Source organism: Streptomyces sp. NPDC029292 (assembly GCF_055569295.1).
Genome location: NZ_JBVHXR010000029.1, coordinates 14,794 through 103,823, shown reverse-complemented (window position 1 = coordinate 103,823; position 89,030 = coordinate 14,794). Strand labels below are relative to the sequence as shown.

85 protein-coding genes and 9 pseudogenes are annotated in these 89,030 nt (G+C 70.2%); 57 read left to right on the top strand and 37 right to left on the bottom strand.

Annotated elements, in window-relative coordinates; genetic code table 11:
• Positions 1–99 precede the first annotated feature (99 nt).
• Both ACZ4WS_RS42345 and ACZ4WS_RS42340 read left to right on the top strand, forming a co-directional pair.
• Positions 100–588, top strand: coding sequence for an MFS transporter (locus ACZ4WS_RS42345; protein ID WP_467988686.1), 489 nt, complete (start codon positions 100–102; stop codon positions 586–588).
• The gene (locus ACZ4WS_RS42340; protein ID WP_467988684.1) at positions 486–1,154 is read left to right on the top strand and encodes an MFS transporter; all 669 of its coding nucleotides are present in this window, start codon (positions 486–488) and stop codon (positions 1,152–1,154) included. The genes ACZ4WS_RS42345 and ACZ4WS_RS42340 overlap by 103 nt, the downstream gene beginning before the upstream one ends.
• Positions 1,155–1,331: 177 nt before the next feature.
• Here the strand turns inward: ACZ4WS_RS42340 and ACZ4WS_RS42335 are convergent, their stop codons facing one another.
• The 3 genes from ACZ4WS_RS42335 to ACZ4WS_RS42325 form a co-directional block, all read right to left on the bottom strand.
• Positions 1,332–1,772: an IS110 family transposase gene (locus ACZ4WS_RS42335; protein ID WP_467988682.1), complete on the bottom strand. Its 441-nt coding sequence runs from the start codon at positions 1,770–1,772 to the stop codon at positions 1,332–1,334.
• Between the two features lie 469 nt (positions 1,773–2,241).
• A complete protein-coding gene (locus tag ACZ4WS_RS42330; RefSeq protein WP_467988680.1) occupies positions 2,242–3,261 on the bottom strand; it encodes an aldo/keto reductase in 1,020 nt (339 codons plus the stop codon).
• A gap of 28 nt (positions 3,262–3,289) precedes the next feature.
• The gene (locus ACZ4WS_RS42325; protein ID WP_467988678.1) at positions 3,290–4,186 is read right to left on the bottom strand and encodes a helix-turn-helix transcriptional regulator; all 897 of its coding nucleotides are present in this window, start codon (positions 4,184–4,186) and stop codon (positions 3,290–3,292) included.
• A gap of 244 nt (positions 4,187–4,430) precedes the next feature.
• Between ACZ4WS_RS42325 and ACZ4WS_RS42320 the strand changes: the two genes are divergently transcribed.
• From ACZ4WS_RS42320 to ACZ4WS_RS42295, 6 genes are all read left to right on the top strand, one after another.
• Positions 4,431–5,969: an MFS transporter gene (locus ACZ4WS_RS42320; RefSeq protein WP_467988677.1), complete on the top strand. Its 1,539-nt coding sequence runs from the start codon at positions 4,431–4,433 to the stop codon at positions 5,967–5,969.
• Complete coding sequence (locus ACZ4WS_RS42315; protein ID WP_467988675.1) at positions 5,969–6,853, top strand: aldo/keto reductase; 885 nt, start codon at positions 5,969–5,971, stop codon at positions 6,851–6,853. The genes ACZ4WS_RS42320 and ACZ4WS_RS42315 overlap by 1 nt, the downstream gene beginning before the upstream one ends.
• A 30-nt stretch (positions 6,854–6,883) precedes the next feature.
• Positions 6,884–7,954, top strand: a complete 1,071-nt coding sequence (locus ACZ4WS_RS42310) for an NAD(P)-dependent alcohol dehydrogenase (protein WP_467988673.1) — start codon at positions 6,884–6,886, stop codon at positions 7,952–7,954.
• Between the two features lie 207 nt (positions 7,955–8,161).
• Complete coding sequence (locus tag ACZ4WS_RS42305; protein ID WP_467988671.1) at positions 8,162–8,953, top strand: SDR family oxidoreductase; 792 nt, start codon at positions 8,162–8,164, stop codon at positions 8,951–8,953.
• Positions 8,954–9,066: 113 nt separating this feature from the next.
• Entirely contained in the window at positions 9,067–9,450 is a 384-nt protein-coding gene (locus ACZ4WS_RS42300) for a nuclear transport factor 2 family protein (RefSeq protein ID WP_467988669.1), read from the top strand.
• Positions 9,451–9,501: 51 nt separating this feature from the next.
• Positions 9,502–11,103 carry a Na+/H+ antiporter gene (locus tag ACZ4WS_RS42295; protein ID WP_467988667.1) on the top strand — a complete coding sequence of 534 codons (1,602 nt, stop codon included), beginning with the start codon at positions 9,502–9,504 and terminating at the stop codon, positions 11,101–11,103.
• A 239-nt stretch (positions 11,104–11,342) separates the two neighbouring features.
• Here ACZ4WS_RS42295 and ACZ4WS_RS42290 read toward each other — a convergent pair whose 3' ends face one another.
• Positions 11,343–11,975: a type III effector protein gene (locus ACZ4WS_RS42290; protein ID WP_467988665.1), complete on the bottom strand. Its 633-nt coding sequence runs from the start codon at positions 11,973–11,975 to the stop codon at positions 11,343–11,345.
• A gap of 127 nt (positions 11,976–12,102) precedes the next feature.
• On the opposite strand from ACZ4WS_RS42290, the gene ACZ4WS_RS42285 reads away from it, so the two are divergent.
• The 4 genes from ACZ4WS_RS42285 (at position 12,103) to ACZ4WS_RS42270 (ending at position 14,824) form a co-directional block, all read left to right on the top strand.
• Positions 12,103–12,534: an Hsp20/alpha crystallin family protein gene (locus ACZ4WS_RS42285; protein ID WP_467988663.1), complete on the top strand. Its 432-nt coding sequence runs from the start codon at positions 12,103–12,105 to the stop codon at positions 12,532–12,534.
• Between the two features lie 103 nt (positions 12,535–12,637).
• Positions 12,638–13,033 (top strand): DUF2267 domain-containing protein, encoded by a 396-nt coding sequence (locus ACZ4WS_RS42280; protein ID WP_467988662.1) that lies wholly within the window; start codon positions 12,638–12,640, stop codon positions 13,031–13,033.
• A 67-nt stretch (positions 13,034–13,100) separates the two neighbouring features.
• Positions 13,101–13,544: a DUF2267 domain-containing protein gene (locus tag ACZ4WS_RS42275; protein ID WP_467988660.1), complete on the top strand. Its 444-nt coding sequence runs from the start codon at positions 13,101–13,103 to the stop codon at positions 13,542–13,544.
• 293 nt (positions 13,545–13,837) lie between these two features.
• On the top strand, positions 13,838–14,824 hold the full coding sequence (locus tag ACZ4WS_RS42270) for an L-threonylcarbamoyladenylate synthase (protein ID WP_467988658.1): 987 nt from the start codon (positions 13,838–13,840) through the stop codon (positions 14,822–14,824).
• A gap of 317 nt (positions 14,825–15,141) precedes the next feature.
• Here ACZ4WS_RS42270 and ACZ4WS_RS42265 read toward each other — a convergent pair whose 3' ends face one another.
• The 8 genes from ACZ4WS_RS42265 to ACZ4WS_RS42230 form a co-directional block, all read right to left on the bottom strand.
• Complete coding sequence (locus tag ACZ4WS_RS42265; RefSeq protein ID WP_467988656.1) at positions 15,142–15,783, bottom strand: carbonic anhydrase; 642 nt, start codon at positions 15,781–15,783, stop codon at positions 15,142–15,144.
• Positions 15,784–16,414: 631 nt separating this feature from the next.
• Complete coding sequence (locus ACZ4WS_RS42260; RefSeq protein WP_467988654.1) at positions 16,415–16,828, bottom strand: (R)-mandelonitrile lyase; 414 nt, start codon at positions 16,826–16,828, stop codon at positions 16,415–16,417.
• Between the two features lie 38 nt (positions 16,829–16,866).
• Positions 16,867–17,019 (bottom strand): carboxymuconolactone decarboxylase family protein, encoded by a 153-nt coding sequence (locus tag ACZ4WS_RS42255; RefSeq protein WP_467988652.1) that lies wholly within the window; start codon positions 17,017–17,019, stop codon positions 16,867–16,869.
• Positions 16,980–17,264: a carboxymuconolactone decarboxylase family protein gene (locus ACZ4WS_RS42250; RefSeq protein ID WP_467988650.1), complete on the bottom strand. Its 285-nt coding sequence runs from the start codon at positions 17,262–17,264 to the stop codon at positions 16,980–16,982. Before ACZ4WS_RS42250 ends, ACZ4WS_RS42255 begins: the two co-directional genes overlap by 40 nt.
• Positions 17,265–17,329: 65 nt before the next feature.
• Complete coding sequence (locus ACZ4WS_RS42245) at positions 17,330–18,097, bottom strand: glucose 1-dehydrogenase (RefSeq protein ID WP_467988648.1); 768 nt, start codon at positions 18,095–18,097, stop codon at positions 17,330–17,332.
• A 70-nt stretch (positions 18,098–18,167) separates the two neighbouring features.
• Positions 18,168–18,713: a cyclophilin-like fold protein gene (locus ACZ4WS_RS42240; protein WP_467988646.1), complete on the bottom strand. Its 546-nt coding sequence runs from the start codon at positions 18,711–18,713 to the stop codon at positions 18,168–18,170.
• 16 nt (positions 18,714–18,729) lie between these two features.
• Positions 18,730–19,398, bottom strand: coding sequence for an SDR family NAD(P)-dependent oxidoreductase (locus ACZ4WS_RS42235; protein ID WP_467988644.1), 669 nt, complete (start codon positions 19,396–19,398; stop codon positions 18,730–18,732).
• Between the two features lie 66 nt (positions 19,399–19,464).
• Positions 19,465–20,481 carry a zinc-dependent alcohol dehydrogenase family protein gene (locus ACZ4WS_RS42230; protein ID WP_467988642.1) on the bottom strand — a complete coding sequence of 339 codons (1,017 nt, stop codon included), beginning with the start codon at positions 20,479–20,481 and terminating at the stop codon, positions 19,465–19,467.
• 235 nt (positions 20,482–20,716) lie between these two features.
• On the opposite strand from ACZ4WS_RS42230, the gene ACZ4WS_RS42225 reads away from it, so the two are divergent.
• On the top strand, positions 20,717–21,610 hold the full coding sequence (locus ACZ4WS_RS42225) for a helix-turn-helix transcriptional regulator (RefSeq protein ID WP_467988640.1): 894 nt from the start codon (positions 20,717–20,719) through the stop codon (positions 21,608–21,610).
• Positions 21,611–21,795: 185 nt separating this feature from the next.
• Here ACZ4WS_RS42225 and ACZ4WS_RS42220 read toward each other — a convergent pair.
• Positions 21,796–22,881 (bottom strand): annotated as a pseudogene (locus tag ACZ4WS_RS42220) (IS110 family RNA-guided transposase).
• Between the two features lie 1,336 nt (positions 22,882–24,217).
• Between ACZ4WS_RS42220 and ACZ4WS_RS42215 the strand changes: the two are divergent.
• Entirely contained in the window at positions 24,218–25,057 is an 840-nt protein-coding gene (locus ACZ4WS_RS42215; RefSeq protein ID WP_467988638.1) for a ribonuclease BN, read from the top strand.
• 203 nt (positions 25,058–25,260) lie between these two features.
• On the opposite strand, the gene ACZ4WS_RS42210 is transcribed toward ACZ4WS_RS42215, so the two are convergent.
• Positions 25,261–26,634, bottom strand: a complete 1,374-nt coding sequence (locus tag ACZ4WS_RS42210) for a diacylglycerol/lipid kinase family protein (protein ID WP_467988636.1) — start codon at positions 26,632–26,634, stop codon at positions 25,261–25,263.
• A gap of 205 nt (positions 26,635–26,839) precedes the next feature.
• On the opposite strand from ACZ4WS_RS42210, the gene ACZ4WS_RS42205 reads away from it, so the two are divergent.
• Positions 26,840–27,085, top strand: a complete 246-nt coding sequence (locus tag ACZ4WS_RS42205) for a hypothetical protein (protein WP_467988634.1) — start codon at positions 26,840–26,842, stop codon at positions 27,083–27,085.
• Positions 27,085–27,918, top strand: a complete 834-nt coding sequence (locus ACZ4WS_RS42200; RefSeq protein WP_467988632.1) for a DUF1206 domain-containing protein — start codon at positions 27,085–27,087, stop codon at positions 27,916–27,918. Before ACZ4WS_RS42205 ends, ACZ4WS_RS42200 begins: the two co-directional genes overlap by 1 nt.
• Before the next feature lie 226 nt (positions 27,919–28,144).
• Here the strand turns inward: ACZ4WS_RS42200 and ACZ4WS_RS42195 are convergent.
• Positions 28,145–29,419: pseudogene (locus tag ACZ4WS_RS42195) on the bottom strand (IS701 family transposase).
• Positions 29,420–29,477: 58 nt separating this feature from the next.
• Between ACZ4WS_RS42195 and ACZ4WS_RS42190 the strand changes: the two are divergent.
• A pseudogene (locus tag ACZ4WS_RS42190) lies at positions 29,478–29,852 on the top strand (MmyB family transcriptional regulator); the annotation flags it as partial.
• Positions 29,853–30,035: 183 nt separating this feature from the next.
• Here ACZ4WS_RS42190 and ACZ4WS_RS42185 read toward each other — a convergent pair.
• Both ACZ4WS_RS42185 and ACZ4WS_RS42180 read right to left on the bottom strand, forming a co-directional pair.
• On the bottom strand, positions 30,036–30,554 hold the full coding sequence (locus ACZ4WS_RS42185; RefSeq protein WP_467988630.1) for a hypothetical protein: 519 nt from the start codon (positions 30,552–30,554) through the stop codon (positions 30,036–30,038).
• A 255-nt stretch (positions 30,555–30,809) separates the two neighbouring features.
• Positions 30,810–31,505, bottom strand: coding sequence for an alpha/beta hydrolase (locus ACZ4WS_RS42180; protein ID WP_467988628.1), 696 nt, complete (start codon positions 31,503–31,505; stop codon positions 30,810–30,812).
• A 76-nt stretch (positions 31,506–31,581) separates the two neighbouring features.
• Between ACZ4WS_RS42180 and ACZ4WS_RS42175 the strand changes: the two genes are divergently transcribed.
• Positions 31,582–32,214, top strand: coding sequence for a TetR/AcrR family transcriptional regulator (locus ACZ4WS_RS42175; protein WP_467988626.1), 633 nt, complete (start codon positions 31,582–31,584; stop codon positions 32,212–32,214).
• A gap of 240 nt (positions 32,215–32,454) precedes the next feature.
• Here ACZ4WS_RS42175 and ACZ4WS_RS42170 read toward each other — a convergent pair whose 3' ends face one another.
• Together ACZ4WS_RS42170 and ACZ4WS_RS42165 are read right to left on the bottom strand one after the other, a co-directional pair.
• Entirely contained in the window at positions 32,455–32,886 is a 432-nt protein-coding gene (locus tag ACZ4WS_RS42170) for a hypothetical protein (RefSeq protein ID WP_467988624.1), read from the bottom strand.
• 249 nt (positions 32,887–33,135) lie between these two features.
• Positions 33,136–34,650 (bottom strand): flavin-containing monooxygenase, encoded by a 1,515-nt coding sequence (locus ACZ4WS_RS42165; RefSeq protein WP_467988622.1) that lies wholly within the window; start codon positions 34,648–34,650, stop codon positions 33,136–33,138.
• A gap of 730 nt (positions 34,651–35,380) precedes the next feature.
• Here ACZ4WS_RS42165 and ACZ4WS_RS42160 point away from each other — a divergent pair.
• The 5 genes and pseudogenes from ACZ4WS_RS42160 (at position 35,381) to ACZ4WS_RS42140 (ending at position 38,822) form a co-directional block, all read left to right on the top strand.
• Positions 35,381–36,623, top strand: a pseudogene (locus ACZ4WS_RS42160) (IS3 family transposase).
• Between the two features lie 109 nt (positions 36,624–36,732).
• Positions 36,733–37,713: a threonine ammonia-lyase gene (locus ACZ4WS_RS42155; protein ID WP_467988620.1), complete on the top strand. Its 981-nt coding sequence runs from the start codon at positions 36,733–36,735 to the stop codon at positions 37,711–37,713.
• An 87-nt stretch (positions 37,714–37,800) separates the two neighbouring features.
• Positions 37,801–37,995 (top strand): hypothetical protein, encoded by a 195-nt coding sequence (locus tag ACZ4WS_RS42150; RefSeq protein ID WP_467988618.1) that lies wholly within the window; start codon positions 37,801–37,803, stop codon positions 37,993–37,995.
• 16 nt (positions 37,996–38,011) lie between these two features.
• Positions 38,012–38,200 (top strand): annotated as a pseudogene (locus ACZ4WS_RS42145) (IS110 family transposase); the annotation flags it as partial.
• A gap of 199 nt (positions 38,201–38,399) precedes the next feature.
• On the top strand, positions 38,400–38,822 hold the full coding sequence (locus tag ACZ4WS_RS42140; RefSeq protein ID WP_467988692.1) for a transposase: 423 nt from the start codon (positions 38,400–38,402) through the stop codon (positions 38,820–38,822).
• 394 nt (positions 38,823–39,216) lie between these two features.
• On the opposite strand, the gene ACZ4WS_RS42135 is transcribed toward ACZ4WS_RS42140, so the two are convergent.
• A complete protein-coding gene (locus ACZ4WS_RS42135) occupies positions 39,217–39,948 on the bottom strand; it encodes an HAD family hydrolase (RefSeq protein WP_467988616.1) in 732 nt (243 codons plus the stop codon).
• Here ACZ4WS_RS42135 and ACZ4WS_RS42130 point away from each other — a divergent pair.
• Both ACZ4WS_RS42130 and ACZ4WS_RS42125 read left to right on the top strand, forming a co-directional pair.
• Positions 39,901–40,977, top strand: coding sequence for a phosphoketolase family protein (locus ACZ4WS_RS42130; protein WP_467988614.1), 1,077 nt, complete (start codon positions 39,901–39,903; stop codon positions 40,975–40,977). The genes ACZ4WS_RS42135 and ACZ4WS_RS42130 overlap by 48 nt on opposite strands.
• Before the next feature lie 247 nt (positions 40,978–41,224).
• A pseudogene (locus tag ACZ4WS_RS42125) lies at positions 41,225–41,611 on the top strand (hypothetical protein); the annotation flags it as partial.
• Between the two features lie 375 nt (positions 41,612–41,986).
• Here the strand turns inward: ACZ4WS_RS42125 and ACZ4WS_RS42120 are convergent.
• The 3 genes from ACZ4WS_RS42120 to ACZ4WS_RS42110 are packed head-to-tail and all read right to left on the bottom strand — an operon-like array spanning position 41,987 to position 43,020.
• Positions 41,987–42,379: a hypothetical protein gene (locus ACZ4WS_RS42120; protein ID WP_467988612.1), complete on the bottom strand. Its 393-nt coding sequence runs from the start codon at positions 42,377–42,379 to the stop codon at positions 41,987–41,989.
• A gap of 16 nt (positions 42,380–42,395) precedes the next feature.
• Positions 42,396–42,770 carry a fic family toxin-antitoxin system, toxin component gene (locus tag ACZ4WS_RS42115; protein ID WP_467988610.1) on the bottom strand — a complete coding sequence of 125 codons (375 nt, stop codon included), beginning with the start codon at positions 42,768–42,770 and terminating at the stop codon, positions 42,396–42,398.
• A gap of 16 nt (positions 42,771–42,786) precedes the next feature.
• Positions 42,787–43,020, bottom strand: a complete 234-nt coding sequence (locus ACZ4WS_RS42110) for a hypothetical protein (RefSeq protein ID WP_467988609.1) — start codon at positions 43,018–43,020, stop codon at positions 42,787–42,789.
• Positions 43,021–43,252: 232 nt separating this feature from the next.
• On the opposite strand from ACZ4WS_RS42110, the gene ACZ4WS_RS42105 reads away from it, so the two are divergent.
• The 3 genes from ACZ4WS_RS42105 to ACZ4WS_RS42095 are packed head-to-tail and all read left to right on the top strand — an operon-like array spanning position 43,253 to position 44,249.
• On the top strand, positions 43,253–43,537 hold the full coding sequence (locus ACZ4WS_RS42105; RefSeq protein ID WP_467988694.1) for a hypothetical protein: 285 nt from the start codon (positions 43,253–43,255) through the stop codon (positions 43,535–43,537).
• Between the two features lie 33 nt (positions 43,538–43,570).
• Positions 43,571–43,855 (top strand): DUF6247 family protein, encoded by a 285-nt coding sequence (locus tag ACZ4WS_RS42100; RefSeq protein ID WP_467988608.1) that lies wholly within the window; start codon positions 43,571–43,573, stop codon positions 43,853–43,855.
• A gap of 46 nt (positions 43,856–43,901) precedes the next feature.
• The gene (locus tag ACZ4WS_RS42095; RefSeq protein WP_467988607.1) at positions 43,902–44,249 is read left to right on the top strand and encodes a hypothetical protein; all 348 of its coding nucleotides are present in this window, start codon (positions 43,902–43,904) and stop codon (positions 44,247–44,249) included.
• Positions 44,250–44,850: 601 nt separating this feature from the next.
• Here ACZ4WS_RS42095 and ACZ4WS_RS42090 read toward each other — a convergent pair.
• Complete coding sequence (locus ACZ4WS_RS42090; RefSeq protein ID WP_467988606.1) at positions 44,851–46,125, bottom strand: PP2C family protein-serine/threonine phosphatase; 1,275 nt, start codon at positions 46,123–46,125, stop codon at positions 44,851–44,853.
• A gap of 293 nt (positions 46,126–46,418) precedes the next feature.
• Between ACZ4WS_RS42090 and ACZ4WS_RS42085 the strand changes: the two genes are divergently transcribed.
• A complete protein-coding gene (locus ACZ4WS_RS42085; RefSeq protein WP_467988604.1) occupies positions 46,419–46,688 on the top strand; it encodes a hypothetical protein in 270 nt (89 codons plus the stop codon).
• A 120-nt stretch (positions 46,689–46,808) separates the two neighbouring features.
• On the opposite strand, the gene ACZ4WS_RS42080 is transcribed toward ACZ4WS_RS42085, so the two are convergent.
• The 5 genes from ACZ4WS_RS42080 to ACZ4WS_RS42060 form a co-directional block, all read right to left on the bottom strand.
• On the bottom strand, positions 46,809–48,275 hold the full coding sequence (locus ACZ4WS_RS42080; protein ID WP_467988602.1) for a hypothetical protein: 1,467 nt from the start codon (positions 48,273–48,275) through the stop codon (positions 46,809–46,811).
• 160 nt (positions 48,276–48,435) lie between these two features.
• Positions 48,436–48,765: a helix-turn-helix domain-containing protein gene (locus ACZ4WS_RS42075; protein ID WP_467988601.1), complete on the bottom strand. Its 330-nt coding sequence runs from the start codon at positions 48,763–48,765 to the stop codon at positions 48,436–48,438.
• Complete coding sequence (locus ACZ4WS_RS42070; RefSeq protein ID WP_467988599.1) at positions 48,762–49,841, bottom strand: tyrosine-type recombinase/integrase; 1,080 nt, start codon at positions 49,839–49,841, stop codon at positions 48,762–48,764. Before ACZ4WS_RS42070 ends, ACZ4WS_RS42075 begins: the two co-directional genes overlap by 4 nt.
• Before the next feature lie 134 nt (positions 49,842–49,975).
• Positions 49,976–50,362, bottom strand: coding sequence for an ATP-binding protein (locus ACZ4WS_RS42065; protein WP_467988690.1), 387 nt, complete (start codon positions 50,360–50,362; stop codon positions 49,976–49,978).
• 71 nt (positions 50,363–50,433) lie between these two features.
• Positions 50,434–50,652 carry a DUF6415 family natural product biosynthesis protein gene (locus ACZ4WS_RS42060; RefSeq protein WP_467988597.1) on the bottom strand — a complete coding sequence of 73 codons (219 nt, stop codon included), beginning with the start codon at positions 50,650–50,652 and terminating at the stop codon, positions 50,434–50,436.
• 419 nt (positions 50,653–51,071) lie between these two features.
• Here ACZ4WS_RS42060 and ACZ4WS_RS42055 point away from each other — a divergent pair, with 419 nt between their 5' ends.
• The 3 genes and pseudogenes from ACZ4WS_RS42055 to ACZ4WS_RS42045 form a co-directional block, all read left to right on the top strand.
• Positions 51,072–51,266, top strand: coding sequence for a hypothetical protein (locus ACZ4WS_RS42055; RefSeq protein ID WP_467988595.1), 195 nt, complete (start codon positions 51,072–51,074; stop codon positions 51,264–51,266).
• A gap of 256 nt (positions 51,267–51,522) precedes the next feature.
• A complete protein-coding gene (locus ACZ4WS_RS42050; RefSeq protein ID WP_467988594.1) occupies positions 51,523–51,993 on the top strand; it encodes a DUF3592 domain-containing protein in 471 nt (156 codons plus the stop codon).
• A gap of 1 nt (position 51,994) precedes the next feature.
• Positions 51,995–52,141: pseudogene (locus ACZ4WS_RS42045) on the top strand (IS701 family transposase); the annotation flags it as partial.
• Positions 52,142–52,266: 125 nt separating this feature from the next.
• Here the strand turns inward: ACZ4WS_RS42045 and ACZ4WS_RS42040 are convergent.
• Together ACZ4WS_RS42040 and ACZ4WS_RS42035 are read right to left on the bottom strand one after the other, a co-directional pair.
• Positions 52,267–53,243 (bottom strand): annotated as a pseudogene (locus ACZ4WS_RS42040) (IS1380 family transposase); the annotation flags it as partial.
• Between the two features lie 134 nt (positions 53,244–53,377).
• Entirely contained in the window at positions 53,378–53,965 is a 588-nt protein-coding gene (locus tag ACZ4WS_RS42035; RefSeq protein ID WP_467988592.1) for a pyridoxamine 5'-phosphate oxidase family protein, read from the bottom strand.
• Positions 53,966–54,467: 502 nt separating this feature from the next.
• Here ACZ4WS_RS42035 and ACZ4WS_RS42030 point away from each other — a divergent pair.
• Positions 54,468–55,514: pseudogene (locus tag ACZ4WS_RS42030) on the top strand (IS110 family RNA-guided transposase); the annotation flags it as partial.
• Here ACZ4WS_RS42030 and ACZ4WS_RS42025 read toward each other — a convergent pair.
• Both ACZ4WS_RS42025 and ACZ4WS_RS42020 read right to left on the bottom strand, forming a co-directional pair.
• Entirely contained in the window at positions 55,493–56,023 is a 531-nt protein-coding gene (locus ACZ4WS_RS42025) for an AMP-binding protein (protein ID WP_467988590.1), read from the bottom strand. The pseudogene ACZ4WS_RS42030 and the gene ACZ4WS_RS42025 overlap by 22 nt on opposite strands.
• Positions 56,024–56,046: 23 nt before the next feature.
• Positions 56,047–57,282, bottom strand: a complete 1,236-nt coding sequence (locus ACZ4WS_RS42020; RefSeq protein ID WP_467988588.1) for an acyl-CoA dehydrogenase family protein — start codon at positions 57,280–57,282, stop codon at positions 56,047–56,049.
• A gap of 110 nt (positions 57,283–57,392) precedes the next feature.
• On the opposite strand from ACZ4WS_RS42020, the gene ACZ4WS_RS42015 reads away from it, so the two are divergent.
• From ACZ4WS_RS42015 to solA, 17 genes are all read left to right on the top strand, one after another.
• Positions 57,393–58,499 (top strand): acyl-CoA dehydrogenase family protein, encoded by a 1,107-nt coding sequence (locus ACZ4WS_RS42015; protein WP_467988586.1) that lies wholly within the window; start codon positions 57,393–57,395, stop codon positions 58,497–58,499.
• Positions 58,500–58,685: 186 nt separating this feature from the next.
• Complete coding sequence (locus ACZ4WS_RS42010) at positions 58,686–59,210, top strand: SRPBCC family protein (RefSeq protein WP_467988584.1); 525 nt, start codon at positions 58,686–58,688, stop codon at positions 59,208–59,210.
• Positions 59,210–60,271: an LLM class flavin-dependent oxidoreductase gene (locus ACZ4WS_RS42005; RefSeq protein ID WP_467988582.1), complete on the top strand. Its 1,062-nt coding sequence runs from the start codon at positions 59,210–59,212 to the stop codon at positions 60,269–60,271. The genes ACZ4WS_RS42010 and ACZ4WS_RS42005 overlap by 1 nt, the downstream gene beginning before the upstream one ends.
• Positions 60,272–60,365: 94 nt before the next feature.
• Positions 60,366–61,025, top strand: a complete 660-nt coding sequence (locus ACZ4WS_RS42000) for an NAD(P)-binding domain-containing protein (RefSeq protein ID WP_467988688.1) — start codon at positions 60,366–60,368, stop codon at positions 61,023–61,025.
• Entirely contained in the window at positions 61,022–61,519 is a 498-nt protein-coding gene (locus ACZ4WS_RS41995) for a winged helix-turn-helix transcriptional regulator (RefSeq protein WP_054228522.1), read from the top strand. Before ACZ4WS_RS42000 ends, ACZ4WS_RS41995 begins: the two co-directional genes overlap by 4 nt.
• A gap of 1,017 nt (positions 61,520–62,536) precedes the next feature.
• Positions 62,537–63,319, top strand: coding sequence for an N-acyl homoserine lactonase family protein (locus ACZ4WS_RS41990; protein WP_467988580.1), 783 nt, complete (start codon positions 62,537–62,539; stop codon positions 63,317–63,319).
• A gap of 570 nt (positions 63,320–63,889) precedes the next feature.
• Entirely contained in the window at positions 63,890–65,545 is a 1,656-nt protein-coding gene (locus ACZ4WS_RS41985) for an ABC transporter substrate-binding protein (protein ID WP_467988578.1), read from the top strand.
• Positions 65,538–66,491 (top strand): ABC transporter permease, encoded by a 954-nt coding sequence (locus tag ACZ4WS_RS41980; RefSeq protein ID WP_467988576.1) that lies wholly within the window; start codon positions 65,538–65,540, stop codon positions 66,489–66,491. The genes ACZ4WS_RS41985 and ACZ4WS_RS41980 overlap by 8 nt, the downstream gene beginning before the upstream one ends.
• Positions 66,488–67,582, top strand: a complete 1,095-nt coding sequence (locus tag ACZ4WS_RS41975; RefSeq protein ID WP_467988575.1) for an ABC transporter permease — start codon at positions 66,488–66,490, stop codon at positions 67,580–67,582. The genes ACZ4WS_RS41980 and ACZ4WS_RS41975 overlap by 4 nt, the downstream gene beginning before the upstream one ends.
• A gap of 5 nt (positions 67,583–67,587) precedes the next feature.
• Entirely contained in the window at positions 67,588–68,277 is a 690-nt protein-coding gene (locus tag ACZ4WS_RS41970; RefSeq protein WP_467988573.1) for an alpha/beta hydrolase, read from the top strand.
• Entirely contained in the window at positions 68,274–69,326 is a 1,053-nt protein-coding gene (locus ACZ4WS_RS41965) for an ABC transporter ATP-binding protein (protein WP_467988571.1), read from the top strand. Before ACZ4WS_RS41970 ends, ACZ4WS_RS41965 begins: the two co-directional genes overlap by 4 nt.
• Positions 69,323–70,327: an ABC transporter ATP-binding protein gene (locus tag ACZ4WS_RS41960; RefSeq protein WP_467988569.1), complete on the top strand. Its 1,005-nt coding sequence runs from the start codon at positions 69,323–69,325 to the stop codon at positions 70,325–70,327. Before ACZ4WS_RS41965 ends, ACZ4WS_RS41960 begins: the two co-directional genes overlap by 4 nt.
• Positions 70,324–71,088 (top strand): amidohydrolase family protein, encoded by a 765-nt coding sequence (locus ACZ4WS_RS41955; protein WP_467988567.1) that lies wholly within the window; start codon positions 70,324–70,326, stop codon positions 71,086–71,088. The genes ACZ4WS_RS41960 and ACZ4WS_RS41955 overlap by 4 nt, the downstream gene beginning before the upstream one ends.
• On the top strand, positions 71,085–71,543 hold the full coding sequence (locus tag ACZ4WS_RS41950) for a cytidine/deoxycytidylate deaminase family protein (RefSeq protein WP_467988565.1): 459 nt from the start codon (positions 71,085–71,087) through the stop codon (positions 71,541–71,543). Before ACZ4WS_RS41955 ends, ACZ4WS_RS41950 begins: the two co-directional genes overlap by 4 nt.
• 29 nt (positions 71,544–71,572) lie before the next feature.
• Positions 71,573–72,421, top strand: a complete 849-nt coding sequence (locus ACZ4WS_RS41945; protein WP_467988563.1) for a creatininase family protein — start codon at positions 71,573–71,575, stop codon at positions 72,419–72,421.
• Between the two features lie 73 nt (positions 72,422–72,494).
• Positions 72,495–73,952, top strand: a complete 1,458-nt coding sequence (locus tag ACZ4WS_RS41940; RefSeq protein WP_467988561.1) for an aldehyde dehydrogenase family protein — start codon at positions 72,495–72,497, stop codon at positions 73,950–73,952.
• A complete protein-coding gene (gene solA, locus ACZ4WS_RS41935) occupies positions 73,949–76,444 on the top strand; it encodes an N-methyl-L-tryptophan oxidase (RefSeq protein ID WP_467988560.1) in 2,496 nt (831 codons plus the stop codon). Before ACZ4WS_RS41940 ends, solA begins: the two co-directional genes overlap by 4 nt.
• Positions 76,445–76,473: 29 nt before the next feature.
• On the opposite strand, the gene ACZ4WS_RS41930 is transcribed toward solA, so the two are convergent.
• Complete coding sequence (locus ACZ4WS_RS41930) at positions 76,474–77,181, bottom strand: GntR family transcriptional regulator (RefSeq protein WP_467988558.1); 708 nt, start codon at positions 77,179–77,181, stop codon at positions 76,474–76,476.
• A gap of 137 nt (positions 77,182–77,318) precedes the next feature.
• On the opposite strand from ACZ4WS_RS41930, the gene ACZ4WS_RS41925 reads away from it, so the two are divergent.
• From ACZ4WS_RS41925 to ACZ4WS_RS41895, 7 genes are all read left to right on the top strand, one after another.
• Complete coding sequence (locus ACZ4WS_RS41925) at positions 77,319–77,972, top strand: cyclase family protein (RefSeq protein WP_467988556.1); 654 nt, start codon at positions 77,319–77,321, stop codon at positions 77,970–77,972.
• Positions 77,969–79,552, top strand: a complete 1,584-nt coding sequence (locus tag ACZ4WS_RS41920) for a gamma-glutamyltransferase (RefSeq protein WP_467988554.1) — start codon at positions 77,969–77,971, stop codon at positions 79,550–79,552. Before ACZ4WS_RS41925 ends, ACZ4WS_RS41920 begins: the two co-directional genes overlap by 4 nt.
• The gene (locus tag ACZ4WS_RS41915) at positions 79,549–81,516 is read left to right on the top strand and encodes a primary-amine oxidase (protein ID WP_467988553.1); all 1,968 of its coding nucleotides are present in this window, start codon (positions 79,549–79,551) and stop codon (positions 81,514–81,516) included. The genes ACZ4WS_RS41920 and ACZ4WS_RS41915 overlap by 4 nt, the downstream gene beginning before the upstream one ends.
• Positions 81,513–82,313, top strand: coding sequence for a hypothetical protein (locus tag ACZ4WS_RS41910; protein WP_467988551.1), 801 nt, complete (start codon positions 81,513–81,515; stop codon positions 82,311–82,313). The genes ACZ4WS_RS41915 and ACZ4WS_RS41910 overlap by 4 nt, the downstream gene beginning before the upstream one ends.
• 86 nt (positions 82,314–82,399) lie before the next feature.
• On the top strand, positions 82,400–83,752 hold the full coding sequence (locus ACZ4WS_RS41905) for a Rieske 2Fe-2S domain-containing protein (RefSeq protein WP_467988550.1): 1,353 nt from the start codon (positions 82,400–82,402) through the stop codon (positions 83,750–83,752).
• Positions 83,753–83,757: 5 nt separating this feature from the next.
• Entirely contained in the window at positions 83,758–85,194 is a 1,437-nt protein-coding gene (locus tag ACZ4WS_RS41900) for a glutamine synthetase family protein (protein WP_467988548.1), read from the top strand.
• 60 nt (positions 85,195–85,254) lie between these two features.
• Complete coding sequence (locus tag ACZ4WS_RS41895; protein WP_467988546.1) at positions 85,255–86,223, top strand: PDR/VanB family oxidoreductase; 969 nt, start codon at positions 85,255–85,257, stop codon at positions 86,221–86,223.
• Positions 86,224–86,247: 24 nt separating this feature from the next.
• On the opposite strand, the gene ACZ4WS_RS41890 is transcribed toward ACZ4WS_RS41895, so the two are convergent.
• Genes ACZ4WS_RS41890 through ACZ4WS_RS41880 form a run of 3 tightly spaced genes read right to left on the bottom strand, consistent with a single transcriptional unit; the run spans position 86,248 to position 88,825 of the window.
• Positions 86,248–86,751, bottom strand: a complete 504-nt coding sequence (locus ACZ4WS_RS41890) for a RidA family protein (RefSeq protein WP_467988544.1) — start codon at positions 86,749–86,751, stop codon at positions 86,248–86,250.
• Entirely contained in the window at positions 86,748–87,764 is a 1,017-nt protein-coding gene (locus ACZ4WS_RS41885) for a phosphotriesterase family protein (RefSeq protein WP_467988542.1), read from the bottom strand. The genes ACZ4WS_RS41890 and ACZ4WS_RS41885 overlap by 4 nt, the downstream gene beginning before the upstream one ends.
• Before the next feature lie 41 nt (positions 87,765–87,805).
• Entirely contained in the window at positions 87,806–88,825 is a 1,020-nt protein-coding gene (locus ACZ4WS_RS41880) for a phosphotriesterase family protein (RefSeq protein ID WP_467988541.1), read from the bottom strand.
• Positions 88,826–89,030: the final 205 nt, after the last annotated feature.

The following is an 89,030-nucleotide window of genomic DNA, read 5'->3' as shown; positions in this document are numbered from 1 at the left end:
ACGCTCATCGCGTGAGGACTGGACGCAGCCGGAACCCATCACCGCCAGTGATGATCCGAGCAGCAAGCCCGGGACTTCAGTCCCGGGTAGTCGACTTACGTGCAGGCTTCGGGGCTGGCACTTGCCGCGACGCTCGGCAGTGCATTGCCGCAGGTACCGATCGGACTGCTCGCCGACCGGTTCCGGCTGCGATGGATGTCGCCGCTGGGGGTCAGCCTGGCGGGTATCGGGGCAGGCATGTCCGGACTGGCGCCCTCCTACCCGCTGGTTTTCGCCCTCCTGCTGATGGCGGGTGTCGGTATCGCGATGTTCCATCCGCCCGCGGGGCGCGATGCGCGCCGTGCGGCCGGGGGCAGTGCCACCGCGATGAGCTACTTCGCCGCGGGCGGCAGCGTGGGGTTCTTCGTCGCCCCGGCGCTGGTCACACCGGCCCTGGACAACCTCGGGATGGGCGCGACCGCGCTTTTCATCCCGCCTGCGTCCTCATGGGCTTCGTCCTGCTGCGCCACCACAACCGCACGTCCGATACGGCGGTCAAGAAGGTGCAGCGCCAGGGCAAGGACCGGCCAGGCCGGTTCGCGGCCCTGACCGCCGTCGAGATCGTGCGGTCCACCATCTCGACCGGACTGAACACCTTCGTCTCGCTGTACTGGATCCGCCACCTGGAAGCGAGCAGCGGCCTCGGTGGTCTCGCCCTGACACTTGAACTCGGCGGCGGTGTGGCCGGCACGCTGCTCGGCGGGCGGCTGGCAGACCGCATCGGCATGGTGCGCACCGTACAGATCGGCAACGCGGCTATGCTTCCTGCCCTGTGGCTCATGCTGATCTGCGACGACAAATACGTCGCGCTGCCACTTGCGCTGCTGGTCGGCCTGATCTCGAACATCCCGTTCGCCGTCCTCATCAAGCTCGGCCAGGACTACCTGCCCAGCCGGCCCGGGACCGCTGCTGGCGTCACTCTCGGCCTCGCGATGAGCGCCGGCGGACTGTTCATGCCGCTGCTGGGCATCATCGCAACCCACTACGGTCCCCGAGGCGCACTCGCGGTACTCGCCACCGTGCCGGTGCTCGCGATGCTGCTCTCCGCCTTCTTGCGCGAACCGGTCCAGGACGAGCCGGTGCCCGCCGAGGACACACCCCTCACCGCCCCCTGACGTTCCGATCAGACGCACACTGTTGCGCCCGGCCCCGGTGCGCGAGCAGCCGTGTACCCGACGAGCTGCGCAGCGACGACTACGCCGCGATGAACGAGAGGCTGGCCAGCTTCCTCGACCGCCTCGCCGCAGACTTCGCATCGCAATAGCACAGGCGCCGACTGGTCCCGACGGCCTTTAGCGAACCGTCGGACCCGCGATCTGCACCGGCCTATCGCCTGACTTGGCCTGGGCGCGCGCCCGCCCGCTCAGCACCGCCCGGGCCGCGTTCTGGGCATCGAGCGGGTCCGACTTGCCGCGCCGGCGGCGGTCGGTCCGGTCGGGCCGGTTCACATCGAACACTTCCACGCCCTCGGTCAGCAGGTAGCGGGACAGGGCCGCCCCGACGGGTCCGGTCCCCTCCACTCCAGCCCGCCGCACCGCGCCCAGCCCCCTGGCCCACTCCAGCAGTTCGCGGTAACCGGCCGCGGTAGCCTGGAACACCTCGGTGCCGATCACTGCCCCCACCAGGGAGAGCACAGCCGCCACATAAGTGTCCCGGTGCGTGTCCACTCCAAGGACCACCTCCCCCGTCGGCCGGCAGCGGCGGATACGCGGGGCGGGGTACGTACCGCTCATGCTCGTTCACCTTCCGACCCGACGGCTCAACGCGCAGCCGGCACCGGACCGCGCGGACGGTCAGAATCGTGATGACGCCTGGTCGGCAAGCCCCTATCGAGACACACCCGGCCGGCCCGGTACCAGCAACGCGCCGTCCCCGGCCAGCGGTCGACACAGCGTGAGCAAGATACCCCGGTCACAGATCCACAGATCTCAACAGTCAGACCCCGCCGCAGGACAGCACCCGCCAATTCTCCCCACACTCAAAGCCCGGCGGCCCAGACCCGCAGAACATGCTCAATCCCAGATCCGGAACACCCTGAAATCGACTCTGGCCGACCACAACGGACCGCGAAGGTCGACATCACGTTCAACCTCGATACCTCAGCGGCCGTAAGCGCATGCTTGGGCCGTCGGTTCGCCCTGCTTGTTCTGTGTGATCGCGGGCGGGGTGCTCACCGCCCGGGACCCGCCGAGCCGACTCGCGTCAGCGACGCCGCTGGTCGGCCCGCAGCTCGAAGTCGCCGTAGCTGTTGTCGACCGGGTTGACCGTGACGCCGGGGTCGACGATCTCGTCGATGGCGTCCAGCATGTCGGAAGACAGCGTGACGTCGGCGGCGGGCAGGAACGCCTCCAGCTGCTCCATGGTGCGCGGGCCGATGATCGCCGAGGTGACGCCGGGGTGGTTGATGACGAAGGCGACGGCCAACTCGATCAAGGTGAGACTGGCCTTCTCCGCCAGGACCGCGAGCTGCTCGACCGCGTCGAGCTTGCGCTGGTTGGCCGGGGTGCTCATGTCGAACCGGGCCTGGGGGCGCACCGCCGAAGCCGGGCCCTCGAAGGCGTTCTTGCGGTAGCGGCCGGAGAGCCAGCCGCCGGAGAGCGGGCTGTAGGTGAGGGTGCCCATGCCGTGACGGCGCACGGTGGGAAGCACGTCCTCCTCGATGCCCCGGACCAGGATCGAGTACGGCGGCTGCTCGGTCACGAAGCGTTCGAGGTGGCGCTCCCGTGAGGCCCACTGGGCCTCGACGATCTGGGAGCCGGAGTAGGACGAGGACCCTATGTAGCGGATCTTGCCCTGGTGCACGAGGTCGGAGAGGGCGCCGAGGGTCTCGGCGACGTCCGTGTCCGGGCTGGGGCGGTGGACCTGGTAGAGGTCGATGTGATCGGTGCCCAGGCGGCGCAGGGAGTTCTCGACCTCGCGGATGATCCAACGCCGCGAGCCGCCCCGCTGGTTGGGGTCGTTCTGGTCCATCGGCATGAAGAACTTCGTCGCCAGGAACACGTCGTCGCGGCGGTCCTTGAGCGCCTTGCCGACGATCTCCTCCGAGACGCCTGCGGAGTACACGTCGGCGGTGTCGACGAAGTTGATGCCCGCATCGAGGGCGTGGTGGATGATCCGGATCGAGTCGGCCTCATCCTCGTTGCCCCAGGGGCCGAACATCATCGCGCCCAGGCAGAGCGGGCTAACCTGGACGCCGGTACGGCCGAGCGGTCGGTACTGCATGAAGGTGTTCTCCTCGATCGTGTGGTGGTCAGTCGTTCGCGGCGGGAACGACGGTGCCGGTGCCGGCCCAACTGGCGAGCATGCCCAGGGCTTCTCGTTCCCGGGAGTCCGGTTCGGGGGTGTAGAAGTTGAGGCGGAGGCCCGGGTCGGCCGGCAGGTCCATCGCCTCGTAGGGCAGCGCGAGATCGCCGACCAGCGGATGGTGCAGGTTCTTGACGCCGGAGCGGTGGAACTTCACGTCGTGGCGGGCCCAGCGGCGGGCGAAGTCGTCACTTTTGGTCGTCAGCTCCCCGATCAGATCGGTCAGCGCCTTGTCGTGGGGCGCCCGGCCTGTCTCCGTGCGCAGGAAGGCGACCGCGTCGTTCGCGCCCTTTTCCCAGTCGATCCAGAATTCCTGGCTGGCAGGGTCGAGGAACATGAAGCGGGCGCTGTTGACCGGGCCGCGCCGGGCGAACAGCGGCGAGTCGAAAACGGGTGCGTACAGCGCGCGTCCCAGCGTGTTGGCGGCCAGGATGTCGAAGCGCGCGTTGCGCACGTAGGCCGGCACGTCGGTCATCGAGTCGAGCAGCCGCAGGATCGTGGGCCGCACCCGCGACGCGGTCACCGTGGGGCGCCGGCCAGACGGTGTCGCCGCGCGGGCCAGGTCGTACAGGTGGGTGCGTTCGGCCTCGTCGAGCTGCAGCGCGTGCGCGAGGGCGTCCAGCACCGAGTCCGATGCGCCGGTGAGATTCCCGCGCTCGAGCCGGATGTAGTAGTCCACGCTCATGCCCGCGAGCAGGGCGACCTCCTCGCGGCGAAGGCCGGCGACGCGGCGGTTGCCCCCGTAGACGTGCAGCCCGGCCTGCTCCGGGGTGATCCGGGCCCGCCGGGTGCTCAGAAACTCGCGTACCTCGTCGGCCAGAGCCTTCTTGTCACTGTCAGCCATGCTCAGGCCCTGGGAGCTTTCGCGGTGGCGGTGAGGGCGGACATCGGGTGGCTCCTTGTAATCGTCGTGAATTCTGTGCCGGTCTCCTCACGGTAGGTCCGCCGGCGAGCGCCTGCGAGGCACTGCCATTACCTGGAAGAGCAGTGACTCCCACCCGCGCGCCGAGGCGCGGTTCTCTGGATAAGGCCGAGGACCCGGCCGACCACGACTGGGTCCGGATCAGAGACCGACCTGAAGGAGCACCGTGCACACAGCGCCCTTGTCCGGAACCGGCGACGTCCACGCCGGGCTTGCAGCCGACCCGAACACTCAGGGAGCCGCCGAACCGCTCGGTGACCTGATGGCCACCGCCGCTCCGCATCCGCCGACACGCCAGGCAGCGCGGTCCCACAAGGCCCCGGTCCACGCGACGCTGATCCTCGCGATCATCTGCGTCAGCTATTTCATGGTCATCCTGGACAACTCGATCGTGTTCACCGGGCTGCCGCAGATCCGATCCGACATGGGCTTCTCCGAGACCGGCCTGTCCTGGATCACCGACGCCTACGTCCTGGTCTTCGGCGGACTGCTCCTCCTCGGGGCCCGAGCCGGTGACCTGTTCGGACACCGCACGGTGTTCCTGTTCTCCCTGATCGTCTTCTCCGTGACCTCGCTCCTGGTCGGAGCCGCGCAGACCCAGTGGTGGCTGATCGGCGCGCGAGCGCTGCAAGGCGTCGGAGCAGCGGTTCTGGCCCCCTCCGCCCTGTCCCTGCTCACGCGCAGCTTCCCCGAGGGCCGAGCCCGCAACCGGGCGATGGCCGCCTACAGCGCCGTCGCCGGTCTCGGTGCCGCTTTCGGCCTCGTCGTCGGAGGGCTCGTCGCCGACCTCATCTCGTGGCGGGCGGGGTTCTTCCTCAACGTCCCGATCGGCATCGTGATGATGGTGCTGGCGGTACGGTTCCTGCCCGAGACCACACGTCACAGGGGCCGCTTCGACGTTCCGGGCGCACTGCTGGCGACGCTGGGCTCGACCGCCCTGGTCCTGGGCATCGTCGATGCGGCCGACCTCGGCTGGACCGCCCCGGCCACCCTGCTACCGCTGGTGGCCGGCGCCGTGATGCTGGGCCTGTTCGTCCGGGTGGAGCGGCGGGCCACGCAGCCGATCGTGCCGCTGCGGCTGTTCGCGAACCGGGAGCGCAGCGGCGCCTACGTCACCCGGATGCTCTACATGGGCGCGATGATGGGTTTCTTCTTCTTCACCGCGCAGTTCGTGCAGAGCGTCTACCACTGGACGCCGCTGCAGGCAGGTCTCGCCTTCCTGCCGATGACGCTGATCAACTTCGTCCTCGCGGTCCAGGTGCCGCGGTTGCTGGAGCGGGTGAGCAGGCCGAGAGTGCTGCTCACCGGGGTCGCCCTGACCACGGCGGGCATGGTGTGGCTCAGCCGCCTCGACCTGTACACCCCCTACCTGACGGGAGTGGCGCTGCCGATGGTGCTCATCGGCGCCGGCCAGGGGCTGACGCTGGCCCCGTTGACCTCCAGCGGCGTCGACGGCGTCGCCCCGGCGGACGCGGGGGCCGGATCGGGCCTGGTCAACACGGTGCACCAGATCGGCAGCGCGCTGAGCCTGAGCATCCTGACCGCCATGGCCGCAACCGTCTCCACCGGCCATGCGGCCGCCGCCATCGCGGCCCGCTCCGGCGCCGCCCTGACCGGCTCGGCCGTCCTGCTCGCCCTGGCGGTACTGGCCGTCCTGACCCTCATCGTGCCCTCCCGGGCCACCCGCACCGAAAGGTTCCTGTGATGCAGACCCTCACCCTCAACAACGGCGTCCAGATGCCCGCCCTCGGACTCGGTGTCTTCCAGACCCCGCCGGACGAGACCCGCGCCGCCGTCACGGCCGCGCTCGACCTCGGCTACCGGCACATCGACACCGCCGCCGCCTACGGCAACGAACGCGAGGTCGGCCAGGCCCTCCGCGACTCCGCGGTCCCCCGCGACGACCTCTTCATCGAGACGAAGATCTGGATCAGCGACTACGGCTACGACGAGACCCTGCACGGCTTCGACAAGAGCGCCGCCAAGCTCGGCCTGGACCGGATCGACCTGCTCATCCTGCACCAGGCCCTCCCGTCGGACTTCGACAAGACCCTCGCCGCCTACCGCGCCCTGGAGAAGCTCCTGGCCGACGGCAAGGTCCGGGCCATCGGCGTCAGCAACTTCATGGTCGACCACCTGACCGCGCTGCTCGACGCCACCACCGTCGTCCCGGCCGTCAACCAGCTGGAGATCCACCCCTACTTCCAGCAGCGCGCCGTCCTCGACTTCGACGACCGGCACCACATCCTCAACCAGGCGTGGTCCCCCATCGGCGGAATCACCTTCTACCCGGGCTACGGCGAGGACCGCAGGAGTGTCCTTGAGGACCCGGTCGTCACCGGCGTCGCCGAGGCGCACGGCAAGAGCTCCGCCCAGGTGCTGCTGCGCTGGGGCATCCAGCAGGGCCGCTCGGTGATCCCCAAGTCGACGAAGCGCCACCGGATCGCGGAGAACTTCGACGTCTTCGACTTCGAGCTCACCGCGGACGAGCTGAAGGCCCTCGACGCCCTGGAGACCGGCCGCCGCGGCGGCCCCGAGCCGGAGGCCGTCACCCTCGCGGACTACGGCCGCGCCATCCCCGAAGCCTGAACCTCCCCCTGTCCACCTGAAGGAACCACCATGCCCACCACCGTCAACGCGTTCGGCGCCCACGAAGCAGGGAAGCCGCTCACCGCCCTGACCATCGAGCGCCGCGACGTCGGCCCGCACGACGTCAGGCTCGACATCCTGTACTGCGGCATTTGCCACTCCGACATCAACTTCGTCGGCGGCGGGTTCGGCCCGCTGCCGGTCAGCCCGCTCGTCCCCGGCCACGAGATCGTCGGCAGGGTCACCGAAGTCGGCTCCCAGGTCACCCGCCACCGGGTCGGCGACCTGGTCGGCATCGGCTGCATGGTCAACTCCTGCCGCGAGTGCGAGAACTGCCGGGCAGGCCAGGAGCAGTACTGCCTCAAGGGTCACACCCTCGTCTTCGGCAACCCCGACCCCGTCGAGCCCGGCGCCCACACCCAGGGCGGCTACTCCGAGGCGATCGTCGCGCCCGAGGACTTCGTCGTCCGCGTGCCCGAAACTCTCGACCCGGCCGCCGCCGCTCCCCTGCTGTGCGCCGGCATCACCGTCTACTCCCCCCTCAAGCGGTTCGGTGCCCAGTCGGGCACCAAGGTCGCCGTCGTCGGCCTCGGCGGCCTGGGCCACCTCGGCGTGAAGATGGCCAAGGCCATGGGCGCCGACGTGACCGTCCTGTCCCAGTCCGACAGCAAGCGCGGGGCCGCCGCGGCTCTCGGCGCGGACCACTACGCCGTGACCGGCGACGGCTCGGCGTTCACCGAGCAGGCGAACACCTTCGACATCATCCTCAACACCGTCAGTGCGCCGGTGTCGCTCCCCGACTACCTCGGGATGCTGCGCCTGCACGGCACCATGGTGAACGTCGGGGTGACGACGGAGCCGATGCCGATGGACGTGTTCGCCCTGTGCCAGAACGGCAGGTCCTACGTGGGGTCGCTGTTCGGCGGCATCACCGAGACGCAGGAGATGCTCGACTTCGCGGCCGAGCACGAGGTGAGCGCCGATATCGAGCTGATCGGCGCGCAGGAGATCAACACCGCCTACGAGCGGATTCTCACCTCCGACGTCCGCTACCGGTTCGTGGTCGACGGCGCGACCTTCGCGGAGCCGAAGGAGGCATGACGAGCCACCCACGAGGTCGCCGTGCGCGGGCGGTCCGCCACCCGCGCGGACGCCGTACGAGAGCGGTGGGAATCGCCCTCGTACGTGAGTGACCTGCGGCGACGGCACCCGCAGGGTGAACCGCTGCACAGGCGCGTGACCGTGACGCCCGAGTGAGACTGTCGGCATGGGCGCCCATCGCGCCCACCTCCTTGCAAGGAAATGAGTATGGCAACACAACCCCTGACCGTGCTGGTGGTCGGCGCCAGCGGCAGCATCGGACGGCTCGTCGTGGCTGAGGCGATCACTCGCGGGCACACCGTCCGGGCGCTGGTGCGTGACGTCGCGAAGGGCGCTCAAGTGCTTCCCGACGACGCCGAGCTCGTCGTCGGCGATGTCACCCGGCCCGAGACCCTGCCCGAGGCGGTGGCCGGTGTCGACGCGATCGTGCTCACCCTCGGCTCCTTCGGCACCGGCGCTTCCTCGCCGGAGACGGTGGACTACGCGGGCGTACGCAACGTCCTGGCCGCCCTGGACGGGCAGCGGCCCCGCGTGGCGCTGATGACCTCCATCGGCGTCACCGGCCGCGGCAGCGCGTACGGCCATCTGCTGGAGTGGAAGCGCCGCTCGGAGCGTCTGGTGCGGGCAAGTGGCCTCGCCTACACCATCGTGCGGCCGGGCTGGTTCGACATGAACGGACCCGACGAGCACCAGGTGGTGTTCCTCCAGGGCGACCGCCGCCGTTCCGGCGGCCCCGCCGACGGAAGTGTCGCGCGCGCCGACATCGCACGGGTCCTGGTGGCGGCCCTCACCGCTCCCGAGGCGGTCGGCCGCACCTTCGAGCTGGTGGCCGAACAGGGTGCCGCGCCCGGCGACTTGGCGCCGCTGTTCGCAGCGCTGGACCAGGACCCGCCCGGCTCCCTGGACGCGGTCCGGGACGAGGCCAACATGCCGCTCGACGGTGAGCCGCAGCGGGTCCTCGACGACCTCGACGCAATCCGGGCACACGCCCTCGCCTGACGACGGCCAGGGCCCGCCACGCGCTCGGCGGGTCCTGGCCCACACCAGACCCACACCACGCCGACCGGCCGCTCCCGCACGACGGTCCGGCCCCCCTGCCACAAGGAGGCAGCGTGCCACCGACCCCCAGCCGGTCGGACCGGGAGGACATCCTTCAGGCCCACCACGCCTACCTGGATGCCATGGTCGAAGGAGACACACAGTCACTGGACGACCTGCTCGACGACGGTTTCACCCTCACCCACATGACGGGATACGTGCAGCCCAAGGCCGAGTGGCTGGCACAGATGAGGGCCGGGCAGTTCGTCTACCACTCCATCGACGAGGTGGACACTGCGCTCGACATCGACGGCGGCACGGCGCGTCTGACCGTCCGGACCATGACCGACGCCAAGGTGTACGGAAGCCGGGCCGACTGGCGGTTGCTCCTGGCCACCGACTACGCCCGCCGCGGCGACGCCTGGATCCCCATGAGAACGGTCGCCACGACGTGGTGACCCGCAGGCAAGAGTCCGTGGGAGCGCCAACGGCCCCAAGGAGAACGCATCATGGCAGCCCTTGAGCTCGTCGTGCTGCTCGGGTGCGCCCTGCTGGTGAGCGGGGCCCTCGCCCACCGGCTCAAGGTGGCCGCCCCCGTACTGCAGCTGACCGCCGGCGTCCTGCTCGGCTTCGCGCCCGCGTTGCGCGAGACGGAGCTGCCGCCGGACGTGCTGCTGCTCGTCTTCCTGCCGGTGCTCCTGTACTGGGAGAGCGTGACGACCTCGCTGCGGGCGATCCGGCGGGATCTGCGCGGCATCGTACTGACCGGCACACTGCTGGTGGCCGTCACTGCCTGGGCCGTGGCGGCCCTCGCGCACGCGCTCGGCCTGCCGTGGGGCCCGGCCTGGGTGCTGGGCGCCGCTGTCGCACCGACCGACGCCACCGCCGTTGGCGTGGTCTCCCGGCTGTTGCCCCGGCGCAACGTCACGCTGCTACGCGCCGAGTCTCTGATCAACGACGGTACAGCGCTGGTCGTCTACAGCCTGGCGGTCGGCGTCACAGTGGGATCCGAGCACCTCAGCGCGGCCCACGTGAGCGGCCTCGTGGCCCTGTCCTACGGCGGTGGCATCGCGGCGGGCGTACTGGTCGCGTGGCTCGGCATCCGGCTCCGTCGCCTCGTGCGCAGGCTCGGCGAGACGATGCTGGACAACCTCACGATCATCCTGATCCCGTTCAGCGCGTATCTGCTGGCCGAGCAGGTCGAGGCGTCGGGTGTGCTCGCGGTGGTGGTGTGCGGGCTGATCATGAGCCAGGCCGGGCCAAGTCTGGGCAGGGCCGAGGCCCGACGCCAGACGATGGCGTTCTGGTCGCTGGCGATGTATCTGCTCAACGGCGCCCTGTTCGTCCTGGTCGGCCTTGAGGCGCAGGTGGCGGTCCGCGGCCTGACCGGCACCGCCCTGACCAAGGCGCTCCTGATGGTGGCCGCGGTCTCCTGCGCGCTGGTCGTCGTCCGGTTCCTGTTCCTGTTCGTCGCGGTGTACACGATCAGAGTGCTGGACCGGCGCCCGCAGCAACGGCAGCGCCGCATGGGCCACCGGGCCCGCGTGATCAGCGCTCTGGCCGGTTTCCGCGGGGCCGTCTCCCTGGCGCTCGCGCTGTCCGTGCCCTACGCCGTCGACTCCGGTGGACCGTTCCCCGACCGCGACACCATCGTCTTCGTCACCGCCGGCGTTGTCGTGACCACCCTCGTGGTGCAGGCGCTGGTGCTTCCGTCCGTGGAGCGCTGGGCCCAACTGCCCCGCGACACGGACGCCGAACGCGAACTCGCTCTCGCCTGGACCACGGCGTCCGAGGCCGCACTCGACGCCCTCCCCATGGTGGCGGCCGGCCTCGGTACTGATCCCGAGGTCACCGAGCGGCTGCGGGCCGAGTACGAGACCCGCCTGAACACTCTGCGGGCCGCCGAGACGGCGGGCGCCCCGGAAGCGGGAGTGCTCGTACGACACAACAAGCAGGACACCGCCCTGCGCCTGGCCCTCCTGGAACACAAACGCTCCGCCGTCATCGGCCTGCGCGACCGGCACCACATCGACGACACCGTTCTCCTGCGGGTGCAATCCCAACTGGACGCGGAAGAGTTCCGCCTGGCCCCGGCGACGGATCCGGAGTGAGGGGCACGCCGAGGTGGGACGCAGCCCTGTGACTCCCGCAACGAATGGGACAACAGCCAGTGGTCGCAGACAGCGAGCAGCACAGTCGGTGGCAAGCCGGCAAGTGTCGCCTGCCACGCGAACGTCAGAGGTTCTGCCACGGGAAGTGTCAGCGGCGGCGCCCCCGTTGCTGATTCGCCGCCGGACGACGGCCCGCGCACCGCCGCTCGCCTCATCCGCCCGCGCGGCGGTGGGCGGGCTCAGCAGGGTGTGAGGGTGTCGAGCTGGGCGGCGAGGTCGGGGTGGGTAGCGGTCAGGTGGGGGCGGGTGGCGGTCAGGGGGCCGATGAGGTCGGCGGGGTCGTCGCGGGCGAGGGCCGCATGGAGCTCGCTGAGCGGGAGGCGGGCTGCGGTGGGGAGGTCGGTGAGTGTGGTGATCTGGCCGGCGAGGCGGCGCAGGTCGGCTGCGTTGCCGCGGGCCCAGGTGGCGGTGGTGCGTTGGGCGGCGCGGGCCTGGCGGGTGGCCTGGACGCGTTGTTCGCCGGTGGTTCCGGCGGGGCCGGGGCGGCCTCGTAGGTAGCGGCGTTCGGCGGCCTGGCGGCTGGCGACGCCGAGGGGGTCGGCGAGGTCGGCCCAGCTGGCCCCCGCGTCGCGGGCGGTCTCGATCAGTCCGGTCTCCCATCCGGCGAGCTGCTCGCGCACCTGCCGCAGCAGCATCAGGGAGGCGAGGGCCTGTTCAGGTCCCGGACCGGGAGTGTGTGGGGTGTCTGGGGTCTCGTGCCCGGCTTCGCGCAGGGCGTCGTCTATGGCGTGCAGGGCCGCTGCGGCGGCGAGGAATGACGCCGGGCTGTGGGCGTCGGCGTCGGTGGAGACCGGCTGGTCGGCTGGTGTCACGGGACCTCCCTCGGGTTGTCATCACGTGGACGACATCGTGTTTGTCATCCATTGGATGACATGTTACAACGGTGTCAGTGAGGCGCATTGGCAGCAACTGCCTGAACCTGCTGGAGGTGTTTTCACGATGTTGATGCGCACTGACCCCTTCCGTGAGCTGGACCGGCTGGCGCAGCAGCTGATGGGTCCGGGCACCTGGTCGCGGCCGTCGGCGATGCCGATGGACGCCTACCGCGAGGGCGACGAGTACGTGGTGGCCTTCGACCTTCCCGGCGTCACCGCGGACGCGATCGACATCGACGTCGAGCGGAACATGCTGACCGTCAAGGCCGAGCGGCGGCCGGTGGCGAAGGCCGACGACGTGCAGATGGAGCTGTCCGAGCGGCCGCTGGGCGTCTTCTCCCGCCAGATCGTGCTCGTCGACACCCTCGACACCGAGCACATCCAGGCCGACTACGACGCGGGCGTGCTTACCCTGCGTATCCCGATCGCCGAGCGCGCCAAGCCCCGCAAGATCTCCATCGGCGTCGGATCCGGCCGCAAGGAGATCTCCGGCTGACACCGGCCGGACGGGTGCGGAGGACGGGCACCTGATCTCCCCCTCACCCCGCCCTCCGCACCCCCGTGGGCAGTCCGAAGAAGAAGAAGGGGTGGCGGCCGAGATGACCCTGCGACGCGAAGCGTTCCTCGACCACGTGACCGAACGCGGCGAATACGCCACTCCGGAGGAAGCCGAGCGCGCGGCCCGCGTAGTGCTCGCGCTGCTCGGCGCGCACTTGGTCGGCGAGGTACGCGCCCAGCTGGCGGCGTGCCTTCCGGAGGCGTTCGCCTTGATCCTTCTCAATCCGCTGCAGAGCGCCGAACCGCTGCCTCCGGAGCGGTTCGTCCGGGCGACCGCCGCGTGGATCGAAGGCGCCACCGAGCAGACTGCGGCCTGGGACGTCAGCGCCGTGCTGTCCACGGTCGCCGACGCTGCCGGCGACGACTTGCTGGGCCAGGTCCTGCTCCAGCTCCCGGCCGGCTACGACCTGCTATTCGGACGCCCCCAACCCACCTGACCAAGACCTGGGGTGGTGCCGCACACCGGCACCACGCCACCTGGCTCCACGAAAGGCATGCACCGCAGTGATCACCGACGCGCGCGCTCCGCTTGGGCACCAGCAGCCGTACGGGACGGCGTATGAGCAGATGCTGGAGAAGGTCCGCTACGAGGGTGCCTACCCCTCCCGCGAGAGGGCCGACGAAGCCGTCCGCCTGGTCCTTGCCGGGCTGGGGCGCCAGCTGACCGGCGACGAACGCGTCGACTTGGCGGCCTGCCTGCCCTTCGAGGCCGCACGCGTTCTGACCGCGCAGATCCCCGACACCCATCCACTGACCGGCTGGGCCTTCGTCAAGGACCTCGCCGCCCGCACCGGCGCCTCCCTGGCCACCGCCCGCTGGGACACCGGCTCCGTCTTCTCCGCCGTCGCCGCCTACGCCGGCCCCGACCTGATCACCCGCATTCTCCACCAGCTCCCCACCGGCTACGCCCTGCTGTTCGGCCGCGCCGAACTCAACCCCGCCGCATAAAGAAGGCCGTGTCCTGTCAACGCCGGGGAGCGTTGATGGTGGTCACGCGCGCACGGGTCATTCAAGACCGCATGGGACTCGTGCAGGTCAGCGGCCCCCGGAGCAGCGCCCGGCGCCCGGGGCCGCAGCACGTTCGGGAATCCGATCTCCTCCGGCCCCGTCGGTCGAGAGCCCTGGTCGTTCAGGCGACCGGGCCCCTGTGACCACCAACGACGCCAGCTTTCCTCGGCCTTGGGGCAATGGAACCGCGCTGATATTGATCACGACCGTCGCCGGTCCTTTGTGCTTCTAGGATGGCGAGGGTGACGGCAAAAACCAGTGACATCGAGAAGGCAGCAAATGTGTTGCGCGCCGGCGGCCTGGTGGCCCTTCCGACCGAAACCGTCTACGGTCTGGGCGCCAACGCCGAGGACCCCGCCGCCGTCGCGCGCATCTTCCAGGTCAAGGGACGTCCACCCTCCCACCCGCTGATCGTCCACATCGGCGGCGCGGAGCATCTCGACGACTGGGTCCAGGACGTGCCCGCAGCGGCGCGCCTGCTGGCCGGACACTTCTGGCCGGGGCCGCTCACGCTGGTGTTGCGGCGCGGTCCCCGTGTGCCCCTCGAAGCGACCGGTGGCCTTCAGACAGTGGCCGTCCGCGTGCCCGACCACCCCGTCGCACTCGCGCTGCTGTCGGCCTTCGACGGCGGTGTCACGGCTCCGTCCGCCAACCGCTTCGGCTCGGTCAGCCCCACGACGGCGGACCATGTCCGTGCCGAACTCGGTGATGCCGTCGACTTCGTGCTGGACGGCGGCCCCTGCGAGGTCGGCGTCGAGTCGACCATCGTCGACGCCACGGGCGATGCCCCGAGCATCCTTCGGCCAGGCGGGGTGACGCGCGAGGACCTCGAAGCGGTGCTGGGGGGCCCGCTTGCGGTCCCCTCGACCAGCCGTGTCCGGGTGCCGGGCCAGCATCCGTCGCACTACGCGCCGCGTGCGCGGGTGGTCCTCGTCGAGCCGGAGAAGGTCGTCGCCGAAGCGGAGCTCGCGCAGGAGCTCGGGCACCAGGTAGGCGTCTTTCTGCCTGCCGCCTTCACCGACGCTGCCGTGAAGGCGCACGCCGTGGTGGCGGTCCCCGGTTCGATGACCGCCTATGCGCGCGGGCTGTACGGGTTCCTGCGCGAGCTCGACCAGCGGGGGTGCGACGTCATCATCGCGTCCTTGCCGGTGGAGGAGGGGCTGGGACTGGCGATCGCCAACCGGCTCCGCCGCGCCGCGGGACCCCGGCCCACCGTGTGACCGGCACCGACACTGTGCCTTTACTGCGACCGGAGACGGGACCAGGCGGATTCGGCTGAGCGCCCACCGGTCTGGCAGACCGGGCCCAGCTCGTGCCGCCAGTCGGCGGTGACGACCGTTCCCCTCCCCGGCACACCTCGCAACCCGCGGCCCGCGCCAGCTCGGCGCGGGGGACGGTGGGCACGCGGTCGGCTCCGTGAGCCATCGGGAATGCCCTTCCACGGATGAGCAAACGGTGAACCCGCTGCGTTCCTCATCCACGTGTACGGGTCGCCCCCGGCCGCGGCACATCAGCTGAGCAGCCACGGCCGGCGCGGTCAGGACGCGGCGGGGACCGCCGCATCCAGGCCGCGCGAGGCGACAAGCTGTGCACTGCCGTCGGCCAGGCGGTAGCACAGGCCCACCACGGCAGCCTGGCCAGCAGCGACCTTCTCGGCGAGTACCCGGGAGCGGTCCAGCAACAAATCAACGGTGTGCCTTATGTGCTCGGCGAGGATCTCCTCGGGCTCAACGCGTCCGGCGGCCCGTGCTGCCAGCACGCTGGGGGTCACCCGCTCGACGACGTCCCGGATGTATCCGGCCGGTGTGATGCCGTTCTCCAGGGCATCGCACGCTGCGCCTACCGCGCCGCACGAGTCGTGACCGAGGACCACGACCAGCGGGCAGCCCAGCACGTCCACGCCGTACTCGATGCTTCCCAGCACCTCCGGCCCCATGACGTGGCCAGCGGTGCGCACCACGAACAGGTCGCCCAGGCCGCGGTCGAAGACGATCTCGGCGGCCAGCCGGGAGTCGGAGCACCCGAACAGCACGGCGAAGGGCTGCTGGGATGGTGCGATCTCGGCGCGGCGGGCGGCGTCCTGGTTCGGGTGCTCGGGGGCGCCCGTGACGAAGCGCTGGTTACCGGCCAGCAGCAGCTCGAAGGCGTCGCGGGGCGTCGGGGTCTGGATCTCGGTCATGGTCGCAGCCTAGGACCCGGCATCAGCCGTCGCACGGCCTGGTCCTGCCGGAGCTCGCCGGGGCGGGCCAGGTTGACGGCCTCGTCATCACCCCCAGGCGCCGGGCGAGGGCGGCCTCGATGCGGAACCTCAGCGCGCGGCGCTGCTGCCCCGCCCCGTACGGCCACTGGTTCACAACCTTCCGTTCGTCGTCCACACCCGCACAACGAGCGAGGCGCTGCCCGCGCTGTCGGCCGAACGAGGGCGGACCATCCAAGATCACTCGCCGTCCCCCGGCAACAGCAGGCGGTGCAGCCCGAAGGGGGCTGGTGGCCGTCGCCTGTTAACGATCCTGCTCGTGCTCGGTCACCCGGCGGGCGCTCAGCGCGGCCTGCGGCTCGACGACGACGCCGAACTCGTACAGGCGATCTCCAGGACGTCGTCGGAGGTCGCCTCGCGGGTCCGCTTGAGGGCAAGCGCGGCGGCGCCGCGGGCTACCGCGCCATGGACCAGCGCGAAGCGGCAGTCGCAGTCGCAGTCGCCGAGTGCGTCGTCGGCCTCTGCACACTGACATCTGTTCGTGCGCGGCTGGGTGGGTGTGGTCGGCGCCTCACCCGGACCGGTTCGGAGCCGGCCGTCCTCCTGCTCGCCCTCAGCGAGTGACGGTGGCGAGCGCCGCGGCGTACTGCTCGTCGGTCACCGGTTCCATCCAGGTGGTGCCGTCCCCGTCGGCGTCGCCGACGACCATGGCGATGTGGGCCATGAGGGTCGTGTCGGTGCCGCCGTGCCAGTGCTCCTCCCCGGGCGGGCACTTGACGGTCTGGCCGGCGCTGACGCGTGCGACGTCGCCGTCGCGGGTGCCGACAAGGCCGACGCCGTCTGTGATGTAGAGCGTCTGGCCGTTGGCGTGGGAGTGCCAGTTGGTGCGGGCGCCGGGGGTGAAGCGGACCAGGGCGGTCGCCAGTCGAGCCGGTTCGACAGGGGTCTCGATCATGTTGAGGTAGACGTCGCCGGTGAAGCGCTCGGCGGGGGCCTTGGCGGTCGGGGTCTGCGTGATGTGTTCCACGGAAGGTGTTCCTTGCTGTGCTGGTGCGGGAGGGGGTGTCAGGCGTCGCTCTCGTCGGCGAGCTTCTTGAGCTGGTTGATCGCGGTCATGGCGTTGGGCCAACCGGCGTAGAAGGCCAGGTGGGTGATGGCCTCGGACAGCTCTTCGACGCTCAGGCCGTTCTCCAGCGCAACGCCCAGGTGGTAGGGCAACTGCGGTGGGTGATGGCCTCGGACAGCTCTTCGACGCTCAGGCCGTTCTCCAGCGCAACGCCCAGGTGGTAGGGCAACTGCTCGCTGCGGTACAGGGCGGCCAAAACACTGACGGTCACCAGGCTGCGGTCGCGCGGTGAGAGCCCGGGACGCTCCCACACGTCACCGAAGAGCACCTCGTCGGTGACCTCGACGAGCTTGGGCGCGATCGCCTCCAGCTCCTTGGGGGCGGACTGCTTGGGCATGTCGTCACTCCTTGTTGCGTATATCGGGTCGGCGTCGCGAAGGCAGCCGCTCGCCGGCTCTGTGGTCACTGGGCGACGTAGCCGCCGTCGACGGGCAGCGCGACGCCGACCACGAAACCCGCTCCCGGGCTGCACAGCCACAGGACGGCCTGCGCGATCTCGTCGGTCGTGCCGAGACGGTTGATCGGCTGATTCGCTTCGGCCTCGGCGCGGTCGAGTTCTCCCTTGGCGATCATGTCGCTGACCATGGGAGTGTCGATGGTGCCGGGGCAGATCGCGTTGATGCGGATGCCGCGCGGGGCGTATTCCAGGGCGGCGCTGCCGGTCAGGCCGATCACGCCGTGCTTGGAGGCGTGGTACGAGGCGCGGCCGGGGATCCCGACAAGGCCGCCGAGGGACGAGCAGTTGACGATCGCTCCGCTCCCTTGGGTGCGCATGTGACGCAGCTCGTGCTTCATGCTCGCCCAGATACCGCGCAGGTTGATGGCGTGGACGCGGTCGAAAACCTCGGCCGCTTCCTCGGCGGCATCGGCGGGCGGGATCTGGACGCCGGCGTTGTTGTAGGCCATGTCCAGGCGGCCGAAGGTCTCCACCGTGCGGTCGACGGCGGCGGCCACCTGGGACTCGTCGGTGACGTCACAGATCAGGGCGAGCGCCCGGTGGCCTTCGCCGGTGAGCTGCCGTTCCGCCGCATCGAGGGCGGCTTCATCGATGTCGGCGAGGCCGACTGCGGCGCCGGCTTCGGCGAAGGCACGGGCGGTGGCCAGGCCCATGCCGGAGGAGGCTCCGGTGACGAAGGCGACCTGGCCGGTGAAGTCGTACGTGGGGTTCAAGGGAGCTTTCCCCTTTTCCGTGCGGTGCGTGTGGGCGGGGGCGGTAGGCCGAGTAGGTGTGAAGGCCGGGTCAGGTCAGGGATTCGATGGTGACGCGGTCGGCGGTGGCCAGCCGGTCGATGTCCTGGCTGTCGTCGAGATGCCCGAGGATGACCAGGCCCGGGGACACCTCACCGTCGCGGTAGAAGAGGGCCAGGTTGCGCCAGGGCGCGTAGTGAGCCAGGTCCCCCGCCCGCGGGGTGGGCGCGTCCGGCGCGCCGGAGATGTCCAGTTCCCTCGGGAGGTCGGCGACCCTCTCGGTCCGGTGGAAGTCCTCGAGGTCGAGGGAGAGCGGCAGCAGCGCGGCGAAGTCACGGGCGGCGGGGCTGTCGTTCAGGGTGGCTTGGACCGGGTGTCCGTCGAGGGTGAGCTGGATGCGCACGTCGCTGCTCCTGTCGGACGGTGTGGCGGGCTGGGTGCTGGTCGTCCGGGGGCGCCCGGAGGAGGTCGCCGGGGCGGAGAGGTCGGCGGTCTGCCCGCTGCCGGAGCAGGTGGTCAGGGCCAGCAGTCCCACGGCCGCCGCAATCGCCGGCAGGACCGGCCCAAGTCGCACGCCCGGACGGCGCGCTGGAGACATGTCCATCGCCTTTCCGTCACTCGGGCATCGGCTCGGCGTAGTGGCGAAAGCCGTCCCGCTCGGTGTGCAGGGCGTACAGGCGCTCGGCCAGTACATGGGGGCTGCTGTGCTCGGCGTCGGGCCGGATCGCGCCAGGGATGATCAGTTGCGCGGCGTGGATGTTCTCCGCGGCGAGCGCGTCGTGGAGCATGCGGGCGTAGGTGCTCTCGGCGGCGAACGCGATCGAGGTGCCGGCCCGCTCGGGGTGCGGGCGCACCGCGCTGCCGCCGTTGACGAAGAGCAGGGTGCCGCGCCCCAGGGCACGCATGCCGGGAAGGACCGCGTTCACGCAGGTCACCGGGCCCTTCACGGAGAAGGCGAGCGGGTCCTCCAGGTCGTCGACGGTGGTGTCGAGGACCGGTTTCATGAAGTCGGCGCGCGGCACCGGGCTGTACTGCAGGATCTCGACCTGCCCGAGCGCCTCGGCCACGTCCCGAAGGGCTGCGATGAGCGCTGCCGGGTCCAGGACGTCCGCGGGGAAGCCGCGGACGTCCTGGATGCCGTCGCGGCGGAGCTCATCCGTCAGATGGTGAAGGTGTTCGGCGCTGCGGGCGATAAGGGCGACACCGTGGCCGGCGGTGCCGAAGCGCCGGGCGGTGGCCAGACCGAGGCCAGGGCCGGCACCGATGAGAGCGTACGTGGTCACGCTGGGGTCCTCCTCTGGAGGGCCGGGGCCGGGCGTCCGGCCCCGGCGGGACGGGAACGTACGGGGTCAGGGCTTGAGGAGTGCCTTGATGGCACGGCGCTCGTCCATCGCCTTGTATCCCTCGGCGACCTGGTCCAGGGGCAGGGTGAGGTCGAAGACCTTGCCCGGGTCGATCCGGCCGGCCACGACACGGTCGATCAGGTCGGGCAGGTAACGGCGCACGGGGGCGGGGCCGCCACGGAGGCCGACGTGGGAGAAGAACAGTTCCTGGCCGTCGATCGCGACCTCGTGGGGGACGCCGACGAAGCCGACGTTGCCGCCGGGCCGTGCGGAGTGAAGGGCCTGCTGCATGGCCTGGGCGGTGCCTACGCACTCCAGGACGCTGTCGGCTCCGATTCCGCCGGTCAGGTCCTTGATCCGGGCGATGCCCTCGTCGCCACGCTCGGTGACGATGTCGGTGGCGCCGAACTCGCGGGCCAGCTTCTGCCGGGACTCGTGGCGGCTCATCGCGATGATCCGCTCCGCGCCCATCTCCTTGGCCGCGATGACCGCGCACAGGCCGACCGCGCCGTCGCCGACGACCACGGCGGTCGAGCCGGACTTCACCTCGGCGGCGTCGGCGGCCCACCAGCCGGTGCCCATGACGTCCGAGACGGCCAGCAGACCGGGCCACAGGTCCTCGGACGGCACCTGTTCGGTGGCGACCAGGGTGCCCTGGGCGTTGGGGATGCGGACGTAGTCGGCCTGGCAGGTACTCATGAACTCGCGGTGCAGGCAGTTGGACTGGAAGCCGTTACGGCAGTTGGCACAGGTGTTGTCCGAGGTCGCGAACGAGCCGACGACGAACTGGCCCGGCTTCACGGACGTGACCTCGGAGCCGACCTCCTCGACGAAACCGACGTACTCGTGGCCCATCGGATGGGCGTCGCCGATCGGCTCCAGGCCGCGCCAAGGCCACAGGTCGGAGCCGCACACGCAGGTGACGGCCGTACGGATGATCGCATCTGTGGGGTGGAGGATCTTCGGGTCGTCCAGCGTCTCGAAGCGGACGTCACCGGGGGCGTGGATCACTGCGCCTCGCATGAGGGGTTCCTTTGCGTACGTGAGGTCGGACCGCTGCGGCGGTCCGCGTGCGACCGGCCCCGAGACGCGAAGCATCGCGCACCAGGGTCGGGCGGCCTCCTACCCTCCGGCGGACAGCCAGGGAAGAGCACCACGTTCTCCAGGGAACCGCCCTTCATGGCGGGCAACCAGTCACCGTCGATGGGTGTACCAGCGGTGCATCCCTCCCGCGGCCCGCTGCACGTACGGTCGAAGGGTGGACAACCAGCACGAGGTCCGCGAGTTCCTCACCTCGCGGCGAGCCAAGATCACCCCCGAGCAGGCCGGACTGCCCTCAGGGACCCGGCGCCGCGTCCCCGGCCTGCGCCGCAGCGAGGTCGCAGCCCTCGCCGACATGAGCGTGGAGTACTACGCCAAGCTCGAACGCGGCAACCTCGCAGGCGTCTCCCCCGCCGTCCTCGAGTCCGTCGCCCGCGCCCTCCGGCTCGACGACGCCGAACGGTCCCACCTCCTCCATCTGGCACAGGCCGCCGACGGCTCCGACGCCCTCACCCGTCCCCGGCGCCGGCGCCCCGCCCGGCATTGGACCCCGCACCGCAGCCTGCAGTGGACGCTCGACGCGATCACGGCCGGCCCCGCGTTCGTCCGCAACGGCCGGATGGACATCCTCGCCGCCAACGCGCTCGCCCTCGCCTTCTACAGCGACGTCTACGCAAGCGCCCACAACCAGGCGAACCTCGCCCGCTTCACCTTCCTGGACGCCGTCTCCCGCCGCTTCTACCCCGACTGGGACCTCGCCGCCGACGTCACCGTCGCCATCCTGCGCACCGAGGCCGGCCGCAACCCCCACGACAAGGATCTCCACGACCTTGTCGGCGAGCTGTCCACCCGCAGCGACGAGTTCCGCACCCGCTGGGGGGCCCACAACGTCCGCCACCACGGCACCGGCACCAAGAACTTCCACCACCACGCCGTCGGCGACCTCACCCTCGCCTTCGAGGGCCTGGAGATGGCGGCCGAACCCGGCCTCACCCTGACCATCTACGCCGCTGAACCCGGCTCACCCTCCGAAGAGGGCCTGCGTCTGCTCGCCTCGTGGGCCGCGACACAGGAAGCCCTGACTCCCGCCCGCCGCCCGCAGGAGACGTGACCTCACCACGGTGCTTGGCGCCCGTTCCGGCGGGAGGATGGTCGGGCCCGTCGCCGCCGGCCAGACCAACTGGCGGCGCTGGAGACCGGTTCCCAGCTTGCCGGCGGTGTGGTCGGCGAGCTGAACGGCCAGTTGGGTCGTTCGCCGTCGAGCTCCGGTCCGACGCACCTGACGTCCCACAGCCCCTATGAGCGGGGTCCCGGCTGTGGCTGTCCGACCAGGTGGAAGACCTCCCGGGCCGCATAGCGTTTGAGACACCCCGATCTCGCGCCGGGGCTTGCCCTCCTTGGTCCGGCGCTCATAGTAGTCACGTGTGCGGGGGTCGAAGCGCAGCCGGGTCTGCACGATCCGGTGCAGGGCTGCGTTGGCCTGCCGGTCGCCGCCGCGGTTGAGCCGGCGGTACTGCCGACTGCCCGAGGAGCGCTCGACGGGGCTGACCCCGCACAGTGCGGCGAAAGACGCCTCACCGCCCAGACGCTCCGGGTTGTCCCCCATCGTGATCAGCAGGGTGACGGCCGTGTCTGGGCCGATGCCCACCACGGTCAGCAGCTGCGGGGCGTGGCGTTCCACGAGCCGGGCCAAGCGGCCTTCCAAGTCCTGGATCTGCTCGGTGAGCTGCCCGATTCGGTGGGCCAGCAGACACAGGGTAATGCGGCTGGCCTGCAGCACCGCCGCTGCTCCGTCCTCGTCGTCCTGGCTGTCGTCGGCGAGCCGTGCGCAGGTGCGGAAGAGTTCCGAATTGTTCAGCCCGGCCAGTTCTTCCCGCAGGTTCGGGTCGGCGGTCACGAGGACAGCCTTGAGCTGGTTGATCGCCTGGGTGCGGGCCTTGACCGCCGAGCCCTTGGCGAGTTTGAACATCCGCGCGATCTGAACCGGTCCGTCGCCGGACTTGGCCCGGGCGCGGGCCCGCCCGCTCAGCACCGACCGGGCCGCGTTCTGGGCATCGAGCGGGTCCGACTTCTCCCGCCGACGCCGGTCCGACCGGTCGGGCCAGTCGGGCCGGTCGGGCAGGTTCACATCGAACACTTCCACGCGCTGGGTCAGCAGGTAGCGCGACAAGGCCGCCCCGAAGGAGCCGGTCCCCTTCACCCCAGCCCGCCACACCGTGCCCAACCCTCTTGCCCACTTCAGTAGTTCGCGGTATCCGGCCGCGGTGGCCGGGAACTCGTCGGTGCCGATCACTGCCCCCACCGGGGAGAGCACGGCAGCCACATGAGCGTCCCGGTGCGTGTCCACTCCGGGTCCCGGTGCGTGTCCACTCCGAGGACCACCTCTCCCGTGGGCCGGCGTCGGCGGGCACGCGGGGTGGGCGGACGCACTGGTCATGTTCGTTCACCTTCCGACCCCATGGAGCATCGCGTGGCCGGCACCGGACCGCGCGGGCGGTCAGAACTGTGACAACGCCTGATTGGTCAGCAGGCCCCTGACTTGTTGAATCGGGCCCAGACGCGCGGTCTGCAGCCGTAGCGTCCAGGGTGTCGGTCGGCACGGGCCCGCAGTGGCCCTTGCCGCCCATGGGCTGGCTCTCCGATAGCGTGCCGCCGCCGGCCGACACCCACGCGGTGTGGCTCGACAGAGGCATGAACGTGTGCGACCGCTACTTCAAGTCAGGGTGCCCACCGCATACTTCGCCGCTTCGAGTGCAGACCGGGATGCGCGTGATCACGATCGGGATCGACCCCCACAAGTCCTCTCACACCGCCGTCGCCGTGGACGGCGCAGGCCAACTCCACAACTCTTAACGCCCGGTTGGGCATCTGTGTCCGCGGCACCGCGGTCCTGATCGAACCAGCAACATGATTGATCGCCCGCGCGCGGGCCTTGACCGCCGAGCCCTTGGCGAGCTCGACCATCCGGGCCCACTGCGACCCGCCATCGGACTTGCTCCGGGGCCGGCGCACGGCCACTCAGCACCCCACGCGCCGCCTCCTGCGCATTCACCGGGGCCGACTTCCCGAACCAGCAGCGAGCTGCACCTGGGCCAGGCACCACGCGCTTCCTCGGCGACGTGCTCGTCTACCAACGGCACCGGGACGCTGTCCACGCCCGCGTACGCCAGGTCATCGACGAAGTGCACCCCGACCTCGGACGCATTCCCTCCCGGCCGGTACGCATCGCGGCCCACAGCCTGGGCGGCGTCATCGCTGTCGACATGGCCACCGCCACCATGCCCTTGTGGACCGAGTCTCTGGTCACGTTCGGCTCCCAGGCGGCCTTCTTCCATGTCTGCCATCCCCGAGGAGGGCATGCTGACTCCCTACGGAGGCAGCATGCCCGTGCACCTGCCGGCTTCCCTGAACCGCTGGACCAATCTGTGGGAACCGATGGACGTCCTGGCCTTCGCCGCCTCCAAGGTGTTCCAACTGCACGACGGAACCGCCCCGGTAGACCTCCCCGTCAGTGGGCGCACCCAACGGACGGCACCGGGAGCTGTGGTTCCAACTCTCCGGTGCCTTCGTCCTGGCCGGCCGTCGGACGCTCCCCTCGGGTTGCCCGTCTCACGGATCGCAAACAACAGCCGACCTGACTCCGACGCAGCCGGGCTACACGCAGTACGGGACTCTTGCATGGCTGTTGGCGGTGTCGCCGCGGTGGTAGTCGACATGCATGTCGAAGAATTCTTCCGATGCCGCGGACCGCTCGTATCGGTTGACCCGGCTGCGCCGCGTGATCCGCGACTCGCCGGCCGGGCGCGGATGGAGACGGAGCAGCGATGTCGAACTGGGGCCGCGGTCCTTGGGATTCGCGGCGCTCGGATTCCTTACCCTGGTGCCCCTGCTGATCGTTGTTTCCGCCACTGACCCGGGGCATGGGCGGGGGTTCGCCCAGTGGCTGGGCGATGGGCTCGGTGTGTCGAGGGCCGCCAGGGAACACATTGAGGAGCTGTTCGCCCGGCCCGGCCAGGCGCTGCAGACCACAACCGCCTTCGGTCTCGCCGCCCTCGCCGTGTTCGGTCTGTCCTTCGGGGCGGCGGTGCAGACCGGCTACGAGAAGGTCTGGGAGCTCCCCTCGGCCCGCTGGTATGCCAGGTGGCGGCAGGTGCTCTGGCTCGCCGTACTCATCGGCTCCCTCTATCTGTCTGCCACCACCACCCTGTGGCGTCACTCCGCGGCTGGACAACTGGTCGCAATGCTGAGCACCGTCCTGTTCTTCTGGTGGTCGCAACGGATACTGCTCGGCGGGCGGATCGCGTGGAGCGCCCTGCTGCCCGGCGCGGTAGCCACTGCCCTCGGGCTGCTCGGTCTGCGGGTCTTCTCCCGTCTCCTCTTCTCGCCGCTGATCGCATCCAGCGCCGTCACCTACGGCCCCTCCGTCCTGGTCATCCAGTCCTGGCTCGTCGGCGTGGGCGTCGTCGTCTTCGGCGGCGCCCTGGTCGGCCGTCTGCTGCACGAGGAACTCCCGCACATGACCCATGCCTTGAAACAGCGGACTCGCAGACAACCCTGATGCCGGGCAAACTGCGCCGGGCCCCGGCCCGCACTGATCCACGGCACTCGAGCAAATCGGCCGGGCACGGTCGAGGAGAGTGCCCGTACACCGCGTGCGGAGACGACGCTGAGGTGGGCGGACCACAGCTGTCACGAGCTGCGTACGGAGTTGAGGGTCATCCAGACCGTGACAATGTTCAGGCCGTGGTGAGGCGGGGCGGGTCACTCTGGCGCCGGCAGGTACACGGTGAGTGCCCGCGGGGACTTGTCGAGAATGAGTGTGTCGGCAGCCGGGCTGACCTCCCCGTCGCGGGTGTAGTCCCCAGTCTTTCCCACGCCGTCGATACGCAGCCGAGTCGCGGTGGCGGCCTGGTAGACGCGGGAGCGGGCGAGGGTTCCGGTGAGGAACGCGGTGATGAGCCGGGTGCGGGCAAAGGGGTGCCTTCCGTCGACGATGCGGATGTCGAGCAGGCCGTCGTCGAGGCTGCGGCGGTAGGAGGGGGCGAAACCGGCGGGTTCGTAGTGGCTGTTGCCGGCGAAGAGCAGCCACAGTCGGCGGCGTCGCCCATCGATGGTGACCTCGCTGGATGTGCCGTCTGCGAGGACGCGCAGGAGGCCCACGCAGAGTGCGGGCCACTTGCCGAGACGTGTCTCGCGGGCTTCGCGGGCCCGGACGAGTTCGGGGTAGACGCCGATGCTGAAGGTGTTGAGGAAGTACGTGCCGGGGCCGTCGCCGGTGACCCGGCCGAGGTCGACGGCTCCGCCGCAGCCCGCCTCCACGGCATCCGCCGTGGACTTGAGCGTCGGCAGCCCGAGGTCGGTGGCGAAGTGGTTGAGCGTGCCGCCGGGGAACACGGCGAGCGGCAGTCCGCTCTCGGAGGCCAGGACCGCCGCCGCGTTGACCGTCCCGTCGCCGCCGACCACACCGAGCGCACCACCCTCCTGGGCGAGCACGTCCTTGGCGGCTCGCCCAAGCACCAGATGAAGATCGACGCTACTCGCACAGACCCGAATCTCCGCCTGTGGCAAGAGAGTTCGCAGTTCGACCTCCGTCGGGGTGTCGCCGCCCGCGCCATTGTTGACAACCGCGATCAGCCCGCGCCCTGCGGGGAGCGCGGGGACGGGGACGTTCGGCCGTGCGGAGTCGGCGGGCTGGTCCACATGCAGCGGCCACCAACGACAGGTGGCCACCGCCACGCCGACTCCGACCGCGACCCCCTCGAGAACGGCGCTTGGAGAGCGGGTGCCGGTACGGGCGGCAGTGGCTGCCGCGGCGAGGGGAGCGAGGGCGGTCCCCAGCCAGGGCGACTCCAGCATCGCGGCGGTCACGAAAGCGGCGGCGGAGGCCGTGTGCCCACAGGGCAGCGCCCCCGCGACGTACTGCCCGGAAGCCCGTCGGCTTGAAGCGGACTTGGCGGCGATGGCGGCGGCTGCCGAAGCCAGGGCCAGCGAGCCGGTGCCGCGCAGGGCGGCACGGCGTGCGCCGCGGTTGCCGGACAGACCCATGCCGGCTGCACCGGCCAGCCACGGCAGCCAGGGGTGGGCCGAGATGACATGTTCGACGAGCCGTGTGCCGGGTACGCGGAGGTCTGCCATGCCGGTCGGCTACCCGCCACGGTGACGAACACGCGGTCGGCCGCCCGCCGGCTTCAGTCGGGGAAGCGTTGCTGAGCACCCTCATCCAGCTGTCATGCGGATGCCGTACGAGACATCCGCCGGGTCATTCCGTTTGGCACCTTGGGCCACGGCTACCCGGCCGTGCACAGCCCGAAGTGCGGGCTCAGCCACCGGAAGGCACGCCATGTCCACCGGTTTCCTCATCGCCCTGCTCGTGGTGGTGGTCCTCATCGCTGGTCTGCTCGCCGTCAAGTTCCTCGTGGGCGAGAGCGCGAGCGGCCTGCGCCGTCGCTTCGGCCCGGTGTACGAGCGGACCGTGGCCCGGCACGACGGTGACACCAAAGCGGCCAAGAAGGACCTCGACGGCCGGCTCCACCGCCATGGCGGCCTGACGATGGCCGAGGCCGACGGGCTGAGGAAGGCTTCGTGATGTCAGCTCGAGCACACGGGCGGGGCCGGACCAAGGCGTTCTCAGTTCGCCGCACCGCAGAGCACAAGACGCTCTCCGCTGCGGGGCGGGCGGGTTTTGCCGCGCGCGGCGTGGTGTACGTCCTCATCGGCGCCCTCGCCATCCAGATGGCCCTCGGCAGCGGCGGGAAGTCGGCGGACCGGCAGGGCGCGCTGGCGAAGATCGCGGAGCAGCCATTCGGGAAGATCATGCTGTGGGTGCTGGTCGTGGGCTTTGGCTCCATGGCCTTGTGGCGAGCCTCCCGAGCAGTCCTGACCAGGGGACCCGACCGGAAGACTCCCTCGCGGCTCCTCGACGGTGGCCGGGCACTGTTCTATGGCTTCATCTGCTGGGCCACCGCCACATACGCAGCGGGAGGCGGCCAGGGCTCCAGCGGCAACGTGAAGTCGAAGGACTGGACAGCCTCCGTGCTGGAACTGGCCTACGGCCAGTTCCTGGTCGCTGCAGGGGGATGCCTCCTGATCGGCATCGGCGCGGTGCTCGCGACACGGGCGGCCATGCGCAAGTTCCTGCGACAGCTCGACACCACCGCCATGACCCCCCGCACGAAACAGATCGTCACCGGCCTCGGCGTCGGCGGTGGAGTGGCACGCGGCATCGTGTTCGCCGTAGCCGGCATCTTCATTTTGATCGCTGCCATCCAGTTCGACGCCGACGAGGCAAAAGGCGTAGACGCCACGCTCCGCAGCTTCACCCAGACCCCGATCGGCCCGTGGCTGCTCGTCGCCGTCGCGATCGGGCTGATCCTCTTCGGCGTCTTCTCCTTCGCCTCGGCGCGCTGGCGCCGCCTGTGAGCACCAGGCTGACCGGGGGCACTCGCCGTTTCATGCCGGTGAGACGGGTGCTCGAACGGCGGGAAACGTGATCGAGCACGGTAGAGGGACCGGGCGTGACCAGCCGGGTCGGCGCACGCCGATCGAGTAGGGCTCCGTTAAGTTGCTGTGGCTCTTGGGCTCTGGCTGGTGGGGGATGTTCTGGGCAGGGGGCGGTGGCAGGTGGTGCAGGTGCCGGTCCAGCAGTTCAGCAGGTCTTGGATAGTGTCGAGGATCTGGTAGAGGGTGAGTCCGCTGTATCAGCTTTTGGGGCCAGGCGCTGTTCGGTGAGGAAGGCGTGGGCGGCGGTGACCAGGGTGACGTGGTGATGCCAGCCGGTCCAGGAGCGTCCCTCGAAGTGGTCGAGGCCGAGGCCGTGCTTGAGTTCGCGGTAGTCGTGTTCGATGCGCCATCGGATCTTGGCGAGGCGGACCAGTTCAGTCGGCGGGGTGTCGGCGGGCAGGTTGGACAGCCAGTAGCCGGTGGGTGCTTGGGCACCTTCGGGCCACTCGACCAGCAGCGTGACCTCGGGCAGGACACCGTCCCAGAAGCCCTCCTGCGTGGCGGCGGCCTGGGCCAGGCGGCGGGCTCGAATTCCGGCCGGCCGCACCCGCAGCGCCAGGAAGTGCTAGCGCATCGGGCCGCGGGAGCCTTCCCGCCAGGTCACCTCGGTGAAGGCCTGCCGCCCATGGCCGGCCGCGAGCGCGGCGACCGGGGACGGCTTGTTCCGGTAGCGGGGCTGGGGCTTGCGGCCGTTGCCGGACCACGCCGGGGTAGTGGGCTGTGCGTCGTGCGGGTGGACCGTCACGTCCGAACGGACCGCCACGACATAGCCGATGCCCCGGCCGTCCAGGCCGTCGCGGAAGTCGGCGTTCTGCCCGTAGCCTGCGTCGGCCACCACCACCGGCGGCACCAGACCCCACCCGGCCAACTCGTCGAGGGTGTCCAGGTCCAGGCGCCACTTCTCCCGGTGCCGGATCTCGTCAGGGACCCCCGTCTTGCGTCGGCGGACCGGATCGTCCGCCCACTCCTGGGGCACGAACAGGCGCCACTGCAGCGGACAGGACGCGGTGTCGGAGACCGCGTGCACGCTCACCGCGACCTGGCAGTTCGCCTGCTTGCCCAGCGCCCCGCAGTACTGGTGCGCGACCGCCACCGACATCTTCCCGTCCTTGGGGAACGACACATCATCGACCGCCCAGGCATCCGGGCCGACCTGGGGCACCATCCGCTCCGCAATCCGCCGCCGCACCGGCACCGGATCCCAGGTCGACTGGTTCACGAACTGCTGCAGATTCTGCTCATTGCCGTCCGGCAGCCGCTCCGCCATCGGCTGGATCGACTTACGCCGCCCGTCCAGCATCAGCCCCCGCAGATAGCAGTCACCCTTCGCCCGCTGATCCTTACGCGGCACCGACGCGAACACATCAGCCACGAATAACCCCAACTTCGCCCGAGCACAGTTCACTTCATATGCATCCACACACCCAACATGCCCCCAAACAGGACCGCGACACAGACCTAACGGAGCCCTACTAGACGACTGGGACGAGCGCGCCCGAGCCTGCGTGGCGCGGCTGCGGATGCTCGCGGGCACCGACCCCGGCGCCCCCGACCTGACCGACCTGGTCGGTGAACTCGTACCGAAAAGCGAGCTGTTCGCGTCACTGTGGGAACGCTACGACATCAAGCCGCACGCCCCGGGCGTGCGGCTCTTCCACCATCCCGAGGTCGGCGACCTTCACCTGGTCCACGAGTCGATGCCGCTGGACCACAGCCCGAAGCTCCGCTTCGTCATCTTCTTCGCCGAACCCGACAGCCCCGATCAGGACAAGGTGGCCCTCCTCGACGAGGGCCGCCCCCGGCGCCCGCGCCCGGACGGCGAGAGGGCTGACGGCCCCCGGCTGACGGCGTGACGCGACCGCCCGCCTCGCGACGGTGTGGGGAGGCAGTGTTGGCGAGCCGACAGCGGACGAGTGGGGCCGGTGCGCGGGCTGCGGGCGGCGGCCTGCTCGTCGGCCTGGGCGCGTGCGGCCGGAGAACGGCGCAGGCCTTCGCTGCGACCGCATCGCCGCGAAGGCCTTGGTCCATATGTGTTGTCAGATGAGGGAGACGGCGACCAGCGCGACGGTGGAGCCGCCGAAGACCACGGTGTTGCGCAGGTAGGTCTGGGCGCGCACCCAGTGAGGGAAGGCGCCCTCGGCGGCCTGGAGGAAAGGTTCGACTTCGACGCGGGCCAGCTCCGGGTCGCCCTTGCGGCGGAAGGCTGCCTCCACGGACTTCGCCGCGGTGAGGTTGCTGTGGACGATCACCGCGTTCATCAGCAACACCAGCGAGGAGAATAGCCAGGTCAGCAGCTGGGCGAGGTCGGCGCCCGCGAAGTTCACGGCGGCGGTGGCGGTCATCACGGCGGCCACGACCACCGGAGCCGCGGTCTCGTGACCGCCGGCGTCGAACCGGAGCTTGTTCTCCTCCAGCACCTCCGGGCGGACGTTCTGGCGGCGGAGCTCGGCCACTGCGGCGGCCTTCGCGGCGGGGCCGAAGCGGTGGCGGACCAGCGGGATGCTGATGAAGGCGGCGGCGACGAGCAGCTGCATGACGGCGGCGAGGGTGTTCACGGGGGCTCTCCTTGGACTTGCACTTAGTTCAACTGACTGCCCGAGAAGACAGTAAGCCCAGCCTTGAACGGTGTGCAAGTGCCTTCTTGAACTTTGTGCAAGTGCTGCGTACCGTGAGGCCATGGCACGCGACACCCTCACCCGCGACCAGATCGTCCGCACCGCCGTCGAGCTCCTGGACGCCGAGGGCCTCGAGGGGTGTGCGGCGGAAGGCCCGGCGTACGAGGGGCGCGGAGGGAGCGTCCGCGGCTGCCGTCACAGGCTCAGCAGCAGGTCCCGGACCGCGGCGGGCTGGGACAGGAACGGGTGGTGGCCGGCGTCGAGTTCGACGACACTGCCGGCCCGGCGGGCGAACTCGCGCTGAAGGCGCGGCGGGGTGCCCCGGTCCTGGGCGCAGATGAGGTACGTCGAGGGCACCTGCTGCCAGGCTGCCGCCCCGACCGGCTGCCCGGTCACCTGCACGCTCTGCCGGGCGAGGTGGTCCGCCGCCTGCGCCTGGACCTCGGGGTCGCAGTCCTGCAGGAACGTGTCCACGAGCAGCTCGGGGCGAACCCCGAAGGTGCCGGCGTCAGGGTCGACGTCGAGGAACGGGGCGGGGCTGGCGTCCCCGAACTCCGACAGGCTCTGCCCGACCTCGGGCAGGTAGCTGGAGACCATCACCAGGTGGCGTACCGACCCGACGCCCGCGGCGGCTTCCGCGGTGATGATGCCGCCGTAGCTGTGGGCGACCACGATGGTCGGCTCGTCGTCGTCCTGCAGCACCTGCCGCACCGCCGCGACGTCCTCGGGCAGCCCCGGACCGCCGGCGCCTCCGGGCAGGCCCGCCTCGCCGCAGCTCGGCAGCGCCGGGGCCACGCTCAGCACCCCTCGCTCCTGCAGCAGTTCGGCGGTGCGATGCCACCACCACGACCCGTCCCGCACGCACGCCCCATGCACGAACACGACCCTCATCGCTACCTCCACGTCTGCCTTGACTGCCTTTCGATCAACGGTAGACGTAGCCGCTGTTACGGGAAAAGATGTCGACATGGGCAGACGACCGCAGCCAGACATCAAGAACAGGCTGCTCGAGGCCTGCGCCGATTACGCCCTCGCGCACGGCCTCCCCGACCGGCTCGAGCCGCTTGCCACCGCCACCGGCACCTCGGCCCGAATGCTGATCTATCACTTTGGCACCCGCGACGCTCTGTTGCGGGCCGTCCTCGGGCACGCGCGCCAACGCCAGCTCGACACATTCGGCGACCTCCTGCGGGTGCGACCCGACGAGCCCTACACCGCCACCCTGGATCGCGCCTGGACCTCGATCACCGGCTTGGACGGGCGGCCGTACCTGCAGATGTTCGGTCAGCTGCGCGAGAGCGCAGTGCAACAGTTGTGGCCCGACTTTCGGCGCACCGCCACGACCGACTGGCTCGCGCCGCTCGAGGACGGCCTGCGCAGCATCGGCCGGCCGGAGCTGGCCACGCTCGTCCTCGCCGTCATCCGTGGTCTCCTCATGGACCTCGACGCCACCGCTGACACCACCCGCACCGACCGGGCCTTCCACGACTTCCTCGCCGCAGTCGAGCACCTGTCCAGCGGCGACCGCTCAACCGCCTACCGTTCCCAGGAACTCGCCAGCAGCAACACGACCAGCACCGACACTGCGTCGGGCACGTAGGGCTGCGTCGCCTACCGATCGCCTGAGGTCACAGACTCGACGCGTGACGTGCAATCAGGGGGCAGGGCGCTCTCGCAGCGAGTTCCTTGACAGCTCCACTCCACAACCGGAGGCCTTCGTCATCGCGCAGGTTCAGACCGTGAGCGTAGTGATCTCCTCAAGGCGGTCGTGCGTATCGGTAGGCGGAAACGTGACGGCCGCTGCGGCCTGAGCAAGAGTCGGCAGGTGCGGGGCCGCGGACTACCAGGACAGACTCGTCGCCACTCCGCTCCGTCGGAAGGCCTCGGCAGCCGTCCGGTGTCCGTACCGGGCGGCAGAGATCGCGAGGGCATGGGTTCCATCCAGCAGGGCCTGCCGCTCTCCCAGGCGGTTGTCCTGCTGGATCAGGTCGTTGACGCTCCGTCGTCCCGCCGCCAGGTCGGCGAGCAGACGTCGCCGGAAGGCTGCTGCCTGCCGGTCGGTGACTCCCAGCGGCTGGGAGAGGAGCGAGCCCGCCGTGTAGCGGCGCTTGAGCTCCGCGTCCAGCACGTGGACCGCATCAAGGTGAACCTGCAGCCGCTCCAGGGACTTCCGGCCCCGGGGCAGCGGATCAGGCCCCAGGGCCTGCCAGGCGGCGTAGCACGAGAGCATCAGCGCGGCCTCCCGGCTGCGCTCGCCAATCAGCCACGACAAGGGCCGTCCCGCAGCGACGCGGCGCAGCTCGATACGCCGTTTGCAGCGCTTCTCGCGCGTCTGCCGGCACTCTTCGCACTCCTGGCCGCCAGTGGTCAGGCAGGTGAGGGCTAGCACCTATCCGCGCGGCCGGAGGCTGGTGAAGCGGGCGAAGCATCATCCGGTGGGGCGATGACGGGACCGGCCCTGTGCCGGGAAGCAAGCGGTCGTGGAGCTCCCAGTGGTGGGGCCGCGGTATCGGGCACCATTTCATGGCTGCTCTGCGTTCCCGGCTCCCGTACGGTGTCCAGGCTGCGGCCCTGCCTGAGAGGGCAGGGGAAGGGGCCGGGCAGGTGCGTCGGAGGTGTAGGCGTCGGCGTCGAATTGGCTCAGCCGGCGCACGAGTCGCCCGGTGGACCACGGCCAGGCGAAGGTGTTCCGCCCGGTGGAAGCGAAGTAGTAGCTGGTGCAGCCGCCCGCGTTGTAGACCGTGGTCGCGAGCGCGTCCTGGACGGCGGTGTTGTGCGCGGCCTGTACGGCCGACCGGACGTCCAGGGCACAGTGGCCGCCCTGGTCGAGGTGGGCCAGGGCGGCAATGAGGTACGTCAGCTGGGCTTCCAGGACCGTGATCGCGGAGGTGGAGCCGCCGAGCAGATTGGGTCCCAGAAGCAGGAAGAGGTTGGGGAAGCCGCTCACGGTGGTTCCCATGTACGCCTGCGGCTCACCGCCCCATGCTTCGTCGAGCGTCCGGCCGTTCGTGCCGTACAGACTCTTGGCCAGCGGCAGCTCACCGACGCGGAAGCCCGTGGCCTCGATGAGCACGTCGGTATCGACGGTGGTGCCGTCGGCGCCGACGACCTCGTTGCCGCGTACGGCGGTCACCGCGGTGGGATGCAGGCGGACGTGCGGCTGAGACAGGGCCCGGTAGAAGGTACTGGACGTCAGAAGGCGCTTGCAGCCCAACCGGTAATCCGGTGTCAGTTGCCGGCGTAGCTGCCGGTCGCGGACCGCGAGCCGCAGATGTGCGCGGGCGCCCGCCTCAAGGAGGCGGGCGCCCTGAGGGTGGCGGAAGGCGTAGCCAAAGCCCTCCTGCAGGGCGTACTGCCCGGCGCGCAGGGCGCCGCGCCCACCGGGCACGCGGTCCAAAAGCCGGTTGAACGCCGCGGGTAGCAGCAGATCGGGCTTGGGCAGCACCCACTGGGCGGTGCGCTGGAAGAGGCCCACGGCCGCAGCCTGGGCTTCGATGGCCGGGACGACCTGGATGGCGGAGGCGCCGCTCCCCACCACGGTCACCCGCCGCCCGGCCAAGTCGACGCTGTGGTCCCACCGGGCGGTATGGAACACGGGACCGTTGAAGTCCTCGATCCCGGGGACCTCCAGGCGGCGCGGGACGTGCCACGGGCCGGTGGCCAGGACCAATACCGCCGCGCTGTAGGGCCCGTCGCTGGTCTCCAGCAGCCAACGGCCGGCCGCCCCGTCCCACCGGGCCCCCAGCACCTGAACACCGCAGCGCAGCATGTCACCAAGCCGGTACCGCTCGGCCGTCGCCCGCAGATAAGCAAGGATTTCCCGCTGCCCGGCGAAGACTCTGCTCCAGGCGGCATCCTGGGTGAAGGAGTAGCTGTAGAGCGTCGAGGGCACATCACAGGCGCAGCCGGGGTAGGTGTTCTCCCTCCAGGTGCCGCCGAGTTGCGTCGCCTTCTCCAGAACAAGCACATCGCTAAACCCTGCCTCGCGAAGGCGGACGGCGGCGCCGATCCCGGAGAACCCCGCTCCGACGACCACGGCCCGCAGGTCCCTGTCAGTCCGCGCCCTCTGAGCCGGGATCACAGCAACGCTCCGGTCGGGCGGCGGGCGCAGAGACCACGGCCGGCGCGCAGCTCTCGCGGAGCCGTTCGGCGGACGGATCCCGAAGGGAACCCGGCTTCGCGGGCTGCCATGGGCGCCCGTCGTACGGTCCCTGCCACAGCCTGCCCACCTGGAACGTACGGCCATGCCGAGGTGTGTGGGTCTGGCTCGGTCACAGCAGCCAATGGCAGACCTGCCTGCATCAGTACCTTCTTTCCCTTGCTCCGGGTAGGTGCCGCCGGTCGGCGGGTCACCCGGACACATCCACGACGTCAATCAGCCCGGCGCGTGGTCGTCCGTGCGGCGTCGTCCGCATCCACGCCACTTCGGCCGAGTCCGGCGTGAGCGCCTCGTGCATGCAGTTCACGGGAAGTGATCGGGTACGCGAAACGGGGACCACAGAGCGTTCCACTGATCGCCACGCACTGCATGATCCCGAAATGCTCACGCCGGCAGCGCACGTAACGCCGGCACCGGATGACGGTGAAGAAACCTCACATGCTGGGGATTTGTTCAGTCCCGGCCGTCGAGAGCATCACTCGAACGAAGCACGAGGCAGGCGCAGGGCAGCCCCGCCGTACAGTGCGGCTGTCGGAATCGATCTGGGTCTGCTGCCACGGGTGCAGTGCCACATTGAGGCTGATCCTTTGGAGTGGACACCCTGACAATGGATCTTGATGGTCCAGGGAGGGATGTCCAGGTGGAAAGCAAGTCTCCGTATCCGCAGGAGTTCAGGAAGGACGCGGTCGCGTTCTACCGCGCCGCGGGCCTCAAGCGCACATACGCGGCGGTGGCGGACCTCGGCATCACCGCCGAGTCGCTGCGGACGTGGGTCCGCAAGGAAAACGAGTCCCAGGCACTGCCCGAGCGCCGCGAGGCCGCGGGGGTCCGGCTGAGGAACTGGCCCGGTTGCGGGCGGAGAACGCCCGGCTGCTGAAAGCGGAGAAGAAGTGGCAGCTGGAGCGCGAGATCCTGCGCCGGGCAGCCGCCTATTTCGCTCGGGAGGTGAAGTGAGCCCCCGCCGCTGGGACTTCATCTCCGAGAATCGCGCCGACTTCGGCGTGAAGCGGATCTGCCGGGTCCTGGGCGTCTCCCGCTCCGGGCTACTACCAGCACCGGGCCACTGCAGACGCCCGCGCCGAACGAGCCGTCGAGGAAGAGCGAACGGTGCCGGAGATCCGACAGATCCATGCCGACCACCAGGGCGCCTATGGCGCCCCGCGCGTCCATGCCGAACTCCGCTCCCGCGGGAGAAAGATCAACCGCAAGCGCGTGAGCAGACTGATGAGGATCAACCGCATCGCAAGGGGCACCTGCGGCGCAAGAAGCGCACGACCATTCAATACAAGACGGCCCCGCCTGTGCCGGACCTGGTGATGCGTGACTTCACGGCGGACATGCTCAACACCAAGTGGTACAGCGCCATAACGTACGTCGCCGTCGGCTCGACCTGGCTGTATCTCGCCACGGTCATCGACATCTGCTCGCGGCACGTGATCGGCTGGTCGATCGCGGACCACATGCGCACCTCGCTGGTCACCGACGCGATCGAGATGGCCGTGGCCGCCCGCGGCGGCCAGGTCCACGGCGTCGTCCTTCACACGGACAGGGGCGCGCAATATGGATCGGCCGCCTTCGCCGAGCTCTGCCGTCGGCACGGCATCCGCCGCAGCATGGGCCGCGTCGGCTCCAGTTATGACAACGCCCTCGCCGAATCGTTCTTCCAGGGCCTCAAGCGCGAGTTGCTGCACGGAAGGCGCTGGACCTCGAAGGCGCAGACACGGCTGGAGCTGTTCAGGTGGCTGCCCTACTACAACCGACACCGCCGCCACTCCGCCCTCGGCTACCTCGCGCCAGCCGAGCACGAACAGCAATTGACCACGTCACGTACGCTGTCACTCGTCGCGTGAAACCCGGTGTCCACCCCCGGGGATCAACCTCAGATCATGCGTCACCCGAACCACAGCTCTCGACAAATCACTCAATGGAACAGCGCCGGCGGCGCTACGCTGCTGTGCCGTGCAGGAGACGCGTCTCGACACTACTCGGATCCGGGCAGCTCGCCGGGTGATCGACCCGATTTTCCTCGACACTCCGCTGTACCGCTGCGAGGCGCTGGAGCCCCGCCTCGGGTGCGCGGTGAGCATCAAGCTCGAAACGGCGAACCCGGTCCGCAGCTTCAAGGCCCGCGGCACCGAGGTCATCGCGAGCCTGCTCGCCGACAATGGCCCGCGAGCCGTGGTGTGCGCCAGTGCGGGCAATCTTGGCCAAGCCCTCGCCTGGTCCGGTCGCGGCCGGGGGCTCGACGTCACCGTCGTGGCGTCCCGCTTTGCGACGGTGGCCAAGCTTGATCGCATCCGCGCATTGGACGCCAGGCTGGAGCTGGTGAACGGCGACCACGAACTGGCTCGCGAGCGGGCGGCGGCCATCGCCCGGTACGACGGCATCCGGCTGGTCGAAGACAGCCTGGACATCGAGACCTGCGAGGGCGCGGCGACCATCGGCCTGGAACTGGTGGACCCTGCGCCGGCGTTCGACACCGTCCTGATCGCTCTCGGCGGCGGGGCACTGGCCACCGGCGTGGGTCATGTGGTGAAGGCCTTGGCGCCCGAAGTCGAGGTGATCTGCGTCCAGCCGCTGGGCGCACCGGCGATGACACACTCGTGGCGCCAACGGCGCGTCGTCACCACCGACTCGACCAACACCATCGCTGACGGCGTCGCCGGCCGGCTTCCCATCCCGGCCGTCCTGAACGACCTCCTCCTGGTCGCCGACGACGCCGTCCTGGTCCAGGAAGCGTCGATCACCGCCGGTATGCGGATGCTCCTCCACCACGCCGGCCTCGTCGTCGAACCATCGGCCGCGCTCGGCATCGCGGCTATCCTCGAAGACCGTGACCGCTTCGCCGGCCGACACGTGGTCACCATCGTGTGCGGCAGCAACGTCGATGTAGACGCCTATCACCGCTGGGTCGGTGCCGCTCCTATCCACAGGTCTTGATGCGATGAAGGGGCGAAGTCCCCGCCCTCCGTGGGTGTCCTGGGCAGGTCCCAGGTGTGCGCTCCGTCACGGCGAAGGAGGCCCAAGGTGAGCGAGTACGACGGACACCAGTACGTCGGTGTCGACTTGCACCGCAGACGGTCGGTGATCGTGCGGCAGACAGAGGACGGCGTCCAGCTCAGCGCGGTACGCATCCTCAACGACCCGGTGGCGCTCGGCCTGCAGATCGAGCAGGCCGGACGCAACCCCGACGTGGTCCTGGAGGCCACCTACGGCTGGTAATTGGGCGGCCGACGTATTGCAGGCCGCCGGGGCACGCGTCCACTTGGCCCACCCGCTGGGCGTGAAGGGCTTCGCCTACCGGCGCGTGAAGAACGACCTCCGCGACGCCGCCGACCTGGCCGACCTGCTGCGGATGGGACGGCTGCCGGAAGCCTGGATCGCGCCACCGCAGGTCCGTGAGCTGCGGGAACTGGTGCGCTACCGGGCCAAGCTCGTCGCGTTGCGCTCCGGGCTGAAGGCCCAGGTGCACGCCGTGCTGGCCAAGGCCGGAATACTGATCCCGGCGTCCGACCTGTTCGGTATCGGCGGCCGTGCCCAGCTGGAGCAGACCTCGCTGGCCGACCCCTATGCCCAGCGCGTCGCGTCGTTACTGAGGCTGATCAACACTCGACGCCAAGGAAGCCCTGTTCAACGACCGCATCGCGGACCGGCTTCGCGGCCACGCCGGCTATCGCGCCCTCCACAAGCTGCCCGGCATCGGTACCACCCTGGCGGCGGTGCTGGTCGCGGAGACCGGAGATGTGCACCGGTTCGCTTCCGCCGACCGGCTGTGCTCCTGGGCCGGGCTGACCCCGCGGCACTACGAGTCCGACACCGTCGTCCGCCGCGGCCACGTCACCAAACAGGGCAGCAAGTTGGTGCGCTGGGCCGTCGTGGAGGCGATCCAGCGCAAGACCACCCCCAAGATTACCGAGGACCGGGCCCGGACCGAGGCCAGCCGCGGCCGGAACATCGCCAAGATCGCCGCGGCACGCAAGCTGCTCACGCTGGTCTACTACGGGCTGCGCGACGGAGAAATCCGCGCCCTGGCCCGCCAGGCGGCGTGAGCACCTCGGACGCGGCAGGCGCGCGGTCGGGCAATTGTCCGACCCCCTGCACGGCGCGGTCGCGGTTTTGATTGACCCCGTCTGCCGCACGTCGCACCGCTCCATGCGGCCTCGCGCCGCGAAGGAATGACCGGCAGCCGAGCACGGCCCTGCCGTCACCCCATCAAGGGCTGGAGAGCAGCGACCCCCACAACCGCATGCCCGACGAGCAGCACCACTCACTCGCCGCCACCATCCCACCGACGGCGAGGCGATCAACGCTGCCCAGAACCACCAACAACCAGCGAAAATACCCCGCTTGACATACTCCGCCCCTTCAGGAGTGACAATTGCTCGTGCCCCCCAGGGAAGGCGTTGACCCGGGTCGCTCACTTACGACGGCCGTGAGAGCCGGTCAGGCGTTCGTGCGTGATAGGTGGTCGGGGAGGTCGGTGAGCCGTTCGATGCGGAGCACCGTCTCGTCTGCCGTCGGCGATGGTCCACCGGTGACGAAGTCGATGCCACGGTCCAGCCAGATACCGGTGAGCCCGGCGAGGGCGGCTGCGTTTACATCGCTTTCCAGCATGTCGCCCACGTTGACCGCCTGCGCGGGGTCCGTCCGCATCCGCCGGCAGGCGGTGGCGTAGGCGACGGGCTTGGCCGCACCGAGCTCGGTCGGGGTCAGGACGGCTTCGAAGTATTCGAGGAGGCCGAAGCGGACGAGCTTGGCGCGCTGCTGCTCGAGGTCCCCGTTGGTGAGAACAGCCAGACGCGGTCCTCGGGGAAGCCGTTTCAGGGTCTCCAGGCATGGCAGGACATCGGGATAGCACCGCCAGGACTCCTCGAACACGGTGAGGTAGCGCTCGGCGATCCAGGCGTCCAGAAGGCCGGGACTTTCAGGAACCGGCTCGCCGAGCATCGGCAGGAAGGAGCGGAGCCTGCGTCGGTGGTGCTCAGCGAAGGAGCATTGACCGGCCAGGTATTCCCGCATGTGGCGCGCCTCCAGCGTCCACCACAACGTCACCAGCTCCTCCGGGGGAGCCGTCGCGTTCGGCGCGGCCTGGACGATCTGACCGATCGTTTCCAAGACCGCGCTTCGATGATCGACCAGGGTGCCGTCCAGATCGAAGAAAATCACATCTGCCATAGGTTGATCATCTCGTGGTGCCTGTCCCTGACTCGAGTGTTCCGCGTCGAGTGTGCGGCTGAGCCGGTCGGCGTAGGTGTCGAGCAGGGGCTTCATCTGTTGGTAGATGGGCACTTTGTTCTGCCTGAGCCAGTGCGTGATGGAGTGCCGGTCCTGGCTCCATGCGGCTTGGCGCTCGGGGTCGTGCCGGGCTTCGGGAGGGCAGGGGGCGAATTGATCCTCACCGTGGGTGACTTGGGTCCAGATGCAGGCCGTGACGGCGAGGCGTGCGCGGTCGTCGGAGACGTATCGGGGGCTCGGTCGGCGCTGCAGCTGGTCAGCGATCTCTCGCCATGTGTCCCGTGGCAGTGCCCAGTCGGCAAGGCGTTCGCGTCGGTGCTGGTAGTCGATCAGCGGCGAGGAAGTGAGGTCTGCGGTGATCGCGTCGAGGGCTCTGTCGAAAGCACCAGGAATTTCCTGGCGGCGACCCCACCGTCCACGTCCTGCCCCCCGCCGACCCGGCCCGCACCGCGGCCGCCCTCACCTTCGCCCTCCGCAAACTCGACCGCTGCACCCTCGTCATCGCCGGCAAGCACCCCACCCCCCCAGCACCCCCTGACCACCCTCGACGACGAGCTGCGCCCCGGCATCGCGACGTGGCCCCACCTGAGCCACCCCGACCGCGGAGAGCCCGACCTCGTCCTCGTCTCCGCCGGCGACCTGCCCGCCGAACGCCTCACGGCCCTCGCCCACCGACTGCGCACCCAGCACCCGCACCTGCGGCTGTTACGTCCACGTGCACGACCACACCGCCCTCGCCGAACACGGCTCCCGCCCCCGGCCATGCCCAACAACGTCTTCGCCGCCCACCTCGGAACACGGGCGCCGATCATCCTCGCCACCAGCGGCTACCCGGCAGACATCCACGCCCTGCTGGGGCGCCGCCACCCAGGCCACCGCCTCACCGTCCTCGGCTACCGCGATCCCGGCCGCCCGCACACCCAGGCCGAGCTGTTGGCCCCCTGCGGCCTCGACGACGACAACCTGTGACAACTCACCACCCACCACACCCCGCTGACAACGGAGGCCTCCGCATCATGACCCCTCCCCTCCACCCGCCCCAGGCCCCCGCCGCGGAGGTCCTGGACGCCTTCGACCGTGACGGATACGCCATCATCCGGGACGCCAACACCCCCGCACTGCACGACCACCCGCTGGCCGCCGCTGAAAGGCTCCTCGCCAGCGACATCACACACGGCCGCGACCGCGGCGGTGACGGCAAGGACGGCTTCCGCGGATGCCTCACCCTCGACCGCGCCTTCCTTCCGCTCCTGACCAACCCCCGCACCCTCCCCACCGTCGTCCAGCTACTGAGCCCCAACGTGCACCTGCTCTCCGCCCACCTCGTAGCCCTCCCCTCCGGCCCACCCCGCACCATCCGCACGCCCCAACGCCCCGGATGGCACCGCGACATGTACGGAGTGACCGCCGACCTCGGATTCGCCCACACACCCCGCATGGCCATCAAAGTCGCCCACTACCTCACCCCATCACGGATGACTGCGGGCTCACGATGTTCCTGCCGGGCAGCCACCTCCTCACACAAGAACCCGCCATCCCCGACGGCGCGATCGATCCCACCGGTGCCATCACCCCCGACCTCACCCAAGGCGACGCCGTCCTGTTCGAGAACCGCACCTGGCACGCCGGCGGCATCAACCTCTCCGGACACCCCCGCATCGCCCTGATGTTGCAGTACGGCTACCGCTGGCTGCACCCCGTCGACGACTCGGCCACCGACCTGATGACAGACCCCACGCTCAGTCTCATCGAGCAGCAGCTCCTCGGCATGCCCGACCGCAACGAGGACGGCTCACTGGCCAAAGACGCAGGCGCCGCGCCCCTGAAGAATTGGTGGTCATCGCGACGGCCCACTCCCCCACGGCGCTCGAAAAACCACCACCAGGGCGACCCGGCACCCCGCTGCGCCCGGTCGCGCATCGCTTCCCGGGACCGGGCTCAGCGGCAAGCCCATCGAGCCGCTTGCCGGCCCTCCACATCACGTCGCAGGCCTCCTGGCCGCGGCGAGCGGCCGGGTGAGCACGTCGGGCAGCCGGTGCGCCGCGAAGTCGACGGTCCCGAGCAGCACCCCGACCGGGGCGAGCAGCAGCCAGACGCCCAGTTCGGGGCGGGCCTCGACGGCGGTCGCCAGGACGGCGCAGACGACCGCCATGATCGTCGCGACCACGGGCGCGCTGGGGCCGTACCCGTCCCCGCAGCGGGCCCGGCCCAGCCAGCCATTCCCGACGCCGGTGATCGAGTGTCCGGCCGGACACGCCGTGCGCCAGGCCTCCTGCGGGGGCACGGACGGCCGGTGTGCGGCTCGGGGTGTTTGCAGGCCCGCGCAGCAGCCCCACAGGGCGGCAGCCGTGATGATCAGCAACGTCTCCACCGGTCGGAGCTCAGGCTCAGCTGCGCTCGGTCCACTCCTTCAGGGCCGTGGCCAGGGCGCGGACGTCTACGTGCCCGGCCGACACCTGCTCCGCGAGGTCAGCGGCCTCCTTGGCGGTGAACCGTACGAGCAGGCCGCTGGCGTGCAGGTAGCCGGCCGCGACCGTGACGCCGAAGAGCTCGTTGCTGTGATCCAGCGCCGGGACCCGCGCAAGCGAGTGGAAGAGAGCGGCGGCCCGGTGATGAGGCTGGGCGTAGACGGATTCATCCATGACGTGGAAGGCATGCCGCGCCCGGGCCGCCTCCAGCGCTCCCCAGTCCGTCACATCAGGGTCGCCCAGCTGCGTGCGGGCGACCTCCAAAAGCCACGGAAGATCTACCGTGAGGTCCACTACGTCGCTGCCCGCCCTACGCCGCGGACGCGCTGGGCCCGGGCACCGGACCGAACCGGCGGGCGAACTCCTCGCGCACCCCGGGACTGCTGAGGAAGAGGGCGCTGCCCTCGAGGAACCGCGCCTTGTTGAGCCCCTGGGCCAGGACGCGCCCGGCATACACCGTCGGATCCTCGTGCCGCTCGTGCGCCTCGCGCTCCAGCAGCTCGAACTGTTCGTCATCGATCTCGATGCGGATTTCCCTGGCCATGCCCCCACGGTAGCCCGGACCGGCCATCGGCGGGGAGGGTTGAGGTGGAGTGGTACCCGCACGAAGCCCCAGTCCGCGACGGCGTCGCGCCGGGCTCCGGCAACCGCCATCGCATACTGCGCCACGTACAGCCTCGGCGGCCGACGGCTGGCGCTCGTTCAGAGCGGACCTGTCCGAGTGAGTGGCCCCCGTACGGCAACTCGCGGAGCCTGCGCGGCCCTACGATGCGCGGATGGCTTCCTATGCAGAGGACCCGCGCTGCATCGCGATGGCCGAGGCTCTGGTCCCGTTGCTGCGCCGTACCTGTCCCGAGGATGCTGGCGGCTACGGCGGTTCGTACCAGGTGAATCTGGGCGGGGTGGAACTGATCAGGGCGGCGATGCGCAACGCGGCCCGTCAGCTCGGCTGGAAGGTCACCACGATCGCGTGGATCGGCACCCGCTTCGGCACGATGGTCGCCGTCCAGGACACCCGGACGTTCCCGAGGAGTATCGGGCGGTGGTCGACGCGGCGATGAACGAGCGCATGCGTGCCGCGGTGGCCAAGGTGGATGATGCGCACCCTCGAGGGCCGCACACTCGTCCTGGACGTACTGCCCGCCGCCATGCCGTGGGTGCGCTACCTCCCCGCCCACGACGTCCGTGAGTTCTCCGTCGAGCTGGTCGAGGCGCTGGGTGCCGCCGCCGAGCTGGACAACACCGCCGGCGTCGCCCAGCTCATCACCGAGTGGAAGCACACCGCCGAAGTGCACGCCGACCCCGAGCTGTACGCCGCGCTCACCACCGACTCCGGCGACGACTACGGCACCGTACCGGAGCCCGGGACCGCCGCATGAGCCCAAAGCGCGGAGACCGCGCCGCCCCGCCGCCCGCCGAGGGCGAATGGGACGTCCGGTTTGCCAACGGCGACCGGCCAAGGGCTGGGAGCAACGGGGCGCGCAGGCCGCGACCAACACCCGCGCCGCCTGGCACCCCTTGTGCACCGACCCGGCCCCGGCCGCCCGGACCGAGCGCCACCACCGACTCAAGGGTGAGCCGGCCCGGGGCACGCACCGCGGCGAGACGATGGACCGCTGGCAGATCAAGGTGACCGCCGGCGGCCGCATCTGGTACCTGCTCGATGTCGAGCGCCGCACCGTCTGGATCGACCGCGCCTCCACCGGCCACCCCAAGGCCGCCTTGCGGTGTTTCACGGGGTGTCGCCGAGGTGAGCCCAGAAGCCGCCAATAGTTGATCTTGGGTTGGGCGTTGGCGGAGCCGTCACCCGGTCAGGTCAGTGTCGTTGGTGTGGCGTTGGGCTGTCGTCGTGGGCTGGGTGGGGATCTTGACCTCGATCGAGCGGACCGCGTACCCGCGGAGACGAGCACGAGCTGCTCGTTCTCAGCCTGCGCTCGCACACCTTCCCGGAGAAGTTCGCGGGCTCCGCGGGGGCGTACGCACGAGGATGCCTGCCCGACGACCCGTTCTTCGAGCCCTGGACGGAAGCCGGTCCGCACAAGATGACGATCGCGCGGAACGGCACCGTCGTCCACGGCGTTCGGTAGAACCGTACAGACGCCTCAGCCCGACGTCCCTGTCCCCTATCATCCGATCTTGCCCCCGCACGGTGCCCTGACCTGTGCCAAGACAAAGTCGGTTGAGACGTGGACGCCTCACCATCTCACTTGATGTTGTCAGCCAACAGCGTTTCCACGTCCTAGACCGCCGCACAGCGACGCATTGACTTGGCCTCGGATTCCCGGCCCGGACACCAGGGGAGGAAGTGCCGGCCGAGTACCCGACCCGCCCAAAGACGGCGCACGAGCACAGCGAGGCTCGGCGCAATACCGCGTCACCGGTGCTGCGGGCGCCATTCGAAGAGCAGGATGGTTACATCGTCCCGCAGTTGGTTGCGCTGGTAATCGAGGACGGCGTGGATGAGCAGCCGCAGCGCCTCGGCCGGGCGCTGTCCGGCGGCAGAGGAGCGGATGATGAAGTCAGTGAACCGGTCGAGGCCGAACTCCGCACCGTCCACGTCGCGAGCCTCCACGACACCGTCGGTGTAGAGCAGGACGCAATCGCCCGGTTCCAGGGTCGTCTCGTGGACCTGCCGGGCTTCCGGGGCGAGTGGGCCAGCCAGGCCGATCGGCGGCTGTGGGGGGCTGTCCAGCGCCCCGGCGAGCACCCGCTCGGCACGGATCAGCAGCGGCGGGGGGTGACCGCAATTGACCCAGCGCAGCACCCCGGTCTCGGCGTCGAGCCGACACAGCACGCCGGTGCAGAAGTGGTCGGGCAGCCACTGGGCGAGCGCCTGGTCGACGGAGCTGACGACATCGGCCAGGTCACCACCGCCCCGGCGGGCGTTGCGCGCCGCCGCCATGGCGACCGACGTGGTCAGGCCGGCGGTCAGATCGTGACCCATGGCGTCGAGGATCATGGTGTGCAGCACGTTCTTGACCACCGAGTGGTCGAAGGCGTCACCGGCGATGTCGTACGCCGGTTCCAGGACCGCGGTCGATACGCACCTCTTGCTGCCGATGGTGCGGGGTGGCAGGAAGGCCCGCAGCATCTCGGCGGGCAACCGCATGGTCGCAGTGCGGGTGCGGGCGGCGAGCCAGTCGCTGTAGGCACGCTTGGAGGTGATCAGCATGGCGAACAGATGGGCCAGCATCCGGCTGCGGCGCATCCGCACCCCGTCGAGCGAAGCGGTCCGAACCGCCAGCACGCCCAGCCGCTCCGCACCGTCGACCAGAGGCATCCAGAGGATCAAGCCGTCGTCGGCCTCGGCCACCCGCGGGGAGACCGTGCGGTACGCCCAGCCAGCCGACGAGCGGTCCACCGGCAGCGACTCCAAAGCCTCGTCGAGTGGGATGAGCAGCCGTTGTTGCAGGTCGACGAGGTAGATCAGCGCGGTGTCCAGGCCGAGGGACGAGGCGCACCGGTTCGCCAGGGCGGGCAGTTCGACTGGCAGGGCAGTCTGCGCCTCGATGATCAGCTCTTCCAGCCGATTCTCGTCGACGGCGGTGTCGGGACCGGAGGACGCGTGCGGTGGGTCCGACACGGGGATCACCCCTTCCGTGCCCAGTCTCACACCGACCCCGTCCTTTCTCACGTCAGGCAAGCCCATGGCGAGGGCGAGAGCGGCGGCCAGAGCGGTCAGCTGAGCTCGACCAGGGGGTTGAGGAACATCGGAACGAAGACCGGCTCTAACGGCCCTGCCGCAGACAACGGGGGCGCTTCACGCACTCCTGGCCGGTGTAGCCGCAGCTCACCGTGACCGGCGGTGCCGCAGATAACGGCGCATTATCTGTGGCGGATCGTCACGGAGAGTACAAGAGCCGGTTTTCGCTCGGATGTTCCTCAACCCCCGTCTATGACCCGTCCGGGCACGGCGCCGCCCTCTTCGCGTTCTTCGCCGGCATGGCGGAGTCCGAGCGCGAGTACATCCGTGAGAAGTCCCTCGAAGGACAGGCATCCGCCCGCGAGCGCGGCCGCCACGGCGGACGGCCCAAGGTCGTCGACGACGACATGGTCGCCTACGCCCGCAGTCTGCGGGCCAACGGCGTACCCGTCGCCGAGATCGCCCGCAAGCTCGTCATTCCCTCGGGCAAGAACAAGGGTGAGCACCCCTCGGTCGCCACCGTCTACCGCATCCTCACCGAGGACGAATCCGCCGACCCCGCAGCCTGAGCATGACGCAGAGCTACTTGTCGGTTGGTTCGCCGCTCGTTAACGGCACCCCAGGAGGCCCGCGAGTTCGCGAAAACTGAAGGTACTTCAGCGGGAACCCGGGGGGCCGGTGTCCGGATTCTAGGGGGCGGACCCCCGGGTTCGCGGTGAAGCCGCGGGGTCGGTCTCCAGCGGCCGTTCCAGGATTTGGCGTGCGGCGGCCGCGTACCGGATCGCCGTTGCCTCGTCGAGGCCGAAGACTTCGGCGAGGTGGAGCGGGTCGGGGCCGTGGGTGAGGGCTTCCTCAAGCTGCCGGTCGACGCGGAGCCGCTCTAGCGTCGCGGCCTGCCCTCGGAGGGCGTTGGTGATCCAGACCCCGCTGACGGGGTGGGTGTCCATGGCGGTGTGCTGGCTGACGATCAGGTGCGGGTTGGCGGTGTTGGGCCATCGCTGGCGCCGGTGGTCGAGCCAGGCGAGGATCGCGTCGTGGGTGAGGTCGTCGAGCGGGCGGACGCGGCCGGTGAGAGTGAGGCGGCGGTTGCCCAGATCCACGTCTTCCAGCAGGAGCTCGCGCACGGCCTTCGGCCGGGCGGCATGGATAGCGGCGAGAGCCAGGGCGAGCTGGGCAGCTGGTGTAGTCGAGGCGTCCACGGCCGCGTGCACCTCGTGTGGTTCGAGAGGAAGGATGACGCCGTAGTCCTGGCGGCCGACACGAATCCGGGCGGTGGGGTTGCGGAAGATCGTGCCCTTCTTCTTACAGTGCCGGAACAACGACCGCAGGACGCTGAGAGTGTGGTGCCGCTTGGACCCCTCCAACTGGTCACGAACAGCCAGGATGTCGTCGCGGGTCACCTCGCGCAGGTGGTCGAAGCGGCCAGACCAGTCCATGAGCACTGGGCGGATCTCGGCGAGGTATTTCACGGCGGTCTCGGGCTCGCGGGCTTGGCTGCGCGGTCCGCCGTCCCGAAGAGTCCTGATCCAGTCCTCGGCGTCCCGGCGGATCCCATCGGTGAGGCCGTCGAGCTTGCGCTCCAGCCAGGACTCGAAGGCCGGGATGCGGTCGTCGTCGAGGAGATCGAGCTGGTCGAGGACTTCGGCGGTGCGTTTGATGTTGAGGCCGAAGTGCCTCAGCCCCTCGAACATTTCCGAGTACCGGATCTTCTCGCCCGGTATGTGGCCGGACAGCAAGATGGCCAGGGCCCGGTTGACTTCCAGGGTGACCCACCGGGTCCAACCGCGGGCCTCGCCGATGGTGCGGGTCCGGCGGCGGGCCAGATCAAGGGCGGGGTTGGTCAGGTCCCGGCGGCGGTGGTCGTACCGGCTCAGGACACGAGGGGCTTCGGCCAGCCTCAGCTGCACCCACGGAGTGTGAGGCTGCACCGGCTCGGGGACTGGCCGGGGCTTGAGGACACGACGGCCTTCCTTACCGACGGCCGGACCGCCGTTGCGGGGCCGCTGCATGTTCGCGAAGAACAGCTGCTGATGGCGGACTTGCCGAAGGAACGGCATGATCGAGGCCGCTTCGCCGGTGACGCCTGCGGCTTTGATCGCCCATGTGGCCTGGGCCTTGCAGAGACGGCAGTAGCCGTAGTCCTGATTGACTGGCACCGGTCGCCGGCACCCCGCGCACTCACCGACCGCGTGCTGCTGTCCGTAGGTGTAGCAGCCTCGGCAGAAACGACCCGGCAGCTGACCCCAGGCGAAGCATCCCGCGCAGGAGGCCGCCGGCTTGTCGGCGCTGATCTTGCCCATCGCCTTGGTGCCTCCGTCACATCGGCGGCAAGGAACGGCCATCGCGGCGCTTCGGCACGACCACCGGGGCCACCATCGACCCCACGGCCGCTTGCCGGTCTTCGCTCTGCTGACCGGGACGGCTCACCTTCTCCGGCTCTGGGACCAGCAGGTCGCCGATCTCGCAGCCGAGGACGACGCAGATCACGTCCAGATCCTCCAGCTTGAGTGAAACGGGATGTCCGGACCACAGCCCGGACATCTTCCCCGCCGAGATCACCAACCCGTGCTCGGCCAGGCTCCGTTGCAGCTCGGACGCCTTCCAGACGCCCTTGTTCGCGGCCGTCAGCCGCAGGTTCCACCTCATCGGATCAGCCCTTCCAGCCGCTTCGCGGCCCGTTCTTGCCCGGCGGCCCAGGCGTCTTCGACCCGGGTCTGCTGCACGTGGACGTACCGCATCGTCGTAGCGATCCAGGAATGCCCCAAAACCTCCTGAATTGAGATGAGGTCGAGCCCGTTCAGATAGAGCTGGGAAGCGCAGAAATGCCGCAGGACATGCGGCGTCAGCTTGTCCGTCCAGCTCGGCAGATGCGCCGTGGTCGCGACCGCAAGCCCGTTGCGCAAGGCGTCGTCACCGACGCGTCGTGAGGAGCCGTCGGAGTTCTTGCGCTCGGACGGGAACAGCGGGGCACCGGGTCGGGTGTGGTCGTCGTCGAACTGGCCCCACACATCCTCGATGAACCACCGCAGGGTGCGACCCGCACCGTTGATCAGCGGCACCATCCGCTCGCGCGGGCCCGACCCGCGCTTGCCCTTGCCATGGCGGACATGGAGCTTGCCGAACCGCCCGAGGTTCCACTTGATGTCATCCAGGTCCAGCCTGCGGGCCTCATTGACCCGCAGCCCCACCTCGGACATCAGCTTCGAGGCGGTGTAGTTCCTGGCCATCGGGGCGCACTTGCGGCAGGTCGCGAGCTCCCCGGCCCAGCCAGTGAACAGCTGCCCGACCTCCGGCTCCAGCGGCGGGATCCGCAGCTGGGCATCCTTCGCTCCGCGCGGCCGGTTCATCTCGTCGATCGGGCACTCGACGACCCGGCCGGTCATCCGGTGCAACTCGACCTTGTGCCGCAGCTCCAGGAAGGCAAAGTACGTGGTCAGGGCCTGAGACCGGGCCAGGCGTGTGCCGCTCGGAGAGTTCCGCAGCACCTTCCCGAAGTACGCGTCCGCGTCGGCGGGTTCCATGTCCCACAGCGGCCGGCCGAACCAGGTCCGCATCTGTTCCAGGTGGCCGACGTCGCCGCGGATGGTTCCGTCCGTCAGCCCTGCCGATGCCCGCGCGAGGACGAACCCGGCCAGCGCGTCGGTCTCGAACTGCTCCAGTTCCTCCGCCGTCGCCGGAGCCCAGACATCGCGGAGATCCCGTACGACTGCCAGCGCCGCCAACCCGAGCCTCCTCGCCTTCAGCCCGACCGCGGATCGGTCGGACGAGATGAGAACGCTTCAGGAATCGTGAAGTTACGTCAGTCGACAGCAAGCCACCTGAAGGAGGAAAAACCCCTGGCCACAGGGACAAGGCATCAGCGGGGCTCAGGAGAACTCGCGGGATGTCGCTCAATCACCCTGTGGGGCCATACGCGTCTGCTCCGAGGCCGTGCGCTGGGGCCCAGGAGGTCGTAGCCCCACCGGTCGGCGATCGCCTCCACCAGGAGGAGACCACGGCCAGACCTGGCATCGGGGTCCGGCGTACGCATCTGTGGCAGTCGGAGGGGCGCACGGTCGCACACGGCCAGATAGACACGATTGTCCGCGGGACGGTCCACCACGATCAGGACCGAGGGACCGTGTGCGTGCCGGACGGCGTTCGCGACAAGTTCGGACATGACCAGCTCTGCCGTCTCCGCGTCAGCGTCCAGGCCCCAGGTAGCCAATGCCATGCGCGCCAGGCTCCGCGCCTCGCTCGCCATCTCGGGGATTCGGGGCAGAGTCAGGGTGCAGCCGGGATGCCCGGTGCTGCGGAGTTGTGCTGCGGTACTGGTCATGGTCGACGCTCCACGACGGCACCCTCCGTCGTCCGGGCATCGAGGAGGCCGGGATGCTGGTGGAGGGTGAGGAGCGCCCGGCACTGCGTCGCGAGGTCGCGGATGTAGGAAGCCGCCGACTGCGGCGAGGTACCAGCGCCCTCCTCAAGCAGGCTGCGGATGGTGGTGATGACGTGCACGGCGGTGCGCTGCTGCTCGTCGCGCATCCGGACCACGTTGTCGGTGACCTCGGAGGGGGAGGAGCTGGACGTGTCCGAGGAGGAGGTCGCCGAGCTGGTCCCGTTCGGCGGTCGGAGGCGGCGGCGACCCCCACAGCACTGCCTCGTACGTCTGGCGGATCATTGCGGCGTCGACCTCGACCGCACCGGAGGTCCCTGTTCTGCAGGGTGCTGCCGTCGCACCGGTCATCGCCGTACCGCTGCTCGTAGCGTCCGCCACGACGCCTCCCTGATCAGTCGTCACGTCACCGTCCACACAAGCAGCAGGACGACAGTGGGTGCGCCGTCGAGGCGATGCAAGAACGATGTAAGTCCGCGCCCGACGAGTGATCTGGGCACAAGGACGGGCAAGACACGGAGGAGGAGCGGTACGGTCGCCGCACCCATCACCCACGTGGACGCCACCCGGAGCCGGTATGGCTGACCGCCGCACAACCCCCAACGCCCAACTGCGCGCCGTACGCGAGGGCGAACTGCAGATGTCCCGTGGTGAGTTCGCGACGCACATCATCGAGACGGGCGCGGCGATGGGCGAGGCCGTCGGCTGCACCGCTCGACTGGTGGCCGCCTGGGAGGACGGAGAGGTCAGACTCCCCCGGGCGGAGAATTGAGGTCCGCCCGCCACGCAAAAACGAGCGAAGGTGGCAACAAAGAACAACCTTCCGGTGCCAAGCGGCGCGAACAGACTCAACCAGGGCCCAGCTCAACCCAGCACCGCGGTGTCATCTACCTCGAAAAGTCCCAAGTCCGGGGCGGGTTGGACGATTTCTGAACGGCGGCCCGGTGCCGAACCCCCCGGGGGCGGGGGCATGGCGACCGGGATACCTGGGATAGCGTCCCTCACTCCGGACAAGTGAGAGGGACGTCGTGCAGATTCAGGTACGTGGGCAGGTTGCCCGCCGGTGGATCACGTTCGGGGCGATCGCGTTCGGGGCGCTGTTCTTCGTCATCGGGCTGATCCTGGCGGGGGTGTCGGTCTCGTTCCTGGCGGATGCGGAGCGCGCCCAGGGCACGGTGGCGGCCCTGGAGTGGCGGACCGACCACAACGGCGTCTCCCGCAAGAAGCGGGAGAACGACAAGCCCATGGCGTACCCGGTGGTCGAGTTCACGTCGGCGGACGGCACGCAGAGGACGTTCCGGGACTCCACGGGTTCCAATCCACCGGCGTATGAGGAGGGCGAGCGGGTCGAGGTGCTCTACCACGCAGATTCCCCCGAGGACGCGCGGATCAACGGGTTCGCCTCACTGTGGCTGCTACCGCTGATCTTCGGTGGGATCGGGCTGGCGATCGCGGGGATCGGGACGGCCGTTGCATTGGCGACGCGGCGACGCGCCTAATAAGGGCCGCTCCTGGCCCGGCTGGCACCACCACATCACCCTCGTGAGTGCCGCCCACGCCTTCCTCACCGAACAGCGCCTGTCCCCAAAAGTCCCCGGACCAGCCTCACCCTCTACCAGGTCCTCGACACCCTCCAGAACACCCTGAGGTGCTGGACCGGCATCTGCACCACCTGCCACCAAGCCCTGCCCGCCAGGACACACCCGACCTCAAGATCGAGAACGACCTAACGGAGTCCTATTAGCCTCGATCGTTCGTGAGTCCTCGTCAGTTCGCAGATGGGGACTCTGTGTGAAGCGCAACTGGGCGCCGGGGTGGGGCCGTTCCTTGCGGACGATCAGCCGCATTCCCTTCGGCCACGTGGTCAGGTCGGGTGTATCGGTGATCTCCGCGACCCAGGCGCCGGGACGCTCGGTGCCGCCGGCTTCATAGGCCGGCGTCCATGCCTTCTTCGGGATCCTCGGCACGGCCTGGTGGATGGCCTCGGTGATGGTCATTCCGGCGGAATACGACAGCCACCGGCCCCGACGGGTCAGCCAGTCGAGGAAGGCATGGGTGCCGCCGGCGGAGTCGGTGCGGATCAGTGTTTGCTGTCCGCGCCCAGGTGTTTGGGGAGTTGGGCCAGGGCGAGCCGGGTGGTTTCGATGTGATCGCTTGCGGTGTTGGAGCCCGCGTTGCCGGGCCGCAGCAGGGCGGCCACCGACTCCCCGGACCCGGCCTGACCGTGGTCGACGAACGCGACGAGGGGATGATGGCCGAAGGTCTTCTTCCGGGTCGCGGTGGCGTCCTGCTTCTCGGAGCGCGCGAGGATCAGCACTCCGTCGATGTCCACGATCACCTGGCCGTCAGCGGCCGGACCATCATCCTCGGCCAACTCCCAGACGCGGGAGCGTACTTCTGCTCGAGCCGTACGAATCGCGGCCAAGGCCTTCGGCTCGGCTGCGGCAAGCGTGTCGATCGGACGCGAGATGGTCGGATCGGAGGCCACCGGGCCGAACACTTCGGGTTCGGCCCGCAGCATCGCCGCGTCCGCCAGGCAGTCCCCGCCCAGAGCGGCCGCGAGCGCGACATCCAGCAGGACCTTGCCCGGATCGTGCACCGCCCGCGGCTTGGGCCACGGCACCAGCGCCGTCGATATCGCCCGATCAAGCCCGGACTTGCGGACCGTCTCGACCAGCAGCACCGACGCGGCCTGCGAGCCCACCGAGCGGCCACCGCTCTCAACGCGGACAGGCGGATAGGACCCGATACTCTTCTCCCCCTGGGAAGTGCTTCTTTCCTCGCCACGTACAGGACCCTCAGCAAGTCCTATCGTTGCAGTTCAGGAGCATTTTCTGCCTTCCCAGCCACCTATCGGACACCACTCATGGTGAAAGCCCGAGGCTAGAAGGTACTCGGCGGCAGCGGGAGCGGAAGTCCGGGAAGGCCGTCGATGCTGTGCTCGATGTACTCCTTCTTGGCGAAGTACGCGCTCAGCGAGGCGTCGTCCTCGCGCCCGAACCGCTTGCCGTGCAGATCACGGTCCTCGTCGTACGACATGTTGGGCACCGCGTATCCGCAGGTGTCCCGGATGAGTTCGGCATTCACGACGATGATCGCGCGCAACCCGTGCAGAGCGGGGTCGATGTCGGGGAAGCGCTCGAGGAGCTCCGGGAACCGCGGGTCGTCGCGGAAGACGGGCTCGCCCCGGCCGTGCACCCGGACGATGTTGGGCGGCCCTTGGAAGGCGCACCACATCACGGTAATCCGGCCGTTCTCGCGCAGGTGGGCGATGGTCTCGGCGTTGCTGCCCGCGAAGTCGAGGTAGGCGACGGTCTGTTCGTCGAGGACGGCGAACGAGCCCGTGAGCCCCTTCGGCGAGAGATTGATCGTGCCGTCCCCCGCCATCGGGGCGGTCGCGGTGAAGAACATCGGCTGGGCCTCGATGAACGTGCGCAGCCTGCCGTCGATACGTTCGTAGGTCTTTCCCATGCCTAAGGATTATTCACGGCAATGCTTCGCGTGTCTAACTAACGTTCCTCGGATCTCGATCTCCGAGACTGAGGTTTGGTGTCAGGACATCGGGGCGGCTCCAACTCGGTCTGCGGCGCCCGGGGTTCGGGCAGCGTACGGAAGAGCAGCCCACTTGGCGCCGGCAACAAGACCACTGGTGCCAGGTCGACCTGCAGGGTGGACGCGTCAGCGGCGGCTCCGAAGCGCGGGTTCGCCAGGCCGCCGACGCTGATGCGGACACGAGGGTACGAACCGATACGCTTCTTCACCCGGGAAGTGCCCCCGACGGTGTCAAGAACAAGGGCCTCAACAATCCTCATTCTTGCTGGTCAGAGACACTTTTCGTTTGACTGACCACCCGTCGGACACCAGGCTTCATGAAAGCCCGAGATTAGAGAGTACGCGCACCCTGCACCAGGCTCTGGCCTTTGAGAAGGCCGTGTACTGCAAGGGAATCCGAATGGACAGCGCGAAGTTACCGATGAAGGTGTTCTGCGGTGTGGACTGGGCAGGGGGCATCACGATATTGCGTTGGTTGACGTCGAGGGAGAACAGCTCGCCAGGCAGCCGATCGGCGACAACACTTCTTCAGGACTTGCCCAGCTTGTGAACTTGCCGGCTGATCACGGAGACACCGGGGAGAGCCCGATTCCGGTAGCGATTGAAACTACCCGCGGACTGCTCGTGTCTTGCCTGCGAGCCACGCGGCGTCCGGTGTTCGCTATCAACCCGCTCGCCGTGGCCCGCTACCGCGACCGGCACTCGGTGGCACGGAAGAAGTCCGACGCTGTAGACGCGGCAGCCCTGGCGAACATCCTGCGGACCGACATGGTCATGCACCGGCCGCTGCCCCAAGACTCGGAGCTTGCGCAGGTGATCGCCGTGCTCGCGCGGGCCCAGCAAGACTCGGTCTGGGATCGCAACCAGGCCCAGAACAAGCTCCGTTCCCAGCTGCGTGAGTTCTACCCGGCGATCCTGGACGCCTTCGCGAACCACAGGCACGGATTGAGCTCGCATGAGGCCCGCACAATTCTTGCCGCCGCTCCCCCCGACTCAGGCTGCCCAGCTCACACGCCGCCAACTGCGCGCTCTCCTCAAACGCGCCGGTCGCCTCCGAGGAATTGATGCTGCGGCCGATCGAGTCCACGAGGTCTTCCACCGTGACTACCTGCACCATCTGCCGCTGGTCGAGGAGGCGCTCGGGCAGCAGACCAGAGCCCTGCTCGGACAGCTGGAGTCTGCCTGCGCTAACGCAGAGAATCTCGAGACTTCCTGCACCGAAGCCTTCCAGCAACATCCTGATGCAGAAATTATCGTCAGCTTCCCAGGACTTGAGTCCCTGACCGGCGCCCGCGTTCTCGCAGAGATAGGCGATGACCGTTCACGCTTCACTACTGCTCAGGGGCTCAAGGCGTATGCCGGCAGTGCCCCCGTGACCCGGTCCAGCGGGAAGAGCCACTTCGTCATGCACCGGAAGGTCATGAATAAGAGACTGGCCGCTGTCTGCTACCTGTGGGCCTTCTCCTCGCCCTGGACGACGTGGACGCACCCACGCCGGCGACCGCTTCCCGGACCGGGCCCGGCGCGCCCCGGGCTGAGCCGAGCACGATGATCTCCTCCACCCGGACCTTGTCCTCGGCAACCGCGGCGCGCGCCCGGTCCAGGGAATCGGCGGAGGCGAACAGCTACCCGGGCGCCGGAATCGCGGAGTTGATGGGCCAGTTCGGCCGGCGTGTAGAGCGCATTGGCCGGTGAGCAGACGGCGCCGGCGCCGAGCACACCATGGAAGACCGCGGGGTAGTCCGGGCAGTTGGGAGAGAAGATGACGGCCACGACGTGGCGGCCCAGACCGCGCTCGGCCAAACCAGCCGCGACCCGGTCGATTGCGGCATTCAACTGACCGTAGGTGCGGCCTCGATGGGAGGTATCGATAGCGGCAGGGCGGTCGGCGTCATCGGTGCCGAGTTCGGCGAACAGGAACTCCGGCAGGCAGACCTCCGGGATGGCGATGTCCGGGTAGGGACTGCGGATGATCATCGATACTCCTCGGCTCTCGGCAGTCAGCGTGCGGCAGTGGACGCGGGTCGGGGCTCCTTCGGCAGGCCGAGCACCAGCTCCCCGACGATGCCGCGTTGGATCTGGGAGGAGCCGGCGTAGATCGTGCCGGCGCGGGCGTTGAGGTAGACGCTGGTCCAGGACGCGGACGAGTTCGGCGCGCCGGGGTCGTCGGTGTGGAACCAGTTCGGCGAAGGCCGCCCGGTCGGGGTCAGCGCGTCCAGGCCGAGGACGTCGACGGCCAGCTCGGTGGCCCGCTGGTGGTACTCGCTCCAGAGCAGCTTGAACGCGGCAGCGGCGGGGCCAGGTTCCTCTCCGGCGATCAATGTGGCGGCGGTGCGCAGCCCATGGCAGCGCAGTTGCTCGACCTGGACATGGCACCAGGCGATCCGGCGGCGGATGTCGGGGTCGCGGTGCAGCCCGCGCTCCCGGACCAGCTCGATCAGGCGGTCCAGCTCGTTGCGGAAGCGGATCGGCGCCTTGAGCGCGGTCGCGCCGCGCTCGAAGCCCAGCAGCGTCATCGCAACCGTCCAGCCGCGGTCGACCTCTCCCACGACCAGGCCGAGTTCGGTCGTCGCGTTGTCGAAGAAGATCTCGTTGAAGTCCGCCTCGCCGGTGAGGTTGCGGATCGGGCGGATGTCGATGCCGGGTTGGTCCAAGGGGACCAGGAGCATGCTGATGCCGCGGTGCGCCGGGGCGTCGGGATTGGTCCGGGCCAGGACGAACGTCCAGTTCGCCTTGTGTGCGCCGGAGGACCACAGCTTCTGCCCGTTCAATACCCACTGGTTGCCGTACGGTTCGGCCCGCAGAGAGAGCGAGGCCAGGTCCGAGCCGGCGCCCGGCTCGGAGAAGCCCTGCGCGAAGACATACTCGCCGGAGGCGATCCTCGGCAGAAACCGGCGCAACAGGGTCGGGTCGCTCCAGCGCAGCATGGTGTTGCCCAGCATGGTGATGCCGAACTCGTCGTTGTCCGAGCCGGAAGGAATGCCGGCTGCGGTCAGCTCCTCAATGACGACGACCAGTTCCGCCGGTCCGAGGCCGGCGCCGCCGTACTCCCGCGGCCATGCCGGGGCAACCCAGCCGCGCTCGGCGAGCGCGGCCCGCGTCTTCTCCTGGAACGTCTCGCGCTCGATCGGGTCGAGGGCGCCGATGCCCCGCCAGTCCGGCGGGACCAGGTCCGCCACGAATGCCTGCACCGAAGCGCGGAAGCGCTCGGCCGGCTCGCTGCCCTGCGGTTCCACCACAACCTCCTGGTGTCTTCGGTAAGCGAATGAGCAGAACAGTTGCGTAGATAGACTCACTAGTCAATGCTGGGCGCCGTGGATTTCCCCCCGACGCGAGGAAGACCCCGATGCGCTTCGCGCCAACCGACGAACAGCTCGAACTGGGCCGAACCGCAGAGCGGTTGCTCGCCGCCCACGCCCGCAGGAACACCCTTCCTCCGCCTTGGGACGCCATCCCCCAGACCCTCAACCGTGAGCTTTGGGCCTCGCTCGCCGAACTTGGACTGCTCGGCCTGGGCGTGCCCGAGAGGCTGGGCGGCTCGGGTGGCGGTGTTGCGGACCTGTGTGTCCTGGCGGAGCGGGTGGGGTCGGCCCTGCCGACCCTCCCGTTCGCCGCCACCGCGACCGTCGCCGCAGTGCTGGCCGAGCACGCCGACAGTCCCGGCGCGCGAGCCGCGCTGGCCGGCGTCGTGGGCGGCTCCACCGTCGCCGTACCGGCCTGGGAGACCTTCCCTGCCGACATGGTGCCCGGCCGGCGGGCGGGCTCGCTGACGCTGAACGGCTCGGCGGCGGACGGCATGCTGGCAGCGGTGCCGTTCGGCCTCGACGCCGAACTGCTGCTGGCTTTCGCCGACGAGGGCAGCGCCCCGGCGCGGCCGGTCCTCGTGGAACTCGCCGAGCCGACCACCGCGCGGACCTCCGTGGAGTCGCTGGACGTCACCGAGCCGATGGCGAGCCTGCGGCTGACCGGCGCATCCGCCATACCGCTCGGACCGCTCGGCGCACATACGGCCGCCCGCCTGATCACCGTGCTGGCAGCCGAGCTCATCGGCACCGGGCGACGCGCGCTGGAGGGCGCCGTTGAGTATGCCGGGCAGCGTCGGCAGTTCGGCCGACCGATCGGATCGTTCCAGGCCATCAAGCACGTACTCGCTGACCGGTCCGTCCAGCTCGACGCCGCCTGGATGCTCGTCCGAGGGGCGGCCCACGCCATCGACGGCAAGCGTGCTGACGCCGACGTGGCGGCTCGTACCGCGCTCGCGGCGGCGGCCGACGCGGTCGAGGCAGTGACGGCCGACGCCCTGCAGACCCATGGGGGCATCGGCTTCACCTGGGAGCACCGGTCCCACGTACTGCTCAGGCGCGCCCGTGCGCGGCGCTCACTACTCGGCTCGCCGGCCCACCGGCTCAACGTACTCGCCGACCGCCTCCTCGGATCGGCGCATCTGTCCTGACGTCGGCCTTACGGGCTGCCACATCGCGGCGGGCGGCCTGCGCCTGCGCGGTTCACGAGCTGCGGCAGTTACCCGGTAGCGCCGCAGCAGCCCACGACTTGACACATAAGTCTATCTACACAACTTTACTGTTCAGACCCCAAATTTACGGGGATCGTCACTACCGAATGAGGAGGCCGCCGGGCCATGGAATGGACGGGCACGCGCTACGCAGACAAGCCGACGGTCGAGGTGCCGATCTGGATCGCCGCCCCGCCGGAACGGGTATGGGGGCTGGTGACCGACATCGAGCTGATGCCGAGCCTGAGCGCGGAGTTGCAGTCGGTGGAGTGGCTGGACGGGGCGACACAACCCGCGCCGGGGGTCCGCTTTGTGGGCCGGAGCAGCCACGAGGCGCTGGGTGAGTGGGCCACCACCTCCCACGTTGTGGAGTACGAGCCGCCCAGGGTGTTCGCCTGGGCGGTTGAGGACCCCGAGCAGCCTTCGGCGATCTGGCGATTCTCCCTCGACCCCGAGGACGGCGGGACGCTGCTGCGGCAGTGGATGCAGCTGGGACCGGGCCGCTCCGGTCTTTCGTTTGCCATCGACCGCATGCCGGAGAAGGAACAGAAGATCGTCTTCGTGCGGATGCGGGAGTTCGAGACCAACATCAGCGTCACTCTCACGGCGATCAAAAAGCTTGCGGAGAAGTCCGGAAAGGCGAGTGTGTGATGCGTACGTCGACCACGATCGAGGCATCCGGGGGCAGCTGGCCGGAGACGGTGGACTTCGTCATCGAGGCGGAGAAGCTGGGCCTGAACATCTGCTGGGTGGCGGAGGCGTGGGGATCCGAGGCACCGTCGCCGCTGGGGTATCTCGCCGCCCGGACGGAGCGCATACTGCTCGGCTCCGGGATCATCCAGCTCGCCACCCGCACGCCGATGGCCATCGCCCGAGCGGCGATCACCCTGTCGCAGATCTCCCAGGGGCGCTTCCTGCTGGGACTCGGCCCCTCCGGCCCGCAAGTGATCGAAGGCCTGCACGGCGTACCCTTCGACCGGCCGTTGTCACGGATGCGGGAGACCGTCGAGATCGTGCGGCAGGCCGCCGCGGGCGAGAAGATCTTCTACGCCGGGCGGGAGTTCCAGATCCCGCTGCCCGGTAGGGATGCCAAGCCCATGCGCCTGTCAATGCGCGCCGAGCACGACATCCCGATCTACCTGGCGACCCTCTCACCTAAGATGCTGCAACTGACCGGCGAGATCGCCGACGGCTGGCTCGGCACCAGCTTCGTGCCCGAGGGCGCCAAAGCGGCCTACTTCGACCACCTGGACGCGGGCCTCACCGCCTCCGGCCGCTCACGCGCGGACTTCGACATCTGCCAGGGCGCCGAGGTGGCCTTCGCCAAGGACGAGGACGCACTGCGGGCGATGGTGGCCGGCCGGAAGAAGGAACTGGCCTTCAGCCTGGGTGGCATGGGCTCCGCGAGCACCAACTTCTACAACAACGCATACAGCCGCCAGGGCTGGGCCGACGTCGCCGCCGAGGTCCGGATGCGCTGGCAGGCCGGCGACCGGGACGGCGCGGCCGAACTGGTCACCGACGAGATGGTGCTGGGCACCACGCTCATCGGCACCGAGGACATGGTGCGGGACCGGCTGCGGGTGTGGCGCGACGCCGGCGTCGACACCGTTCGCTTCTACCCCGCCGGCGAGACGCTGGACGCCCGGCTCACCACCCTGGGCCGGGCCCTCGACCTGGTCCGCGCCATGGAGCGCGAGCCGGGCCGGTAACCCGAGCGCTCGATGACGCCGCCCGTCAGGCCGGCGCTCGAGCCGGACCGGGCGCGGCACGGCGGCGGCTGGTGCAGAGCAAACGGCAACCGACATCGCCAGGCGGGTCGGCGACGTTGTCCAGATCAGCGGAGCGGACAACGCCACCGCGGCCGGCTCTGCCGACGCAGTGCTGCTCACAGTGCCGTACGACGGCCATGCGGAGCCGGTCGCGTCGCTGCGCGCCCAACTGGCGGGCAAGGTGGTACTCAGCTGCGTGACCCCGCTCGGCTTCGACAAGCGGGGTCCCTACAGCCTGAACGTGGGCGATGGCAGCGCTGCCGAGAAGACGCAACGGATGGTGCCCGGCGCCCGACCGGTGGGGGCGTTGACCACCTGTCCGCCGTCAGTCTGGACCGAGATGGAGCTGCTCGACCACGAAGACGTCCTGGTCCGCAGCGACGGCGTGCCGGCGAAGACCGTCGCCATCGATCTGGCGCTCGATCACCGGTCGCGATGGCATCGACGCTGGCGCGCTTCGGCCGGCCCGGAAGCTGGAACCACTCACCACCGTGCTGATCAGCATCGACGAGCGGCACAAGGTCCGGTATCCGCATCCCCGGCCTGGGGCACGCTGGATGAACACCGACGCGGGTACCGGAAGCACGACCACCGTTGCGTGTCGCCGCGGTGGCGGCTACCCACCGCTCGGCTTGCGGATCCACCGGTCCGAAATGCTGAGTCCTATGGTGAGACCTATATGCTGAGGCTATGAGGCGGACCTCTTTCGCGAACTGGCCGTGCTCAGTCGCGCGCACCATGGACATGCTCGGGGACTGGTGGACGCCGCTGGTCCTGCGGGAGGCCTTCTACGGGATCAAGCGGTTCGACGCGTTCCAGCAGGAGCTCGGCATCGCTCGCAACACCTTGACCGACCGTCTCCGCCGCCTGGTCGATGAGGGCCTCATGGAGAAGAAGGCCTACCAGCACGAACCGGTGCGCTACGACTACGTGCTCACGGAGAAGGGGCGCGACTTCTTCGGCGTGTTGGCTGCCATGAACACATGGGGCAATCGCTGGCTCAGCGGCGAGCAGGGACCGCCAGTGGTCTTCCACCACGACCGCTGCGGTCACCAGAGCGACGCCGAGGTCGTTTGCGCCTCCTGCAAGGAACCGATGACAGCCGACGACACCCACCCGCGCCTCGGCCCTGGCTATCCCCAGCACCTCGCCGAGCGCCCGGACATCCAGAGCCGCTTCACCGCCTGAGAGGGCCCAGGCCCTCATCGACGCCGAGGCGGCCGCGGCGCGGATGGGGGCGTTCCCTCGCGGACCGCGTCTTTTCACGGCGGAGCGTGTCGTTCAGGGGCGGTCTGGTAGACGACGGTTGTGGTCAGGCAGGCCTCGACGAACTGGGTCAGCACGGCATGCCTGCGAGCAGGACAGCGAAGGGGGACGATCGGAGGTGCGCCCTCCGGACGGTCAGGCCGGCACCCGCAGCCCCGACCAACTCAGCTCGATCATCCGAGCCCGCATCACCGCATCACGCGGCGCCTTCCGCGCCCGAGACAACCGGCGAACGACTGCCCGTTCGTCCTCGTCACACCCCGGCCGTGCCCGTAAAAGTACTTATACCCAGTGAAAGAGGAATCCAGCACTGACAACGCCGACGCACAGCGGCGGACAACCACACACGCTGGCGGACCGTCGCTGGATGCTCCTGCCCCACCGCACCCGCACCCCAGCCTGACATTCCTCCTGTGCGAGAGGGGCGGCGAGCGACGCTGAACCGAGCTGCGTCCGTGGAAAGTTGCCGCGCATGCCAGCCTGCGGACGGTGGTCGGTCCTCAGCTCGAGGCGGTCACCACGACCGGGAGAGAAGTTGTTCACCTCCCTGCAACCCGATTATTGGATCCACATATTTAAAGTATGGATCCCTGCAGCCGATTTCCTGAGCCCGCTCTTCTCTCCCGCCAAGGAGCGCAAGGCTATGCCCGACCGTCTCGTCACATCCGCGTCGCCCCGTGAGTTCTTCCTGGCCGGAGCGCCGGCAGGAGCGGGCATTCTCGCACTCCCCGCCGTCCCGATCGCGTGCGGATCAGGGTCCGAGACGGCCACCGGCAGCAGGGCGACCGGCGACCACGGCACTTGGCGCCGGACTCACCCCCGCCGGAACCGCAGCTACGTCCAGCAAAACCAGGGCTCCCACAGCGCGGAACGGATCATGCCGATGCGCCCGCAACCCCAACCGGACCCCTCGTGACACGGCACGGCGTGCGGAGGGTCGTGCCGCTTCTGCTGGGGTGGGAGGAACTCCCCAAGTCGGTTTCGGTGCACGGTGCCCCGTATGAGGAGCGGCTACGCGAACCGGTACCCGCGGTTCTCCTGGAGTGCGACGGCGGCTGGCTGTTGCTCGACACCGGCTTCAACACGGCGCTGATCCGGGACCCCTCCCTGCGACGTCGCTTCTACGGCTCCCCTGCCTATCGGCCCATCCTGCCGGGGCCCGGCGAGCCGCTGGAGGAAGCCCTTGACTCAGCCGACATCGCGATGGACGCGATCCACGCCGTGGCCGTCAGCCACCTGCACGCCGACCATGCCGGCGGTCTGAAGCACTTCGCGGGCCGTGTGCCGGTCCACGTGCAACGCGAGGAGCTGGCCTACGGTCTCTCCGGGCAGCCGGAGGTGGAGCGCAACGCGATCTTCCGGGTCGACTTCGACGACCCTCGCATCGACTGGCAACAAGCGGACGGCGACGTGGAGATCGCCCCCGGGGTGACAGCCGTACTGACGGCCGGACACACTCCGGGACACCAAAGCTTCGTGGTGGACCTCGCGGACGGCGGCGGCTTCGTGTTCGCCTTCGACGCCGCCGACCTCACCGAGAACATCGAGTACGAGCGCCCCATCGGTGCCTCCATCGGAGTCGATCCGGCGCGGACGGTGGAGCCCATCCGTCGGCTCAAGAGCATCGCCGCCGAACGCGGCTACGAGCTCATTCCCGGCCATGACCCCGTGGCCTGGCCGGAGTTGATGCGCCGCCGGATCATGTCCCAGGACCGGAGCTGAATTCCGCGAGTGAGGTCAGGCAGGAGGCTGCGGGGGGCTTTCGCCGCCTGCGTGGTCCACCAGGGGCGCGCCTGCCTCCGGAGCCGACAGCCGCCATCGAGCGCCGTGTGCGGACACGGCGCGAAGAGCAGACATGACCACCGACTGGCGGCACCCCCCGTAGAAGAGCCGACGATGTCACGGTGATCCCGGTAGTGACCGCACGCGCCACCGGGATGGAACGGTTCTCGGCCTACCGCCCTCGATCTCCGTGTTGACGCGGTTAATGCGTGCGCGCCTGAAGAGTCGGTGACGACTCGACGCATACGTCACCGAGTCGTCGGCAGCCCGGCGCTACCAAGGAAGAAGTCCGGGCCAGATGGGGCCAAGAAGCCAGTGTCCGCATGGCGTCTCGCTGCCCCAACCGCGGGCGCCCGGCGGCACTTGCAGCGAGGCGTCCTCGCAGCCCGGTTCACACGCCTTTAACTCCCGGGACACGTGGGGGACTCCGTGGCCATTGAACATGTTTTTGGATCCAATCTAGAAAGTATTAGATCCATTCTTTGAGGACCTGTGCCCAAGGAGGCCCACATGCCGGACCAGTCACATGGATCGCCCTCGCCCGGCTCCGCCCCGTCGGCGGTGTCGCGCCGCACTATGCTCCGGGGCGCGGGGCTTCTCGGGGTGGGAGTCGGCTTCGGGCTCCCCGCCCTGCTGAGCGCCTGCGGTGCCGCGGCCGACGACGCCAAGGCAAGTGGCAAGGGCGGCACCCTGACCCTCGCCATCGACTCCACCAGCGCCGTCAACGACCCGGCCTTCTACACCTCGCTGGGCGACTGGATGGCCGTCGACTGTGTCTGCCGCGGCCTTACCTTCATCTCCTTCGAGACCAACGAGCCCACCCCCGACCTGGCCAAGAGCTGGAAGATTTCCGACGACCGGCTCACCTACACGTTCACCCTGCGCGACGGCGTCAAGTTCCACGACGGCACCACTCTGACGTCAGCCGACGTCCTGGCCAGCCTGGGCCGGCAGTTCAACGCCGACGACAAGACCCTCCCCAAGGGCGCCACCCGGCCGCTCGCGAGCCTCGGCTCGAACGTCGCCTCGCTGACCGCCGAGGACGACCTCACCGTCAAAATGGTCCTCAAGAAGGCGGACCGGACCGTACTCGGCAAGCTGTCCGACATCGGCGGCCGCATCATCTCCAAGGCCGCCCTCGACAAGTACGGCGCCGACATCGGCAAGCACCTCGTCGGCACCGGCCCCTTCGCCTACTCCGCCGCCACCTCCGGCCAGTCCATCACCCTTGAGGCCTTCGACGGCTTCCGGCTCGGCAGACCCCCCGTCGACCGGCTGGTGCTGCGCCAGGTCCAGGACCCGTCGACCATCGTCAGCTCACTGCTCAGCGGCGACATATCGGCCACCCAGTTCACCCCGTACTCCGCGGCCACCCAGCTGCGCAAGGACGGCTCGGTCACGGTCTACGACACCCCGCACAACGCGGACGCCATCATGATGATCGACGCCCGGCGCATCCCCGAGCTCAAGGTGCGCAAAGCCATCAACCTCGCCATCGACCGCAAGGCCATCCTCAACCAGGCGTTCTTCGGTATCGGTGCCATACCCGAGGGATACGCCATCCCACCCGCCCAGAGCGCCTACAGCACCAGCCTCGCCGACCTGAGCACCCAGAACACCGCCCAGGCGAAGAGGCTCATCGCCGAGGCCGGCGCCGAGGGCCGCCACATCCGCCTGATGGCAGCCAGCGACTCCTGGCACCCTAAGGCCGCACAGATCGTCGCCCAGAACCTCACGGACGTCGGGTTCAAGGTGTCCACCACCTCCGTCGACCCGGCCACGTACTTCAGCCGGCTCCTCAACGGGGACGACGAGTACCACGACCTGATGATCTGGGAGCGCAACACCTACGTCCCCGACCCCGACGACATGGTCGGCGCCATGGCCAGCCCCACCAGCATCTACGGCGCCAAGCTCTCCGGCATGGACACCCTCGACGGCGTCGACTCGCTCGCGGCCGACCTGTTCGCGGCGAAGAACCTCCCCGACGGCAAGCAGCGCACCGCCGCCTACACCAAGATCCAGCGGCGCTGGGCGGAGGAGTACATGGTGCTGTCGATGCTGGCCTGCTTCAGCAACCTCGTCGTCAGCGGGTCGAACGTGAAGAACATGAACACCAGCGCGCTGGCCAACCACCGCTGTTACATGGAGAAGGCCAGTGTCTGACACGACGGCCGCGGCGGTCCCCAGGGCCACCGGCAGCCCGCCGGTCGCAGCCGCCCAGCCTCCCACGCCCCCGTCTCCCACTCCCCCGTCCCTCTCGGCCGGGCGGACCGTCCTCGCCGTACTGCGCCGTCGCCGGGTGGCGCGGTCCTGGCCGGCCCTGCTCTCCTGGCTCGTCCTGATCGCCCTGATCCTCGTGGCGGCCGTCGGCCCGCTCCTGGTGCAGGCCGACCCGCTGCGTCAGACCCCGTCGGCGCTGCTGCCCCTGGGCTCGGCGGGCCATCCGCTCGGCACGGACGACCTGGGCCGCGACGAGCTGGCCCGGCTCGTGCACGGCGCCCGTCCGCTGTTGATCGTGGCGTTCGCGGCGACCGCGCTGGCCGCCGTCGTCGGCACCGGGATCGGGCTCGTCGCCGGGTACGTCGGCGGTGTCGTCGAACAGATCCTGATGCGCCTCGTGGATCTCGCCCTCGCCTTCCCCTCCATCCTGCTCGTCATCCTGCTGGTGGCGATGGCCGGGCCGGGCACGGTCAGTCTGGTCTTCGGTATCGGCGTCTCCCTCGCGCCCGGCCTGGCCCGACTGGCCCGCGCGCTGACGGCGCGCGAGGCGGCCCGCGACTACGTCGTCGCCTGTCGGCTGGGGGGCACCCGCACCCCGCGCATCCTCGCCCGGGAGCTGCTGCCGAACGTCGCCGGGCCGATGCTCGCCCAGGTCGTCATGACGCTCTCGATCGCGGCCGGCTTCGCCGCCGGTCTGTCCTACATCGGCCTGGGGATCCAGCCACCGCAGCCCGACTGGGGATACATGGTCCAGGCGGGACAGGAGTTCCTCTACTCGGCGCCCCGGCTGGTCGTCCTGCCCGCGACGTTCACGCTGCTGTTCGTCGTCGCCTGCAACTTCGTGGGCGACGACCTGCGCGACGCACTCGACCTCCGGGGGCCGGCATGAGTGCCTCCACCGACGTCGCGCCCTCCCTCCGCCTGCGTCGCCCGCACCGGCCGAAGTGGGTCACGGCCGGCGTCCTGCTGGTCGTACGGCGGCTGGCGGCCATCCCCGTCGTGCTGTTCGCACTGGCCAGCCTGGTGTTCCTCGCGATGCGCCTGCTGCCGGGCTCACCGGCGACCTCGCTCGCGGCGGGCGGCAACAACCTGTCCGCGGCCGAGGTGTCCGCAAACGAGGAGCGCGTCAGCAAGGCACTCGGGCTGGACCAGCCGCTGCTCACCCAGTACGGCACCTTCCTCAACGATCTGGTGCATCTGCGCCTTGGCACCTCGTTCTACGGGTCCAACAACGTCCTGGGGCTGCTCGGGGACGCCCTCCCGGCCACGATCGAGCTGACGCTCGCGGCGATGACCGTCGCGATCCTGCTCGGTGTCGTCAGCGGCATCGTCGCCGCGCTGCGCAAGGGCAGCTGGATCGACACCACGACCCGGGCCGTGGCCACGGTGAGCTTCTCACTGCCCTGGTTCGCGCTCGGTGTCCTCGGCATCGTCGTGTTCGGCGTGTGGCTGCGCTGGCTGCCGGTCCTGGGCCGGTTGCCCAGCTCGCTCGACTACCACCCGACAACCAACTTCGTCCTGCTCGACGCGATCCTGCAGAACCGCCCCGAGCTGGTCTGGCCCTGGATCGAGCACCTGATCCTTCCTGCCGTCACGTTGGCGCTGTCGATGGCCGGGTTCATTACGCGGATTGTGCGCGCCTCGGTCCTTGAGGTCCTCGACGACGACTTCGTCAGGACCGCCCGTATGAAGGGCCTGAGTGAGAGCGCGGTGATCCGTCACCACGTGCTGCGCAACTCCTGGCTGCCCATCGTGACCGTCCTCGGGCTGCAGTTCGGGTCCCTGCTGGGCGGCTCGGTGATCACCGAGACGGTCTTCTCGTACGCCGGAGTCGGCCGCCTGCTGGTGCAGGGCGTCCTGCAGCGCGACTACCCCGTCGTCCAGGGCGCCGCCCTCGCCATCGCCCTGCTCTTCACCCTGGTCAACCACGCGGTGGACCTGCTCTACACGGTCCTCGATCCGCGGATACGGAAAGGATGACCCACATGGACATCGTCCTGGTCCACGGTGCCGGTGGACGGCCGACGACCTGGTCGGCGGTGGCGCCCCTGCTAACCGCCCTCGGCCACCGGCTGTTCACCGTCACCAACCCGATGACCTCGCTGGAGGCCGATGTCGCCAACACCGCGGCCGCCCTGGAGGCGACGACGGGCCCCGTACTGCTGGCCGGGCACTCCTACGGCGGCGCGGTCATCAGCAACGTCGGCCGCGATCCGCGGGTCAAGGGGCTCGTGTACATCGCCGCGTTCGGCCCCGCCGAGGGCGAGACCGTCAACAAGATCGTCGAGCGGTACGAACCGGCCGAGATCTCCAAATACATGCGGCGCGGTCCGGACGGTGAGTGGAAGTCGGAGCCGAGCCCGGAGTTCTGGGCCGAGATCGGACCCGATCTCTCCGCCGACCAGCGGGCCGTTGTCGAGGCGGAGGGTCGCAAGGCGGAGGACCTCATCTTCCGCCAGGCGACCGGTACGCCCGCCTGGCGCACCCTGCCCAGCTGGTACATGGTCGCCGACGACGACCGCACGCTGCGCCCAGAGGCCCAGAACGACATGGCGACGCGGATGAAGGCGACCGTCGAACACGTGCCGGGCAGCCACTACACGACACTGGTGTGGCCGCAGCGCGTCGCCGACATGATCCACACCGCCGCGGTGGCCGTGGGCACCGCCTCATGACGTCCACGCTCGAACACACTCCGGACGCGGACACTCCCGAGCCCGCTCCCGTGCTGGAGATCCGGGATCTGCGCGTGCAGTTCGACGTTCCGGGCGGCCGACTGCCGGCCGTGGACGGTGTGGATCTGACCCTGCGACAGGGCGAAGTCCTGGCGCTGGTGGGCGAGTCGGGATCCGGCAAGTCCGCTCTGTCGATGAGCCTGGTCGGTCTGAACCGTGGCCCGCGCACCCACATCAGCGGCCAGGTGGCCGTCGACGGCCGTGACCTCGTCGCCGCGTCGGAGCGAGAACTGCGCGCCGTCCGCGGCAAGGACATCGCGGTCGTCTTCCAGGACGCGCTGGCCGCGCTCAACCCGCTGCACCGGGCGGGCGCCCAGGTCTCCGAGATGATCCGCGCGCACCGCACCGTGCCGCGCGAGCAGGCGAGGAGCCGTGCCGTGGAACTGCTAGGCGAGGTCGGCATCGCCGGCCCGGACCGGGCGGCGCGCGCCTACCCGCACCAGTTGTCCGGCGGCATGCGCCAGCGCGTGGTGATCGCCATGGGCCTGGCCAACGACCCGGCCGTGCTGATCGCGGACGAGCCCACCACCGCGCTGGACGTCACGATCCAGGCCCAGGTCCTCGCCGTCCTCAAGCGGGTCCAGCGCGACCACGGCACCTCCGTGCTACTGATCACCCATGACCTGGGCGTCGTGGCCGAGGTCGCCGACCGGGTGGCCGTCATGTACGCGGGGCGGATCGTGGAGCAGGGGCTGCGCGAGGAAGTGCTGTTCCACCCCCAACACCCGTACACGATGGGGCTGCTCGGGTCGGTACCGCCGATCGACGGTCCGGTCGTACGACGCCTGCCCACCATCGCAGGCAGCCCGCTGACCGGGGTGGACCGACCGCTCGGCTGCGCGTTCGCGCCCCGGTGTCCGTTCGTCCACGACGCGTGCGCCAAACGTCCCGAGCTGCGCCGGCGGTTCGGCGGCGATGGGCACCTCGACGCCTGCGTACTTCCGGACCCCGCCCGTGCCGCGGCCCGCTCCCAGGGAGGCAACGCATGACCGCCGCACTCATCCAGGCCCGCGAACTGCGGGTCGAGTACCGGGGACGGGCCGGAGGCCGGGTCAGGGCGCTGCGGGACATCGACCTCGACATCCTCCAGGGCGAGACCCTCGGTCTGGTCGGCGAGTCGGGGTGCGGCAAGTCCACGCTCGGCCGGGCTCTGCTGCGAGTCATCGAACCCACCTCGGGCCGGATCGAGTTCGGCGGCTTGGACCTCACCCGGATGCGCGGACAGCGGCTGCGCCGTACGCGGGCCGAGCTGCAGATGGTCTTCCAGGACCCGTTCGGTTCGCTCAATCCGCGGCGCAGGATCGCCGACATCGTCGCCGAACCGCTGCTGCGGGCGCGCGGCGCCTCCCGCGGCGAGGCCGCGAAGGCGGTGGCCGAGCTGCTCGACCTGGTCGGGCTGGGCGCGGAGGCCGGCGGGCGCAGGCCGCACGAGTTCTCCGGCGGTCAGCGCCAGCGCATCGGCATCGCGCGGGCGCTCGCCTCGTCGCCGCAGTTCGTGGTGGCCGACGAGGCCGTGTCGGCACTGGACGTGTCGATCCAGGCCCAGGTGCTGAACCTGCTGTCGGACCTGGTTCGCGACCGGGGTCTGACGATGCTGTTCATCTCGCACGACCTGGGTGTCGTACGGCACATCGCCGACCGGATCGCCGTCATGTACCTCGGCCAGATCATCGAGATCGCCTCCCGGGACAACTTCTTCTCCGGGCCCGCCCACCCCTACAGCCGCGCGCTGCTGTCCTCCGTTCCCGCGCTGCGGCCTGACAAGCCGCGTGAACAGCAGGTCCTGGAAGGCGAGTTGCCCGATCCGGCGAATCCACCCGAGGGCTGTCTGTTCCGCACCCGGTGCCCCATCGCCACGGAGCAGTGCCGTACCAGCAGGCCCGAGCTGCGCGAGATCGCGCCCGGCCGCAGCGTGCGCTGCCATCTGCCCCTGGTGACCGGCAAGTCCAGCGAGTCTCTGAGTCCAGTGAGTGAGGACAAAACACTTTGATCATCGACGCGTACAACACCACGCAGGACGTCCGCGGCCGGTCGGACTACCTGACCGGAGCGCGCAAGGGCCAGGCCCCGCCGCCGTACACGCCCTTCGAGCCCAGGCGCATCCTCGACCGGATGGACGCCGCCGGGGTGGACATGGCGATGGTGTGCTCGCTCGCCCAGCGCATCGAGAACGACTTCATCAGCTCGCTGGTGGCCGCGTATCCGGACCGTTTCTTCGGTTTCGGGCAGGTGCTCCCGCAGGCCGACGACGCGATCGACGAGATCGACCGGATGGCCGACGCGGGGCTGGTGGGGCTGAAGCTGCACCCGAGCCTGCACGGCTACCACGTCGCCGACCACGGTCTGTTGGACCCGGTGTTCGAGGCGTGCGCCCGGCGCGGCCTGCTGGTCCTGATCAACGCCCTCGACGACGCGTTCTGCGCGCCGCTGGCCATCGAGGAGATCGCGCGTGACCATCCGCGGGTGCCGACGATCATCGCGCACATGGGGGCGGTGTGGAACGTGCCGGAGGCGATCATCGTGGCCGAACGACAGCCGCACGTCTACCTGGAGACGTCGGCGACGCTGATGAGCGATGTGAAGCGTGCCTACGCGCGGTTGGGGCCCGAGAAGATCCTGATGGGCAGTGAGTGGCCCGGCTCGGACTTCGACCTGGAACGCATGAAGATCACGAAGGCGGTCGAGGACGAGAAGGACAAGGCACTGATCGAGGGCGGCAACATGGCCCGGCTGCTGGGCCTGACGGCATGAGCGCGACTGATGTCCGGCCCGTGCCCGCCCCGCTGTCGATGAGCGCGGCCGACGTCGAACTCCTCGCCACAGCACAGAACCTGCTGGCCCGCGTCTGGCAGTCGGGACGTCACGAGGTGGCGACCGCGCTGCGTACGGCGGACGGCCGCGTCCACACCGGCGTCCACGTGGAGGGGTCCTGCCGGCGCAGTTCGATCTGCGCCGAGGGAGTGGCCATGGGCACCGCCCGGGGCGCCCTGCCCGCCGGGGCGCCGCTGAGCATCGCGTCGGTGGTCTCGGTGCAGATCAAGCCGGCGGGCCGGTTCCGGATCATCGCCCCGTGCGGGGTGTGCCGTGAACTGATCAGCGACTACTGCCCGGACGCCACGGTGTGGGTCACCACGGTCGACGGGGACAAGCCCGTCCCGCTGCGTGCCCTGGACCTGCTGCCCGAGAAGAGCCGGCGCCAGTGGTGAACGCCACCGGCCCCGAGGAAAGGAGAGGCATGTCCGCCTTCGTCACCGGGTCGTCCGGACGCAACGTACCCACAGGGCTCGATGTCCCGGAACTCGCCGAGCAGTTGGGCGGCACCGGCTCGCCGGTGCTGTGGGGGGAGCTGACCTGGCCGGAGGCGGAGTCCACCGCCGCGGGCCAGGACGCCGTCATCATCCCCGTCGGCGCCACCGAGCAGCACGGCCCCCATCTCCCGCTCGCAGTGGACACCCGCATTTGCGAGGCTGTCGCCCTGGGAGTCTCCGCCCTGACGGGCGTGCCCGTCCTTCCGCCCCTCAGCTTCGGGGTGTCGGCTTCCCACGGCGACTTCGCCGGGACGGTGGCGCTGCGGCCGGAGACCATGATCGCCGTCGTCGAGGATGTCATCGACTCGTTGTACGGCTCTGGGGTACGGCAGTTCATCCTGCTCAACGGGCACATCTGGAACAACGGCGCGCTCGACGTGTCGGCCGAGAAGCTGAGGGTCCGTCATCGTGATGCCCGGGTAAGGGCGTTGGGGTACGTGACGATGTACCCGGGACCCGAGGTCGACGGGCACGTCACCTACGGGCGGGCGCTGATGCACGCCAACTTCTTCGAGACGTCCGTGATGCTGCATCTGGCGCCGGAGCTGGTCCGGATGGAGCGGGCCACCTCCCATGTCGACGTCGACTCGTTCTGGGACTACCGCATGGACCAGGTCAGCGAGACCGGGGTCTGGGGCCGGGACGTGACCGACGCCGACCCGAAGCACGGCGCGGCGGAGTTCGACCGCTGTGTCCTCACCACAGCCCGGGCGGTCTCCGCGGCGATCCGCGAGCCGTGGCCCGATCCCACCCACCGTCCCGGACCACACGCGTGAGGCCGGGATCGGAAACGAGGGCCGAGTCATAGCACAGCACCCGGTGGGCGTCCCGCCCCAGAAGGAGAACACCTTGGACCCCAGCATCGCGATCCCCCGGCTGCCGGACTGCGAACCCATGCTCATCGGCGGCGAGTGGACGACGGGCACCGCGCGGGAGCGGATCCCGGTGCTCGACCCCGCCACCCGAGAGCAGCTCACGACCATCGCCCAGGCCGGACCCGAGGAGGTGTCCGCGGCAGTCGCGGCCGCCGGCGCCGCACACCGCGACGGCCGCTGGCGCGGACTGCCACCCCGGCAGCGACGTGACGTGCTGCTGCGCCTCGCCGACCTGGTGGAACGCGACGCCGAGCAACTGGCGGTCCTGGACACCCTGGACAACGGCAAGGCCATCGAGCGCGCCCGCGGCGACGTCGACCTCGGTCTGCAGGCCCTCCGCCACTTCGCCGGCACCCCGACCCGGCTGGCGGGCACCGTGCACGCAGGCGGTCCCGACCGGCACGTGTACAGCGTGCGCGAACCGGTCGGCGTGGTCGCCGCCGTACTGCCGTGGAACTTCCCCTTCATGATCGCCGCCTGGAAGATCGCCCCCGCCCTGGCCGCCGGCTGCACGGTCGTGGTCAAGCCGGCCGAGCAGACCCCGCTCACCGCGCTGCGGCTGGTCGCGCTCTGTCTGGAGGCGGGCGTGCCCGAGGGCGTGGTCAACGTGCTGACCGGTGACGGGCGTACGGGTGCGGAACTGGTCGGCCATCCCGGCGTCGCCAAGGTGTCCTTCACCGGGTCGACCGAGGTCGGGCGGCAGATCATGGCCGCGGCGGCCCCGTCGTTGAAGCGGCTCACGCTCGAACTGGGCGGCAAGTCCCCCAACATCGTCTTCGCCGACGCCGATCTGGACGCCGCCGTCCCGGCCGCCGTGCGTGCGGTGTTCGGCCACTCCGGACAGATGTGCACAGCAGGGAGCAGGCTGCTGGTGGAGCGCACGATCGTCAAGGAGCTGCTCGACCGGCTGGTGCCTGCGGTGGAGGCGCTGCGGATCGGCCCGGGTCTGGAAGGCGGCATCAACATCGGTCCTCTGGTGTCGCAGGAGCAGTACGACCGCGTCACCGGCTATGTCGAACTGGGCCGCGCCGAGGGCGCCGAGGTGGCCGTGGGCGGTGAACCGCTGCCCGGGGCGGGCTGGTTCGTGCGGCCGACGGTGTTCACCGGTGTCACCCCCGACATGCGGATCGCCCGGGAGGAGATCTTCGGCCCGGTCGCCACGGTCCTCCCCTTCGACAGCGAGGAGGAGGCGATAGCCCTGGCCAACGACAGCGACTACGGGCTCGCCGCCGGTGTGTGGACCGGCAGTCTGGCTCGCGCCCACCGCACCGCTGCCGCGCTGGAGGCCGGCACCGTGTGGGTCAACACGTACAACGAGTTCGACCCCGCCGTGGCCTTCGGCGGAATGAAGCAGTCCGGCCTCGGCAGGGACCTCGGCGACGCTGCCGTCGACGGGTTCACCGAGCTCAAGAGCGTGACGATCGCCCTGTGAGCGCCTCCGTGACGGCCGGAATCGCCGCCTCTCACCCGCAACCGCTGCCACCGCCCCCGCCCGCCCGGGCGCTGGACGTCGCGGCCGAACGCGCCCGCACCCCGGGCTGCGTCACCGGCCACCACTTCAACGCCGCCGGCGCGGCCCTGCTCGCCGACGGCACGGTCGAGGCGGTGATCGACCACCTGCGCGCCGAGAGCCTGTCCGGCGGCTACGAAGCCGCCAAACACGCGGCCCCCGCTCTGGAAGCCGTCTACGCGCGTACCGCCGAACTCCTCGGCGCCCGGCCGGAGGAGGTCGCCCTCGTCGAGAGCGCGACGGCCGGCTGGCAGCGCGCGGTGTCGGCGCTGCGGCTGCGCCCCGGCGACCGGGTGCTGGCCGCCCGCTCCAGCTACGTCAGCAGCGCCCTGCACCTGCTGTCCGTCGAACGCGACCACGGTGTCCGGGTCGAACTGCTGCCCAACGGTCCTGACGGAGCAGTTGACTTGGAGGCACTGGAGACGGCGCTGCGCGCTGGTCCCGCAGCCCTGGTCACCGCGGCCCATGTGCCGACCTCCTCGGGTCTGGTCGAACCCGCCGCCGGAATCGGCGCGTTGGCCGGCGCCCATGGTGTGCCCTTCCTGCTGGACGCGACCCAGTCGCTCGGCCAGTTGCCGGTCGACATGAGCGCCATCGGCTGCGACTTGCTCATCGGGACCGGCCGCAAGTTCCTGCGCGCCCCGCGCGGCACCGGGCTGCTCGCGGTCCGGCGCCCCCTTCTGGACCGGCTCGTCCCCGAGGCGCCCGATGTCCGAGGCGCCCTTTGGACCGCCGAGCGGAGCTGGGAACTGGTGCCGGACGCCAAGCGGTTCGAGCTGTGGGAGGCCGCGCATGCCCTGCGCCTCGGGCTGGGTGCCGCGCTGGCCGACCTCGGCGCGCTCGGCGTGGACACCGTCTCCCGGCACCTGGAGACGCTCGCCGCCGCACTGCGGGAACGCCTCGCCGCGCTGCCGGGCGTCCACGTCACCGACCCGTCGGCGGCGGGCGGCGCCATCGTCACCTTCGTGGTCGACGGGCTGGACGCCGCCGACGTACAACGCGAACTCGCCCTCCGCCGGGTCCATTTGATCGCGGTGCCGGCGGGACACGGCCGCTGGGACATGGATCCCCGGGGCCTCGTCAAGGTGGTCCGGGCCTCGGTGCACGTGTACAACGACGGGGCGGACCTGGATGCCCTGGTCGAGGCGGTGCGGGAGATCGTCCGCGTGCACGGCACGGCCTCGGCCTCGCAGGGCCCGGTGCCTGCGGTCGGCTCCGCAACGCCCTCACCGGCGCCCTCGGCAGCTCTGACGGCGTCCGTGTCTCCCGCCACAGACGCTGCCCCCGCGCCCCGTAGGGCGCACCGCGAATCCCGGTGCCGTGACGCGATCGTGGTCGGCCTCGGCGTGCACGGCAGTGCCGCCCTGCGTCGGCTTGCCCTGCGCGGACTCGACGTCCTGGGGCTGGAGCAGTACGCCCTGGACCACGACCTGGGGTCCTCGCACGGTGCAACCCGGATGATCCGCCGCGCCTATCCCCACCCCGACTGGGACGGTCTGGTCGACACCGCCTACCGGGCCTGGGAGGAGCTGGAGGACGCCGCGAAGACCCAACTGGTCGACATCACCGGGGGGTTGTACGCGGCGCCGGCGGACCGCCCCGATCCGCTGCGCGGCCCCGGCTGCCGGCAGGTCGACGCCGAGGAGGCGGCGCGGATCTTCCCGGGGCTGCGGCTGCCTGCCGGATTCGGCGCGGTGCACGACCCACGGGCGGGGATCATCGACGCACAGGAGACTCTGCGGGCCCAACTGGGGCTGGCCGAACGGTCGGGAGCGGCGCTGGTGGACCGCACTCGGGTCGTCGACTGGGAGCCGGACGGCGACGAGGTCGTGGTGCGCACCGGCGAGAGCGTGCTGCGCACCCGCCGTCTCGTGCTGTGCACCGGCCCCTGGACAGCAGCCCAAGTGCCGTCGCTGGCACCGCATCTGACGGTCATTCGTATCGTCAACGCCTACTTCGCCGCCGACCCGGCGGGGCCGTTGGGCCCGTCCGGTCTGGGCAGCTTCTCGGTGGATCTGCCGCAGGGGCTGCTGTACGGGTTCCCCGCGGCCGACGGCCGCGGCCTCAAGGCGGGCCTGGACAGCGGCCCGCCCTGGGATCCGCAGGCGCCCCGTCCCCCGGCGACCGAGGGGGAACTCGCCCTGCTCGCCGAGGCGGTGGCCCAGGTGCTGCCCGGGGCCGGCCCGGTGACCGAGAGCCTGACGTGCCTCTACACGATGACGGCCGACCGGCGTTTCGTGGTCGGCGAGGTGCCAGGAGTGCCTCAGGTGCTGGTGGCGTCGGCCTGCTCGGGACACGGTTTCAAGTTCGGACCGGCGATCGGCGAGGCAATGGCCGATCTCGTGTGCGGGACCGCCCGCCCGGACCTGGACTTCCTGTCCCCGGCCCGGCTGTTTCCCGGTGGCGCCCGGTGAGGGGCCCCACCGGGTCGCCCGGGGCCCTCTCAACCGTGGAAGACGGTCTGGGAGCGGCGCTCGTACCAGGCCGTCAGGTGCTCGCCGGAGCTGATGACATGCTCGCGCATGGCCTCCTGAGCACGGTCGGCGTCCCGCGCGGCCAGGGCATCGATGACGGCCTCGTGCTGGCGGATGTTCAGCTGCCGGTGGCGCTCGTCACCGGCGAGGGCGAGCGAGGAGACATTGCGCGGGAAGCTCTCGTTGATCCGGTCGATCATCCGGCTCAGCCAGGGGTTGTCGGCCGCCTCGCAGACGACGGTGTGGAAGCAGTCGTTGGCCGCCGTGGTGGCGGGGCTGCCGCCGCCCGCCTCCTCGCCGGCGGCGGCCCGCTCCGCGGTCTCGCGCAGGACGGCGTTGTGCTCGCGCAGTTCGCTGAGCTGGCGTTCCGTGATGCGGGAGGCGGCGCGCCGGGCGGCCAGTCCCTCCAGTTCAGCGCGCACCTCGTACGCCTGGCGCACCTCCCAGGGAGCGGGCACCCGAACCACCGCACCGCGGTTGGGCTGCATCTCGATCAGCCCGCCGTTCTGCAGCTGACGCAGCGCCTCGCGCACCGGCGTGCGGCTGACTCCGAACTCGGTGGCCAGCGCCGCCTGGCGCAGCGGTTTACCGATCGCCAGCTCGCCGTTCATGATCCGCGCGCGGATGCGGGCCGCGATGTCGTCGACGAGGGGGCCGTCGCCAGTCTGGGGCGTCATCGGAGTCGGTCAAGCCCTTCTTGGGGTCGGTCGGAGGGTGCGCGGTGGTGGAGCAGTTTCGCACGCTGCCACCGACGTCCACAGTCGTTGATTTTTGGATCCACTTCTATCGTAACCGCATCCAATAGGAGCAGCGCATGAATCTGGATTTCGCCAAGGCCATCGACGTGTCGGTCCCGATCCACCCCGGGATGCTCCACTGGGGCCGCCGCCCCGAGATGGAGATCGTGGAGTCCCGCACCGCCGGCGACCCCTCCAACGTGAGCCGATGGCGCATCGGCGCCCACACCGGCACCCACATCGACGCTCCCGCCCACTTCATCGACGGCGGAAAGACGGTCGACCGGCTCGATCTGTCCGCCCTCAACGGCAGCGCGAGGGTGCTGGACCTGACGCATGTGAAGGAGCAGATCACCGCCGCCGACCTCGACGCGGCCGGCCTCGGCGACGAAGAGCGGGTCCTGCTGCGCACCAGCAACTCGGAGGGGGTGCTGCGCAGTCCGTGGAAGGCCCGGCAGTGGGTCGGACTGGCCCCGGACGGCGCGGAACGCCTCATCGAGGCCGGGGTGCGCACCGCGGGCATCGACTACCTGAGCATCGAGGCCGTCGCCTACACCACCCACTGGGAGACCCACCAACTGCTGTGCGCCGCAGACGTGTTGATCCTCGAAGTGGTCGACCTGCTGTACACACCGGCCGGTGTGTACGACATGCTCTCCCTGCCCGTGCCCTTGCAGGGCGCCGAGGCCGCCCCGTCGCGCACCGTGCTCCTGCCGCGGGACGAGGCGTGAGAGCCGCCTCCCGGCTGATCGTGGCCGCACCGCACCCGGCGGCGCTGGCGGCCGCCCGGCAGGCGGCCGAGCGAGGCGGCAACGCGGTGGACGCCGCGCTGGCGGCGGCCGCCGCCCTCACCGTCGTCTACCCCCACCAGTGCTCTCTGGGTGGCGACTTGATCGCACTCGTCCACTCCCCCGGCGGCACGGTGCGCGCGGTGGTGTCGGCCGGGGCCGCCGCGCAGGCCGTCGACGTCGACGCGCTGCGCGCCGCGGACCGGCGGATGCCCGCGCAGGGGCCGCAGACGGTGACCGTGCCCGGCGTGGTGGCCGGCTGGACCGCGCTCGCCGAAGCCCACGGCACTCCGGGCGCTCTGGCCGCCGCCCTGCGGGACGCCGCCTCGCTGGCGGAGGACGGTGCCACCGTCTCGGCGGGTCTGGCGCGCGCCATGCGTGAGCGGGCCCCGCAGATCGCCACGGACCCCGGGCTCAGCGCGCTGCTGACCGGCCCCGACGGCGCACCGCTCGGCGAGGGCGACCCGCTCCCCCAGCCACGGTTGGCCGCCGTACTGCGGGCGCTTGCGGACGATCCGTCGTCCTTCTACCGGGGAGCGGTCGCCGAGGCACTGGCGGACGGGCTGCGCCGAGCCGGGAGCCCACTGACCGCGAGCGACCTGGCGGCCCACCACGCGGAAAACGTCGAGCCGTTGGCGCTGGACGTGGCCGGCACCCGTTGGTGGACCTCGCCGCCGCCCAGCCAGGGCGCGAGCCTACTGGCCGTACTGGAGACCGCGGCCGCGGCTGCGAAGCTCCCCGAGCCGGACCGGACCGGTGCCCTCGTAGCCCGCTGCCAGGACGTGTCGGCGGCCCGTGACCGGCTGTTGGGCGATCCGCGCGGCGCGGAGGTGGACCTCGACGGCCTGCTGCGACCGGCGCCGCTCGCCGGTGCACAACCACCGAAGCCGCCCTTCCGGCCCGCCGGGGACACCGTCGCGATCACCGCCGTGGACTCCTCAGGGCTGGCCGTCTCCCTGATCCAGAGCGTCTACCAGACCTTCGGCTCTGGCATCTGCGAGCCGGACACCGGCATCGTGCTGCACAACCGTGGCTCGGCATTCAGCCTGCTGCCCGGCCACCCGGCCCTCATCGGCCCCGGGCTGCGGCCCCCGCACACCCTGTGCCCCGTGCTCGGCCGGTCCGCCGACCTGCTGCTCGCGGCCGGCTGCCAGGGCGGCCGGGCCCAGCCGCAGATCCTCGCCCAGACGGTGCCCGACCTGATGGACCCGGCCGCCGAACCGGCCGTCGTTCTGGACCGCCCGCGGTGGGTGGTCGGCGCACGCGACATCGGCCACGAGACGCAGACGCTGCTGGCCGAGCCCGCTTCCGTCCCCGCCTCCACGACCGCCTTCCTGTCGGGAGTGCCGATCGTCGTCGCGCCCGGACGCACCGATCTGGCCGGCCACACCCAGGCTGTACGGCTGGCCGCCGACGGCCTGTTGGACGGCGCCTCCGATCCGCGTGCCGACGGCGGCACCGTGCTGCACGGCCCGGCCGAAGCAGATCTCTCCAGCCACACCCCGGAAGGAAACACCCAGTGAGCACCCTCGCCCCCGAACCCGTACCGGCCGACGTACCGCACCCGCTGGACCCCCTCACCGCCGCCGAACTGGCCACGGCTGCAAAGGTGTTGCGAGCCGACACCCGGGTCACCGACGACGCACGCTTCTGGGGCGTGACCCTGGACGAGGACCATGCCCGCCGCGCCGCTCCCGGCGAGGCCCGGCGGGCCCGCGCGGTCGTGATCTGCCCCTCCGCGCACCTCGCCTACGAGGTCGATCTCGAACTCGGCGACAAGCCACAGGGCACCGCCTGGCGTGAGCTGGACGTGCGCAGTCCGGGCTGTTCCTCCGAGGAGGCCCGGCAGGCCGCGGCCGCGTGCCGCGCGGACCCACGCTTCCGGGAGGCGCTGGCGCTGCGCGGCATTCACGACGTGTCACTCGTGATGGTGGACCCGGAGTCGATCGGCGGCTTCGAACCGCCCGAGTACGCGAGCCGCCGACTGACCTGGGGCAGCGTCTGGCACCGCACCTCCGAGGACGACAACGGCTACGCCCGCCCGGTGCAGGGCGTGGTGCCGATCATCGATATGGAGTCCATGGAGATCCTGCACATCGAGGACCACGGCGTGGTCCCGCTGTCGGAGGAGTCCGGGGTGTTCTCGGCGGAGACGGTGGCGGAGCGGCCGGGTCTGAAGCCGCTGGAGGTGGTCCAGCCCGAGGGGCCCAGTTTCACCGTCACCGGGCAGCGGATCGACTGGCAGGGCTGGTCGGTGCGGGTCGGCTTCACCCACCGCGAGGGCCTGGTGCTGCACGACCTGACCTTCGATGCGGCCGGCAAGGGCCCGCGGCAGGTGATCCGGCGTGCGGCCGTCAACGAGATGTACGTTCCCTACTTCGACGCCGCCTCCACCCAGTACCGCAAGAACTTCTTCGACTGGGGCGAGTACGGCGCGGGTCCGCTCACCAACTCCCTGGCCCTCGGTTGTGACTGTCTGGGCGTCATCCAGTACTTCGACGCCGCGATACTCGGCGGCGACGGCGTCCCCCGGCTGATTCCCAACGCCGTCTGCGTGCACGAGGAGGACGACGGCATCCTGTGGAAGCACCACGACGGCCGCACAGGCCGCACGGAGGTGCGCCGTTCCCGCCGTCTCATCATCTCGGCGTTCGCCACCGTGGCCAACTACGACTACGGCTTCTACTGGTCGCTGTACCAGGACGGCTCGGTGATGCTGGAGATCAAGATGACCGGCATCCTCTCCGCCACCGGCGTGGAGGAGGACGAGGAGACCCCCTACGCACGGCGGGTCGCCCCGAACGTCGCGGTCACCAACCACCAGCACTTCTTCAGCGTCCGCCTCGACATGGCGGTGGACGGCCCCCGCAACCGGCTGGTCGAGGTCACCGCCGAGCACGAGACCGACCCGGCGCTGGACCCGTACGGCAACGCGGCCCGGACCGTGCTGCGTCCGATCCTCAGCGAGGCGGAGGGCGGCCGGCGCACCGATCCGTCACGGGCGCTGCACTGGCGGGTGGAGAGCACCGAGGCCCGCAACCGGATGGGCGAGCCGACGGCGTACCGGGTGCACCTGGAGAACACGGCGGTGCTGCCGGTGCGGGAGGACAGTGTGTGCGCCCGCCGGGCCCCGTTCGTGGGCCGGCAGTTGTGGGCGACCGCCTACGACCCGGACCGGCGGTTCGTCGCCGGTGAGTACCCCAATCAGGCCGAGCCGGGCGCGGACGGCGTGCACAAGTGGCAGGAGGAGGACCGGTCGCTGGACGGTACGGACCTGGTGCTGTGGGCCACCGTCGGCTCGCACCACTTCCCGCGCCCCGAGGAGTGGCCGGTGATGCCGGTGGCCAGGGCGCGGCTGCGGCTGGAGCCCGACGGGTTCTTCGACCGCAACCCGGCCCTGGATGTGCCCGCGCCCGTCTCCTGCCATGCGCCGCGGCCCGCGGCGGCCGGTCACGGGTCCGGGGCGCCGGACCAGTGCTGCGGATGAGGCGGGCCCGTCCGGCGGCGGGGCCGGCGGTCGTGGCGGTGGCGGTGGCGCTCGCGACGGTCTCCGTCACGTCCGGCGGCGGCGCGGCGCACGAGCACTCCGCCGGTCACCCCGCCGTTGGCGCCGTCGGCCTGCTCGCCGCGGCGCTGGCGTTCACCCTCGCCGTGAGCTGGCCCGCCCTCCGGGTGGCGCTGCGGCCCGAGCGGCGCCGTTTGACGCGCCGGGGCCTGTTGGTGACGGTGACCGCCGCCGTGGTCCTGGCGACTCCCCTGCTCCGGTCACAGCCGGTCGGCGGGAGCGACCCGCACCTGTGGGCGATGGCGCGGTTCGAACTGCTGGCAGGCCTCGGGCCCGCGCTGCTCGGGTACGCCGTCCACGCGACCGACACCACCGGGCGCCCCCGTCCGCGCCGTCCGGAAGCGGCGTGGGGTGCCCTGGCCTGGACGGTCTCGGCGTACGCCTGGCACCTGCCGCCCCTGCACGCACTGGGCGGTCCGGCAGCGGAGGCCGCCCGCGGCACGTGCTGGATCGTGTCGGGACTGCTGCTGTGGCTCCCGGCGCTCGGACCCGGCAACCCGCCCCGCGGCCCCCTCCTGGCGGCTCATCTCGCCGCCGTTCCGCTGGGGTTGGCCATGCTGCTGACGGGTCGCCCCGGTGCCGGACTGCTCATGCTGACGGCGGACGCCGCGATGGCGGGGTGCCTGCTGCGCGGGCGGTTCGCCCGCCGCGCGTTCCGGGCTGTTACACCCGCAAATATGGGATCCAATTTCTGGATGTCCGGTTCCTCCAAGCGTTGACGTGGCGGGGAGACCGGCGCTCCCGCCCTCCTTCCGGCCCCTCTCCCCCGGGCCCACGGGCCCCGAGCAGGACAGAAAGGCGCCCCATGCGCGAGCAAGAAAACCAACGGCTCACCCGAACGGGACCGGCCACTCCGGCCGGGGAATGGATGCGCCGCTACTGGCAGCCCATCGCCCTCAGCGAGGAACTCGACGGCGTACGGCCCCTGGTGGCGCCCAAGGTGATGGGTCAGGACCTGGTGCTGTTCCGCGACGACAGCGGCGAACTCGGTCTCGTCGACCGCGGCTGCCCGCACCGCGGCGCCGACCTGGCGCTCGGCCGGCTGGAGGACGGCGGGCTGCGCTGCTGCTTCCACGGCTGGCTCTTCGGCCGCGACGGCTCCTGTCTGGACACGCCCGCCGAACCGGAGGGGAGCGCGCTCGCCTCCCGGGTCCGGCTGGGCAGTTATCCGGTGCGCGAGATCAACGGGATCGTCTGGGGCTACCTCGGCCCCGGCGAACCGCCCGAACTGCCCGCCCTGGACTGCTTCCGGGCGCCCGCCGACCACGCCTTCGCCTGGAAGGGCCTGCTGGAGTGCAACTGGCTCCAGGCCCTGGAGGTCGGCATCGACCCCGCCCACGCCTCCTACCTCCACCGCTTCTTCCAGGACGAGGATCCCGAGGACAGCTACGGCAAGCAGTTCCGCGCCGCCTCCCAGGGCACCGACCTGCCGATGACGAAGATCCTGCGCGAGTACGGCAAACCCGACATCGATGCCGTCCGCACCCCGTACGGCATCCGAATCACCGCCCTGCGCACCCTCGACGGTACGGACACCCGGGGCCTGCCGATGGACGGCACCCGTACCCATGTCCGCATCACCCACCAGGTCTTCCCGCATGCCTTCCATATCCCGCTCGACGCGGAGACGGCGATCACCCAGTGGCACGTGCCGATCGACGACACATCCAGCTACTGGTACGCACTGTTCACCAGCGTCGGCGGTCCGGTGGACCAGGAGGAGATGCGCCGGCAGCGGGTCGGCGCGGTCACCCTGCCCGACTACCGGCCGCGCTTCGACCGCGCGAACGGCTACGGCTACGACCCGGCGGAACAGCTGACGACCACGTACACCGGTCTGGGCACCGACATCAACGTGCACGACCAGTGGGCGGTGGAGGGTCAGGGTGCCGTCCAGGACCGTACCCGCGAACACCTGGGCCGGTCCGACAAGGCCATCGTGATGTACCGCCGGATGCTCGGCGAGGCCATAGCCGCGGTCGAGCGCGGCGACGACCCACCCCTGGTGCTGTCCCCCGAGGACGCCGGCCGGATCCAGGGACCGGTGACTCTCGACGGCATCGGCCCCACCGAGGGCTGGCAGCAGCACTGGGCGGCCGCCGCCGCCAAACGGCGCGCCGACAGCAGCTGGGCGCAGCCGCTGGGAACGGACGGCTGAACGGCATGGGATTCATCGAACGCCACGGCCTGTGGAGCGCCGAACAGGCCACCGCAGCACGGGAGATACACGCACGCGCCGAGGGCGGCGGCATGACGATGGTGCGGCTGGTCTTCGCCGATCAGCACGGTCTGCTGCGCGGCAAGACCGTCACCATGGGCGAACTGCCCAACGTGCTGCGCGACGGCACCGGGATCGCCTCGTCCCTGCTCGCCAAGGACACCTCGGGGCGGACCGTCTTCCCGTTGTTCACCAAGGAGACGCCGCTCGGACTGCCCGAACTGCGCGGCGCCGCCGACATGGTCATGGTGCCCGACCCGCTGACCTTCCGGATGCTGCCCTGGTCGCCGGGAACGGGCTGGCTGCTGTGCGACCTGCGCTTCACCTCCGGCGCGCCGGTCCCGCTGTGCACGCGCGGGCTGCTGCGCTCGGTCCTCGATCAGACCGAGGGGCTGACCTACCGCACCGGTCTGGAGGTGGAGTTCCACCTCTTCCGGCTCGACGACCCCCGCCTGGGTCCCGGTGATCTCGGCCAGCCCGGCGCCGCACCCGAGGTCGGCATGCTCAACCACGGCTACCAGTACCTCAGCGAGTTGCGGTACGACGAACTCGACCCCATCCTCGACATCCTCCGCTCGAACATCGAGGGCCTGGGGCTGCCGCTGCGCAGCCTGGAGGTGGAGTTCGGCCCGAGCCAGGTGGAGCTGACCCTCCAGCCCGCCGACGGACTGGGCACGGCCGACGCGATGGTGCTGCTGCGCAGCGCCGTCAAGCAGGTCGCCGCCCGCCACGGCCACCACGCCACGTTCATGTGCCGCCCCCATCTGCCAGGGGTGTTCTCCAGCGGCTGGCACCTGCACCAGAGCGTACTGCGGGACGGCGTGGGCGTCTTCGCCCCCGAGGACGGGGGCCGCGCCGTGTCCGGGCCACCACTGTCACCGTACGGGACCGCCTTCCTCGGCGGACTGCTGCGGCATGCGCGGGCCACGAGCGCGTTCTCCACTCCCACCCTCAACGGCTTCAAGCGCTTCCGCTCGCTGTCACTGGCTCCCGACCGCGCGGTGTGGGGGCGCGACAACCGCGGGGCGATGGTGCGCGTGCTGGGTGACGGGCCGTCATCAGTACGGCTGGAGAACCGGATCGGGGAGCCCGCGGCCAATCCCTACCTCTACCTCGCCTCCCAGCTCGCCGCCGGTCTTGACGGTGTCGCGGGCGGCCTCGACCCCGGTCCCGCGGCCGACGAGCCGTACGCCACCCGGGCCGAACCGCTGCCCCGTTCGCTGGGCGAGGCCCTCGACGCGCTGGAGGCGGACGAGTCGCTGGCGGCCCGCCTCGGCAAGGACTTCGTCTCCTACTACGCGAGTATCAAGCGCGCCGAGATCACCCGCTTCGACCAGGAGGTCACCGACTGGGAGCAGCGGGAGTACTTCCGTGTCTTCTGACGCCTTCCGCGGGCGCAGCGTCCCGTGCCCCCGCCCCCTCCCCGCGCCGACGGAGTGCCCATGACCTCACCCACCACCGAACGTCTCCTGGTCCAACAGGCCCGCTGGGTCGCCCGCGACGTGCTGGAGCTGCGGCTGACCCTGCCCGCCGGCGGCGCCCTGCCGGCGTGGGCACCCGGGGCGCACGTGGAACTGACCCTGCCCTCCGGGCTGCGGCGGGCCTACTCGCTGTGCGGGGACGTGGCGGACACCGAGGCGTGGACGGTCGCCGTGCACCGCGTACCCGACGGGCGCGGCGGCTCACAGGAGATCCACGACGCCGCCCTGGTGGGCCGGGAACTGGAGGTGCGCGGGCCGGTCAACCGCTTCCCGCTGGTGCCCGCGGCGGGCTATCTGCTGCTGGCCGGCGGCATCGGCGTCACCCCGCTGCTGCCGATGGCCCGCGAACTCACCGCCCGCGGCCTGCCCTGGCGGCTGGTCCTGGGCGCCCGCGACCGGTCCCGTCTCGTGTACGCCAAGGAGCTGGTGGCGTTGGGCGGGGACCGGGTACTGCTCGTGCCGCAGGACGAGGCGGGCCTGCCGGACCTGGCTGACGAGCTCGCCGCCGTCCCGCCCACGCACGCCGTCTACGCCTGCGGCCCACAACCGATGCTCGACGCGGTAACGGCCCTGTGCCGCACGGCGGACCCGGCGCGGGCACCGTACCTGGAACGCTTCACCGCGGCCGACGGCGAGGTCCCGGAACAATCCGGCGCGCGCAGCGGGGAGTTCGAGGTGGTGCTGAGCCGTTCGGGCCTGCGGATGACCGTGCCCGCCGACCGATCCGTGCTGGACGTCGTCCGGGAGAAGCTGCCGGACGTGCCCTACTCCTGCGAGGAAGGCTACTGCGGCAGCTGCGAGACGCCGGTCACGGCCGGACTCCCGGACCACCGCGACACGGTGATCGAGCCGTCCGAACGTCCCACCGCCACCACGATGATGATCTGCGTGAGCCGCTGCGACTCCCCGGTGCTGGAGCTCGACCTCTAGATCTCTCCCCGTCGGCGACCGACCTCAGTCGGCCGAGTCGGCTTCGACCGTCAGCCAGAGTTCGAAGCAGTTGCCGCGGGCCAGTTGCATCACGCCGATCGCCGCACGGCCGCCCACCCCCGCCTCGTGTCCGAAGACCTCGGTGAACACGTCGGTGGCCCCGGAGGCGACCTGGTGGACCTCCTCGAACTCGGGCGTGCACACCACGAAGCACAGGGCGCGGGCCACGGCCGTGACGCGGTCCAGGGACCCCAGGGCGAGCCGGAGGCCGCCCAGGGCGTTGACCGCAGCCATACGGGCCGCCTCCCGGCCCTGCACCAGGGACACATCGGCTCCCAGCCGCCCCGGGTGCAGGAGGGTACCTGCGCGGTCCTCAGGGGTGAATCCGCTGAGAAGGACCAGGCGCCCGCTGCGGTGGAACGCCTTGACGGTGCCGTACCGGCCGCCGTACGGCGGGTCGGCGTAGTCGGGGATGCGCAGACCGAGCCGTGCGGCGCGGGCCTCGGCGCCCTCGGCGGGGCGGCTCACGGACGGTCCAGCAAGCGGCGCGGAGTGTCGACCAGGATGCGGCGCAGCACCTCGGGACCGGCCAGCTTCTCCAGCGCGGGCGCGATGCGGCGGAACAGGTGCTCGTAGCCGTAGCCGCCGTTGTGCAGCAGGTGGGACTGCGTCCACACGTCGCAGCCGATCACCAGCTGGTCCTGGTGGCCTTCCGAGAGCAGCCAGGCGGCCATGTCGAGTCGCTCGTGGTCGGCGGGCGAACGCAGGTCGGGGCTGCCGTAGGAGAAGTCCGTGCCGAAGGTGTCGTACTCCAGGACGGCTCCGGTCTGGGCGACGTCCTTGTGGTAGGCGCGGTCCAGCACCTCGTCCATGTGGCTGAGCACGATGCGGTCGGCGGACATGCCCTCGGACAGCAGGAGTTCGACGAGGGACAGGGCGTCCTGTCCGCGGAAGGAGAGGTGCACGTTGACCGCGCAGCCGGTCTCGGCGGCGGCCCGGCCCGCGGCGGCGACCACGCGCAACTCGCCCTCGGTCGGCGGGTGGTTGGTGCCCAGCTCCCCGATCAGGGCGGGCTTGATGCCGGTGCCGTCGATGCCGTCGCGCAGGTCGGTCAGGAGCTTGGCCGCGAGAGTGTCCGCGTCGGCGGTGCGGACGTCTTCGGGGTGGGTGGCGTCGACGTACCAGCCGGTGCCGACGCAGATGGTGACGCCGCTGCGGCGCGAGATGTCCGGGAGTTCCGCCAAGCGGCGGCCCATGCCGCGCAGGGTCAGTTCCACGACGGCGGCGCCGCCCGCCTGCCGCAGCGCGGTCATCTCGGCGACGGCCACGCCGGGGTCGTGCAGGACCAGGTTGTGCGGGACGGACAGGGCGTTCCAGCGCAGTCGGGCCATGTCCTGCGGACGGATGGGCCCGGTCAGCGGGGGTTCGCCGGGCGGGGCGGGACGTGCCCACAGGCTGAGGTCGCTGAGCAGGTGTTCGTGCATGGAGGTCGGGCCGAGCGCGGCGGCGTCGACGGGGCCGAGAACGGTGTGGACGGGCATGGATGGCCTTTCGTGTGCGGGAACGGCGCGTCGGCGCCGGTTCAGTCGGACGGCGCGGGCCGGTCCAGCAGGCGGCGGGGCACGTCGACGAGCAGGGTGTCGAGCTGTTGTCGGGGGATGCCGCGGCCGCGCAGGGCGGGCACGATCCGGCGCAGGAGGTGGTCGTAGCCCATGCCGCCGTAGCGACGCAGCTGAGTCTTGGTCCACACGGAGCAGCCGAGCACCATGCGGTCGGCGAACCCGTCGGCGAGGAACTCCTCGACGGCGTCGAGGCGTTCGGCGTCGGTGGCGTCCTTGTAGCCGTCCCGGTAGTAGGCCTCGTTGCCGAAGCACCACTCCAACGTGGCTCCGGCGGAGGCCAGTTCACGCAGGTAGGGCGGGTCGATGTACTCGTCGACATTGCCGAGGACGACCCGCTCGGCCGGCAGTCCGGCGGATGCCAGCACCTCCAGTACGTCGAAGCCCAGCCGGGCCCCGGGATCGAGCCGGACGCCGACGGCAGCGCCGCAGCGCGCGGCCGCCCGCCCGGCGGCACGCAGCATGCGGTGTTCGGCCGGGTCGACGGGTGCGCCGGTGCCGATGATGCCGAGGAGTGCGGCCCGGTAGGTGACGCCGGGGATGCGGTCGGTGAGCGCCCGGTGGAAGTGCTCCTCGAGGGCCGGTTCGTCGAGCGCGCGCAGCCAGTCCGGATGGGAACGACCCAAATAGGCCCCGTACCCGGCGACGACGTGCAGCCCCGACGCCCGCGACAGGGCGGGAAGTTCGGCGTGCCGCGGGCCGAGTCCCCAGGTGGTCAGGTCGACCACGCAGGACTGGCCCAGCGCCCGGGCGGGCTGCAGTTCCGCGACGGCGGTGTCGGGGTCGTCCAGAACGAGGTTGTCCTCCAGCGCGAGCAGGTTCCAGCGCATGAATCCCAGGTTTTCCATGGTGACCCTGGGGTCGGCGGGCAACGGTTCGCGCGGCGGCCGGTGCAGGACGCGGCTGTCACTCAGCAGGTGTTCGTGCATGGAGGTCGGGCCGAGCGCGGCGGCGTCGACGGGGCCGAGAACTGTTTCGATCATGCCGAGTCCTCCACGGTGGTTCCCCTGGCAGGTACGTCCTCGCTGTGCCGTGCGGTGTGGCGGTGAACCGGCGCGCCGGGTGTGCTCATGGGGCGGTTGACTCTCGGCTCATGGGTGCGGTTTCCCTTCCGGCTCATGGGGCGGCTCCCGTCCGGTGGGGGGGGGGGGGGGGTGGGGGGGGGGGGGGGGGGGGCGAGGAGGAGGG

What these genes read in the sequence shown, in the direction of transcription:
- ACZ4WS_RS42340 (WP_467988684.1), top strand. Translation starts at nt 486, where the DNA reads ATGGGCTTCGTCCTGCTGCGCCACCACAACCGCACGTCCGATACGGCG.
- ACZ4WS_RS42305 (WP_467988671.1), top strand. Translation starts at nt 8,162, where the DNA reads ATGGCAACACAACCCCTGACCGTGCTGGTGGTCGGCGCCAGCGGCAGC.
- ACZ4WS_RS42265 (WP_467988656.1), bottom strand. Translation starts at nt 15,783, where the DNA reads ATGACCGAGATCCAGACCCCGACGCCCCGCGACGCCTTCGAGCTGCTG.
- ACZ4WS_RS41925 (WP_467988556.1), top strand. Translation starts at nt 77,319, where the DNA reads ATGAATCTGGATTTCGCCAAGGCCATCGACGTGTCGGTCCCGATCCAC.
- ACZ4WS_RS41905 (WP_467988550.1), top strand. Translation starts at nt 82,400, where the DNA reads ATGCGCGAGCAAGAAAACCAACGGCTCACCCGAACGGGACCGGCCACT.
- ACZ4WS_RS41950 (WP_467988565.1), top strand. Translation starts at nt 71,085, where the DNA reads ATGAGCGCGACTGATGTCCGGCCCGTGCCCGCCCCGCTGTCGATGAGC.
- ACZ4WS_RS41885 (WP_467988542.1), bottom strand. Translation starts at nt 87,764, where the DNA reads ATGCCCGTCCACACCGTTCTCGGCCCCGTCGACGCCGCCGCGCTCGGC.
- ACZ4WS_RS42095 (WP_467988607.1), top strand. Translation starts at nt 43,902, where the DNA reads ATGGGACGTCCGGTTTGCCAACGGCGACCGGCCAAGGGCTGGGAGCAA.
- ACZ4WS_RS42215 (WP_467988638.1), top strand. Translation starts at nt 24,218, where the DNA reads ATGTCGAAGAATTCTTCCGATGCCGCGGACCGCTCGTATCGGTTGACC.
- ACZ4WS_RS41970 (WP_467988573.1), top strand. Translation starts at nt 67,588, where the DNA reads ATGGACATCGTCCTGGTCCACGGTGCCGGTGGACGGCCGACGACCTGG.
- ACZ4WS_RS42240 (WP_467988646.1), bottom strand. Translation starts at nt 18,713, where the DNA reads ATGTCTCCAGCGCGCCGTCCGGGCGTGCGACTTGGGCCGGTCCTGCCG.
- ACZ4WS_RS42295 (WP_467988667.1), top strand. Translation starts at nt 9,502, where the DNA reads ATGGCAGCCCTTGAGCTCGTCGTGCTGCTCGGGTGCGCCCTGCTGGTG.
- ACZ4WS_RS42285 (WP_467988663.1), top strand. Translation starts at nt 12,103, where the DNA reads ATGTTGATGCGCACTGACCCCTTCCGTGAGCTGGACCGGCTGGCGCAG.
- ACZ4WS_RS42025 (WP_467988590.1), bottom strand. Translation starts at nt 56,023, where the DNA reads ATGATCATCCGCAGTCCCTACCCGGACATCGCCATCCCGGAGGTCTGC.
- ACZ4WS_RS41930 (WP_467988558.1), bottom strand. Translation starts at nt 77,181, where the DNA reads ATGACGCCCCAGACTGGCGACGGCCCCCTCGTCGACGACATCGCGGCC.
- ACZ4WS_RS42200 (WP_467988632.1), top strand. Translation starts at nt 27,085, where the DNA reads ATGTCAGCTCGAGCACACGGGCGGGGCCGGACCAAGGCGTTCTCAGTT.
- ACZ4WS_RS41995 (WP_054228522.1), top strand. Translation starts at nt 61,022, where the DNA reads ATGAGGCGGACCTCTTTCGCGAACTGGCCGTGCTCAGTCGCGCGCACC.
- ACZ4WS_RS42325 (WP_467988678.1), bottom strand. Translation starts at nt 4,186, where the DNA reads ATGGCTGACAGTGACAAGAAGGCTCTGGCCGACGAGGTACGCGAGTTT.
- ACZ4WS_RS42015 (WP_467988586.1), top strand. Translation starts at nt 57,393, where the DNA reads ATGCGCTTCGCGCCAACCGACGAACAGCTCGAACTGGGCCGAACCGCA.
- ACZ4WS_RS42335 (WP_467988682.1), bottom strand. Translation starts at nt 1,772, where the DNA reads ATGAGCGGTACGTACCCCGCCCCGCGTATCCGCCGCTGCCGGCCGACG.
- ACZ4WS_RS42280 (WP_467988662.1), top strand. Translation starts at nt 12,638, where the DNA reads ATGACCCTGCGACGCGAAGCGTTCCTCGACCACGTGACCGAACGCGGC.
- ACZ4WS_RS42110 (WP_467988609.1), bottom strand. Translation starts at nt 43,020, where the DNA reads ATGGCCAGGGAAATCCGCATCGAGATCGATGACGAACAGTTCGAGCTG.
- ACZ4WS_RS42100 (WP_467988608.1), top strand. Translation starts at nt 43,571, where the DNA reads ATGATGCGCACCCTCGAGGGCCGCACACTCGTCCTGGACGTACTGCCC.
- ACZ4WS_RS41900 (WP_467988548.1), top strand. Translation starts at nt 83,758, where the DNA reads ATGGGATTCATCGAACGCCACGGCCTGTGGAGCGCCGAACAGGCCACC.
- ACZ4WS_RS41985 (WP_467988578.1), top strand. Translation starts at nt 63,890, where the DNA reads ATGCCGGACCAGTCACATGGATCGCCCTCGCCCGGCTCCGCCCCGTCG.
- ACZ4WS_RS42065 (WP_467988690.1), bottom strand. Translation starts at nt 50,362, where the DNA reads ATGGCGAGCGAGGCGCGGAGCCTGGCGCGCATGGCATTGGCTACCTGG.
- ACZ4WS_RS42035 (WP_467988592.1), bottom strand. Translation starts at nt 53,965, where the DNA reads ATGGGAAAGACCTACGAACGTATCGACGGCAGGCTGCGCACGTTCATC.
- ACZ4WS_RS42090 (WP_467988606.1), bottom strand. Translation starts at nt 46,125, where the DNA reads ATGGGCTTGCCTGACGTGAGAAAGGACGGGGTCGGTGTGAGACTGGGC.
- ACZ4WS_RS42180 (WP_467988628.1), bottom strand. Translation starts at nt 31,505, where the DNA reads ATGAGGGTCGTGTTCGTGCATGGGGCGTGCGTGCGGGACGGGTCGTGG.
- ACZ4WS_RS42135 (WP_467988616.1), bottom strand. Translation starts at nt 39,948, where the DNA reads ATGGCAGATGTGATTTTCTTCGATCTGGACGGCACCCTGGTCGATCAT.
- ACZ4WS_RS42105 (WP_467988694.1), top strand. Translation starts at nt 43,253, where the DNA reads ATGGCTTCCTATGCAGAGGACCCGCGCTGCATCGCGATGGCCGAGGCT.
- ACZ4WS_RS42210 (WP_467988636.1), bottom strand. Translation starts at nt 26,634, where the DNA reads ATGGCAGACCTCCGCGTACCCGGCACACGGCTCGTCGAACATGTCATC.
- ACZ4WS_RS42205 (WP_467988634.1), top strand. Translation starts at nt 26,840, where the DNA reads ATGTCCACCGGTTTCCTCATCGCCCTGCTCGTGGTGGTGGTCCTCATC.
- ACZ4WS_RS41945 (WP_467988563.1), top strand. Translation starts at nt 71,573, where the DNA reads ATGTCCGCCTTCGTCACCGGGTCGTCCGGACGCAACGTACCCACAGGG.
- ACZ4WS_RS41895 (WP_467988546.1), top strand. Translation starts at nt 85,255, where the DNA reads ATGACCTCACCCACCACCGAACGTCTCCTGGTCCAACAGGCCCGCTGG.
- ACZ4WS_RS42330 (WP_467988680.1), bottom strand. Translation starts at nt 3,261, where the DNA reads ATGCAGTACCGACCGCTCGGCCGTACCGGCGTCCAGGTTAGCCCGCTC.
- ACZ4WS_RS42075 (WP_467988601.1), bottom strand. Translation starts at nt 48,765, where the DNA reads ATGAGGTGGAACCTGCGGCTGACGGCCGCGAACAAGGGCGTCTGGAAG.
- ACZ4WS_RS42270 (WP_467988658.1), top strand. Translation starts at nt 13,838, where the DNA reads ATGGCGAGGGTGACGGCAAAAACCAGTGACATCGAGAAGGCAGCAAAT.
- ACZ4WS_RS41910 (WP_467988551.1), top strand. Translation starts at nt 81,513, where the DNA reads ATGAGGCGGGCCCGTCCGGCGGCGGGGCCGGCGGTCGTGGCGGTGGCG.
- ACZ4WS_RS42230 (WP_467988642.1), bottom strand. Translation starts at nt 20,481, where the DNA reads ATGCGAGGCGCAGTGATCCACGCCCCCGGTGACGTCCGCTTCGAGACG.
- ACZ4WS_RS42315 (WP_467988675.1), top strand. Translation starts at nt 5,969, where the DNA reads ATGCAGACCCTCACCCTCAACAACGGCGTCCAGATGCCCGCCCTCGGA.
- ACZ4WS_RS41880 (WP_467988541.1), bottom strand. Translation starts at nt 88,825, where the DNA reads ATGATCGAAACAGTTCTCGGCCCCGTCGACGCCGCCGCGCTCGGCCCG.
- ACZ4WS_RS41965 (WP_467988571.1), top strand. Translation starts at nt 68,274, where the DNA reads ATGACGTCCACGCTCGAACACACTCCGGACGCGGACACTCCCGAGCCC.
- ACZ4WS_RS42175 (WP_467988626.1), top strand. Translation starts at nt 31,582, where the DNA reads ATGGGCAGACGACCGCAGCCAGACATCAAGAACAGGCTGCTCGAGGCC.
- ACZ4WS_RS42310 (WP_467988673.1), top strand. Translation starts at nt 6,884, where the DNA reads ATGCCCACCACCGTCAACGCGTTCGGCGCCCACGAAGCAGGGAAGCCG.
- ACZ4WS_RS42010 (WP_467988584.1), top strand. Translation starts at nt 58,686, where the DNA reads ATGGAATGGACGGGCACGCGCTACGCAGACAAGCCGACGGTCGAGGTG.
- ACZ4WS_RS42250 (WP_467988650.1), bottom strand. Translation starts at nt 17,264, where the DNA reads ATGCCCAAGCAGTCCGCCCCCAAGGAGCTGGAGGCGATCGCGCCCAAG.
- ACZ4WS_RS42055 (WP_467988595.1), top strand. Translation starts at nt 51,072, where the DNA reads ATGGCTGACCGCCGCACAACCCCCAACGCCCAACTGCGCGCCGTACGC.
- ACZ4WS_RS41975 (WP_467988575.1), top strand. Translation starts at nt 66,488, where the DNA reads ATGAGTGCCTCCACCGACGTCGCGCCCTCCCTCCGCCTGCGTCGCCCG.
- ACZ4WS_RS42085 (WP_467988604.1), top strand. Translation starts at nt 46,419, where the DNA reads ATGGCGGAGTCCGAGCGCGAGTACATCCGTGAGAAGTCCCTCGAAGGA.
- ACZ4WS_RS41960 (WP_467988569.1), top strand. Translation starts at nt 69,323, where the DNA reads ATGACCGCCGCACTCATCCAGGCCCGCGAACTGCGGGTCGAGTACCGG.
- ACZ4WS_RS42005 (WP_467988582.1), top strand. Translation starts at nt 59,210, where the DNA reads ATGCGTACGTCGACCACGATCGAGGCATCCGGGGGCAGCTGGCCGGAG.
- ACZ4WS_RS42130 (WP_467988614.1), top strand. Translation starts at nt 39,901, where the DNA reads ATGATCGACCAGGGTGCCGTCCAGATCGAAGAAAATCACATCTGCCAT.